This window comes from Streptomyces sp. NPDC028910 (assembly GCF_055564955.1).
In genome coordinates this window covers 1-112,586 of the sequence record NZ_JBVHVF010000022.1, presented here as the reverse complement: position 1 = coordinate 112,586, position 112,586 = coordinate 1, and the positions used below count along the sequence as shown (strand labels likewise).

Annotated in this window: 101 protein-coding genes, 2 tRNA genes, 1 other RNA gene, 3 pseudogenes and 1 riboswitch (1 of these 108 running past the window's edge); of the genes and pseudogenes, 32 read left to right on the top strand and 75 right to left on the bottom strand. The window is 71.8% G+C overall.

Annotated features, from left to right (window positions below; translation table 11 throughout):
* The 3 genes from ACZ4TV_RS25010 to ACZ4TV_RS25000 form a co-directional block, all read right to left on the bottom strand.
* On the bottom strand, positions 1-566 hold the 5' portion of the coding sequence (locus ACZ4TV_RS25010; protein WP_468137072.1) for a GntR family transcriptional regulator. 199 nt of this gene lie to the left of the window's left edge; only the first 566 of its 765 coding nucleotides appear in the window; its start codon is at positions 564-566; the stop codon falls past the left edge of the window.
* A 168-nt stretch (positions 567-734) separates the two neighbouring features.
* Positions 735-1,481 (bottom strand): hypothetical protein, encoded by a 747-nt coding sequence (locus tag ACZ4TV_RS25005; protein WP_468137071.1) that lies wholly within the window; start codon positions 1,479-1,481, stop codon positions 735-737.
* Between the two features lie 297 nt (positions 1,482-1,778).
* Positions 1,779-2,921 carry an ROK family protein gene (locus ACZ4TV_RS25000; protein ID WP_468137070.1) on the bottom strand — a complete coding sequence of 381 codons (1,143 nt, stop codon included), beginning with the start codon at positions 2,919-2,921 and terminating at the stop codon, positions 1,779-1,781.
* A 56-nt stretch (positions 2,922-2,977) separates the two neighbouring features.
* Between ACZ4TV_RS25000 and ACZ4TV_RS24995 the strand changes: the two genes are divergently transcribed.
* Positions 2,978-4,087 (top strand): Gfo/Idh/MocA family protein, encoded by a 1,110-nt coding sequence (locus ACZ4TV_RS24995; RefSeq protein ID WP_468137069.1) that lies wholly within the window; start codon positions 2,978-2,980, stop codon positions 4,085-4,087.
* Positions 4,088-4,175: 88 nt separating this feature from the next.
* On the opposite strand, the gene ACZ4TV_RS24990 is transcribed toward ACZ4TV_RS24995, so the two are convergent.
* From ACZ4TV_RS24990 to ACZ4TV_RS24975, 4 genes are all read right to left on the bottom strand, one after another.
* A complete protein-coding gene (locus ACZ4TV_RS24990; protein WP_468137067.1) occupies positions 4,176-5,033 on the bottom strand; it encodes a fumarylacetoacetate hydrolase family protein in 858 nt (285 codons plus the stop codon).
* A gap of 147 nt (positions 5,034-5,180) precedes the next feature.
* Positions 5,181-5,681, bottom strand: coding sequence for a YidC/Oxa1 family membrane protein insertase (locus tag ACZ4TV_RS24985; protein WP_468137066.1), 501 nt, complete (start codon positions 5,679-5,681; stop codon positions 5,181-5,183).
* A 39-nt stretch (positions 5,682-5,720) separates the two neighbouring features.
* Positions 5,721-6,056, bottom strand: coding sequence for a DUF6412 domain-containing protein (locus ACZ4TV_RS24980; RefSeq protein WP_468137065.1), 336 nt, complete (start codon positions 6,054-6,056; stop codon positions 5,721-5,723).
* Between the two features lie 96 nt (positions 6,057-6,152).
* On the bottom strand, positions 6,153-6,995 hold the full coding sequence (locus tag ACZ4TV_RS24975) for a class E sortase (protein WP_468137064.1): 843 nt from the start codon (positions 6,993-6,995) through the stop codon (positions 6,153-6,155).
* 47 nt (positions 6,996-7,042) lie between these two features.
* On the opposite strand from ACZ4TV_RS24975, the gene ACZ4TV_RS24970 reads away from it, so the two are divergent.
* The gene (locus tag ACZ4TV_RS24970) at positions 7,043-8,041 is read left to right on the top strand and encodes an SEC-C metal-binding domain-containing protein (RefSeq protein ID WP_468137062.1); all 999 of its coding nucleotides are present in this window, start codon (positions 7,043-7,045) and stop codon (positions 8,039-8,041) included.
* Between the two features lie 57 nt (positions 8,042-8,098).
* Here the strand turns inward: ACZ4TV_RS24970 and ACZ4TV_RS24965 are convergent, their stop codons facing one another.
* Positions 8,099-8,401 carry a hypothetical protein gene (locus ACZ4TV_RS24965; protein WP_468137061.1) on the bottom strand — a complete coding sequence of 101 codons (303 nt, stop codon included), beginning with the start codon at positions 8,399-8,401 and terminating at the stop codon, positions 8,099-8,101.
* 109 nt (positions 8,402-8,510) lie between these two features.
* On the opposite strand from ACZ4TV_RS24965, the gene ACZ4TV_RS24960 reads away from it, so the two are divergent.
* Both ACZ4TV_RS24960 and ACZ4TV_RS24955 read left to right on the top strand, forming a co-directional pair.
* On the top strand, positions 8,511-9,047 hold the full coding sequence (locus ACZ4TV_RS24960; protein ID WP_468137060.1) for a GNAT family N-acetyltransferase: 537 nt from the start codon (positions 8,511-8,513) through the stop codon (positions 9,045-9,047).
* Between the two features lie 34 nt (positions 9,048-9,081).
* The gene (locus ACZ4TV_RS24955; protein WP_468137059.1) at positions 9,082-10,131 is read left to right on the top strand and encodes a hypothetical protein; all 1,050 of its coding nucleotides are present in this window, start codon (positions 9,082-9,084) and stop codon (positions 10,129-10,131) included.
* On the opposite strand, the gene ACZ4TV_RS24950 is transcribed toward ACZ4TV_RS24955, so the two are convergent.
* The 5 genes from ACZ4TV_RS24950 to ACZ4TV_RS24930 all read right to left on the bottom strand — a co-directional run bounded on the left by ACZ4TV_RS24950 (position 10,101) and on the right by ACZ4TV_RS24930 (position 15,350).
* Positions 10,101-11,483: a DUF445 domain-containing protein gene (locus tag ACZ4TV_RS24950; protein WP_468137058.1), complete on the bottom strand. Its 1,383-nt coding sequence runs from the start codon at positions 11,481-11,483 to the stop codon at positions 10,101-10,103. The two genes, ACZ4TV_RS24955 and ACZ4TV_RS24950, sit on opposite strands and share 31 nt — an antisense overlap.
* A 444-nt stretch (positions 11,484-11,927) precedes the next feature.
* Positions 11,928-12,590 (bottom strand): DUF1707 SHOCT-like domain-containing protein, encoded by a 663-nt coding sequence (locus tag ACZ4TV_RS24945; protein WP_468137056.1) that lies wholly within the window; start codon positions 12,588-12,590, stop codon positions 11,928-11,930.
* Positions 12,591-12,665: 75 nt separating this feature from the next.
* On the bottom strand, positions 12,666-13,652 hold the full coding sequence (locus ACZ4TV_RS24940) for an ABC transporter ATP-binding protein (protein ID WP_468137054.1): 987 nt from the start codon (positions 13,650-13,652) through the stop codon (positions 12,666-12,668).
* Between the two features lie 2 nt (positions 13,653-13,654).
* On the bottom strand, positions 13,655-14,518 hold the full coding sequence (locus tag ACZ4TV_RS24935; protein ID WP_468137086.1) for an ABC transporter permease: 864 nt from the start codon (positions 14,516-14,518) through the stop codon (positions 13,655-13,657).
* Positions 14,519-14,546: 28 nt separating this feature from the next.
* The gene (locus ACZ4TV_RS24930) at positions 14,547-15,350 is read right to left on the bottom strand and encodes an ABC transporter permease (protein WP_468137085.1); all 804 of its coding nucleotides are present in this window, start codon (positions 15,348-15,350) and stop codon (positions 14,547-14,549) included.
* Positions 15,351-15,537: 187 nt separating this feature from the next.
* Between ACZ4TV_RS24930 and ACZ4TV_RS24925 the strand changes: the two genes are divergently transcribed.
* Positions 15,538-17,994, top strand: a complete 2,457-nt coding sequence (locus ACZ4TV_RS24925; RefSeq protein ID WP_468137052.1) for a transglycosylase domain-containing protein — start codon at positions 15,538-15,540, stop codon at positions 17,992-17,994.
* 21 nt (positions 17,995-18,015) lie between these two features.
* On the opposite strand, the gene ACZ4TV_RS24920 is transcribed toward ACZ4TV_RS24925, so the two are convergent.
* The 3 genes from ACZ4TV_RS24920 to ACZ4TV_RS24910 form a co-directional block, all read right to left on the bottom strand.
* Positions 18,016-18,336, bottom strand: a complete 321-nt coding sequence (locus ACZ4TV_RS24920; protein WP_214938444.1) for a DMT family transporter — start codon at positions 18,334-18,336, stop codon at positions 18,016-18,018.
* Between the two features lie 31 nt (positions 18,337-18,367).
* A riboswitch (guanidine-III (ykkC-III) riboswitch) is annotated at positions 18,368-18,438 on the bottom strand.
* 55 nt (positions 18,439-18,493) lie between these two features.
* Positions 18,494-18,835 carry a GroES family chaperonin gene (locus ACZ4TV_RS24915; RefSeq protein ID WP_030239046.1) on the bottom strand — a complete coding sequence of 114 codons (342 nt, stop codon included), beginning with the start codon at positions 18,833-18,835 and terminating at the stop codon, positions 18,494-18,496.
* A gap of 43 nt (positions 18,836-18,878) precedes the next feature.
* A complete protein-coding gene (locus tag ACZ4TV_RS24910) occupies positions 18,879-19,199 on the bottom strand; it encodes a DUF3618 domain-containing protein (protein ID WP_468137050.1) in 321 nt (106 codons plus the stop codon).
* Between the two features lie 112 nt (positions 19,200-19,311).
* On the opposite strand from ACZ4TV_RS24910, the gene bcp reads away from it, so the two are divergent.
* The 3 genes from bcp to ACZ4TV_RS24895 all read left to right on the top strand — a co-directional run bounded on the left by bcp (position 19,312) and on the right by ACZ4TV_RS24895 (position 21,069).
* Positions 19,312-19,779 carry a thioredoxin-dependent thiol peroxidase gene (gene bcp / locus ACZ4TV_RS24905; protein WP_468137049.1) on the top strand — a complete coding sequence of 156 codons (468 nt, stop codon included), beginning with the start codon at positions 19,312-19,314 and terminating at the stop codon, positions 19,777-19,779.
* Between the two features lie 145 nt (positions 19,780-19,924).
* Positions 19,925-20,941 (top strand): HNH endonuclease signature motif containing protein, encoded by a 1,017-nt coding sequence (locus ACZ4TV_RS24900; protein ID WP_468137047.1) that lies wholly within the window; start codon positions 19,925-19,927, stop codon positions 20,939-20,941.
* A 43-nt stretch (positions 20,942-20,984) separates the two neighbouring features.
* Positions 20,985-21,069, top strand: a tRNA-Leu gene (locus ACZ4TV_RS24895).
* A 59-nt stretch (positions 21,070-21,128) separates the two neighbouring features.
* Here ACZ4TV_RS24895 and rdgB read toward each other — a convergent pair.
* From rdgB to ACZ4TV_RS24875, 4 genes and pseudogenes are all read right to left on the bottom strand, one after another.
* A complete protein-coding gene (rdgB, locus tag ACZ4TV_RS24890) occupies positions 21,129-21,743 on the bottom strand; it encodes an RdgB/HAM1 family non-canonical purine NTP pyrophosphatase (RefSeq protein WP_468137046.1) in 615 nt (204 codons plus the stop codon).
* A gap of 66 nt (positions 21,744-21,809) precedes the next feature.
* A complete protein-coding gene (locus ACZ4TV_RS24885; protein ID WP_468137045.1) occupies positions 21,810-22,190 on the bottom strand; it encodes a hypothetical protein in 381 nt (126 codons plus the stop codon).
* 118 nt (positions 22,191-22,308) lie between these two features.
* Positions 22,309-23,034, bottom strand: coding sequence for a ribonuclease PH (gene rph / locus ACZ4TV_RS24880; protein ID WP_468137043.1), 726 nt, complete (start codon positions 23,032-23,034; stop codon positions 22,309-22,311).
* Between the two features lie 101 nt (positions 23,035-23,135).
* Positions 23,136-23,378, bottom strand: a pseudogene (locus tag ACZ4TV_RS24875) (PTS sugar transporter subunit IIB); the annotation flags it as partial.
* Positions 23,379-23,597: 219 nt separating this feature from the next.
* On the opposite strand from ACZ4TV_RS24875, the gene ACZ4TV_RS24870 reads away from it, so the two are divergent.
* Both ACZ4TV_RS24870 and ACZ4TV_RS24865 read left to right on the top strand, forming a co-directional pair.
* A complete protein-coding gene (locus tag ACZ4TV_RS24870; protein WP_468137041.1) occupies positions 23,598-24,911 on the top strand; it encodes a PTS transporter subunit EIIC in 1,314 nt (437 codons plus the stop codon).
* Positions 24,912-25,150: 239 nt separating this feature from the next.
* Complete coding sequence (locus tag ACZ4TV_RS24865) at positions 25,151-26,377, top strand: PTS transporter subunit EIIC (RefSeq protein ID WP_468137039.1); 1,227 nt, start codon at positions 25,151-25,153, stop codon at positions 26,375-26,377.
* Positions 26,378-26,485: 108 nt separating this feature from the next.
* On the opposite strand, the gene ACZ4TV_RS24860 is transcribed toward ACZ4TV_RS24865, so the two are convergent.
* Positions 26,486-27,238, bottom strand: coding sequence for an MBL fold metallo-hydrolase (locus tag ACZ4TV_RS24860; protein ID WP_468137038.1), 753 nt, complete (start codon positions 27,236-27,238; stop codon positions 26,486-26,488).
* 206 nt (positions 27,239-27,444) lie between these two features.
* Here ACZ4TV_RS24860 and ACZ4TV_RS24855 point away from each other — a divergent pair, with 206 nt between their 5' ends.
* Positions 27,445-27,864, top strand: coding sequence for a hypothetical protein (locus ACZ4TV_RS24855; RefSeq protein ID WP_468137037.1), 420 nt, complete (start codon positions 27,445-27,447; stop codon positions 27,862-27,864).
* On the top strand, positions 27,861-28,217 hold the full coding sequence (locus ACZ4TV_RS24850) for a DUF488 domain-containing protein (RefSeq protein WP_468137036.1): 357 nt from the start codon (positions 27,861-27,863) through the stop codon (positions 28,215-28,217). Before ACZ4TV_RS24855 ends, ACZ4TV_RS24850 begins: the two co-directional genes overlap by 4 nt.
* A 316-nt stretch (positions 28,218-28,533) precedes the next feature.
* Here ACZ4TV_RS24850 and ACZ4TV_RS24845 read toward each other — a convergent pair whose 3' ends face one another.
* From ACZ4TV_RS24845 to clpS, 7 genes are all read right to left on the bottom strand, one after another.
* Positions 28,534-29,484 (bottom strand): PLP-dependent cysteine synthase family protein, encoded by a 951-nt coding sequence (locus tag ACZ4TV_RS24845; RefSeq protein WP_468137035.1) that lies wholly within the window; start codon positions 29,482-29,484, stop codon positions 28,534-28,536.
* On the bottom strand, positions 29,484-29,762 hold the full coding sequence (locus ACZ4TV_RS24840; protein ID WP_468137033.1) for a MoaD/ThiS family protein: 279 nt from the start codon (positions 29,760-29,762) through the stop codon (positions 29,484-29,486). Before ACZ4TV_RS24840 ends, ACZ4TV_RS24845 begins: the two co-directional genes overlap by 1 nt.
* An 82-nt stretch (positions 29,763-29,844) precedes the next feature.
* Positions 29,845-29,952 (bottom strand): putative leader peptide, encoded by a 108-nt coding sequence (locus tag ACZ4TV_RS24835; protein WP_384543889.1) that lies wholly within the window; start codon positions 29,950-29,952, stop codon positions 29,845-29,847.
* Positions 29,953-30,029: 77 nt separating this feature from the next.
* On the bottom strand, positions 30,030-30,452 hold the full coding sequence (locus ACZ4TV_RS24830) for a M67 family metallopeptidase (protein ID WP_468137031.1): 423 nt from the start codon (positions 30,450-30,452) through the stop codon (positions 30,030-30,032).
* Positions 30,453-30,591: 139 nt separating this feature from the next.
* On the bottom strand, positions 30,592-32,052 hold the full coding sequence (locus ACZ4TV_RS24825; protein ID WP_468137029.1) for an amino acid permease: 1,461 nt from the start codon (positions 32,050-32,052) through the stop codon (positions 30,592-30,594).
* 318 nt (positions 32,053-32,370) lie between these two features.
* A complete protein-coding gene (locus tag ACZ4TV_RS24820) occupies positions 32,371-32,964 on the bottom strand; it encodes a DUF2017 domain-containing protein (protein WP_468137028.1) in 594 nt (197 codons plus the stop codon).
* Positions 32,965-32,981: 17 nt separating this feature from the next.
* Positions 32,982-33,296 carry an ATP-dependent Clp protease adapter ClpS gene (gene clpS / locus ACZ4TV_RS24815; RefSeq protein WP_468137027.1) on the bottom strand — a complete coding sequence of 105 codons (315 nt, stop codon included), beginning with the start codon at positions 33,294-33,296 and terminating at the stop codon, positions 32,982-32,984.
* Positions 33,297-33,376: 80 nt separating this feature from the next.
* Here clpS and ACZ4TV_RS24810 point away from each other — a divergent pair, with 80 nt between their 5' ends.
* Positions 33,377-34,705, top strand: coding sequence for a nicotinate phosphoribosyltransferase (locus tag ACZ4TV_RS24810; RefSeq protein ID WP_468137026.1), 1,329 nt, complete (start codon positions 33,377-33,379; stop codon positions 34,703-34,705).
* A gap of 112 nt (positions 34,706-34,817) precedes the next feature.
* A complete protein-coding gene (locus ACZ4TV_RS24805; protein WP_468137025.1) occupies positions 34,818-35,411 on the top strand; it encodes an isochorismatase family protein in 594 nt (197 codons plus the stop codon).
* A gap of 6 nt (positions 35,412-35,417) precedes the next feature.
* On the opposite strand, the gene ACZ4TV_RS24800 is transcribed toward ACZ4TV_RS24805, so the two are convergent.
* Entirely contained in the window at positions 35,418-35,732 is a 315-nt protein-coding gene (locus tag ACZ4TV_RS24800; protein WP_468137024.1) for a hypothetical protein, read from the bottom strand.
* Positions 35,733-35,844: 112 nt separating this feature from the next.
* The gene (locus ACZ4TV_RS24795) at positions 35,845-38,199 is read right to left on the bottom strand and encodes an immune inhibitor A domain-containing protein (RefSeq protein WP_468137083.1); all 2,355 of its coding nucleotides are present in this window, start codon (positions 38,197-38,199) and stop codon (positions 35,845-35,847) included.
* 472 nt (positions 38,200-38,671) lie between these two features.
* Here ACZ4TV_RS24795 and ACZ4TV_RS24790 point away from each other — a divergent pair, with 472 nt between their 5' ends.
* Positions 38,672-38,950 carry a hypothetical protein gene (locus ACZ4TV_RS24790; protein WP_468137022.1) on the top strand — a complete coding sequence of 93 codons (279 nt, stop codon included), beginning with the start codon at positions 38,672-38,674 and terminating at the stop codon, positions 38,948-38,950.
* 90 nt (positions 38,951-39,040) lie between these two features.
* Here the strand turns inward: ACZ4TV_RS24790 and ACZ4TV_RS24785 are convergent, their stop codons facing one another.
* Both ACZ4TV_RS24785 and ACZ4TV_RS24780 read right to left on the bottom strand, forming a co-directional pair.
* The gene (locus ACZ4TV_RS24785; protein WP_468137021.1) at positions 39,041-39,784 is read right to left on the bottom strand and encodes an RDD family protein; all 744 of its coding nucleotides are present in this window, start codon (positions 39,782-39,784) and stop codon (positions 39,041-39,043) included.
* A gap of 84 nt (positions 39,785-39,868) precedes the next feature.
* Entirely contained in the window at positions 39,869-41,395 is a 1,527-nt protein-coding gene (locus tag ACZ4TV_RS24780) for an RDD family protein (protein WP_468137020.1), read from the bottom strand.
* A 258-nt stretch (positions 41,396-41,653) separates the two neighbouring features.
* Here ACZ4TV_RS24780 and ACZ4TV_RS24775 point away from each other — a divergent pair, with 258 nt between their 5' ends.
* Entirely contained in the window at positions 41,654-42,133 is a 480-nt protein-coding gene (locus ACZ4TV_RS24775) for an SsgA family sporulation/cell division regulator (protein ID WP_468137019.1), read from the top strand.
* 62 nt (positions 42,134-42,195) lie between these two features.
* Here ACZ4TV_RS24775 and ACZ4TV_RS24770 read toward each other — a convergent pair whose 3' ends face one another.
* Positions 42,196-43,578 (bottom strand): FAD-binding oxidoreductase, encoded by a 1,383-nt coding sequence (locus ACZ4TV_RS24770; RefSeq protein WP_468137018.1) that lies wholly within the window; start codon positions 43,576-43,578, stop codon positions 42,196-42,198.
* A 96-nt stretch (positions 43,579-43,674) separates the two neighbouring features.
* Between ACZ4TV_RS24770 and ACZ4TV_RS24765 the strand changes: the two genes are divergently transcribed.
* The gene (locus ACZ4TV_RS24765; RefSeq protein WP_468137017.1) at positions 43,675-45,162 is read left to right on the top strand and encodes a hypothetical protein; all 1,488 of its coding nucleotides are present in this window, start codon (positions 43,675-43,677) and stop codon (positions 45,160-45,162) included.
* Between the two features lie 315 nt (positions 45,163-45,477).
* On the opposite strand, the gene hppD is transcribed toward ACZ4TV_RS24765, so the two are convergent.
* Positions 45,478-46,623, bottom strand: coding sequence for a 4-hydroxyphenylpyruvate dioxygenase (hppD, locus tag ACZ4TV_RS24760; RefSeq protein ID WP_468137016.1), 1,146 nt, complete (start codon positions 46,621-46,623; stop codon positions 45,478-45,480).
* 140 nt (positions 46,624-46,763) lie between these two features.
* Between hppD and ACZ4TV_RS24755 the strand changes: the two genes are divergently transcribed.
* Entirely contained in the window at positions 46,764-47,243 is a 480-nt protein-coding gene (locus ACZ4TV_RS24755) for an Lrp/AsnC family transcriptional regulator (RefSeq protein WP_468137015.1), read from the top strand.
* Positions 47,244-47,288: 45 nt separating this feature from the next.
* Here the strand turns inward: ACZ4TV_RS24755 and ACZ4TV_RS24750 are convergent, their stop codons facing one another.
* The 6 genes from ACZ4TV_RS24750 to ACZ4TV_RS24725 all read right to left on the bottom strand — a co-directional run bounded on the left by ACZ4TV_RS24750 (position 47,289) and on the right by ACZ4TV_RS24725 (position 53,401).
* Positions 47,289-48,086: a S16 family serine protease gene (locus tag ACZ4TV_RS24750; protein WP_468137014.1), complete on the bottom strand. Its 798-nt coding sequence runs from the start codon at positions 48,084-48,086 to the stop codon at positions 47,289-47,291.
* 215 nt (positions 48,087-48,301) lie between these two features.
* Positions 48,302-48,943 (bottom strand): IclR family transcriptional regulator, encoded by a 642-nt coding sequence (locus tag ACZ4TV_RS24745; protein ID WP_189747270.1) that lies wholly within the window; start codon positions 48,941-48,943, stop codon positions 48,302-48,304.
* Positions 48,944-49,245: 302 nt separating this feature from the next.
* Positions 49,246-51,030 (bottom strand): DEAD/DEAH box helicase, encoded by a 1,785-nt coding sequence (locus ACZ4TV_RS24740; protein ID WP_468137013.1) that lies wholly within the window; start codon positions 51,028-51,030, stop codon positions 49,246-49,248.
* Between the two features lie 115 nt (positions 51,031-51,145).
* On the bottom strand, positions 51,146-51,526 hold the full coding sequence (locus ACZ4TV_RS24735; RefSeq protein ID WP_468137012.1) for a type II toxin-antitoxin system death-on-curing family toxin: 381 nt from the start codon (positions 51,524-51,526) through the stop codon (positions 51,146-51,148).
* Entirely contained in the window at positions 51,523-51,723 is a 201-nt protein-coding gene (locus tag ACZ4TV_RS24730; protein WP_468137010.1) for a hypothetical protein, read from the bottom strand. Before ACZ4TV_RS24730 ends, ACZ4TV_RS24735 begins: the two co-directional genes overlap by 4 nt.
* A gap of 220 nt (positions 51,724-51,943) precedes the next feature.
* Entirely contained in the window at positions 51,944-53,401 is a 1,458-nt protein-coding gene (locus tag ACZ4TV_RS24725) for an MFS transporter (RefSeq protein WP_468137009.1), read from the bottom strand.
* Positions 53,402-53,582: 181 nt separating this feature from the next.
* Here ACZ4TV_RS24725 and ACZ4TV_RS24720 point away from each other — a divergent pair.
* Positions 53,583-53,657: transfer RNA gene (locus ACZ4TV_RS24720), tRNA-Cys, on the top strand.
* Between the two features lie 155 nt (positions 53,658-53,812).
* Here the strand turns inward: ACZ4TV_RS24720 and ACZ4TV_RS24715 are convergent.
* From ACZ4TV_RS24715 to ACZ4TV_RS24640, 16 genes and pseudogenes are all read right to left on the bottom strand, one after another.
* Positions 53,813-54,667, bottom strand: coding sequence for a DUF6551 family protein (locus tag ACZ4TV_RS24715; RefSeq protein ID WP_468137007.1), 855 nt, complete (start codon positions 54,665-54,667; stop codon positions 53,813-53,815).
* A 168-nt stretch (positions 54,668-54,835) separates the two neighbouring features.
* A pseudogene (locus ACZ4TV_RS24710) lies at positions 54,836-55,342 on the bottom strand (tyrosine-type recombinase/integrase); the annotation flags it as partial.
* A gap of 352 nt (positions 55,343-55,694) precedes the next feature.
* Positions 55,695-56,363 carry an HAD family hydrolase gene (locus tag ACZ4TV_RS24705; protein WP_468137006.1) on the bottom strand — a complete coding sequence of 223 codons (669 nt, stop codon included), beginning with the start codon at positions 56,361-56,363 and terminating at the stop codon, positions 55,695-55,697.
* 83 nt (positions 56,364-56,446) lie between these two features.
* Positions 56,447-57,670, bottom strand: coding sequence for a DUF5677 domain-containing protein (locus ACZ4TV_RS24700; protein ID WP_468137005.1), 1,224 nt, complete (start codon positions 57,668-57,670; stop codon positions 56,447-56,449).
* A 410-nt stretch (positions 57,671-58,080) separates the two neighbouring features.
* On the bottom strand, positions 58,081-58,926 hold the full coding sequence (locus ACZ4TV_RS24695; RefSeq protein WP_468137004.1) for a hypothetical protein: 846 nt from the start codon (positions 58,924-58,926) through the stop codon (positions 58,081-58,083).
* A 104-nt stretch (positions 58,927-59,030) separates the two neighbouring features.
* Positions 59,031-60,860, bottom strand: coding sequence for an alpha/beta hydrolase (locus ACZ4TV_RS24690; protein ID WP_468137003.1), 1,830 nt, complete (start codon positions 60,858-60,860; stop codon positions 59,031-59,033).
* Between the two features lie 7 nt (positions 60,861-60,867).
* On the bottom strand, positions 60,868-61,323 hold the full coding sequence (locus ACZ4TV_RS24685; RefSeq protein ID WP_468137002.1) for a hypothetical protein: 456 nt from the start codon (positions 61,321-61,323) through the stop codon (positions 60,868-60,870).
* 336 nt (positions 61,324-61,659) lie between these two features.
* Positions 61,660-62,832 (bottom strand): type VII secretion-associated serine protease mycosin, encoded by a 1,173-nt coding sequence (mycP, locus tag ACZ4TV_RS24680; protein WP_468137001.1) that lies wholly within the window; start codon positions 62,830-62,832, stop codon positions 61,660-61,662.
* 21 nt (positions 62,833-62,853) lie between these two features.
* Positions 62,854-64,254, bottom strand: coding sequence for a WXG100 family type VII secretion target (locus ACZ4TV_RS24675; RefSeq protein ID WP_468136999.1), 1,401 nt, complete (start codon positions 64,252-64,254; stop codon positions 62,854-62,856).
* Positions 64,251-64,784 carry a hypothetical protein gene (locus ACZ4TV_RS24670; RefSeq protein WP_468136997.1) on the bottom strand — a complete coding sequence of 178 codons (534 nt, stop codon included), beginning with the start codon at positions 64,782-64,784 and terminating at the stop codon, positions 64,251-64,253. The genes ACZ4TV_RS24675 and ACZ4TV_RS24670 overlap by 4 nt, the downstream gene beginning before the upstream one ends.
* 173 nt (positions 64,785-64,957) lie before the next feature.
* Positions 64,958-67,252, bottom strand: coding sequence for a xanthine dehydrogenase family protein molybdopterin-binding subunit (locus ACZ4TV_RS24665; RefSeq protein ID WP_468137082.1), 2,295 nt, complete (start codon positions 67,250-67,252; stop codon positions 64,958-64,960).
* Positions 67,253-67,341: 89 nt separating this feature from the next.
* A complete protein-coding gene (locus tag ACZ4TV_RS24660; RefSeq protein ID WP_468136996.1) occupies positions 67,342-69,612 on the bottom strand; it encodes a 2Fe-2S iron-sulfur cluster-binding protein in 2,271 nt (756 codons plus the stop codon).
* Positions 69,609-70,526 carry an FAD binding domain-containing protein gene (locus ACZ4TV_RS24655; protein WP_468136994.1) on the bottom strand — a complete coding sequence of 306 codons (918 nt, stop codon included), beginning with the start codon at positions 70,524-70,526 and terminating at the stop codon, positions 69,609-69,611. The genes ACZ4TV_RS24660 and ACZ4TV_RS24655 overlap by 4 nt, the downstream gene beginning before the upstream one ends.
* Before the next feature lie 365 nt (positions 70,527-70,891).
* Positions 70,892-72,529, bottom strand: a complete 1,638-nt coding sequence (locus tag ACZ4TV_RS24650; protein WP_468136993.1) for a beta-N-acetylhexosaminidase — start codon at positions 72,527-72,529, stop codon at positions 70,892-70,894.
* 202 nt (positions 72,530-72,731) lie between these two features.
* Positions 72,732-73,016: a DUF3039 domain-containing protein gene (locus ACZ4TV_RS24645; RefSeq protein WP_030010729.1), complete on the bottom strand. Its 285-nt coding sequence runs from the start codon at positions 73,014-73,016 to the stop codon at positions 72,732-72,734.
* Between the two features lie 29 nt (positions 73,017-73,045).
* Positions 73,046-73,606: a YqgE/AlgH family protein gene (locus ACZ4TV_RS24640; protein ID WP_468136992.1), complete on the bottom strand. Its 561-nt coding sequence runs from the start codon at positions 73,604-73,606 to the stop codon at positions 73,046-73,048.
* Positions 73,607-73,871: 265 nt separating this feature from the next.
* Between ACZ4TV_RS24640 and murA the strand changes: the two genes are divergently transcribed.
* Positions 73,872-75,218 (top strand): UDP-N-acetylglucosamine 1-carboxyvinyltransferase, encoded by a 1,347-nt coding sequence (gene murA, locus ACZ4TV_RS24635; RefSeq protein WP_468136991.1) that lies wholly within the window; start codon positions 73,872-73,874, stop codon positions 75,216-75,218.
* A gap of 327 nt (positions 75,219-75,545) precedes the next feature.
* Here murA and ACZ4TV_RS24630 read toward each other — a convergent pair whose 3' ends face one another.
* The 8 genes from ACZ4TV_RS24630 to ACZ4TV_RS24595 all read right to left on the bottom strand — a co-directional run bounded on the left by ACZ4TV_RS24630 (position 75,546) and on the right by ACZ4TV_RS24595 (position 85,765).
* A complete protein-coding gene (locus tag ACZ4TV_RS24630) occupies positions 75,546-75,827 on the bottom strand; it encodes an HU family DNA-binding protein (protein WP_007264399.1) in 282 nt (93 codons plus the stop codon).
* A 330-nt stretch (positions 75,828-76,157) separates the two neighbouring features.
* A complete protein-coding gene (locus ACZ4TV_RS24625) occupies positions 76,158-77,561 on the bottom strand; it encodes an NAD-dependent malic enzyme (RefSeq protein WP_468136990.1) in 1,404 nt (467 codons plus the stop codon).
* A 443-nt stretch (positions 77,562-78,004) separates the two neighbouring features.
* Positions 78,005-80,311 (bottom strand): HelD family protein, encoded by a 2,307-nt coding sequence (locus ACZ4TV_RS24620; RefSeq protein ID WP_468136988.1) that lies wholly within the window; start codon positions 80,309-80,311, stop codon positions 78,005-78,007.
* A gap of 265 nt (positions 80,312-80,576) precedes the next feature.
* The gene (locus ACZ4TV_RS24615; protein ID WP_468136987.1) at positions 80,577-81,122 is read right to left on the bottom strand and encodes a CGNR zinc finger domain-containing protein; all 546 of its coding nucleotides are present in this window, start codon (positions 81,120-81,122) and stop codon (positions 80,577-80,579) included.
* Between the two features lie 373 nt (positions 81,123-81,495).
* On the bottom strand, positions 81,496-82,044 hold the full coding sequence (locus ACZ4TV_RS24610; RefSeq protein ID WP_468136985.1) for a GNAT family N-acetyltransferase: 549 nt from the start codon (positions 82,042-82,044) through the stop codon (positions 81,496-81,498).
* 9 nt (positions 82,045-82,053) lie between these two features.
* Positions 82,054-83,232, bottom strand: coding sequence for a uroporphyrinogen-III synthase (locus ACZ4TV_RS24605; RefSeq protein ID WP_468136984.1), 1,179 nt, complete (start codon positions 83,230-83,232; stop codon positions 82,054-82,056).
* A gap of 95 nt (positions 83,233-83,327) precedes the next feature.
* Positions 83,328-84,695, bottom strand: coding sequence for a nitrate/nitrite transporter (locus ACZ4TV_RS24600; RefSeq protein WP_468136983.1), 1,368 nt, complete (start codon positions 84,693-84,695; stop codon positions 83,328-83,330).
* 95 nt (positions 84,696-84,790) lie between these two features.
* Complete coding sequence (locus ACZ4TV_RS24595) at positions 84,791-85,765, bottom strand: LysR family transcriptional regulator (RefSeq protein WP_468136982.1); 975 nt, start codon at positions 85,763-85,765, stop codon at positions 84,791-84,793.
* Between the two features lie 94 nt (positions 85,766-85,859).
* Between ACZ4TV_RS24595 and ACZ4TV_RS24590 the strand changes: the two genes are divergently transcribed.
* The 3 genes and pseudogenes from ACZ4TV_RS24590 to ACZ4TV_RS24580 all read left to right on the top strand — a co-directional run.
* A complete protein-coding gene (locus ACZ4TV_RS24590; RefSeq protein ID WP_468137081.1) occupies positions 85,860-87,173 on the top strand; it encodes an MFS transporter in 1,314 nt (437 codons plus the stop codon).
* A 48-nt stretch (positions 87,174-87,221) separates the two neighbouring features.
* Positions 87,222-88,622 (top strand): SH3 domain-containing protein, encoded by a 1,401-nt coding sequence (locus ACZ4TV_RS24585; protein WP_468136981.1) that lies wholly within the window; start codon positions 87,222-87,224, stop codon positions 88,620-88,622.
* A gap of 107 nt (positions 88,623-88,729) precedes the next feature.
* A pseudogene (locus ACZ4TV_RS24580) lies at positions 88,730-89,004 on the top strand (IS5/IS1182 family transposase); the annotation flags it as partial.
* Between the two features lie 20 nt (positions 89,005-89,024).
* Here the strand turns inward: ACZ4TV_RS24580 and ACZ4TV_RS24575 are convergent.
* From ACZ4TV_RS24575 to ftsE, 7 genes are all read right to left on the bottom strand, one after another.
* Positions 89,025-89,528 carry a hypothetical protein gene (locus ACZ4TV_RS24575; protein WP_468136980.1) on the bottom strand — a complete coding sequence of 168 codons (504 nt, stop codon included), beginning with the start codon at positions 89,526-89,528 and terminating at the stop codon, positions 89,025-89,027.
* Complete coding sequence (locus ACZ4TV_RS24570; protein ID WP_468136979.1) at positions 89,525-89,824, bottom strand: hypothetical protein; 300 nt, start codon at positions 89,822-89,824, stop codon at positions 89,525-89,527. Before ACZ4TV_RS24570 ends, ACZ4TV_RS24575 begins: the two co-directional genes overlap by 4 nt.
* A 96-nt stretch (positions 89,825-89,920) precedes the next feature.
* Positions 89,921-90,309, bottom strand: a transfer-messenger RNA (tmRNA) gene (ssrA, locus tag ACZ4TV_RS24565).
* Between the two features lie 86 nt (positions 90,310-90,395).
* Positions 90,396-90,881: an SsrA-binding protein SmpB gene (smpB, locus tag ACZ4TV_RS24560; protein WP_468136978.1), complete on the bottom strand. Its 486-nt coding sequence runs from the start codon at positions 90,879-90,881 to the stop codon at positions 90,396-90,398.
* A gap of 18 nt (positions 90,882-90,899) precedes the next feature.
* Positions 90,900-92,078 (bottom strand): S41 family peptidase, encoded by a 1,179-nt coding sequence (locus tag ACZ4TV_RS24555; RefSeq protein ID WP_468136977.1) that lies wholly within the window; start codon positions 92,076-92,078, stop codon positions 90,900-90,902.
* A 67-nt stretch (positions 92,079-92,145) separates the two neighbouring features.
* Positions 92,146-93,114: a permease-like cell division protein FtsX gene (ftsX, locus tag ACZ4TV_RS24550; RefSeq protein WP_468136976.1), complete on the bottom strand. Its 969-nt coding sequence runs from the start codon at positions 93,112-93,114 to the stop codon at positions 92,146-92,148.
* A 16-nt stretch (positions 93,115-93,130) separates the two neighbouring features.
* Entirely contained in the window at positions 93,131-93,820 is a 690-nt protein-coding gene (ftsE, locus tag ACZ4TV_RS24545) for a cell division ATP-binding protein FtsE (protein WP_030011324.1), read from the bottom strand.
* 237 nt (positions 93,821-94,057) lie between these two features.
* Between ftsE and ACZ4TV_RS24540 the strand changes: the two genes are divergently transcribed.
* Positions 94,058-94,249 (top strand): hypothetical protein, encoded by a 192-nt coding sequence (locus ACZ4TV_RS24540; protein ID WP_030662818.1) that lies wholly within the window; start codon positions 94,058-94,060, stop codon positions 94,247-94,249.
* Positions 94,250-94,372: 123 nt separating this feature from the next.
* Here the strand turns inward: ACZ4TV_RS24540 and prfB are convergent, their stop codons facing one another.
* Positions 94,373-95,482 (bottom strand): peptide chain release factor 2, encoded by a 1,110-nt coding sequence (gene prfB, locus ACZ4TV_RS24535; protein ID WP_468136975.1) that lies wholly within the window; start codon positions 95,480-95,482, stop codon positions 94,373-94,375.
* 315 nt (positions 95,483-95,797) lie between these two features.
* Here prfB and ACZ4TV_RS24530 point away from each other — a divergent pair, with 315 nt between their 5' ends.
* The gene (locus ACZ4TV_RS24530) at positions 95,798-96,799 is read left to right on the top strand and encodes an isopenicillin N synthase family dioxygenase (RefSeq protein ID WP_468136974.1); all 1,002 of its coding nucleotides are present in this window, start codon (positions 95,798-95,800) and stop codon (positions 96,797-96,799) included.
* Between the two features lie 227 nt (positions 96,800-97,026).
* Here the strand turns inward: ACZ4TV_RS24530 and ACZ4TV_RS24525 are convergent, their stop codons facing one another.
* Both ACZ4TV_RS24525 and ACZ4TV_RS24520 read right to left on the bottom strand, forming a co-directional pair.
* Complete coding sequence (locus ACZ4TV_RS24525; protein ID WP_468136973.1) at positions 97,027-98,271, bottom strand: serine/threonine-protein kinase; 1,245 nt, start codon at positions 98,269-98,271, stop codon at positions 97,027-97,029.
* 159 nt (positions 98,272-98,430) lie between these two features.
* Positions 98,431-100,158 carry a serine/threonine-protein kinase gene (locus ACZ4TV_RS24520; RefSeq protein WP_468136972.1) on the bottom strand — a complete coding sequence of 576 codons (1,728 nt, stop codon included), beginning with the start codon at positions 100,156-100,158 and terminating at the stop codon, positions 98,431-98,433.
* Between the two features lie 467 nt (positions 100,159-100,625).
* Here ACZ4TV_RS24520 and ACZ4TV_RS24515 point away from each other — a divergent pair, with 467 nt between their 5' ends.
* From ACZ4TV_RS24515 to ACZ4TV_RS24495, 5 genes are all read left to right on the top strand, one after another.
* Positions 100,626-103,631: an FHA domain-containing protein gene (locus ACZ4TV_RS24515; RefSeq protein WP_468136971.1), complete on the top strand. Its 3,006-nt coding sequence runs from the start codon at positions 100,626-100,628 to the stop codon at positions 103,629-103,631.
* A gap of 140 nt (positions 103,632-103,771) precedes the next feature.
* Entirely contained in the window at positions 103,772-105,130 is a 1,359-nt protein-coding gene (locus ACZ4TV_RS24510) for an ABC transporter substrate-binding protein (protein ID WP_468136969.1), read from the top strand.
* Between the two features lie 4 nt (positions 105,131-105,134).
* Positions 105,135-106,451 (top strand): carbohydrate ABC transporter permease, encoded by a 1,317-nt coding sequence (locus ACZ4TV_RS24505; protein ID WP_468136968.1) that lies wholly within the window; start codon positions 105,135-105,137, stop codon positions 106,449-106,451.
* Positions 106,448-107,407, top strand: coding sequence for a carbohydrate ABC transporter permease (locus ACZ4TV_RS24500; RefSeq protein ID WP_468136967.1), 960 nt, complete (start codon positions 106,448-106,450; stop codon positions 107,405-107,407). Before ACZ4TV_RS24505 ends, ACZ4TV_RS24500 begins: the two co-directional genes overlap by 4 nt.
* Positions 107,408-107,567: 160 nt before the next feature.
* Positions 107,568-109,823, top strand: coding sequence for a bifunctional glycosyltransferase/CDP-glycerol:glycerophosphate glycerophosphotransferase (locus tag ACZ4TV_RS24495; protein WP_468136965.1), 2,256 nt, complete (start codon positions 107,568-107,570; stop codon positions 109,821-109,823).
* A gap of 138 nt (positions 109,824-109,961) precedes the next feature.
* Here the strand turns inward: ACZ4TV_RS24495 and ACZ4TV_RS24490 are convergent, their stop codons facing one another.
* Positions 109,962-110,591, bottom strand: a complete 630-nt coding sequence (locus ACZ4TV_RS24490; protein ID WP_468136964.1) for a TetR/AcrR family transcriptional regulator — start codon at positions 110,589-110,591, stop codon at positions 109,962-109,964.
* Positions 110,592-110,752: 161 nt separating this feature from the next.
* Here ACZ4TV_RS24490 and ACZ4TV_RS24485 point away from each other — a divergent pair, with 161 nt between their 5' ends.
* Both ACZ4TV_RS24485 and ACZ4TV_RS24480 read left to right on the top strand, forming a co-directional pair.
* The gene (locus ACZ4TV_RS24485) at positions 110,753-111,664 is read left to right on the top strand and encodes an ABC transporter permease (RefSeq protein ID WP_468136963.1); all 912 of its coding nucleotides are present in this window, start codon (positions 110,753-110,755) and stop codon (positions 111,662-111,664) included.
* Entirely contained in the window at positions 111,657-112,451 is a 795-nt protein-coding gene (locus ACZ4TV_RS24480; RefSeq protein WP_468136962.1) for an ABC transporter ATP-binding protein, read from the top strand. The genes ACZ4TV_RS24485 and ACZ4TV_RS24480 overlap by 8 nt, the downstream gene beginning before the upstream one ends.
* Positions 112,452-112,586: the final 135 nt, after the last annotated feature.

The window sequence follows — 112,586 nt, the reverse complement described above, 5'->3', positions numbered from 1 at the left end:
GAGATGCCGAGGCTGTCGCGGAGGTACCCGTAGAAGGAGGAGTCCGGCTGGAAATCGTCCTCCAGGCGGGGGGCTCGGGCCACCCGGATGTACGTGCTCTCCAGGCCCACGCGCTCGTCGTCGGCCAGCAGGACCCGCTCCAGGTGCCAGACGGGCTCGCCGGGCTCGGCGCCGATGCCGGGAGCGAGGTCGGGCGGGCAGGGGAACTGCTCCAGGCCGATGAGGTGACGGCCCGGACGACGGCCCTGGCGGCGCACGCCCTCGGTGTAGCTGGCGAGGGAGAGCGGCTGCTCCAGCTTCGGGCCGGCCACGACGGTCCCGCGGCCGGAGCGGCGCAGCCGGCCCTCCAGCAGCAGCTCGCGCAGGGCTTGCCGGACGGTCTCGCGGGACACCTCGTACCGCTCGGCGAGATCGCGCTCGGTGGGCAGCGCGCCGCCCTCGCCGAGCTCGTCGAGGAGCCCGGCGATCCGGGCCTTGACGGCGTAGTACTTGGGGACGCGACCGTGTTCGGGAATGCCCGAGCGCACGGGCGAGCCGGGGCGGTGACGCGGGATCTGTTCTTCCACGGTGGGACTCTATGCGGGGGCGCCGCACGGGTCGGGGGTACGGGCCGGGGGTACGGGCCGGAGGTGCGGGCCGGGCCTACGGGCCGGAGGTACGGGCCGGACGTACGGGCCGGACCTACGTGGGCGGACGTACGTGGGCGGATCAGCGTGCGGGTGTCCGTACGCGGATCAGCGTGCGGGAGTCCGTCGCAGTCGCCGGGCTCCCACCAGCAGTCCGCCACCGGCGGCCAGCGCGACCACGGCGCCCGCGCCGTACGCCCACTCGCGCGGGCCGGTGTGCGCGAGGGAGCCGCCCTCGACCGAATCCTCCGGGTCCTCGACGGAGAACCGGTAACCGCCGGCCTCGCCGATCCAGTCGCCGTCGTCGCCCTTGCGCTGGACGAGGGCGGCATCGGCGACGACCTCGCCGGTGGGGGCGTCGGGCGCGAAGGCGAGGCCGACCCGGACGGTCAGGGACCCGCCGGCGCCGACGGTGAAACCGGGGAAGGCGTCGCCGCCGTCGAAGACGGCGATGATCTCGTCGCGGTCGCTCCGCTCCAGGCTGGCGGGGAAGGTGCCGCCGGGGGCGTCGAACTCCATCCGCAGGTGCTCGGGGCGCAGGGCACGGGCCTTGTCGGTGAAGACGACGACGGGGTGGACGGCCGTGCACTCGGAGTTCGTGGTGTTGGTCAGATCCAGGTACCAGGTCTGCGGCCCGCCCCCGGTGCGGTACACGGCCGGACCGCCGCGGATGCGTGCCCCGATGGGGAAGGCGGTGCTCTTTCCGTCGCCGCAGGTGGCCTGCGCGCGCGACGGCAGCGCGGGGGCGGGGCGGCCACTACCGGTGCCGATGTCCGCACCGGCGGTGGATGCGGTGGTGACGACCAGGGCGGCGGCGAACGCGGCGGTGAGGGCAAGGGCTTTGCGCAGTCGCATGGAAGACCTTCGCTGCTCGCCGGACGGGACGATGGTCGGACGAGGTGACAATCACCCCGATCCTGCCCGCACCCTGCCACGCACGCGCGCCCCGTCCCCACGCGCCACGCCTGATTCGCTCCGATTTACGCCCACCCGGACGCACGAGTCAAGCCCTATCCAGCCTCGCCGGCCACCCTCCAGCCCCGCCGGCGTTTGAGGCGCGGGGCCCGGGGCGGAGCCCCGATCTTTCAGCCTCGCCGGCGTTTGAGGCGCGGGGGTCCGGGGGCAGCGCCCCCGGCAACGGCGCGGCACCCGTCACCCCGCCCGCCCGAACACCGGCCCCAGCACCAGCTCCGCCGCCCCCTCCGCCACCCCCGCCCCCGCCAGGGCCACCACCGGCCGGGCCAGCGCCAGCGAACGCGCGGCGAGCACACCCCGCACCCCCGCCACGAAGACCCCCGGCGCCGCGGCCACGACGCGGCCCCCCAACAGCACCGCGTCCACGTCCAGCAGCGCGACCAGATTCGCCGCGCCCTCTCCCAGGATCCGCGCCGCCTCGGGCAGATCACCGCGGGCCACCGCCCCCAGGCACAGCACCTCCACACAGCCCCGCGCCCCGCACCGGCACACCGGACCGTCCATGCGGAGCACCTGGTGGCCGAACTCCCCCGCCGCCGACCGGGCACCCCGGTAGACCTCACCGCCCAGCCACAACCCCGCGCCGAGCCCGGTCCCCACGTGCAGGTACACGGAGGTACGCGGCGGCCCGGCACCCAAACCCACCCCCACGCCCACCCCGCCCCCGGCCACCGCCCCCGCGGCCGCCGCCACCCCCGCGTTGGTGTCCTTGTCCAGCAGCACCGGCAGACCCAGCCGCCCCTCCAGCACCTCCCGCAGCGGAAAACCCTCCCACTGCGGGAACCCGGTGACCCGCCCCATCACCCCGGCCCGATGATCGAGCGGCCCCGGCGCGGCCACCCCGACGCCCAGCAGCGGCGGCCCCGCCGGTTCGCGGACCCGCGCGACCGCCCGTACGACCGCCTCCACCACCGCGTCCGGGCCGGCCCCGAAGTCCAGCGGGCCACTGCTCTCGGCGACGACGCGGCCCGCCAGGTCCACCCGTACCGCCCGGAGTTCGTCGCGGTCCAGGTGTACTCCGACCGCGTGACGTACGTCCGGCACCAGGCGGAGCAGGGTGCGCGGCTTGCCGCCGGTGGACGCGGCGCGGCCGGCCTCCGCGACCAGCCCGTCCGCGCCGAGCCGTGCCGTGATCTTGCTGACGGCCTGCGGGGTGAGCCCCGTACGGGCCGCGAGTTCCGTGCGGCCCACGCCCGCCGGGCCGGCGCCGCGCAGCAGATCCAGCATCAGCGCCTCGTTGTACCCGCGCAGCGCCGGCAGGTTCACCCCGCCCCGCCCACCGCGCCCGTCCCCATGGCCGCTACCGCTACCCCTGTTCACCGGCCCATTGTCCCCTTTCCTTGCACTTCTACAACACTGTTGCCAAAGTGGTCGCCATGAGCACCGCCCCCACCGCCTCCGCCTCTTCCGCCCCGCTCCGCGTTGGCCTCATCGGCTACGGACTCGCCGGTTCCGTCTTCCACGCCCCCCTCGTGGCCGCCACCGAGGGGCTCGTCCTCGACACGGTCGTCACCTCCGACCCGGCCCGGCAGGCCCAGGCCTGCGCCGAGTTCCCCGACGTCCGCATCGCCGCCACCGCCGCCGAGCTGTGGGAACGGGGCGCGGACGTCGATCTCGTCGTGATCGCCTCCCCCAACCGGACCCACGTCCCGCTCGCCACCACCGCCCTCGAAGCCGGTATCCCCGTGGTCGTGGACAAGCCGCTCGCCGCGACCGCCGCCGAGGCCCGCGCGCTCGCCGCGCTCGCGGACCGCCGCGGAACCTTCCTCTCCGTCTTCCAGAACCGCCGCTGGGACAACGACTTCCTCACCCTGCGCCGCCTCCTCGCGGACGGCGAGCTCGGCGAGGTCCAGCGCTTCGAGTCCCGCTTCGAGCGCTGGCGCCCGCACCTGAAGGGCGGCTGGCGCGAGTCGGGCGCGCCGGAGGAGATCGGCGGCCTGCTGTACGACCTCGGCAGCCACGTCGTGGACCAGGCGCTCGTGCTGTTCGGGCCGGCCGTACGGGTCTACGCGGAGACCGACGTACGCCGCCCGGGCGCCGAGACCGACGACGACACCTTCATCGCCCTCACGCACGCGAACGGGATCCGCTCCCACCTCTACGTCAGCGCGACCACCGCCCAGCTGGGACCGCGCTTTCGCGTACTGGGCTCCCGGGCCGGCTATGTGAAGTACGGCCTCGATCCGCAGGAGGGCGCCCTGCGGGACGGGCTGCGACCGGTGGCGGGCGCGCCGTGGGGCGAGGAACCCCCGCACCTGTGGGGGCGGCTGGGCTCCGGTGAGTCCCCGCTGACCGGCGGCGGCACCCCGGTGCCGACCGCGCCGGGCGACTACCCGGCGTACTACGCGGCGGTCGCGGCCGCCCTGCGCACGGGCGGGCCCGCCCCCGTCACGGCCCTGGAAGCCGCGCACTGCCTCGACGTACTGGAGGCTGCCCGCAGGTCGTCCCGGGAGGGGACGGTGGTGGCGATTCCCGCCACGCCGTGAGCGCACCGCACGCACGCGGAAGGGGCGGGGCCGCCGCCGGCAGCCCCGCCCCTTCCCGTCCGTCTCCGGACGTCAACGCCCTACGCGCCTACGCGCCCTTGAACTCCTGGCGCTGGCGGCCGAGGCCCTCGATCTCCAGCTCCACGACATCACCGGCCCGCAGGTACGGCTTCGGCTCCGGCTGGCCCATGGCCACGCCGCCCGGCGTACCGGTGACGATGACATCGCCGGGGTACAGGGTCATGAACTGGCTCAGGTACCGGACGACCTCGCCGACCGGGAAGATCTGGTCCGAGGTGTTGCCGTCCTGCTTGAGCTCGCCGTTGACCCACAGCTTCACGTCCAGCACCTGCGGGTCCGGGACCTCGTCGGCGGTGACCAGCCAGGGGCCGAGCGGGGTGAAGGTCTCGCAGTTCTTGCCCTTGTCCCAGGTGCCGCCCCGCTCGATCTGGAACTCGCGCTCCGAGACGTCGTTGACCAGCACGTAGCCGCCCACGTGCGCGAGGCCCTCCTCGGCGGAGGCCAGGTAGCGGGCGGTGCTGCCGATGACGACGCCGAGCTCGGCCTCCCAGTCGGTCTTCACGCTGCCGCGCGGGATCAGCACGGTGTCGTCCGGGCCGACCACGGTGTCCGCGGCCTTGAGGAAGAGAATCGGCTCGGCCGGCGGCTCCGCGCCGATCTCGGCCGCGTGCCCGAAGTAGTTCAGGCCGATGCCCACGACCTTGCCTATGCGGCCGACCGGCGCACCGATGCGCAGCCCTTCGGCGTCCAGGACCGGAAGCTCACCGGACGCGGCCGCGTCCCGTACCCGGGACAGCACGGAGTCGTCGGCGAGCACGCCGCCGTCCACATCCGTGATCAGGCCGGACAGGTCACGCAGGGTCCCGTCCTGGTCGAGCAGCGCGGGGCGCTCCGACCCGACCGGTCCGACACGCAGCAGCTTCATGGGCATTCTCCCGTGGTCGTGGGTGGTCGACCCATGGGCATGCCCCGGGCCGGACGATGGGTTGCGGCCATCGGAGGATTGGCCGATCCTCCAAGAAGTCCACCCAATCCGCAAGACCCTGTTCACGGACTGGAACGCACCCCTCGGTCAGCCGCCGCAGCTGCCGTCAGCCCGGCGCTGGAGTCGGGCCCGCTCCGCGACCGACCACGCGGTGGTGGTCAGCAGGTACAGTCCGGCGGCCAGCGGCACCACGGCAGCCGTGATCAGCGTCCCGAACGACAGCAGGGGCAGTACGCCGCCCAGCTTGCGCATGACCTTCCGCTGCTCAGCGCTCACCGCGACGGGCACCCCGCCGCCCTGCCCCCGCCCGCCGGGCACCACCGGGGCCGAGGCAGCCGCGGCCACGGCGGCCGCCCGACGCCCCCGCACCGCACTCAAGGCGGCCACGGCCGCGATCGCCGCGAACAGTCCGAGGAACACCAGCCCCTGCGCCCCGAGCGGGCCGCCCTCCCCCAGCGGCTCGGTCCACCGGGCCCCCAGCGGCGCGGCGAACAGCCGGTGCGCGAGCAGTTCCTCCCCCGAGGAGAAGGCCTGGTACATCAGGAAGAACACGGGCAGTTGCAGCAGCACGGGCAGACACCCGGCCACCGGAGTCGAGGCCCGGAAGGCGAGAGGTACTGCGCGCCCCTACGCGGCCGTCGGGACGAGACGGCCGGGCGCCCTGGGCCGCGACCGGCCCGAGGCATCGGGATCACGCTGCGGCAGGAACGCCGTGCGCTGCTCGCGATCACGGATCGCGGTGCGTATTCGGTGCGGCGGCACGGGCCGCACGAGCCGTGCGGCGGCGGCCAGGGCCGCGGTGCCCACGGCGACGGTGGCCGCGAGGGCGACCACCACGGCGCCCAGCCCGCTCTCCCCGGCGAACAGCCCGAGGACTCCCCCGAGCACCACCAGCGAGACCAGAGTCCGGGCGAACAGGAGGAACGAGGGCGCGCGGAGCCCGCCACGTCGTCGCCGAGCCATGCGGACCTCCCCTCCCCACTCCCGCGCGCGAACTCCCGTACGAGACGCGCCACTCCCGATCGATACTAAGGGGGCCCGCTGACAACGGGGGTGGGCTCAGGACGTGAGGGTCCCCCACACCACCAGGCGGTACTTGGAGCTGTACTCGGGCGTGCAGGTGGTGAGCGTGATGTACGCGCCGGGCTCGCTGTACCCCTGGTCCGGCTTCACCACGCTCCGCGGCACGGGCGCGATCACCCCGGTGTCCCGCTCGGTGGTCTCGCTCAGGATCTTCCCCACGACGTACGTGTACCGCCGTCCGCGCACGTCGACGACGACCTCGTCCCCCGCCCGCAGCCGGTTGATGTAGCGGAACGGCTCGCCATGGGTGTTCCGGTGCCCGGCCAGCGCGAAGTTCCCCCGCGCCCCGGGTCCGGCGGTCCCGGGGTAGTGCCCGGCGTAGCCCTTGTCGAGGACGGCCCGCTTGTCGATCCCCTGCGCGACGGGGACGACGAGGCCGAGGCGCGGGATGCGCAGGACGGCGTACGCCCGGTCCCGGTCCGGCGGCCCTGTGGCGGCGGGACGGGGAGACCGGGACGGCGCCGCCGCCCCGGGCGTCACAGCGGCACCATCCGACTCGGCCGGGCCGACGACAGGCGCGGAACCACCCTCGGAACCGGCATCGCCATCGGCCGCGGAAGGGGAAAGGGAATCGGAAGAGGAGCCGGCGTCGGGCTCATCGCCCCAGCCCCTCTCCAGCACCTGGACCTGCTCCCGCGCGGCAGCCGCGGCCTGCCGGTTGGTCCACCACACCTGGTGCACCACCAGCAACAAGACCACCACGCCCACGGTGACGGCCAGCTCGGCGGCCGCCCACAACACCCCCACGAGACCGGCCCGGCGCGCCCGCCGGCCGCTCCCCTGAACCACCACAGGTATGGGATCCCGCACGGGCCGCACCTTAAGTCCTCCCCCGTCAACTGACCAGCGGCAGTACGGTGTGAACCATGCGCCCCGACACGCCTGCCGAGCACATCGCCGAAGCCGAGCGCCTCATCCGCACGGCGACCCGCTACCCCGAGGACCAGGAGCCCTTGCTCCTCCAGGCCGCGGCCCACCTCGAACTGGCCGACGCACGTGACCGGGCGAGCGCCCTGTACGACCAACTCCTCTCCGCCTCCCCGTCCGACCCCCACCTGATCAAGGCCCTACAGGCGGCGAACCTCTGGGAGTACGGCCACGAACCCGAGGCCCGCGCCCTCATCTCGGGCATCCGCGCCGCCTCCCCCAAGGACCCGGCGCCCTGGGAGATCATCGCGGAAGCCCTGGAGGCCCACGACGAGTTGGAGGCCTCGCACGACTGCTTCACCGAGGCGGCGACCCTCCTCATCACGGAGGACGACCCGCTCACCCCGGCCACCACGGCCCTGCTGACGGGCCGCCACCGTGTACGCCGCCTCCTCGGGCGCCCGCACGACGACTGGGACATGGTCGCCGACACCCGCCACATCGGCCCGATCCCCCTCGACGAGCTCCACGACCCGAAGCGCATCTGGGCCCTGGGATCCGACGACCCCACCGAACTGCGCGCCGAGATCGCCCGCCTGCGCGCCGAGCTGGGCGACCGCCGCGCGGCCCTCTCCCGGCCCTTCCCGGTGGCGATCCTCCACTGGCCGCAGCGCGAACTGTCCGAGCTCCTGACCAGCTACCCGACCCTGGCCTCCGAGTACCCCTCGCACGAGGCCCACCTGCGGGAGATCGAAAGCTCCCTCCGCGCCCTCGCCGCCTCGGGCACCACGAACCTCGGCATCGTCACGGCCAGCGTCCCCTCCTACGAGGCCTTCGCGGCGTCGGAGAAGACCTCCCCGGCCTCCCCGTCCCTCCTGGCCGAATACGCCACCACCCTCGCGGCCCGCGGCAAGGCCACCCCCTGGCCCCCCACCGCCACCGCCCCCTGCTGGTGCACCTCGGGCAAGCCGTACGCGGAGTGCCACGGCGGGACCTGAGCTCGTAGTGCCACGGGGGGCCTGAGCGCGTACGAGTAGGCGGGGCCGGCGTCGAAGCTACCGCGGGCGGCGGGTGAAGCGGCGGGCGGCCGCCACGCCCAGCAGCACGACGGCTCCGCCGAGGACGCTGTCCGGGAGCGCGTCCTGGAGCGCCCGGGGGAGGACGGCCATGACCCCCAGGATGATGAAGAACGCCACTGCGCAGGCCGCGATGGCGACCAGGGCTTTGTTCAGCAGGTTGTTGGGCACGCTGGGCTCCGGATTGTCGTTCGACATCGCGCTGTACTGGTTCAACGCCGGGCCGGTCGTGCCGATACGGGCGGTCCGCGGCACCGTACGGAAGTCGGATTTGTCGCACACCCTCCGGATCCGTGCACCCGCCCTCCGAGGAACCTCACCGGCGTAGATTCACTCTTCGAGAGGGGCGATACGACCGAAGCCGCCCAAGCCGGCCCAAGGAGCTGCAAACGTGATCTGTTATGGACCGGCCGTCCTGGACCTGTCGGACGAACTGGCCGACGCCTACAGCGAGGTCTTCTCCGCTCCGCCGTGGAACGAAGACGAAGAAACCATTCGCCAGTTCTCCTCCCGGCTACAGGCGGACAGCCGCCGCGCCGGCTTCCGTACCGCCTTCGCGCAGTCGGCCGTGGGCATCGACGGTTTCGCCACCGGCTGGCTGACGCCCAAGACCTTCCCCACGGACCGGGCCTACGGGCAGGTCGCCGCGCAGCTCGGCCGTCCGCGCGTACGCGAACTCCTCATCGGCGCCCTGGAGATCGACGAGCTCGCCGTCCGCCCGCACGCGCGCGGCCACGGCACCGGGCGCGCCCTGCTCGCCGAGATCACCGCCGACGCCCCTGACGCCCGCGCCTGGCTCCTCACCTCCCGGGTGGCCACCGACACCGTCGCCACCTACCGCCGGCTCGGCTGGCACGAGGTCACCCCCCTGCCGGGGACGGAGAACGGCGTCGTCGTCTTCCTCGCCCCGAACCACCCCTCGGTCTGAGCATCGGGCGCCCGCCACCGGGCATACCCGGGGCATGATCACTCGTATCGCCCAGCGCCAGCTGAACATGGCCACGTACCACCAGCTCAAGCAGGCCGGCATCCCGGCCGCCACCATCAGCGGCCGCAGCCGCCGGGGAGGTCCCTGGCAGCGGCTCCTGCCACGGGTCTATCTGCTCCAGACCGGCCCGCCTGACGACAGGCAGCGCGCCCTGTCCGCCGTCCTCTACGCCGCCCGGCCCACCGCCGATCCGCTGTCCGGCGCCACCGCGGCGCTCACGGGCGGCGCGGCCCTCGCGCTCCTGGGCATCCGCGACGCGCCTGCGGAACCGCGGGACGTCCTCGTCCGCTCCCCGCGCTCGGTGGCGGCCGTCGGCCCCGTCCGGCCCGGCGCGACCGCCCGCTGGCCCGCGACGATCAACATCTCCGGCGTCCCCAGTACGCGGCCGGTACGGGCCGCCGCGGACTTCGCGATGCGCACGGACGATCCGGATCTGGTGCGTTCCGTGCTGGCCAACGTCGTCCAGGGCGGCTGGTGCCACCCGCACGACCTGCACGCCGAACTGCGCGCCGGCCGGATCGTGAACCGCCCCGCCATCCGGGTGGCGGCCGCGGAGCTCGTCGCCGGAGTCCGCTCGATCGCCGAGGGCCGCGCGCGGGACACCCTGTCGGCCACGGACCTGCCCGCTCCGCTCTGGAACGCGCGCCTCTACGGCCCGGACGGGGCCTTCCTCGCCAGCCCGGACGCGTACTGGCCCGAGGAGGGCGTGGCCCTGGAGGTCGACTCCGCGGAGTACCACTACACCCGCGACTCCTGGCAGGCCACCCTGCACCGGCGCCTGCTACTGGAGGCGCGCGGTGTCCTCGTCGCCAGTACGACGCCCGGGATCCTGCGGGGCAGGCCGGCCGATGTGATCGCCGCCCTGCGCGCGCTCCTGGCCCTGGGCGCGAACCGCCCCGCGCCGCCGGGGGTCAGCGCCCGGGGGCACGCGCAGCTGGAGCTGCCGGGGCCTGGGCCGGGGCCCGGCTCATCCGCCGTACCCGGCGTACCCGGCTACGCCCCCAAGGCGCGGGACACCGTGTAGATCACCAGGCCCGCCAGGGCGCCGACCACCGTGCCGTTGATCCGGATGAACTGCAGGTCACGGCCGATGTGGGCCTCGATCTTGCGGGAGGTGTGCTCGGCGTCCCAGGCCGCGACCGTGTCCGTGATCAGCGAGGTGATCTCGGTCCGGTAGGTGGTGACGACGTAGACGACCGCGCCCTCGATCCAGCCCTCCACCTTCCGCTGCAGGCGGCCGTCGGTGGCCAGGCGCGCGCCCAGGGAGATCAGCGAGGCGCGCACGCGCAGGCGCAGCTCGCTCTGCTCGTCCTCCGCCGCCGAGATGATCATCGACCGGACCGCCGACCAGGCGGACGCGATGACGTCCTGGACCTCGTCACGGGCCAGGATCTCGGACTTGAGGCGCTCCACCTTCTCGCGCGTCTCCGTGTCCGACTGGAGGTCGGCCGAGAAGTCCGTCAAGAAGCGGTCCACCGCCCCGCGCGCCGGATGGGCGGGCATGTCCCGCATCTCCGTGACGAAACGGAGCAGCTCCTTGTAGACGCGCTCGCCCACCCTGCGGTCCACGAACCGCGGGGTCCAGCCCGGGGCTCCGCCCTGGACGGCGTCGCTGATCGACTCCCCGTGCGTGACCAGCCAGTCGTGGGCCTTGACGCAGACGAGGTCGACGACGCGGTGGTGGCCGCCGTCCGCGACGACCCGCTCGAGGGTCTTGCCGATGCCGGGGGCGATCTCGGCGGTCTCGGCGCGCCGGGTGATGGCCTCGCCCACGACGGCCTGCACATCGGAGTCGCGCAGGACGGTCAGGGCTCCGCGCAGGGCGGTGGCCAGCTCGGCGGTGACCCGGTCGGCGTGCGCGGGCTCGGCCAGCCAGGCGCCGAGGCGGCCGCCGATGCCGAGGGCGTGGAGCCGGGCCCTGACCACGTCGGAGGAGAGGAAGTTCTCGCCGACGAACTCCCCGAGGGTGACGCCGAGCTGGTCCTTCTTGGTCGGGATGATCGCGGTGTGCGGGATGGGCAGGCCGAGCGGCCGCCGGAAGAGGGCGGTGACGGCGAACCAGTCCGCGAGCGCGCCGACCATGCCGGCCTCGGCCGCGGCGGCGACGTACGGGGCCCAGCCGCCGGCGCCCCAGGCGTGCTGGGCGTACTTGGCCAGTACGTAGACCAGCGCGACCAGGATCAGCAGACCGGTCGCGGTGGTCTTCATCCGGCGGACGCCGCGGCGGCGCTCCGCGTCGGCGGGGCTGAACACGAACGCTCCGCGGGCCGGCGGTGGCGCTGCCGTGGGGGCGGTGCCTCCGGCTGTGCTGCGGTTCTCCACGTGCTCCTGCCTTCCCCCGGGGGCGCCGGGGCGCTGGTCTCGTCTGCATAGCATCCGACTCCCGGGAGGCCCGAGGAGTTCCCGCCACGCCATTTCGCCCCCGCGGGGGCTGCGGTTCGGGTCGACCCGGCGCCGGGTCCACACCGCTCCCGCGAGGGGGGTACGGGCGGGCTACCCCGGCCCGACCGCACCGCTCCCGCGACGGGGTACGGGTCCTGCGCCCGGCCCCGCGACTCCAGGCGGGCCGAGCCGGGCGGGCCCGAAAAACCCTGTCGGCCTGGCTACCGGGTACAGGCCCTGCGCCCGCCGCGCGCCCCGCCCCCGACCGGATACGGGTCCCTGCGCCCGGGCGCGACTCCCTGCGGACCGATTGACCCGGCGGGCGCGGAAGACTCTGCTGGTCCGGCCCCGCGACCGAGTACGGGTCCTGCGCGGGGCCCCGCGCCCGGGCTCGTGGCTTGCGGCGGGGCGGCCGACGCGTGGAGGCGTGGGGTGGGGCTACAGGTGTTTGCGGTGGGGGGTGTCGGCGCGAGGTGGTTTGGGGGGCTTGGTCTTGATTTCTACGCCGCCCCAGAAGGCGAAGCCCGTCACGACCACCCGCGGGGCGCCCGGCTGGGTCGGGCCCGGGCTGTCGCGCTGGTCGAAGGCGCCCATGAAGCCGAAGCCCCGTACCTCGAGCTCCACCCCCGGCGGGACCGTGATCTCGATGCCGCCCATGATCGCGACGCAGTTGATCACCACCTCGCGCTGCGCGAAGTCCGCCTCGCGCAGGTCCAGCTCCCCGCCGCCCCAGAACGCCACCGCGTCGAAGCGGGCGGGAACCGTCCAGCGGCCCTTGCGCTGGAACCCGGACATGACCGCGACGGCCGTGGACGAGGTTCCCGTACCGCCGATCCTCGCGGGCCAGGCCGAGCCCGTGTCCGAGCCCGTGTCCGACACCGCCCCCGCCCCCGCCCCCGGCACGGCCGGCAGGTCCCGCGTCAGCGGTTCCAGTTCCGCGTACGTCCGGGACTTGTACGCCGCCTCCAGCCGCTCCTCGAATTCCTCCATGTCGAGCCGGCCCTCGGCGACGGCGTCCCGCAGACGCTCCACCACCCGGTCCCGGTCGGCATCCGACGCCCTCAGCTCCGGCAACGGCTTCTCCGGCCGCTCGTCACTCATGGGCACCAGACTATGCACCGTTCCCGGGGAGTTGTACGGCCCAGCCGCGAGATCGAGCCCCCGCTCACCCCCCGCTCACCCCCGCCCCGCGTACATCCGCGCGATCACGTCCTCGATGTCCGGCTCCCGCACCGACAGGTCCACCAGCGGGTACTCCGCGGCCACCGCCGCCACCAGCGGCGCCGCCGACGCCCCCGCCGGGAACGCCAGCCACTGCCGCGGCCCGTCCACCTTCACCACCCGCGCCCCCGCCACACTGATCGGCGCGAGCTCCCGCTCCAGGTCCACCACGAGCGTCCGCTCGCTCTCCCCCGCCGAGCCCGCCGAATGCAGCCCGGCCAGCTGCCCGTCGTACATCAGCCGCCCGTGGTCGATCACCATCACCCGCTCGCACAGCTGCTCGATGTCCTGGAGGTCGTGCGTGGTCAGCAGCACCGTCGTGCCGAGCTCCGCGTTCAGCTGCCGCAGGAAGCCCCGCACCTTCGCCTTGCTCACCACGTCGAGCCCGATCGTCGGCTCGTCCAGGTACAGCACCTCCGGATCGTGCAGCAGCGCCGCCGCGATGTCCCCGCGCATCCGCTGCCCGAGCGACAGCTGCCGTACCGGTACGTCGAGCAGCTCGGCCAGGTCCAGCCGGTCCACGCAGCGCTCCAGGTTCTCCCTGTACCGCGCCTGCGGGATCCGGTACATCCGCCGCATCAGCCCGTAGGAATCCTTCAGCGGCAGGTCCCACCACAGCGTGGTGCGCTGCCCGAAGACCACCCCGATCCGGTGCGCGAGGCGCATCCGCTCCCGCGCCGGATCGATGCCCGCGACCCGCAGCCGGCCGCCGCTCGGCGTCAGGATGCCGGTCAGCATCTTGATGGTGGTCGACTTCCCGGCGCCGTTGGGCCCGATGTAGCCGACCATCTCGCCCCGCGCGACCTCGAAGCTGATCCCGTCCACCGCCCTGACCTGGCGTTTCTCCCGGCGCATCAGGCCCACCCGGCGCCGTACGTCGAAGACCTTCTCGACCCCGTCCAGCGAGATCAGCGCATCCACCACAGCCCCAGCCACAGCCACCACTAGCTCCCCGTGCTTCGGTACGAACGGACTCCCGCGCGCCACGCCAGCGACGCGGGCAGGAACACCGCGAAGGCCACCAGCGGGCTCAGGTACGCGACCCACCCGGGCAGTCCCAGCGGATCGGGCCGCCCCAGCACGTACAGCGCGGGCAGCCAGTTGACGAAGGCCAGCGGAACCACGAAGGTCACCCCGCGCAGCAGGTCCTTCGCGAAGATCGTCGGCGGGTACTGGAGCATCGTGCAGCCGCCGTACGTGAAGGAGTTCTGCACCTCCGCCGCGTCCCCGGCCAGGAACTGGAAGGCGGCCCCGGCCACCATCACCCCGGCGAAGATCCCCGCCCCGGCCACGATCATCACGGGCACCAGCAGCACCTTGCCCGGCGTCCAGTCCACCTCCAGCGCCGACACCGCCCAGCCCACCACCGCCAGCCCCTGCGCGACCCGCCCCAGCCGGCGCAGCGCGAACCGGTCCGCCGCGACCTGCGCGAGCACCGGAACGGGCCGCACCAGCATGGTGTCGAGCGAGCCGTCGCGGATCCGGGCGCCGATCCGGTCGGTGTTGCCCAGGATCAGGTCCGCCAGTCCCAGGGAGGCCGAGCAGGTCCCGTACAGCAGGGCGATCTCGGGCAGCGCGAAGCCGCCCAGCACGTCCACGTGCGAGAACATGATGTAGATCGTGACGAAGTCGAGCAGGGTGATCGCCGCGTTCCCGAAGGTGGCGAGGAAGAAGGACGTCCGGTACGTCATCGTCGACCGGATCCACATCGCCACGATCAGCCCGTAGCCGCGCAGCCCCTCCCACGCCCGGCCGCGCCGCGGCGGCTCCAGGACGCCGTCGTGCTCGCGTACCCCACGCCCGCCCACCTCACGCGCCGCATCCGCAAGCGTCGCCTCACCCACCCTGGACCACCACCTTCCGCGTCGCGGCCGACTGCAACAGCCGCCCCGCGCCCAGCAGTACGAACGCCCACCCGGCCTGGAACACCAGCGCCTCCACCGCGCCCCCGGCCCCCGCGTGCTTGCCCAGCAGCACGTCCATCGGCACCTGGAGCATCGCCGCCCACGGCAGGACCCGCACGAACTCCCCGAAGCCGCCCGGGAAAACGGTCAGCGGCAGCAGCATCCCGGAGAAGAAGATCGAGACGACGGTGGCCATCATGTTGATCCCGGCCCCGTCCATCAGCCAGAACGCGGCCAGCCCCAGCAGGTAGCGCACTGCGAAGCTCACCACCAGTCCGAGCGTCACCGACACCAGGAACAGCAGCCAGCGCGCCGGATCCGTCGGCAGCGCCAGCCGGAAGGCCAGCGCCCCGGCGAGCAGCGGGACCACCCCCCGGCCCAGCAACTGGAAGGCGGCCCGCCCCATGTCGGCCGCGAGCCACCACGTCTGGAGGTCCGCCGGCCGGTACAGGTCGACCGCGATGTCGCCCGTGCGCACCCGCTCCTGGAGCTCCTCCTGGAAGCCGCCCCCGATCAACGCCCCTGCCGCGAGCAGGGACTGACTGACCCACACGAAGGTCAGCGCCTGCGCCTGGTCGTAGCCGCCGAGCCCGGGACGTTGATCCCACAGGGCGATGTACGTATACGCGACGATGAAACCGAACACGGTGTTGGTGAACACCCCCGCCGCCGTCGCCGTCCCGTAGGTGGCGTAGCGCCGGAATCCGCCTGCCGCGACCGCCAGGTAGAGACGCACTCTCTGGCGCACCGTTTCCCCTCCGTTTCCCACGTCGTTCCTACGTCGGCCAAAGCGCGGGAGCTTAGTGCGGAGGGGCGATCCACGCGACCGATTTACGCCCGTCCGGAGCGGAATCACCGGCCATCGGGTAGACACCATGAGGTACAGAAGTGGATATTTGGAACGGCGTCGAGGAGTCCTGGAGATGAGCGACCAGTCACCACCCCCGGGCTGGACTCCACGCGATCCGGACACCCCGCCCGACGCGGCGCGGCCGAGGACACCACAGCGGCAACAGCAGCCGCGACAACAGCCGCAGCAGTCACATCAGCAAGCACGGCCGCACCCGGCCGAACCGGGGAAGAAGGCCCGCCGGAAACGGACCGGCTGGCGCCGCGCCCTCCCCACCTGGCGCATGCTCCTGGCCGGGGTCCTGCTCCTCGCCCTGCTGATCAGCGGCGCCCTCGTGGCCGGCTACCTGCTGGTCGAGATCCCGCCGGCCAACGCCGCGGCCACCGCCCAGTCCAACGTCTACCTCTACTCCGACGGCTCCCAGATCGCCCGGGACGGCGAGGTCGACCGCGTCAACGTGCCGCTCTCGCAGGTCCCGCGGACCGTGCAGGAGGCCGTACTGGCCGCAGAGGACCGGGACTTCTACTCCGAACGTGCGGTGGACCCCAAGGCGATGCTCCGCGCCGTCTGGAACACGGCGACCGGCAAGGGCACTCAGTCCGGTTCGACCATCACCCAGCAGTACGTCAAGAACTACTACTTGGGTCAGGAACAGACGATCAAGCGCAAGGTCAAGGAGTTCTTCATCGCGATCAAACTCGGTCGCGAGAAGTCGAAGAACTACATCCTTGAGGGGTACCTGAACACCAGCTACTTCGGCCGCAACGCCTACGGCATCCAGGCCGCCTCCCAGGCCTACTACGGCAAGGACGTCGGCGAACTCACCACCGCAGAAGGCGCCTACCTCGCCACCCTCCTCAACTCCCCCAGCGCCTTCGACGTCGTCTCCCACCCCCAGAGCCGCCCCCGCGCCCTCGCCCGCTGGAACTACGTACTCGACGGCATGGTCAAGAAGGACTGGCTGACCGCCGCCGAGCGCGCGACGACGCGGTTCCCCGAGCCCAGAAAGGTCCGCGCGGCCGCCGGGCTGTCCGGCCAGCGCGGCTACCTCGTGGAAGCGATCAAGGAATACATCGTCGAGCGCGAGGTCCTCGACGACAAGACCCTCGCCGAGGGCGGCTACCGGATCACCACCACCATCGACAAACGCCGCCAGAGCGCCCTCGTCGACGCCGTCGACAACCAGATGGTCGGCAAACTCGACCCCCAGGCGCGCGCGGCCGACCGCCTCGTGCGGGCCGGCGGGGTCTCCATCGACCCGGCCACCGGCAAGGTCGTCGCCATGTACGGCGGCATCGACTACACCAAGCAGTACGTGAACAACGCGACCCGGCACGACTATCAGGTCGCCTCCACCTTCAAACCGTTCGTCTTCGCCGCCGCCGTCGAGAACGACTCCCGCACCCAGGACGGCCGCCGGATCACCCCGAACACGATCTACAACGGCGACAACAAACGCCCGGTCGCCGGCGGCCGGGTCCGCTTCGCCCCCGAGAACGAGGGCCAGGTGTCGTACGGGAACATCACCGTCAACACCGCCACCGACCTCTCCGTCAACGCCGTGTACGCGCAGATGGCGGTCGACGTCGGCACCGCCAAGGTCAAGCAGACCGCCATCGACCTCGGCATCCCCGAGAACACCCCGAACTTCGACGCGGGCCCGGCCATGGCGCTCGGCACCCTGCAGGCCAGCGTCCTGGACATGACCCAGGCGTACGCGACCCTCGCGGACCACGGCCGCCGCACCCCCTACACCTTCCTGGAAAAAATCACCAAGGGCGACGACACGATCGGCCTGCCCGAACGCACCCCCACCCAGGCCATCAGCCGCGAGGCCGCCGACACCACCACGTCCATGCTGGTCAGCGTCGTGGACAACGGCACCGGCACGGCAGCCCTCGCCGCCGGCCACCCGGCCGCGGGCAAGACCGGCACCGGCGAACTGGACCGCTCGGCCTGGTTCGCCGCCTACACCCCGGACCTGGTCACGGTGATCTCGATGATGGGCCAGGACCCCGACACCGGAACCCTCCAGTCGCTCTACGGCGCCCTCGGCGAGCCCCGCATCGGCGGCGGCGGGTACCCGGCCCGGATCTGGGCCGCGTACACCAAGACCGCCCTGGAAGGCACCGACCCCCTCGACTTCGACCTGGAACTCCAGCCGGGCGCGGCCCAGCCCCCGCCGTCGCCCCCCGGGCAGTCGAACCCCCCGCAGGAGCCCCCGGGCGACCGCACGCCGACGCCCCCCGTACGACCGACCCCGCCGACGGGCGGGCAGAACAACGGAGGCCAGAACCAAGGGGGGCAGAACAACGGCGGTCAGACCAACGGAGGCCAGACCCAGGGAGGGCAGAACAACGGCGGCCAGACCCAAGGCGGTCAGACCAACGGCGGTACCACCCAGGGCGACCAGGGCGGCACCACCACGGGCACCCAGGGAACGACAGGCACGACGGGCACGACCGGCACGCAGGGCGCCGACGGCGGGGCCACCGACGGCATGCGCCCACCATCGGCGTTCCTCGAATGATCGAACGAGATCGGTCGGTGGTCAGTGACCGGAGGTCGCCTTCAGCCCCACCACGGCGACGAGCAGCAGACAGATGAAGAAGATCCGGGCGGCGGTGACGGGCTCACCCAGCACCGCCATACCGAGCACGGCCGCACCGGCGGCGCCGATGCCCACCCACACCCCGTACGCCGTACCGATGGGCAGGCTCTTCGCGGCGTAGGACAGCAGCACCATACTGGCGACGATCCCGGCGCCCGTGAACACACTGGGCCAGAGCCGGGTGAAGCCCTCGGTGAACTTCATGCCGATCGACCAGCCGACTTCGAGCAGACCGGCGACGAGAAGAAGAACCCAGGCCATGACGGCACCTCCGAGACATCGAGCGATACGGGGTGCGTCGTCTTGTCGTACCCGGTACGGCGCGTCTCGTCGGGGTTCCCCTCCACCGTAGCAAAGGACGGCAAAAAGGGCCGATGACCTCGGTCACCGGCCCTGCCCTGCCCACTGCCCCGGAAAATCAGAGATACAGCCCGGTGGAGTCCTTCGACCCCTCCAGCCGCTCGGCGGCCACGGCGTGCAGGTCCCGCTCGCGCATGAGCACGTACGTCGCCCCGCGCACCTCGACCTCGGCACGGTCCTCGGGGTCGTACAGCACCCGGTCACCCGGCTCGACACTGCGCACGTTCTGCCCGACCGCGACCACCTCGGCCCAGGCGAGCCGCTTGCCCACCGCGGCCGTCGCCGGGATCAGGATGCCGCCGCCCGAGCGGCGCTCGCCCTCCGGCAGGTCGGACTTCACGAGCACGCGGTCGTGCAGCATGCGAATGGGCAGTTTGTCGTGGGTGGTGTTCTCGCTCACGCTCCGAACCTACCTGCCCGCGCCCGCCCCGTACCGCGCAGGGTCATCCGCGCCGGCGGCGCGCCGACACCACGAGCAGCCCGACCACACCCACCGCGAGCAGCGCGACGGGCACGACCCGCTCGATGCGCGGGGACCCGTCCTCGTGGCGCAGGCCGTCCCGCAGATCGGTCACGCAACGGTTCACCGTCGCGAAGGCCCGCCCGGCGGTGTGGTCGACGGTCGAGGCGACCCTGGCCCTCGCGTCCCCGATGATCGTCTTCGGGTGCATGCGCACGCCGATCTCGTCGAGCGTCTCGGTGAGCTGCTCGCGGCGGCGGACGATGTCCGCCTCGATCTGTGCGGGGGTCCTGGCTTCCGGCACCGCGCTGCCTCCGTCGTCGTGTCGTCGTCTGTGGGGACGTAGTCCGCCATGAACAGTCTGTCAGCAGCTTAGTCTCGTGCCATACCGATCCCCTCGTGAGGAGACTGCCGACATGAGCGAGCGACTTCAGCCGGGCGACACCGCCCCCGCCTTCACCCTGCCCGACGCGGACGGCAACGAGGTCTCGCTGGCCGCCCACAAGGGCCGCAAGGTGATCGTCTACTTCTACCCGACCGCGATGACGCCGGGCTGCACCAAGCAGGCCTGCGATTTCACGGACAACCTGGACGTCCTGGCGACGGCCGGCTACGACGTCATCGGCGTCTCCCCGGACAAGCCGGAGAAGCTCGCGAAGTTCCGCGAGAAGGAGGACCTGAAGGTCACCCTGGTCAGCGACCCGGAGAAGGAGACGCTGACGGCGTACGGCGCGTACGGCGAGAAGAAGCTGTACGGCAAGACGGTCACGGGGGTCATCCGCTCCACGGTGATCGTCGACGAGGAGGGCAAGGTCGAGCGCGCCCTCTACAACGTCAAGGCCACGGGCCACGTAGCCAAGATCATCAAGGACCTGGACCTCTGACCCGCCCCCCTCCACGTGAGCGGCCCGCACCCAACCGATGCGGGCCGCTCCGCTTATCGGACGAAACAGCCCGTAACCGTCCGACTATCGGTCCGTTACTCCATTCAGGAGCCGCACAGGCGGCCGAAGGCAGGGGGAACGGAACGTGATCGACCCGGACGAACGCAATGAGCTGGCCGCAGCAGTCGCCGATTCAAGAGGGTGGGCCGATCTGATGCGGCGGCTCAGCCTCAAGGAAAGCGGCGGTCAGCGCCGCGTGCTCCAGGAGAAAGTCACTTCCTGCGGGATCGACAGCAGTCACTTCGCGAAGCGCAGCCCGTGGCGCAAATACCCGGACGAGGCCATAGCCGCCGCAGCAGCTTCATCGACCAGCTTGCGCGAGGTGGCCGTCAAGCTCGGCATCCCCCCAGCCACCGGCACCCTCTCGCACATCGTCCGCCGAATAGCAGCTGCGGGCATAGACATCAGCCACTTCCCCGGCAAGCAACGGAGCAGCATCGAGCTGCCGTTCACCACGGAAGAACTCACCCTTGCCGCGGCGTCCGCCACCAGCATCCGCGGAACGGCTCGCGCCCTGGGCATGCCGGACGACAGTCGGTCCCGCGCCGCACTCGGGAGAATGCTGAAGCAGCGCGGCATCACCACTGCCCACTTCCGAAACTCCCGGTTGATCATCCCCGAGGAGGCTCTGCGCGCGGCCGTCCCGGCGGCGACGAGCTACGCAGATCTCATGCGCGCCCTCGACCTCGCCGTCAACGACGTGAACCACCGTCGCGTCCGGCGGCGCGTCGCTCAGCTCGGACTTGACGTCAGCCATTTCAAGCGACGCACATGGGCGACCACTCCGGCGGTGCCGACCAGGGCCGTCGCAGCCGACACCCTCATCATCCTTCCCGAAGGAGCAGCCCGAACCAACCGCACCCGCCTGCACCGGGCACTACAGGAGATCGGCATCCCTTACGCCTGCGGAGCCTGCGGCAATCCCGGAGAATGGCTGGGACAGCCGATGACGCTCCAGATCGACCACATCAGTGGCGACTGGCTCGACAATCGACGCGAGAACCTCCGCTACCTGTGCCCCAACTGTCATTCCCTGACGGACACGTGGTGTCGGAACCGCCGCCGTAAACCTGCCACCTTCCCCGGCCGCCCCGTAGACTGAGCGCAGCCCAACCAGGCTCAATGTCCGAATTGGGTGCTATGTCGCGGTTGTGGTGGAATAGGCAGTCACGCTTGGTTTAGGTCCAAGTGGGGTAAAACCCCGTGGGGGTTCGAGTCCCCCCAACCGCACGTTTACGTCGAAGGCCCCGTACGCAGTTGCCGCGTACGGGGCCTTCGACCTACCCAGGTCAGCCCAGCAGCTCGCGGACCACCGGGACCAGCGCGCGGAAGGCCTGGCCTCGGTGGGAGATGGCGTTCTTCTCCGCCGGGGTCAGTTCCGCGCAGGTGCGGGACTCGCCGAGGGGCTGGAGGATCGGGTCGTAGCCGAAGCCGCCCGTGCCGGAGGGGGTGTGGCGGAGGGTGCCCAGGAGGCGGCCCTCGACGACGCGTTCCGTGCCGTCCGGGAGGGCCAGGGCCGCCGCGCAGAAGAAGTGGGCGCCGCGGTGCTCGTCGGCGATGTCCGCCAGCTGGGCCAGCAGCAGGCGGAGGTTGGCGGAGTCGTCTCCGTGGGTGCCGGCCCAGCGGGCCGAGAAGATGCCGGGGGCGCCGTTCAAGACGTCCACGCAGAGGCCGGAGTCGTCGGCGATCGCCGGCAGGCCGGTGGCCCGGGCCAGGGCGTGGGCCTTGAGGAGGGCGTTCTCGGCGAAGGTGACGCCGGTTTCCTTGACGTCCGGAATCTCCGGGTACGCGTCCGCGCCGACCAGCTCGTACGGCAGGCCGGCGTCGGACAGGATGGCGTGGAGTTCGGCGACCTTGCCCGCGTTGCGGGTGGCCAGGATCAGGCGGGGCGGCGTGGAGGTCATGTCCCTCATTATTTCCGGCCCCGCCGGCCCCGCCGACCCGCCGGCCCCGCCGACCCGCCCGCCCCGTCAGCCCGGGGTGCAGACCTTGGAGAGCTCGCTCGCCGCGTCCGCGACCGGCTTGATGTCGGGGGCGGTGTTGCCGCTCTCGATGGAGGCGCGGACGTTCTTGACGGCCGTGTTCATCGAGTCGATGGCCTTGCCCAGGTCGGCGTTGTCCGTCTGGTCGCCGATCTTCTTGAGGTTCGTCTCGATCTTGTCGAGCGCGTTCTTGGCGTCCTGCGGGCTGTTGCCCGCCTGGGAGACCGCTTCCTGGAGGTCGTTCGCGCCTTCCGTGATGGCCACGGCCGTGTTCGCGCAGTCCATCGCCGTGGAGATCGCGTCGCAGGCGGAAAGGGCCGGGATGGTCAGTACGGCTGCCACGGCTACGGCCGCTATGCGGAGCTTCATGCGGTTCTCTCCCAGATACGCAGATACATGGACGGAAAGGGAACGTGGACGGGCGCACGGCTTTGACACCGTGCGCCCGTGCCTACGTAGACGCCGGGCCCGGTCCGGCGGTTGCCGCCTACAGCTGGAGCGCGCTCAGCTGGATGGCTTCCAGGTCCGCGCAGCCGCCGGCCGCGAGGTCGAGGAGGGCGTTCAGTTCCTTGCGGTCGAAGGGCTCGCCCTCGGCGGTGCCCTGGACCTCGACGAAGCGGCCGTCGCCGGTGCAGACCACGTTCATGTCGGTCTCGGCCCGTACGTCCTCCTCGTAGCAGAGGTCGAGGAGCGGGACGCCGTCGACGATGCCGACGCTGACGGCGGCGACGGTGCCGGTGAGCGGCTTGCGGCCGGCCTTGATGAGCTTCTTCTTCTGGCCCCAGGCGACGGCGTCGGCGAGGGCGACGTAGGCGCCGGTGATCGCGGCGGTGCGGGTGCCGCCGTCGGCCTGGAGGACGTCGCAGTCCAGGACGATGGTGTTCTCGCCGAGGGCCTTGTAGTCGATGACGGCGCGCAGCGAGCGGCCGATCAGGCGGGAGATCTCGTGCGTGCGGCCGCCGATCTTGCCGCGGACGGATTCGCGGTCGCCGCGGGTGTTGGTGGAGCGCGGCAGCATCGAGTACTCGGAGGTGACCCAGCCTTCGCCGCTGCCCTTGCGCCAGCGGGGGACGCCTTCGCTGAAGGAGGCGGTGCAGAAGACCTTGGTGTCTCCGAAGGAGATGAGGACGGAGCCCTCGGCGTGCTTGCTCCATCCGCGTTCGATGGTGACCGGGCGGAGCTGTTCGGGCGTACGGCCGTCGATGCGAGACATGGCTCCGAGCCTAGTCCCTGTCGGGAAACGCGAGGGACCCCGTCCGGGTGCTTCCGGGACGGGGTCCGCTGGACACCCGGACAGGGCCTACGGGGTCCGGGTCACATCATGTCTTCGATGTCGGCGGCGATGGGGTCGGCGTCGGTGCCGATGACGACCTGGATCGCGGTGCCCATCTTCACGACGCCGTGGGCGCCGGCGGCCTTGAGGGCGGCCTCGTCGACCAGGGACGGGTCGATGACCTCGGTGCGCAGGCGGGTGATGCAGCCCTCGACCTCTTCGATGTTCTCGATGCCGCCGAGCCCGGCGACGATCTTCTCAGCCTTGGTGGCCATGTGTTTCTCCCTGAGTGTTTCGAAGAACGAGTCTCGGCGGCCGGTTCATGGATGCCCACCTGTGCGGTCCGCTTCGTCACGGTAACGCACGGTTGGCCCATTTATGCGGGCGCGTGCCCGGTATCTGCCGAAGGATAACGATCAGCAGCGACCTGCCCACAACTGGTCTACACCAGTGTGCCGCAAGTGGTGCGGCAGCCAAAAACGGGCCGGTCAGGGAGGACGCCGATGAGCGCGAGCAGCGCCGCCGCCGAGTCGCAGCCGAAGGGGCGGTCGAAGCGGTGGAACGGCTTGTACCAAGGGCTGCAGAAGATGGGGCGGAGCCTCCAACTGCCGATCGCGGTCCTGCCCGCGGCGGGCATCCTGAAGCGGCTGGGACAGAACGACGTCTTCGGCGAGGACGGCCTGAACTGGACGATCGTCGCCAGGGTGATGGACGGCGCCGGCAACGCACTGCTGGACGCTGATCTCGGCCTGCCCCTGCTCTTCTGCATCGGCGTCGCGATCGGCATGGCGAAGAAGGCGGACGGTTCGACGGCCCTGGCCGCGGTGGCGGGTTTCCTCGTCTACCACGGCGTGCTGCACGCGTTCCCCCAGGACTGCCCCGCGGGCAGCAGGGACATCGGCGGCGGCTGCCTGGGGGCGACCGATACCTTCACCGCCTACACGTACGAGAATCCGGGGGTCTTCGGCGGCATCGTCATGGGCCTGCTGACCGCCTGGTTCTGGCAGCGCTACCACCGGGTGAAGCTGGTCGACTGGCTCGGCTTCTTCAACGGCCGCCGGCTCGTCCCGATCATCATGTCCTTCGTCGCGATCGCCTTCGCCGCCCTCTGCCTGTGGATCTGGCCGCCGGTCGGTGACGCGCTGGAGAGCTTCTCGGACTGGCTGTCGGGGCTGGGCGCCTGGGGCTCGGGCGTCTTCGGCGTCGCGAACCGCGCGCTGCTGGTGATCGGCCTGCACCAGTTCCTGAACGTACCGCTGTTCTACCAGCTCGGCAGCTACACCACACCGGACGGCAAGGTGGTCCACGGCGACGTCAACATGTTCCTCAACGGCGATCCGGCGGCGGGGCAGTTCCTCTCCGGCTTCTTCCCGATCATGATGTTCGCCCTCCCGGCGGCGGCGCTGGCGATCACGCACTGCGCGAAGCCGCAGCGGCGCAAGGAGGTCGGCGGTCTGATGCTGTCGCTCGGCCTGACCTCCTTCGTCACCGGCATCACCGAGCCCATCGAGTACTCCTTCCTCTTCCTGGCGCCCCTGTTGTACGCGTTCCACGCGGTCATGACGGGCGTCTCGATGGCGGTGACGTGGGCGCTGGGCGTGAAGGACGGCTTCAGCTTCTCGGCGGGCCTGATCGACTACGTCATCAACTGGAACCTGGCGACCAAGCCCTGGCTGATCATCCCGATCGGGCTGTTTTTCGCACTTCTGTACTACGTGGTGTTCCGCTTCGCGATCACGAAGTTCGACATCCCGACGCCGGGCCGGGAGTCGGACGAGGAGATCGCGGCGATGCAGGCGGAGACCACCAAGGCGTGAGCCGCGCCGCGTGTGGCGTAGGCCACAGGAAATCGAAGGTTCCTTATCTAACCCTCACCGTGTTACAACTGGTCTACACCACGATTGGTGTAGACCACGCGGGCCCGTCTGCGCTCGCGTACCCCCATATCTGAGACGTCGCCGTCCCCCGTTTCCCTCTGGCGTCGCCTTGCCCACTGGAGGAAGTTGTGACCACGGCTGCCGCCCCCGCGGCTGAAAAGAAGAAGGGCGCTGGCGTGATGGCCGTCATGCAGCGCATCGGCCGGAGCCTCATGCTCCCCGTTGCCGTGCTGCCTGCCGGCGCGCTCCTGCTCCGCCTGGGCGCGGGCGACATGCTGGGCGACAAGGACGTCTTCCCGACGTTCATCCTCAAGATCGCCGGTTACATGGCCGCCGGTGGTGGCGCGATCCTCGACAACATGGCCCTGCTGTTCGCCGTCGGCATCGCGATCGGCTTCGCCAAGAAGTCGGACGGCTCCACCGCCCTCGCCGCCGTCACCGGCTACCTGGTCTTCCAGAAGGTCCTCGCCACCTTCACCGACAGCAACCTGCCCCAGGTCGCCAAGGTCGAGGGCGGCAAGATCGTCATGGTGGACGCCGCGGTCAACGCGGGCGTGCTCGGCGGTGTCGTGATGGGCATCATCACGGCCCTGCTCTACCAGAAGTTCTACCGGACCAAGCTGCCGGACTGGGCGGGCTTCTTCGGCGGCCGCCGCCTCGTTCCGATCCTGTCGGCCCTCGCGGGCCTGCTCGCCGGTATCGTCTTCGGCCTCATCTGGCCGGTCCTCGGCACGGGTCTGCACAACTTCGGTGAGTGGCTCGTCGGTTCCGGTTCGGTCGGCGCGGGCATCTTCGGTGTCGCCAACCGTGCGCTGATCCCGATCGGCATGCACCACCTGCTGAACTCCTTCCCGTGGTTCCAGGCCGGCTCGTTCGACACCCCCACCGGCGCCGTCCACGGTGACATCGGCCGCTTCCTGGCCGGGGACCCGACCGCCGGACAGTTCATGACCGGCTTCTTCCCGATCATGATGTTCGCCCTCCCCGCGGCCTGCCTCGCGATCGTCCACTGCGCCCGCCCCGAGCGCCGCAAGGTCGTCGGCGGCATGATGTTCTCCCTCGCGCTCACCTCCTTCGTCACCGGTGTGACCGAGCCGATCGAGTTCACCTTCATGTTCATCGCCCCGGTGCTGTACGCGATCCACGCGGTGATGACCGGTATCTCCATGGCCCTCACCTGGGCCCTGGGCATGCGCGACGGCTTCGGCTTCTCGGCCGGCCTGGTCGACTTCCTGCTGAACCTGGGCATCGCGGAGAAGCCGTGGATGCTGGCGGGCGTCGGCCTCTGCTTCGCGGTGGTCTACTACGTCGTCTTCCGCTTCGCGATCACCAAGTTCAACCTCCCCACGCCGGGCCGCGAGTCCGACGAGGAGCTCGCCGAGCTGCTGAAGGCCGAGGCCAAGTAGGCACCCCGGTCCAGCCCGCCACAGCACGAAGCCCCCGCTCTCCCGGAAGGGAAGGCGGGGGCTTCGTCGTACGTCGGACCTCGTACGTCAGACCTCGTACCTCGTACCTCAGACCTCGTACACCGCGCCCGCGTACGCCTGGTCGACCGGGCCGTCGTAGACCGCCCGGGCGTCCGCGAGGTTCTGCCGGGCGTCCGTCCACGGCGGGATGTGGGTGAGGACGAGTCGGCCGACGTTGCCGCCGCGCGCGTACTCGCCGGCCTCGCGGCCGTTGAGGTGGAGGTCCGGGATGTCCTCCTTGCCGTGCGTGAAGGAGGCCTCGCAGAGGAAGAGGTCGGCGCCGTCGGCGAGCAGGCCCAGCTCGGGGCAGGCGCCGGTGTCCCCGGAGTACGTGAGCGAGCGGCCGCCGTGCTCGATGCGGATGCCGTACGACTCGACGGGGTGGGCGACGCGCTCGGTGCGGATCTGGAAGGGGCCGATCTCGAAGTTCCCGGACTTCAGCGTGCGGAAGTCGAAGACCTCGCTCATCGAGCGCTCGTCGGGTACGTCGTCGTAGGCGGTGGTCAGGCGCCGCTCGGTGCCCTCGGGTCCGTAGACGGGGATGGTGCCGCAGCGGCCGCCCTCGTGCCGGTAGAAGCGGGCGACGAAGTACGCGCACATGTCGATGCAGTGATCGGCGTGCAGATGGCTCAGGAAGATCGCGTCGAGGTCGTAGAGACCGCAGTGCCGCTGGAGTTCCCCGAGGGCGCCGTTGCCCATGTCGAGGAGCAGCCGGAAGCCGTCGGCCTCGACGAGGTAGCTCGAACAGGCCGATTCCGCGGACGGGAACGACCCCGAACAGCCGACGACGGTGAGCTTCATGGAGCGTGAACCTCCGTGGACGGTCCGTGGACGGAATGCGGGCCGTGCGTGCGTCGAGCGTAAGGCGCGAAACGTCCGGTCGCTCCTCCACGGCAGGCCGTTGTGGGGGGAATCACCTGTGCTGTCACCCGGGGGAGCGACGGTGGGCACGGGCGTTGCCACCCGTTGCCGTGCCGGGGCGTTCCCGCGCGCGCTACGGTCGAAGCATGGACACGTCCTGGTGGCCCGCCGTGGCCGCGGTCGTGGCCGTGGCGCTGCTGATGCTGATCGCCGGAGGTCGGCTGGGGCTCCCCCGGCGGACCCCGCCGGCGCGCGGGGCCGGTCCGCCGCCGCGGCCGCACTCGGGCGAGCTGTGGTCCCTGGCGGACGGCCGGACGTGCCTGGTCCTCGCGGTGGGGTCCGTACGGGGTCACCGGGCGCGGGTCGCGTGGATCACCGGGAAGTACGACGACCGGAGGGCCGGGGTGATCCCGCTGCCGCCGGGAACGGTGAGGGCGCAGGGCCGGGCGAGTTTCCTGGAGGCGGACCGGCCGGTGGAAGTGTCGCTGTGGGAGTTCCGGACCCGGTTGGGGATCCTGGACCCGACGGTGTGGGACGAGATCAAAGGGCTGGGAGGCGGGCGGTGACGCCGGAGATCCGCGTGCGGCGCGTGTACGACCCGCCGGAGCCGGAGGCGGACGGAGTACGGGTCCTGGTGGACCGGCTCTGGCCGCGGGGCCTGGCGAAGGCGGCGGCGGAGGTGGACGAGTGGCCGAAGGCCGTGGCTCCGTCGACGGAGCTGCGGAAGTGGTTCCACGGCGGGGGCTCGGCGGGGGAGTTCCGGCGGCGGTATCTCGCGGAGCTGGAGGGGGCGGATGCGGGGGCGGAGCTGGACCGGCTGCGGGGGCTGGCTGCGGCGGGGCCGGTGACGCTGCTGACCGCGGTCAAGGAGCCGGGGGCGAGCCACGCGGCCGTCCTGGCGGAGCTGCTGCGCGGCTGACCGGTGGGCCGCTGCGCGGAGCCTCTCCCCGCCCCACCCTTCCTCCGTTCCCCGGACTCCGCCCGGACCCGGCCCTCAATCGCCGGACGGGCTGAAGCACCCCGGGCTCCGCCCGGACCCGGTCCTCAAACGCCGGACGGGCTGAAAGATCCAGCCCCGCCGGCGTTTGAGGCGCGGGGTCCGGGGCGGAGCCCCGATCTTTCAGCCCCGCCGGCGTTTGAGGCGCGGGGGTCCGGGGGCAGGGCCCCCGGCAGCGGCGCCGCACCCGCATCCGCACCCGGGGCACGCCGCACAACGCCGAGCAACCCCGCAGGGGCTACGCCCAGAGTTGGCCCTGGAGGACCTCGATGGCCTCCTCCGTCGTCGCCGCCGTGTAGACGCCCGTCGAGAGGTACTTCCAGCCGCCGTCGGCCACGACGAAGACGATGTCCGCCGATTCGCCCGCGGCCACCGCCTTGCGGCCGACGCCGATCGCCGCGTGCAGGGCCGCCCCCGTGGAGACGCCCGCGAAGATGCCCTCCAGCTGGAGCAGCTCCCGGGTCCGGGTGACCGCGTCCGCCGAGCCCACCGAGAAGCGGGTGGTGAGCACGGAGGCGTCGTACAGCTCCGGGACGAAGCCCTCGTCCAGGTTGCGCAGGCCGTACACCAGGTCGTCGTAGCGCGGCTCGGCCGCGACGATCTTGATGCCCTCGACGTTCTCGCGCAGGTAGCGGCCGACGCCCATCAGAGTGCCGGTCGTGCCCAGGCCCGCCACGAAGTGGGTGATCGAGGGGAGGTCCGCGAGGATCTCCGGGCCCGTGGTGGCGTAGTGCGCGCCCGCGTTGTCCGGGTTGCCGTACTGGTAGAGCATCACCCAGTCCGGGTGCTCCGCGGCCAGTTCCTTGGCCACCCGCACCGCGGTGTTCGAGCCGCCGGCGGCCGGCGACGAGATGATTTCGGCTCCCCACATGGCCAGCAGGTCACGCCGCTCCTGGCTGGTGTTCTCGGGCATGACGCACACGATGCGGTAGCCCTTGAGCTTGGCCGCCATCGCCAGCGAGATGCCGGTGTTGCCCGAGGTGGGCTCCAGGATGGTGCAGCCGGGGGTCAGCCGGCCGTCCTTCTCGGCCTGCTCGACCATGTGGAGCGCGGGGCGGTCCTTGATCGAGCCGGTCGGGTTGCGGTCCTCCAGCTTCGCCCAGATGCGGACGTCGTCCGAGGGCGAGAGCCGGGGCAGCCGGACCAGCGGCGTGTTGCCGACGGCGGCCAGCGGGGAGTCGTAGCGCATTACTTCGATCCGCCGGCCACGGCCGGGAGGATGGTGACGCTGTCGCCGTCCTTGAGCGCGGTGGAGATGCCGTCGAGGAAGCGGACGTCCTCGTCGTTGAGGTAGACGTTGACGAAGCGGCGCAGCTGGCCGCCGTCGACGATGCGCTCCTGAATGCCCTTGTGACGCGTCTCCAGGTCCGCGAAGAGCTCGGCGAGGGTCGCGCCCTCACCGGAGACGGCCTTCTCGCCGTCGGTGTAGGTGCGGAGGATGGTGGGGATGCGGACCTCGATGGCCATGGCTGTCTCCAGTCGTCGGGGAGGGGCGTGAGAACGTGCGGCGCGCGGTTCGTCGGCCCTCCGCGCGGAAGGGCTCTGGTGCTCAGACAGCAGGACAGATGGCGCTGGCGAGGCGGCACAGGTCGACGTGCAGCCGCGCCACGAGCAGCAGCCTGCCGGGCGTCTCGATGCTCACGTCGTGGGGAACCATGCGGTCATGTTAACGATTCCCGGTCCCGGGTTTGGAGTGTGATCCCGCATCGTGGACGCCGATCGCTCACATGATGGTCAGTAGGCCTCGACGACCTGCACTTCTTCCTCGGTGATCACTCCGTCGACGATCCGGTACGAGCGGAACTGGAACTCCCCGAGGCCGTCCTTGTCCGCCGTCGAGACGAGGACGTAGTGCGCGCCGGGCTCGTTCGCGTACGTGACGTCGGTGCGCGAGGGGTAGGCCTCGGTCGCCGTGTGCGAGTGGTAGACGATCACCGGGTCCTCGTCCCGGTCGTCCAGCTCGCGGTAGAGCTTGAGGAGGTCCTTCGAGTCGAACTCGTAGAACGTGGGCGAGCGGGCCGCGTTGAGCATCGGGATGAACCGCTCGGGGCGGTCGGTGCCCGCCGGGCCGGCCACGACACCGCACGCCTCGTCGGGGTGGTCCTGGCGGGCGTGGTCGACGATCTGGTCGTAGAGGGCCTGGGTGAGGGTCAGCATGAGCGACAGGATAAGCAGACGGGCCCTTCCGTACCGAGGAGTGGTACGGAAGGGCCCGCATGGTGGACACAAGGTCCGAGGCGCCAGGTGTCAGGCGTCAGGCGTCAGGCGTCAGGCGTCAGGCGTCAGGCGTCAGGCGTCAGGCGTCCAGGCTCACGGAGACCTTCACGGAGGTGCCGCCGTCCTGACCGCCGCGCTTGGAGGCCAGGTAGGCCAGGCCCAGGACCAGGCCCCACAGCGGGGCGCAGTAGAGCGAGACGCGGGCGTCCTTGTCGATGCCCATCATCACGATGACCATGCCGATGAACAGCAGGGCGAACCAGCTGGTCCACGGGGCGCCGGGGGCCCGGAAGGACGACTGCGGCAGCTCGCCGCGGTCGGACTTGGCGCGGTAGCGGATCTGGCAGACCAGGATCATGATCCAGGCCCACATGCCGGAGATGGTGGCGAAGGAGACGACGTAGTCGAAGGCCTTGCCCGGGGCGACGTAGTTGATCCAGACGCCCACCAGCATCAGCGCGGCGGAGAAGGTGGTGCCGATGAGCGGGGTGCCGCTCTTGGTGAGCCTGGTGAAGAGCTTCGGGCCCTGGCCGTTGAGCGCGAGGTCGCGCAGCATGCGGCCGGTGGAGTACATGCCCGAGTTGCAGGAGGACAGGGCGGCGGTCAGCACCACGAAGTTGACGATGGCGGCGCCGACGCCGAGGCCCATGCGCTCGAAGGCGGCGACGAAGGGCGAGATGCCCGGCTGGAAGTGCGACCACGGGACGACCGAAAGGATCATGATCAGCGCGCCGACGTAGAAGACGGCGATGCGCCACGGCACGGTGTTGATGGCCTTGGGCAGGGTCTTCTCGGGGTCCTTGGACTCGCCGGCGGTGACGCCGACCAGCTCGACCGCGAGGAAGGCGAACATGACGATCTGCAGGGTCATCAGCGTGCCGCCGATGCCCTCGGGGAAGAAGCCGCGGTCGTTCCACAGGTTGGCGACGGTGGCGGTGTCGGCGGCGTCGGAGAAGCCGATGGTGAGGATACCGGCGCAGATCAGGATCATGCCGACGATGGCGGTGACCTTGACCATGGAGAACCAGAACTCCAGCTCACCGAAGAGCTTCACGGAGATCAGGTTGGCGCCGTAGAGGATGACGGTGAAGATCAGCGCGTAGGCCCATTGCGGGAAGCTGTCGTGGGTCCAGTACGCCATGTACTGCGCGGCCGCGGTGACCTCGGTGATGCCGGTGACCACCCAGAACAGCCAGTAGGTCCAGCCGGTGACGTATCCCCAGAACGGGCCCAGGAACTCGCGGGCGTAGTCCGAGAAGGAGCCCGAGACGGGGCGGTACATGAGCAGCTCGCCCAGGGCCCGCATGATGAAGAAGATGACCAGGCCCGCGATCGCGTACGCCAGGATCAGGCTCGGTCCGGCCTTGGAGATCGCCTTGCCCGCGCCGAGGAACAGGCCGGTGCCGATGGCTCCGCCGATCGCGATCATCTGGATCTGGCGAGCGCCGAGCGTGCGGTGGTAACCGTCGCCGCCCTGGCCCTCGCCCTGGGTGCCCTCACCGGGCGTCTTGCCGTGCTGCTCGACCTGCACAGAGGTCATGTCTGGTGCGCCTTTCTCCACGCCGACCCGCGCCTTCACTGGCTGCGGATCGGGTCCTCGATCCCCCCGGATACGGATGGAGTTGCACGCCGGCGGTCCGCCGGTCCGAGCGAGCCGGGGGACATGGGTGGCGTCCCTTCGGCAGTCGTGAAGATCTATCACGTGCTTGCGACGGCCCGAGGGGGAGAAATGTGGCGCAGGGCATCAAAATTTCTGGACAAAGGCCTGCAAATGGATCAGATCACCGCATGGCAGTGATCTGATCGTTATCCGGATTTGAGCGTCCGCTGAGCGAACGGCGGCCCCTCTTGAGGGTCCTCAGAGGGTTTCGATCAGGGTCTCCTGGAGTCCGCCGAGCCAGAGGTACGCCATCACCATCGGCTTGCGCGGGTCGTCGTCCGGCAGCCGGAACAGCACCGCGCTCTCGTCGTCCTCGGTGATCTCCAGGCGGGCCGCGATGGTCAGGCGCAGGTCGTTGAGCGCGCCGAGCCAGCGCAGCGGCAGCTCCCCGGTCAGCTCCAGGAGCGCCGTCCCGTCGCCGGTGGGAGTGAGCCCGTCCAGGCTGCGTACGACGGCCAGCGCGTCCTCGCGCTTGCGGGCGCGCAGGTCGTTCTCGGTGAAGCGGCGGAACTCCGCCGAGCGGGCCGCCAGCTCGGCCGGGTCCACGCCCTCGTCGCCCTCGCCGTCCGGGGATCCGTACGCGTCGGGGAAGAGCCGGGCGAGAGCCGGGTCGGACGGGGGCTCGGAGGGGCCCTCGGCGAACAGCGCGGCGAGCGGGTCGTCGTCCTCGGCGGGCTCGGCGGCTCCGGGGCCGATCAGCTCCAGCAGCTGGACGGCCAGGGAGCGCAGGATGGAGATCTCGATCTCGTCGAGCGCGATGGCGGCGCCGCCGCCCTTCAGGGGCTCGAACATTCCGGCGGACCCGCCCATCAGGTGCGGTCCTGGGAGAGGGTCGCCCACAGGCCGTAGCCGTGCATGGCCTGCACGTCGCGCTCCATTTCCTCGCGGGTGCCGCTGGAAACGACCGCCCGCCCCTTGTGGTGGACGTCGAGCATCAGCTTGTGCGCGATGTCCTTCGAGTAGCCGAAGTACGCCTGGAACACGTACTCCACATAGGTCATGAGGTTGACCGGGTCGTTGTGCACCAGGGTCACCCAGGGGACGTCGGGTTCGGGGACCGCGAAGGTCTCTTCGGCGGATTCGGTGCGTTCGATCTCAATGGGAGCAACACTCACTTGTCCCATGCTGCCACTGTGACGGGTCCGTCGCACAAACGGGTCCTACATCTCGTCACTCTGACGAAATGTGCGCTAGCATCCGTGACATGAACCCTGCGGACCTGGGCCTGCCGGTGGACGTGCCGTCGACAGCGCTCTTCACGGACCATTACGAGCTCACGATGCTGCAGGCCGCCCTGGCCAACGGCACCGCCGACCGCCGCTCGGTCTTCGAGGTGTTCACCCGGCGGCTGCCCGAGGGGCGCCGCTACGGGGTGGTCGCGGGAACCGGCCGGGTGCTGGACGCGGTGGAGAACTTCCGCTTCGACGGCGCCGTACTGGAGTTCCTGCGCGAGCGGGCCGTCGTCGACATGCGGACCTTGGACTGGCTGGCCTCGTACCGCTTCTCGGGCGACATCTGGGGCTACCCGGAGGGGGAGGTCTACTTCCCCGGGTCGCCCATCCTGCGGGTCGAGGGCAGCTTCGCCGAGTGCGTGCTGCTGGAGACCGTGATCCTGTCGATCCTGAACCACGACTCCGCGATCGCGGCGGCGGCCTCCCGGATGTCCTCGGCGGCGGGCGAGCGCCCGCTGATCGAGATGGGCGCGCGGCGCACGCACGAGCTGGCCGCGGTGGCCGCCTCGCGGGCCGCGTACGTGGGCGGCTTCGCCTCCACCTCGGACCTGGCGGCCGGGTTCCGGTACGGGATCCCGACGGTCGGCACGAGCGCCCACGCCTTCACGCTGGTGCACGACAGCGAGCGGGACGCCTTCACCGCGCAGGTGGCCTCGCTGGGGCGGGGAACCACCCTGCTGGTGGACACGTACGACGTGGCGGAGGCGGTCCGTACCGCCGTCGAGGTGGCGGGCACCGACCTGGGCGCGGTCCGGATCGACTCCGGTGACCTGCTGCTGGTGGCCCATCGGGTGCGCCAGCAGCTGGACGAGCTGGGCGCGACGGCGACGAAGATCGTGGTCACCTCGGACCTGGACGAGTACGCCATCGCCTCGCTGGCGGCGGCGCCGGTGGACGCGTACGGCGTGGGCACGCAGCTGGTGACGGGCAGCGGGCACCCGACGTGCTCGATGGTCTACAAGCTGGTGGCGCGGGCCGTCTCGGCGGATCCCAAGGCGGCGCTGGCGCCGGTGGCGAAGAAGGCCTCGGGCGGGAAGACGTCGATCGGCGGCCGCAAGTGGGCGGCGCGGCGTCTCGACTCCGACGGGGTGGCCGAGGCGGAGGTCGTGGGCGTGGGCCCGGTGCCCGCGGCGCTGGTGGACCGGCAGCTGCTGGTCCAGCTGGTCAAGGGCGGCGAGGTGGTCGCCCGCGAGCCGCTGGAGGCCCCGCGCGACCGGCACCGCGCCGCCCGCGCCGGGCTGCCGCTGTCGGCTACGCAGCTGTCCCGCGGCGAGGCCGTGATTCCCACGGAGTACGTGTAGCCCGCGGGCCCGTTGCGGGGGCTCCGCCCCAGTTTCGGGAAGGGGCGGGGTGGGGGAAGAGCCCCCGCGGGGCCCCGCCGCCGCACAGGGACATCGAGCGAAGGACAACGTCATGCACCGCGCACTGATCGTCGTCGACGTACAGAACGACTTCTGCGAAGGCGGCAGCCTCGCGGTCGCCGGCGGAGCCGACGTCGCCGCCGCCGTCACCGAGTACATCGGGCAGGCCACGCCCGCCTACCGGCACGTCGTCGCCACCCGGGACCACCACGTCGACCCCGGGCCGCACTTCGCGCGCCCCCCGGCCGAGCCGGACTACGAGAACTCCTGGCCCGTCCACTGCGTCGCCGGGACCGAGGGCGTGGGCTTCCACCCGAACTTCGCCCCGGCCGTGGCCTCGGGGGCCGTCGCCGCCGTCTTCGACAAGGGCGCGTACGAGGCCGCGTACAGCGGTTTCGAGGGCACCGACGAGAACGGGGCGACGCTCGCCCAGTGGCTGCGTGACCGGCAGGTCACCGAGGTGGACGTGGTCGGGATCGCCACCGACCACTGCGTGAAGGCCACCGCCCTCGACGCCGCCCGGGCCGGCTTCGGCACGCGCGTCCTGCTGGACCTGACCGCCGCCGTCGCCCCGCACACCACCGCACGGGCCCTGGAGGAGCTCCGTACGGCCGGCGTGACCCTCGTCGGGGGCGAGGCGGGCTAAGAACCCCTAGGTGCCCAGCAGGGCGCGGATGGGGTGCCAGAGTTCCTGCGCGCGGTCGGGCGCGCCGCGCCACAGCAGGCCGTCGGGGTGGTGCAGGACGGCCGTGACCTCGTCCGGTGTGGGCGGCTGCGCGTTGCCCCGCAGGTACACCGCCCGCATCCCGAGGTTCCGCAGCCTGGTCAGGGCGCGGGCCCGGTTCGCGGCGTGCACCAGCACGCGGACGTTTCCGTCGTCCCCGCCCTCACCGGGTGAGGGCCTCGGCAGCGTGAGCGCGACCACCACGCTGCCGCCTGGCAATCTGACGAAACCTCCACCGGGCATGGCTGTCATCTCCCCCGTCAATAAGAAACTCGTACCGCGCATCTAAACGTGATCGGCCGCCGCCCGCTAGAGGGCGACGGCCGATCATGCTTTGACCTGCTGCTTTACCGAATTACTTGACGGAGGGGCCGACCTCGACCGTCATGACGAGACCGTCGTAGGTCTCCTTGGTGATCTTGATCTTGGTGTTGGTGTCAGTGACCTTCACCGAGCCGGTCGGGTTCTCGTCGTAGTAGTACTTACCCTTGTGGTCGTCGAAGACCATGTTGGCGGGCTTCGGCTTCAGGAACAGCGACTCGCCGTTCTTGTGCAGCGTGAACGCGTCCGTCGAGTAGGCGCTGAAGGTCGCGTCGTACGGCTGGATCTTGTTCCGCAGCAGGGTGCCGTCGGCCCACTTCATGGGCTTGGCGTTGGCGTCCACCGGAAGGATCAGACCCTGGCCCGGGTGCTGGCTGGTGTTGTTGTCCTTCTGGGAGGTGTCCCACTGCCAGATGAGCAGGCCGTCCTGGTACGGGTAGTGCTCCACCCAGTCGGGGCGCGTGTTGCCGAAGCCGAAGTTGTACGGGCCCACCTTGAGGGTGGAGTCGTACGAGACGTAGCGGCGGTTCTCGGCCAGGTAGTACTGCGCGTACTCCTTGGTGAAGCTGGCGCCGATGCGCGAGAAGCCCTTGCCGGTCCAGCCGTTGTCGCCGTTCTCGGCGCCGTCGGTGAACAGCGGGGAGCCGTCCGCGGTGAGGGTGACGGCGTCGGCGGTGAAGCCCTTGCCGCCCGCGCCGCCGTCCGTCTGGTAGCGGAAGCGGAGGTCGATCTTCTTGCCCGCGTAGGCGTCGAGCGGGAAGTTCAGCGACTTCCAGGACTCCGACACACCGGTGAGCGAGGGGCTGCCGGAGGCATCGGCCGGGATGGCCGTGCCGTCGGCGGTGCCGGCGAGGGCGGTCCAGTTGGCGCCGCCGTCCGTGGACACCTCGGTGTAGAGGTAGTCGTAGTCGGCCTCGATGTCCCACCAGCCCTTGAGGGACAGCGCGGCGGACGTCTTGCCCGTCAGGTCGACCGACCGGGTCAGGGTGTTCTTGAGGTCGTCACCCATGTTGCTCCACCACTGGGTGGAACCCTCGGCGGGCGCGACGACCTCGGTCTTGACCTGCTTCTTGGGCAGCTCGACGACGAGCGCCTGCTTGTCCTTGGTGTTGTACTCGGCCACGCCCAGCTTGTGGGTGGACTTCGTCGCGGCCTTCGCCGTGTCGTAGTTCAGCCAGCCCAGCTGGAGCTTGTCCCAGGCGGTCATGTCGCCCGGGAGGTCGCCTATGGAGTCCTTGCCGGTACCGAGCCAGGAGCCGGCCGACATCAGGGACCAGAAGCCGACGCTGTTCTCGCCGCCACCGGAGGTGTCGTAGAGGTCGGGCAGGCCGAGGTCGTGGCCGTACTCGTGCGCGAAGACGCCGAGGCCGCCGTTCTCGGGCTGCATCGTGTAGTCGCCGACCCAGATGCCGGTGGTGCCGATCTGGGTGCCGCCGGCCTTGTTGTTCTCCGGGCCGGTCTTGCCCGCCTGGGTGCCGTAGGCGTACCAGCGGTGCGCCCACAGCGCGTGGGTGCCCTGCGCGCCGCCGCCGGCCGACTCGTCCTCGCCCGCGTGGACGATCTGGAAGTGGTCGATGTAGCCGTCGGGCTCGTTGAAGTTGCCGTCGGTGTCGAAGTCGTAGCGGTCCCACTGGTCGTACTGGGCCAGCTGCGCCTTGATCTCCGCGTCGGTCTTCCCGGCCTTCTTCTGGGCCTCGGTCCACGCGGTGACACCGTCCTTGACGGTGTCCCAGACGTTGGCGCAGTTGCTCTGGCCGCAGTAGTTGGAGCCGTAACGGCCCTCGTTGTACGGGACCTTGACCCAGTCGGAGACCTCGCCCTCGACCGAGTAACGGCCCGAGGAGGTCTTCTCGTAGTAGGTCTTCAGCGAGTCCTTGCCCTGACCCGTGGCGAAGTACAGGTCCTGGAAGTACTCGCGGCTGAAGTCCTTGCGCCAGGCGGTGCTGTTGTCCTTGGCGCGGTCCGGCTGGGCGATCGTGTTGTGCATCGGCCCGGGGGTGCCGCCGTACTTGGGGACCGCCGGCTTCGGGCCGGGGCCGTCCGGGTCGAACATGGTCGTGTCGTCGACCTGGTCGCCGAACTCGACGAGGATCGTGAAGATCTTGTCGGTCTTCTCGCGGCCGAGCTCGACGTACTTCTTGTCGTCGAGCTTGACGACCTTGGAGCCGTCGCGCTGCTCGACGTCCTTCTTGCCGCTGAGGACCTGCTCCAGGGCGGCCTCGCGCTGCTGCGCCTGCTGCTCGCTGAACGGGCCCTTGAGGTCGTGCTCGACGACCTTGGCAGGAGCGGTCGGGTCCTGCCGGTCCGCGGCGGGCGCGCCCAGCGGACTGGGGTTGGCCTGCGCGGCGGTGATGGTGAAGAAGGTGGCACTGGTCGCGCACGCGGCCATGGTCACGATGACGGCGGCAGCACGGATCGCACGCCGTCTGGCGGAGTTGCTGGTCACTTGATGTCGTTCCCCTCCCGCGGCCGCAACGTAGGTCGGAACTTCTCCATAGGAGCGGGGGGTTCCGCGCGGCGCGCGTCTCAAGTGACGACATTTGACCGGAGAGAAGCAAGAAAAGACAGACCTTGACTTCGCCCTTACAACTGCACTATGCGGTCAGGCAGTTCCGCTATCCGGACGTTCCGCTGCCATACGGGGCGAAGGGCGCTTCCCGACCCCGCCGCAGGTCCGCCCCGTCCACATTTCCCCCCTTGTCGGGGCGCGGGAAGATGACCCCGTGCGCCCCCCGTGCTCCGGCACCGTGGGTTAGGTCACGCTTACCGGCGGTTCCGCTCGGGCATCTCCCGTCATAGAGTCACTTGACGCGCGACCTGTTGAGCCGACTCCCCCTCCCCTCCCGAGGACGGATATCGCCATGCCGCGTCCGACTGCCGCACAGCTCGCTTACGGGTCCGCCACGGTCATCGTGTCGACGATCGCCATGCTGCTGCTCTCGCAGACGAGCACCGGGCTCGGAGTCGCGGTCATCTCCGCCGCCGCGCTCGCCCTGGGTCTGCTCGTCGCCCTCACCGTGCCCGTCCCGAAGCGCCGCGGCCGCCACGCGGCCACCCGGACCGGCGCGAAGCCGGTCGGCGCCGCCGCCCGAGTGCCCGATCCCCGGCCCGCCGAGGCCGAACACCCCGTCCACCACTGAACGACGCGGTGCGGGCGGCCTCCCCGGAGGGGGACCGCCCGCTGAGTGCTGCTCTGCCGCTGTGGTGCTGGTGCTGGTGCTGCCTACGCGTCAGGTGGACTGGACGACGACGGTCTTGGCGGCTTTGTCATGCAGGCCCTGCTGGTAGGGCTTGTCGACCAGGAGCGAGATGAACACGACGATCCACCAGACGCCACCGCAGCAGGGGACGAGGGACGGCAGCCACAGGGCCGCTGCCCGGCCGAGGGCCGTCTTGGACGGGGGCACGCTGCCGTCGTTGAGCATGGCGACACGCAGACTCATCGCCTTCTTGCCGAGGGTCTGGCCGCTCTTGTGGGTGAAGTACCAGTCGTAGGTGATGTAGGCGACGATCCCGATCAGCAGCCACAGCAGAAAGCCACCGGCGTACCAGTTGGCGGCGGCGTCGGACATCTCCTCGGCCGCGTCGGGGTCGCTGCTGAACAGGACCGAGACGAACCAGATGAGCCAGAGCGGGATCCCCACGATCAGCCAGTCGATGATGCGCGCGACGAGCCGCTTACCGGTGTCCGCGAGCGGCGGCATGCCCGCGAGGGGGTCGGGCATGCCGTGGCCGCCGTACGGGTCACCCGGGCCGCCTCCTCCGCCGTACGGGGGCGGTGGGGGCGGATATCCACCGCCCGCGCCGGAGCCGCCGTAGGGGCCTCCCGGCGGCGGGGTCGGGGTCCCGCCGGTCCCGCCGGGGGGCGGCGAGCCGTACGGCGAGCCGCCCGACGGAGGCGTCGGTTCCTGGGGCTTCTTCCGGAACGGGTCGTCCTCGGGCGGCTCGCCCGGCCGCGGCTGGTCGGTGCTCATGGCCCGAGTCGAACCCGGCTCCGTCAGCCCTGCAACGTGAGGGCGTCCATTCGGGGATGGGTCGCTTCCAGGCCCGGACAGGGCCTAGCGGGCCACGTACGTCTTGGCCGCCTTGTCGTGCCAGGCCTGGCGGCGCGGGCGGTCCACGAGGCACCACAGGCTGCCGGGGAGGCCGAGGAGGGCGAACACCAGCCAGCGGCGCAGGGCCGCGCCGAAGGTGGGCGGGCGCAGGGTGGCCGTGGCCAGGACCCGGACGCCGAGCAGCTTCTTGCCCGGGGTGCGGCCCCAGCGGGCGGTGGGCAGCACCTCGTAGAGGACCCCGAAGAGGAGGACCGCGCCGAGGACCAGGCCCAGCTGACCGGCGATGGTCCCGTCGAACAGCCAGACGGTGGTGGTGCGGCCGCTGGCCCGGGCGGCGTCCACCTTGGCCTCCACGTGGGCGGTGGCTCCGGGCAGGAGGGGCAGGGCGGCTCCCGCCGCGACGGCGGTGTGGACGAGGGAGTCCAGGACGCGGGCCACGGCCCGGCGGGTCAATCCGGCGGGGCGCACGGCCCGCTCGGCCATCCGCTCGAAGACGGCCCGGGGCGTACGGGGGCCCTCCGCGCGCGAGGCGGTACGGCCCGGGCGGGCTTCCTCGGACTCGCGCGGCTCCCGGCTCCCCGGCCGGGGCTCCGCCGGGGCGGCCGCCTCGGGCTGCGGCACCTGCGGGCGGACTCCGGCGGGCCGGGGCGCCCACACCTCGGGCCGGGGAGCGGCGGCGGGCTCGGCAGCGGGTGCCTGGTGCTCCGGGGGCTCCGGGGCCGGGGCGGCGGCCGGGACTTCGGGCCGGGACGGCGCGGGTTCGGCGGCGGCCTCGGGCCAGGAGGAGGTGAGTCCGGACCGGCCGGCTCCGGGGGCTTCGGGCCAGGCCGGGGCGGGGGCGGGGGCCGGGGCCGGCTGGGCCTGGGCGGGCTGCGCCGGAGCGGGGGCGGCCGGGGGCGTAGCCGGAGCCGGGGCCGGGGCGGCCGGGGACCGCGCCGACAGGATCCCCGCGGCGGCCTGCGCGGGGAGTCGCCCGGGCGCCGCCGCGGCAGCCGCCGTACGGGCGAGGGAGATCCCCGCCGGCCGGGCGGACACCTGCCCGTCCGCGGGCTCCGGCGGGCTGCCCCACGAGACCCGGTGGTCGCGCGGCCCGCCGAAGCCGGCCTGGTGCACGGGGTCGGCCTGCCACACCACGGGCTCGGCGACGGGAGCGGGAGCGGAGGCGGAGGAAGCGGAGGCGGAGGCGGAGGAAACGGGTTCGGCTTCGCGCTCCGGCAGCGCCTCGGTCACGGAGGTCTCGTCCAGGAACACCGGCCCCGTCTCGTCGGCACGGGCGGCACGGGCGGCAGGGGCGGCGACCGGGACGGGGGCAGGGGCGGCGACGGGGGCGGGGGCAGGCGCACGGGCGGGGACAGGAGCCGGAGCCGGAGCAGGAGCCGGGACCGGGACAGGAGCCAGCGCCTCGGCAGGGCGGCTCGTACCCGGCACCCAGGCCGCGCCGCTCCAGTACCGGATGTACCCGGGGATGGACGGATCGGGGTAGTAGCCCTCGCGGGCCGCGTGCTCGCCGTCACCAGGGGAGGCCGTCATGTCCCCAACTCCGATCGTGGCTTGAGGCTTGTGCAAGGGGAGGACCATAGCCAAGAACCTCGGGCCGACAGGTCCGGTAACGGGAGAATCCAAGCCATTGAGCGAACGCCGCCCCCCACGACGGTTTTCGGTCAGCCGACAGAATCAGGCCAATCCACGGTTCGCCGCCGGAAGTCGCGTCATACCCGGGCACATCGGCGCTCTCTCCGGGTGTGGGGCGCCATCCGGCCCCACGCACCGAACCGAAGTGAGGCCGCCATGTACCACCCCGTCATCGAGCGCGAGCTGGAACTGAAGCTGGTCCTGTCCCCCGAGCGCAGCATCCCCGTCCCCGCGCGGCTCCTCTACCTGACGGACGACCCGTACGCCGTCCACATCACCTTCCACACCGGTTCCAGCACCCCCGTCAACTGGACCTTCGCCCGCGAGCTGCTCGTCGAGGGGGTGTTCCGCCCGTGCGGCCACGGTGACGTCCGGATCTGGCCCACGAAGGTCGACAACAAGGCCGTGCTCTGCATGGCGCTCAGCTCCCCCGACGGCGACGCCCTGCTGGAGGCCTCCGCCACCTCGGTGTCGGCCTGGCTGGAGCGCACCCTGCGCGTCGTCCCGCCCGGCAGCGAGCCGGAGCGGCTCGGTCTGGACGCGGCGCTGGCCGAGCTGCTCACCCCGACCCCGGCCGACGACCTGTGGCTGCGCGACCCGTGGCCGTCGGACGAGTCGGCCGAGGGGGACCTGTGATGCCGCCCGTCGAAGCCCCGGGCCCCGGTCGGCCCCACCGCCCGCGCCCGCGCCCCGTACGGTCAGAAGAGCTTGCCCGGGTTGAGCAGTCCCAGCGGGTCGAAGGCCTGCTTGACGGAGCGCTGGAGCTCCAGCCCGACCGGGCCGAGTTCGCGGGCCAGCCACTCCTTCTTCAGGACCCCCACCCCGTGCTCGCCGGTGATGGTCCCGCCCAGTTCCAGCCCCAGCGCCATGATCTCGTCGAAGGACTCGCGGGCCCGCCGCGTCTCGTCCTCGTCGGCCGGGTCGAAGCAGACCACGGGGTGGGTGTTGCCGTCCCCGGCGTGCGCGCAGACCCCGATGAGCAGGTCGTACGCGCGGGCGATGGCGGCCGTCCCGTCCAGCATCTCGGCGAGCCGCGAGCGCGGTACGCACACGTCGTCGATCATCGTGGCGGGCCGCAGGGTCTCCAGGGCGGTCAGGGACATCCGGCGGGCCTGGAGCAGCAGTTCGGACTCGGCCTCGTCCTCGGCGGGCACCACGGCGGTGGCCCCGGCGGCCGTGCACAGCTTCCCCACGGCTTCGAGGTCCTCGGGGGCGTGCGGGGTGTCGAAGGCGGCGAGCAGCAGGGCCTCGGTGGTGTCGGGCAGCCCCATCTTCCCGAGCGCGTTGACGGCCCGGACGGTCGTACGGTCCATCAGTTCCAGCAGCGAGGGGGTCAGCCCGGCTTCCATGACGGCGCACACGGCGGCGCAGGCGGCCGCGGCCGAGGGGAACTCGGCGGCCAGCGCCAGTTGCCGGGGCGGCGCGGGCCGCAGCGCGAGGACGGCCCGGACGACGACGCCGAGGCTGCCCTCGGAGCCCACGAAGAGCCGGGTGAGGTCGTATCCGGCGACGCCCTTGGCGGTACGCCGGCCCGTGCGCAGCAGCCGCCCGTCGGCCAGGACCACGTCGAGGCCGAGCACGTACTCGGCGGTGACCCCGTACTTGACGCAGCACAGGCCGCCCGAGGCGGTGCCGATGTTGCCGCCGATGGTGCACTGCTCCCAGCTGGAGGGGTCGGGCGGGTAGTACAGGCCCTGTTCGGCGACGGCCCGCGAGAGCACGGCGTTCACCACGCCCGGCTCGACGACGGCGATCCGGTCGACGGGGGAGATCTCCAGGATCCGGTCCATCTTCACCAGGGACAGCACGATGCAGCCCTCGGAGGCGTTGGCGGCGCCCGACAGGCCCGTACGGGCGCCCTGTGGGACGACGGGGATCCGTAGGGCGGTGGCGGTGCGCAGGACGTGCTGGACCTGTTCGACGGTCCGGGGCAGGACGACGGCCGCCGGGGTGCCGGCGGCGCAGAAGCTGGCCATGTCGGTGGCGTAGGAGGCGGTCACCTGGGGATCGGTGAGGAGGGCCTCGGCGGGGAGCCCTTCGAGGAGGCTCGCGCGCAGGCGTGCGGAGAGATCGTCATCCATGGGTCCAGCGTGGCACCCGGGGCCATCGGTGTGAACACGCCCGCGCCCCCCTTCGGACACCTCGGCGAGCTCTTCATATTGACGCACAGTGACCCCATGGACCGTTTCGACGAGGAATCGCAGACGCCGGCGCCGCCCGTGACCTTCACCGGCCGCAAGACGCTCGTGGCGGCCGCGGTCGCCGTGGTCCTGATCGCCGGGGCCCTGTTGATCCGGCCGGCCCGGACCGGTGACGACGCCCGCCCGCCGGGGCCGAGCGAGCGGGCCGCGTCCGCGGTGGGCATGGGCGCGCCCGCGGCGGCGGTGGACCTGACGGCGCTGGTGGCGGACCGGGAGAAGTGGGTGGCGGCGCACGCCGACGACGACGCCTCGTGGGCGGTCCTCGGCTCCGCCTACCTCGAACAGGCGCGGCGCACCGCGGACTCGGGCTGGTTCCCGAAGGCGGAGAAGGCGCTGAAGCGGTCGCTGGAGGTCCGGCCGGCCGAGAAGGGCAACTTCGACGCAATGACGAGCATGGGCGCGCTGGCCAATGCCCGGCGAGACTTCGCCACCGCGAAGAAGTGGGGCGAGCTCGTACGGGCGCAGGCGCCGCGGCGGTGGGCGGCGTACCCGGTGCTCGTGGACGCGTACACCGGGCTCGGCGACTACAAGGGCGCCCAGAAGGCGATGGAGCTGCTGCTGGAGCTGCGGCCGGGCCTGGCGGCGTACGTCAGGGCCTCGCAGGTCTACCGGGACCGCGGCTGGCGCGAGGACGCGGTGGTGGCGATGGAGCAGGCGGCGGGCGCGGCGAAGGCCCCGGCGGAGAAGGCGTACGCGCTGTTCCGGCTCGGGGAGCTGTCCTGGGAGCGGGGCGAGGCGGGGGAGGCGCTGCGGCTGTACGAGGGCGCGCTGCGGACGGATCCCGCGCAGGCGCAGGCGCTCGGCGGCCGGGCCCGTGCGCTGGCCGCCCTGGGGCGCGGCGGGGAGGCGGTCCGGGACTACCGGATGGCGCTGGGGCGGACCCCGGTGCCGCAGCTGGCGAAGGAACTGGGCGAGCTGCTGGAGTCGCTGGGGCGGGAGGAGGAGGCGCGCGAGCAGTACGACGTGCTGGGCGCGCTGGCGGAGCGGGACGGCAGGAACGGGGTCGACGAGGACGTGGTCCTGGGCCTGTACGAGGCGGACCACGGCGATCCGGCGGCGGCGGTGCGGCGCCTGTCGGAGGAGTGGGAGCGGCACAAGAGCATGCAGGTCGCGGACGCGCTGGGGTGGGCGCTGCACAAGGCGGGCGAGGACACGGCGGCGCTGGAGTACGCGAAGAAGGCCACGGAACCGGGCCTGCGCAGCGCCGACTTCGCGTACCACCGGGCGATGATCGAGCGCGGCCTCGGCGACGAGGCGTCGGCCCGCCGCCACTTGGAGGAGGCGATGCGGACGAACCCGCACTTCTCGCCGCTCCGCGCACCGCTGGCGAAGGAGGCCCTGGCAGCGATCGGCCAGCCGCCCGAGGGCGGCCCGCAACACCTGCGCCCGACCACCCCGTGGGTAGAACCGGAACTCCCGAAGCCGAACCCGAAGCCGACCAAATCCAGCCCCGCCGGCGTTTGAGGCGCGGGGTCCGCGGCAGAGCCCCGCTCTTTCAGCCTCGCCGGGCAAATCCAGCCCCGCCGGCGTTTGAGGCGCGGGGTCCGGGGCGGAGCCCCGCTCTTTCAGCCCCGCCGGGCAAATCCAGCCTCGCCGGCGTTTGAGGCGCGGGGTCCGGGGCGGAGCCCCGCTCTTTCAGCCCCGCCGGGCAAATCCAGCCCCGCCGGCGTTTGAGGCGCGGGGGTCCGGGGGCAGCGCCCCCGGCAACGGCGCCGCACCCGCGCAACGGACGGACCCCCCGGCGGCAGCCGAGGGGTCCGAGGGGCCGGCGGCCGCAACCTACAGGTTGCCCCGCTTCTCCTGCTCCCGCTCGATCGCCTCGAACAGCGCCTTGAAGTTCCCCTTGCCGAACCCCATCGATCCGTGCCGCTCGATGATCTCGAAGAAGACCGTCGGACGGTCCTGCACCGGCTTGGTGAAGATCTGCAGCAGGTAGCCGTCCTCGTCACGGTCGGCCAGGATCTTCAGCTCGCGCAGCTCCTCGATCGGCACCCGGGTGTCGCCGACCCACTCGCCGAGCGTGTCGTAGTACGTGTCGGGCACGGACAGGAACTGGACGCCCGCCGCGCGCATCGTCCGCACCGTGGAGACGATGTCGTTCGAGGCCAGCGCGATGTGCTGGACGCCGGGGCCGCCGTAGAACTCCAGGTACTCGTCGATCTGCGACTTCTTCTTCGCGATCGCCGGCTCGTTGATCGGGAACTTGACCTTCTTGGTGCCGTCCGCGACCACCTTGGACATCAGCGCCGAGTACTCCGTCGCGATGTCGTCGCCCACGAACTCCTTCATGTTCGTGAAGCCCATGACCTTGTTGTAGAACGCGACCCACTCGTTCATCCGGCCGAGTTCCACGTTGCCGACGCAGTGGTCGATGGCCTGGAAGGTGCGCTTGGCCGGGGGCTCGACGATCGGGGCGACGGCCTCGTAGCCCGGCAGGTACGGCCCGGTGTAGTCGCCGCGCTCGACGAGCGTGTGGCGCGTCTGGCCGTAGGTCGCGATGGCGGCCAGTACGACCGTTCCGTGCTCGTCCTTGACCTCGTACGGCTCGTCCAGGCCGCGGGCGCCCTGTTCGACGGCGTACGCGTACGCGGCACGGACGTCGGGGACCTCGATGGCGAGGTCGATGACGCCGTCGCCGTGGTCGGCGACGTGCTCGGCGAGGAAGCGGCCGTGGTCCGTCGTCGGCTTGATGACCGAGGTCATGACGAAGCGGGCGGCGCCGTTGGTCAGGACGTAGCTGGCCGTCTCGCGGCTGCCGTTCTCCGGTCCGGAGTAGGCCACGAGCTTCATGCCGAAGGCGGTCGAGTAGTAGTGCGCGGCCTGCTTGGCGTTGCCCACGGCGAAGACGACCGCGTCCATGCCCTTCACCGGGAAGGGGTCGGCCTCACGCGCGGTGTGCGGGGTGGTGTCGAGGGTCTCAGTCATGAGCGCAGAGTCCCGCCGATCCACAAGCTGCGCAATAGTTTCCTCTTTGGGTGTACAGAGTGCCCAGTATGGCCGCAGGATGGTTGAAACATCTGTGCACTATGACCACCCGCGAGCATGCGTGGACACCGGAGGCATCCATGGGCATCGACGACCTCGACGGCCGGCTCATCGTCCTGCTCGCCCGCGAGCCGCGGATCGGGGTCCTGGAGGCCTCGCGCCGCCTCGGCGTGGCGCGCGGCACGGTGCAGGCCCGCCTCGACCGGCTCCAGGCGAACGGGGTCATACGCGGCTTCGGCCCGCAGGTCGACCCGGCGGCCCTCGGATATCCGGTGACCGCCTTCGCCACGCTGGAGATCAAGCAGGGGCAGGGGGCCGACGTACGGGCCCACCTGAACGGGGTGCCGGAGGTGCTGGAGCTGCACACCACCACCGGGCACGGGGACATGCTGTGCCGGCTCGTGGCCCGCTCCAACGCCGACCTCCAGCGGGTGATCGACCTCGTGGTCGGCTTCGAGGGGATCGTCAGGGCCTCGACGGCGATCGTCATGGAGAACCCGGTGCCCCTGCGGATCATCCCGCTGGTCGAGCAGGCGGCCGCGGACGACAGCCGGCACTGAGTACGGGCCCGGCGGCGGCGACGACGGCGCTGCGCAAGGCGGCCGTCAGCAGGACGGAGCGGCTTCTCCCCGGTTCAGCGCGCGAAGGGAGTTCACCGCATCCGTCAGCGAGGTGACGGGGACGAGCCGCAGTCCCTCGGGGAGTTCCGACCGGGCGTCCGCGCACTCCGCCTTCGGTACGAGGAACACGCTCGCCCCGTCGCGCCGCGCGGCCTGGGTCTTCAGGGCCACCCCGCCGACGGCGCCGACCGCGCCGTCGGCGTTGATAGTGCCCGTACCGGCGATGCTGCGTCCGCCGGTGAGATCGCCGCCGCTGCCGTCACCGTCGAGCTTGTCGACGATGCCGAGGGAGAAGAGGAGACCGGCGCTCGGGCCGCCGACGTCGGCGAGGTTGAGCTCGACCTTCACGTCCTTGGGGTCCTTGTGGAGATAACGGAGGGCGGCATCGGCCGCGGCCGTCTGCGACCTGGCCATTTCCTCCAGGTTGTGCTTCTCGATCTCCTCGTCGCTTCCGCCCGAGGAGTAGACGGCCTCCCGCGGCATGACCGCCTGATCGGTCTCGAACCAGTGACCGACGAGCTCGTGCAGCCGCATGGTCGAGGACGGACCGGTGGCCCGGATCGTGGTCATCCGCAGCTGGCCACTGGTCTCCCGGACCGGAGCTCCGGTGACGGTGATGACCGGCTTACCCTTCGCGGACCCCAGCACGTCGGCCGTCGGCCCGGGCACGGCGACCACGAAGGGCAACGGCGCGAAGGCCGCGGCAACGAACACCCCGACCACGGGCACGGCACAGACGGCCAGGGCGACGGGACGCGACAAACGTGTGAGACGAGAGAGCACCCGCCCAATCTATAGGCCCCGCCCCACCCCCCACCCCGGGCACATCCAGCCCGGGCACATCCAGCCCCGCCGGCGTTCGAGGCGCTCTTTCAGCCCCGCCGGCGTTTGAGGCGCGGGGGTCCGGGGGCAGCGCCCCCGGCAACGGCGCCGCACCCGGCAACGGACCGGCACCCGGAGGTACCCGCACCCGCACCCGCACCCGCCGAGCCCGCGGCTCAGCGCAACGCGTCGGCGACCTCCCGCGCCGCGTCCACCACCCGCGGCCCCACCCGCTCCGGCACCGCGTCGGACAGCATGACCACGCCGACGCTGCCCTCCAGCCCGGTGATGCCCACGAGCGGCGCGGCCGCGCCACTGGCGCCCGCTTCGAGCTCCCCGTGGGTCAGCGTGTACCCCGGTTCGATCAGCGAGCCCTGACGGGCGGCCAGGATCGCCCGCCCGGCGGCCCCGCGGTCCAGCGGGTGGCGGAAGCCGGCCCGGTAGGCCACGTGGTAGTCCGTCCAGGTCGGCTCGACGACGGCGACGGCGAGCGCCTCGGTGCCGTCGACGAGGGTCAGGTGCGCGGTGGCCCCTATGTCCTCGGCGAGGGACCGCAGCGCGGGCAGGGCCGCTTCGCGTACGAGCGGATGCACCTGCCGGCCCAGCCGCAGCACCCCGAGCCCGACGCGGGCCCGGCCGCCCAGGTCACGGCGGACCAGGGCGTGCTGTTCGAGCGTGGCGAGGAGCCGGTAGACCACGGTGCGGTTCACACCGAGGCGGTTGGAGAGCTCGGTGACGGTCAGACCGTGGTCGGTGTCGGCGAGCAGTTTGAGGACTCTGAGCCCTCTGTCGAGAGTCTGGGAGGTTTCCGCTGTCACGACACCTCTCCCTCTTTCGTGAGCGGCGGTGACTCTCGGGGTGGCACGCCGCCGGTCCCGCGGCAGCGCACGGAGAGGCCGCCGGTAGCGGCCATGGCACCGGCTGCGCTCCCGCGGCGGCGCTGCCACGGTGCGTTCGATGCGGGGACAGTAGCGAGCAGGTCCGCTCAGCGGAAGGGCTCGTCCAGAATCCGGGCGCCAACTACCTCTTTATGCCGGTTCCTGACCGCTCCCCGCGTCGTTCCCAACCAACGGGGTCCGTGCGATGCTCCGCACGGACCCGTCCCCTTTTCTGTGTGAACTCACCGCATACGGGTGGCCCACTCCTGCACCTTCTTGATCCGCTCCCGCAGCTGCCCCGCCGTAGCCTCCGCGCTCGGCGGCCCCCCGCACACCCGGCGCAGTTCCGTGTGGATCACCCCGTGCGGCTTCCCGCTCTGGTGGACGTACGCGCCCACCATCGTGTTCAGCGACTTCCGCAGCTCCAGCAGCTCCTTGTGCGAGACCACCGGCCGCCGGTCGGCCGGCAGCTCCAGCAGGTCCGCCTCCGCGTCCGGCTTGCGCCGGCTGTGCGCGATCTGCCGCGACTGCCGCTTCTGCAGCAGCATCTGCACCTGGTCCGGCTCCAGCAGCCCGGGGATGCCGAGGTAGTCCTGCTCCTCCTCGCTGCCCGGGTGCGCCTGCATGCCGAACTCGGCGCCGTCGTAGAGGACCCGGTCGAAGACCGCGTCGGACTCCAGCGCCTCGAAGGACATCTGCTCGTCCTCGCCGGTGTCCTCGTCCTCCTGCTTGTTCGCCTCGTCCATCTCCTTCTCGGACTCGGCGTACGGATCCTCCTCGCCCTGCTTCTTCGGCTTGTCGAGGGCGTGGTCGCGCTCGACCTCCATCTCACTGGCGAAGCCGAGGAGATAAGGAATCGTCGGAAGGAACACGGAGGCCGTCTCGCCACGCCTGCGCGAACGCACGAACCGCCCGACGGCCTGGGCGAAGAACAGCGGGGTCGAAATGGTCGTGGCGTACACCCCGACCGCGAGCCTGGGCACGTCGACGCCCTCGGACACCATTCGGACGGCGACCATCCAGCGGCTGCCGTCCGCACTGAACTCGTCGATCCGTTTCGACGCGCCGGTGTCGTCGGAGAGCACCACGGTCGCCTTGCTGCCCGTGATCTCCCGCAGCAGCTTGGCGTAGGCGCGCGCCGAGTCCTGGTCGGAGGCGATGACGAGGCCACCCGCGTCGGGGATGCCCTTCCTGACTTCCGTCAGCCGCTGGTCGGCGGCGCGCAGCACGTTCGGCATCCAGTCGCCGCGCGGGTCCAGCGCCGTGCGCCAGGCCTGCGAGATGGCGTCCTTCGTCATCGGCTCGCCGAGCCGCGCGGCGATCTCGTCGCCGGCCTTGGTCCGCCAGCGCATGTTGCCGCTGTAGGAAAGGAAGATGACGGGCCGGACGACCCCGTCCCCCAGCGCGTTCCCGTAGCCGTAGGTGTAGTCGGCGGACGACCGCCGGATCCCGTCGTTCCCCTCCTCGTACGTGACGAAGGGGATCGGGTTGGTGTCGGACCGGAAGGGCGTACCGGTCAGCGCCAGGCGCCGGGTCGCCGGGTCGAAGGCCTCCAGGCAGGCCTCGCCCCAGGACTTCGAGTCACCGGCGTGGTGGATCTCGTCGAGGATCACGAGGGTCTTGCGCTGCTCGCAGCGGTTGCGGTGCAGCATCGGCCGCACGCCGACACCGGCGTAGGTGACGGCGACCCCGTGGTAGTCCTTGCTGAGCGGACCGGCGGAGTACTCGGGGTCGAGCCGGATGCCTATCCTCGCCGCCGCCTCCGCCCACTGCTTCTTGAGGTGTTCGGTCGGCGCGACCACCGTCACCTGCTGGACGACGTGGTGGTGCAGCAGCCAGGAGGCGAGGGTCAGCGCGAAGGTGGTCTTGCCCGCGCCGGGCGTCGCGACGGCGAGGAAGTCCCGCGGCTGGGTCTGGATGTAGCGGTCCAGCGCCCCCTGCTGCCAGGCGCGCAGCGCGCTGGCCGTACCCCAAGGGGCACGGCCCGGGAAGGCGGGTGAGAGGTGGTGGGAGGCGGTAGTAGTCACGGTCTCCGGTTCGTCGCTCTCGGCAGTCGTACGTAGGACAACCGGGCCACCTTACCGGCACGGGCCCGCCCCTCGCGGAGGGACAGGCCCGTGACCTCGGGCGGTGCGGCGAGCGTCACATGGAGCGCAGCCGGCCGGCGATCCGGCCGATCTCCGCCTCGTGCCCGGCCGCCACGTCGATGACCAGTGCGTAGGCGACGTCCTGGTCCACGTCGCCGAGGTCGACCCCGTTGACCGCGAGGAACGTCGCGGCGGCCAGCCAGGCGGTGCGCTTGTTCCCGTCGACGAGGGGATGGTTCGTGGCGATGCCGTGGAGCAGCGCGGCGGCCTGCTCGTACGGGTCCCCGTACGCCGGGGTCCCGAACATCCTGGCCCGCGGCCGGTGGACCGCCGACTCCAGCAGCCCCGGGGCGCGCAGTTCGACGGGCTGGTCGTGGGCCAGGCAGGCGTGGCGGGCGAGGTCGAGGACCTCGGCGAGCGTGAGGTGGCGGGTCATTCGCCCAGCCGCTTCAACAGCCCGGCGTGCTGCCGGGCAAGCCGCCCGGCGGCTTCCCCGACCCGCTGGCGCTCGGCCCGCACGTGCGCCCGTACGGCTTCCAGCGCGAGCTCCTCGGGTGTCTGCCCGAGGGCGTCGGCAAGGTCGGCAAGCTCCGCGCGCTCAGCGTCGGAAAGCCCGATGATCAGGTCGTCCATCCCCGCAGCGTAGCCACTCCGAACCCCCGGTTCCGCACCTTTTCCCGGCCCCCTCGGCGCCGCCGGCGATGGAGGCGCGGGCTCTGGGGGCGGAGCCCCGGCAGCGGCGCCGGCATACCCGTGCGGCGCGGGGTCTGGGGGGAGGCCAGGCAGCGGCGCCGCTACCCGTGCGGCGCGGGCTCTGGGGCGGAGCCCCGGCAGCGGCGCCCCGCCCGTGCACTCACGCCCCGGCTTCGGGAGCGTGCAGCCGGGTCGCGACCCACGCTCCCACCAGCGCCACGCAGGCCATCGGCAGGAACACCACCGCGAACGCGGCGGGATGCGAGGCCGGTCCCCCGGCGGTGACGGCGTGCGCGGCCCCCACCGCGCCACCCCCCAGCGCGGCGAAGGCGGCGCCCCCACCGGCCAGCAGCACCACGTTCGCCAGCGCGTCCGAGATCTGCAGCGCGGCGGAGTTCGTCCCCGCCTCCTCCGGCGCCGACAGCTTCAGCAACAGCACGCTCGTCGAGCCGATCACCAGCCCCATCCCCAGGCAGCCCACCGCCCAGGCCAGCGCCAGCGTCCACACCGGCACGGACTCGATCAGCACGGCGGGCGCCGCGGCGATGGCCAGCGCCACCAGCACCATCCCGCCCACCATCAGCCGCTCCCGGTACGGCGCCATCCGCCCCTTCGACTGCACCCACGAGCCGCCCGCCCACGTCACCCCGCCCAGCGCGAGCGAGAACCCGGCCAGCGTCGGGCTCAGCCCCCGCTGGGTGACCAGCATGAGCGGTACGAAGCTCTCCGCGGCGATGAACGACCCCGCGGCCAGCCCGCGCAGCAGCACCACGGACGGCAGTCCGCGCCGCGCCCGGTAGGTCCCGCGCGGCAGCAGCCCCAGCACGGCGGGCACCAGCAGGGCCGTGCCGGCGATGCCCGGCGCCAGCGACAGCCACCTCAGATCCTGCGCGGCGTACTGGAGCAGCCCCGCCCCCACCGAGATCCCGAAGGCCAGCCGGATCCGCCGCCGGTCGAAGGCGACGGGCTCGCCACCCGTTTCGATGGGCCCGGACGCGGTCCGCCGTATCGCCGGCAGCGCGACGACCAGCGGCACGACGACGAGGGCCGGTATCCCGAGGAACACCCACCGCCACCCGAGGTGTTCGGTGACCGTGCCCGCGGCCAGCGGTCCGACGATCGAGGGGACCACCCAACAGGCGGCGAAGGCGGCCATGATGGCGGGGCGCACGCGCTCCTCGTAGGCCCGGCTGACCACCACGTACAGCGCGACGATGACGAGCCCGCCGCCGAAGCCCTGCACGGCCCGCCCGACCACGAACACCCACATGGCCCCGGCGGTCCCGGAGACCACGAGCCCGGAGGCGAAGGAGGCGATGCCGACGGTCAGCGGCCGCAGCGGCCCCTGCCGGTCGGCCCACTGCCCGGCCAGCACCATGCCGAAGAGGCTGGTCGTGAAGTAGGCGGAGAAGGCGAAGGCGTAGAGCCCGACCCCGTCCAGCTCCCGCGCGGCGACGGGCATGGCCGTCCCCACGGCGGTGGCCTCGAAGGCGATCAGGAAGACGACGGAGATGATCCCGATGCTGATCGTCCGGTACGCGGGCCCGAGGATCCCGCCCTGTGGCAGGGGCGGGACCGGCGCGGCTCTCTGGGGCACACGGGGTTCAAGGGCGCTCATCGCCCCAGCGTAAGGTGCGTACCCCGGTCTCGGCCCTGTCCATACGACGGATCCCGCCTCGGCCCCGCGACCTAGGACTGTGAACGGGGTATGGCAGCGGCATGGCAGTCGCATGGCGCCCGCCGCGCAGCCCTTCCTCGGCCCCCCGGCCCCCCGTACGGTCGAGCACATCACACCTCACGGCCGTGTGCCCGAGTGGTTGAGGGACTCGCCTGCAAAGCGAGGCACGCCGGTTCGATTCCGGTCACGGCTTCCAGCGCCTGACAAGGCAAAACGAAGTGGCGACACCCCGGCGGGGTGTCGCCACTTCGGCCATCCGTCTCAGTTCCCGTCTCAGTTCACGGTGACGAGCGAGGAGTGCATGGCATCCCGCACCTCAGGAGTAAGGGCGAGGCGCCACCTCAGCTGGGGCTACTCGAAGATGTTCGGAAGGGGGATGCGGTTGACGCGGCGGTTGGCGTTCCACGCGGAGGCAACAGCCAAGTGAGCGGCCTTGAGGCGGCCCTTGGTGCCGTCGGCGCGGGTGTTGTTGTTGGTGGCGATGGTCTGAATCTTGGCCTTGAAGGAAGTGGGGTCGCCCTGGCGCTTGAGCTTCTCCGCCAACTCCTTGGCCTTCAACTCAGGGTGCTTGGATATCACCGTGGCAATGCCGCCGATAGTGACGGCGTGCCAGGTGTCAGGGTGGCGGCCCCAGGCTTCCTCAGCGATGGTGAGCGATTGGTCCAGGGTCTCAGGGCCGTGGTCCATGACGATGCTGAGGATGCCCTTGATGCCGCGCACGCCGTTGGCGGAGCTGCTGCCAACCTTGAGCTGGTGCTTCTCCAGCACGATGTTGGTGTCCTGGAAGAGCGGGTGCCCGGCCAACAAACCGATCCTGAACTCGTCGTTCGGTCCGACCTTCGAGGACTCCTTGTTCTTGATGATGAACAGCGACGCCTCATTGGCCATCGAGAGGTCGGAGTGAACCTCGCAAACGATGACCTGAACGGCGTTGCGGACCTTCTTCGGGACCGAGACCTCGCCGGCCGCAATGAGCTGGCAGGCGTAGAGGCGGTGCATACCGTCCACCGCATACAGCCCATCCTCACGCTTCGAGAGGATCGGCGTCCCCAGAGCCGTGGGGACCAGCTTCTCAGCAATGGTCCGCGCACGGGCCTTGTTGAGGTTGCGCTGCGCGCGGTGATCGAACTGGATGTCCCTCGGATCCAACCTCTGGTAATCGATCGGGTGGTCCGGGATGTCGTAGCTGTAGTCCTTGCTGGGCAAGGTTTCTCCTCTTGTGTCAGCACCCCAGTGGGGGCGACGGCGACACATGTCAGCTCCCGAATGCGGGAGACGGCGACTGATCGACGATCAGGCTATCCGACAACTGGACCAGTCAGCGAGCAAGTTCAACGGCAACTAGCAGAACATCCATGCAATCAAGGTGACTTACTAGGACCCACTCTCTCTACCGTCTCCCGCCCGAAGCGCATCGGACTGCCAGATCAGCCCGTCCACCTGCCTCGCAACGTCGGTCCGCACCGCGTCGACCATGTGCTGGTACCGCGCGGCCATGGCCGTGGTCGACCAACCCATGAGACCCATCACGGCGCGCTCGGGCACCCCGAGGATGAGCAGAACCGTGGCCGCCGTGTGCCGCGCATCGTGCAGCCGCCCGTCACGAACCTTCGCTTCGACGAGCAGAGCCTTCCACTCGGCCCAGTCCCTCCTGTGGGACGGGCTGCGCCCGTGCTCGTCGGGGAACACCCAGTCCCCTTCCACCCAGCGCTTCCCAACCGCCTGCCGCTCCGCCTCCTGGGCCTTGCGGTGGGCGCCCAGGAGGTCAACGAGCTGTTCCGGGAGACCGACCGCGCGGCGGCCGGCACGCGACTTGGTGACGGAGGTCTCCGGGTTGCTGCGCCGCCTCTCCGGGCAGTACCCGGCCTTCCGGCCGCAGGGGGGCGGCCCGCGACGCTTGGAAGATGGAGTCATGGGACGAATACATCGCCACAGTTGACATGGAACTGCGGCCCCAGGGGCCTCACTTCGTAGTCGACAACCGGCTCGGCGCGGCCGTGGCACTGGTTGATGAGGCCCGGGACGTGCTGAGCGGAGGCGATCTGTGACACGGTCCGGTGTGGTCCTCTACGGTCCGCCCAGCTCAGGGAAGGACACAGCTGCGAGAAGCCGCGGACGCGCTCGATGAAGCGGGCCTGCCGAGCGACCTCGCGGCAGCCGCAGCACTGGTCATGGAGCGCTGGGCGAGTTCCCGGGATCAGAAGCTGGACTTCGGCAAGGCCCTCGCGAGGCTTCACCCCGCGCCGGAAGTGTGAGCGCACTGCCCTAGCAGGAGGCCAATCGCCTCTGAGGCAGTCCTCGCCACCAGGTCGGGGCTGCGGACACCTGCCGGCCATTGCCGTCCGGCGGAGATCCATGCCGTCCGCAGCCCCGCCGCGCGACCGCCTTCGATGTCCGTCTGCGGGTTGTCGCCCACCATCCACCCGCCTTTGGCGAGGGTGGTGCCGCAGCGCTGGGCTGCGGCGTGGAAGACAGCCCGTCCGGGCTTCCGCACGCAGACCTCCCCCGAGGCGCAAACGCCGTCGAACAGGTCCACCAACCCCGCACTCTGCAGCTTGGCGAGCTGGATATCCACGGCGCCGTTGGTGACCACTCCGAGCGTCCAGCCGACCGCCTGCGTCCGCCCGAGGGCAACAGGCAGGCCGGGGAGACAGCGTGCTCGGGCGGACATGCCGGTGACGTACTCGCTCCGCAGGGAGTCAACCGATTCGGTCAGGCCGAGCGGGCCCCTCAGGCGCTCGAAGTCTGTTTGGTCGGCTCTCGCGCGCAGTGCAGCTCCGAACAAGCGCTCAGCATCGGCAGTCAGGCCGCGGTCTCCGCGGAACTGCCCGATCCACCCTTTGAGTGCGACTTGCCGGTCAATCAGGGTGTTGTCGAGGTCGAAGAGCGCGAGCAGCCGCACACGGTGCACCTTACGTGCAGCCTGCCCGAACAACGGCTTCTCGGCGGAACCTGGCTCCCTGTCATGCACTCAACGCACTCTTCTCAATCCTGGAGAGTCGGCCTTTCGATGAGTGGGAGCTTATTGAATACCGTGTCGGCAAATTCAACCCCTCGCCCCGGCTGCAAAATCGCCTCTGCGGGCATCCACTTCGCTCCGGGGGCAACCTGAATGACCACACCGTGCACCGCGGCAGTGATTGGGCGCCCTTCAGCGTCGCCTGAATGGGTACCGTCGGGAGAAAACCCCATATGCGCCTTGACTTTCTCTTCTGTGTCGGCAGCGTTAACTGGCGGTGCGCCGATCGCGATCAATCCCAGACTCGGTTCCCAGTGGAGCCATCGCGTGCCACCTGCAGGGTATATCGCGAGGATGGTGGCTCCCGGCAGAGGCGGCAACTCGGGCCACAGGTTCTTGTCGACCCATTCACATGCCCGCTTGTACACTCCCCAGCCTGAAATTAGTTCATTGAGAGAGCGAACCGTATTATCCCCATCGATGCCATGAATCGCATGGATGCGCACGCAGAGGTCCCTGAAGAACGAAATACCCTCCGGGAAGGCTATAGCAGCGAGCTCCAGAGATGGTCCGGTCCGATAGATCACCGGACCCGCCCCTGCCTGCAACGTTCCCAGTGTTCCGCCGGCACTCCCATGAGTCACCTGGGAGAACAGGCGATACGTGTCATAGTCACTCTCCAAGCCGTGCATCTTCGCCCGAGAGTAGAGGTCAACCTGCGCCCAATCTCTGTTGAACGCATTGCCGTGTCGTCTCATTACCGATCGGTGATGTTGCGCGCTTTCGCTGCCCAACTTCCTCCTTCTGTGCACTTCCCTCTTCCGCTGCGTGCCGCCTAGTAGGGGAAGTCGCTTCAGCATACGGGACAGGATTTGGTGAGTTACCGTCTTGTGGTCCCTGTATCGCTCTGCCGCCCCCGCATCCCCGGCGACGTAACAATAATTCACAAGGTGTTCATAAAGCGACCGTGTTGTGCGCGCGGAAGAACGTCCGTCTCCGTCCCAAAGCGAGTTCAGGAGGATGATGAAGTCGTTCAGCGCATGATTGAAAATCGCCGAGCAAGATTCCCCACCGGGACTTTTCCGGTATATCTGCGTGGCAAAGAAATGGAGCTCTTGCGTTACCGCATCCACGACCCCGGCGAGAGGGGAGAGCTGGTTGTGGAGTGCCTCTTCAACCTCCCTCCCTACGGAGATGCCGAAACGACGTGCCGGCGGGACCGAAAGGTCGATGCGACTGAACAGTTCCACGTACTTCTCCCCACCGGAGGCGCTGGTGGCTGTTGAGCTTACGTGGCGGCAGTGCTGCGGTGGAGGGGAATTACGTGCCGTCATGCCGCTGCAGCGGATGAAAGTCGGCCCCGCGGCCAGCCAACGATCTGCCGGGGGCTCCGAACCGCCCGCAGCCTCCTGGCCGGCGGCTGCCGGGGTTCTGCCCGCCCGTCTCAGTTTCCGTCTCGTTCGTCCCCCTGCGCGACCGTCCAGAGCAGTTCATGCACACATGGTGATCGCTGGCCGCGTACGGGATTGAACGTCCTTGAACGCATCCGGATCACGCGCCCAACGCGGACAAACCTGCAAAGCGAGGCACGCCGGTTCGATTCCGGTCACGGCTTCCAGCGCCTGAACGGCAGAACGAAAGGCCCGGGGCGCGGCTCGCGTCAAACGTCGGCGGACGCCGGGTCGTTGGCGGGCGTCGTCACCGCGACGCGTACCGCGCCGGTGGTCGAGGGAGCGATTTGTGCGACCGTGCGCTCTTCGGGGTGGCCGGCGACGAGGGCGGGGGTGGGCCCGGGCGTCGGCAGGTGGCGGACGTTCCATCCCGCGCTCTGGAAGTACTCCTGCGCGCGCGCCAGGGCCCGTACCGTCTCGTCCTCCGACAGCGGCTCGGTCGACCAAGCGTGATGGACCGAGGTCCCGTACTCGTCCCGGACCGTGCTGAGGCCTTCCCCGGGCTGCGTGGGCGCCGACCCGGCCCGCAGGGCGTCGTAGATCCGGCTGGAGTGGCCGAGGGCGCGGCGCGCGGCGGGATCGTCGGCTTGCGGGGTCTGGAGCGCGGCGGGATCGGCCGCGGTCGCCCCCGAGGCCTTACCCGGCGGGAGGAAACAGGGCGACCTCACCTTGAGGGTGGCGATGCCCTCGCCCTTGGTGCGGTCCAGGACCCCAGTGATTCCTTCCATCCAGAAGTCGTCGGGCTCCGTGCGCATGCTGACCCACGGGAAGGGGCCGGACATGTCCTTCTCGTCGGACGAGTTGTACTTGTGGCCCTGCTTCAGCCAGGCATCGCGCGCCTGCAGCACGAGGTTCTTGGCCTCGGTCCCCGGAACCCCGGTGAGCTTGTAGAAGAGGGTGACCTGCAGTCGGTCGTCGGGGCCGTGGTCGTCTCTGGCGATGCAGGGGCCGATGGTCTCGGGGCCCGTACGCTCCAGTGTCGGCTGGGGCGACATGCCGTCCACCGCCTGGTGAATGATCTCTTCTGCCCGGTCGATCGCCTGCTGCTCGTTCATCGTGACCCGCTTCGCTGTTTCTCCGGTGTCTTCCTGTGCCCCGCACGCGGTCACCATGACCGTCACGGCCAGCAGTGCGGCAGCCGGGAATGCTTTCCGTAGATTCACGGCCGTCCTCCGGTGACGATGTTTGCCAGGCTTCTGAGGGGCTTGTCGTCCCAGTACTGAGAGTGTGCGGGCATCATTTCCCAGCCCGCGCCCGGCAGCTTCCCGTTGGGGACCTCGAAGACCTGGCCCCCGAAGTCGTCGGAGGTCGGGTCGGTTCCGTGGACGATCGTGCGGTCGTCGAACATATCCCAGTACGCCTTCGGGCTGAGTGGGTCCCGGGCCGGGGGCGGGGCCGCGTTGATGAAGTCGTTCTGGGCCGTGGCCGCGAAGACCCGGTCCGGCGGGATGTTCAGGTCCTTCGCGTGATCCACGCCCACGCCCGGACTGCCCACCATGATCGCGTTTTCGACCGGCAGGTCCATGTGCATGCTCATCGTCTGGCCCACCACCAGGGACCCGTAGCTGTGACCAAGGAGCGTCTGGTTCACGCCGCTGTCGCGATGGTTGGCTTCCTCGAGGCCCTGGACGAAGTTGCCCAGCGGCTCCTTCGCCGCGTCGGCCCACTTGGTCTCCGTCGCATCGGTCATGATGCCCTGCGGGGCGTCGTAACCGAGCCATACGATCGAGGCCGTCTTCCGGGAGCCGTCGGTGGCTTCCGCCTGTGCCTGGAGAAGCTGGGCCCTGGTGAGGTCCCCGTCGAGGGACTCCAGCTTGGCGAAGGTCCCGGGCACGTACGTCACCACGTTGTCGGCGGTGTCCGGATTTCCGATGGAGACGATGGCGCGGCCCATGTTGTCGCCGTCGAAGCCGAGCAGATACGGGCGGGTGCTCTCGCTCGTGTAGCTGTCGAAACGTTTCTGTATCGCGTCCACGCCCTTGGAGCCGTTCTCCAGCTGCTTCCTCTTCTCGTCCCACTCCTTCCACTCATCCGTCGGGACCATCGCGCCCTTCACCTCGCGACCCGTGATGGGGCTGATGTAGGGCCTGTAGTGCTCCGGTTCCCTCTTGAGCCAGGCGTCGTACTCCACCTGCTTGGCGGCGCGTTGTTCCGCGAGCACGATGCGGTTCGCGTCGTCGCGCACGGCGGAGGGAAGGCCGTCGAGTCCTCCGATGCTCGCTGGGTGCATGGAGACGTAGGCTTCGCGCTGTTCCTCGGAGAGGCTGTTCCACCAGTTGGCGTTGTCCTGGGGCCAGTCGTTCTTGGGCGGGGGCTTGATCGTGTCGAGGTAGGCATCGGCCGCCTCGCGCACGCCCCCCGTGTCCGACGTAACGTCCGTCCAGTCCCGGGCGGACACGGTCAGGTCGTCATCGGCCGTGAGGGCCCGTATCTTCGGCGCCCACTTCGTGTCCGCGTCCGTGGCTTCCTTGAGCGCGTCGGCGATCCGATTCGCGTACGCGATCGCCTTGCCGTAGTTCGGGTTGGGGTGGATGTTCGCCGCCTGGCGCTCCAGGGCATCGGAGGTCGGGCTGCCTCCGGCACTCCCGGTCACCGTGCCGCCGTCGGCGACCTTCTCGTCGCCCGGCTTCTGACCCGCGGGAAACGTGACCGAGCCGTTCCCGTTCACCGTGCAGCCGTCCGCCCGGGCGTCCTCGATCGCCGCGTCCAGCTTCCGTTTGGCGGCCGCCATGTCGTAGGCGAACCCGTTGAGGGCCGTGCTGACGACGCCGCATTCGGTCTGGATGTAGTGGAAGTTCTTCGCCAGGGCTTGAAGCTGCTTCTGCGACGCCTCCGCCGCCTCGCCCAGCAGCGTCTTGCGCATGCCTGCGGCGACGGTGTTCTCGACGTGCTCCTTGGCCGCCTGGGCCACATTGCCCATGGAGCGGTATCCGTCGGCGGCGTCCTCGTACTCGGAGGGCTTGAAGGCCTTGAGGGTGGCGTAGTCCATCCCGCCGTCACCGGCCCTTCGGCTGGCCGCCGACGGCGTCCGTGTCCGCGTACTTGAGGTTCAGCTTGTTCATCTCGCCGTTGACCGCCTCATCGGTCGTCAACACGTCGCGGCCGACCTGCTCCAGGATGCTCTGGAGCGAGCCGCACCGCTCACTGACGCTCTCGGCGTACTTCTTCCAGGAGTCGTACACCTCCTTCTGCGCGGCCGCGCTCAGACACCCCGTGGTCGCGCCGAGCCCCACCTGGCCGTCCGCCAGTTTGGTCAGCCCGCCGCCGATGCTCTGGCGAAGGGAGCCGACCCCTTCGCCGGCCGTGGCCCACGCCTTCTTGCTGGACTTCAGGCCGCCCGTCACGGCGCTGGGCCCGGCGGTGGGCTCAACCGGAACCTGGTTGAGCCGCATCGCCACGGACTGCCCGCCGGTCACATCGGCTTTGATCTGTTCCCACTCGTCCCACGCCACGCACTAGCCCCCGTCAACCCCTGTGATCATTTCGGCCGAGAACAGTACATCGCACCCGCAACGCACCCTCATGAGTACCTGTACTTAGACGACTGACCGTCTGGTCCGCTCAAGGGGTGTCGCGGAAGGGGCGGCTGCGGGCGCGGCTGGGTGGTCGTCGGCTTGCTGATCCGTGGAATCCGCGAAGCGGGTTACGCCGGTTCGATTCCGGTCACGGCTGCGCGGCGAGCCGCCCAGGGGCAGGCGCTCCCCCGGGAACGGCCTCTGCCTTGCCTTTCCACGATGTCCTTGTTGGCGCCTTCGACCACGCGGTCAGGCCAGTCAGGTCAGGTCAGGTCAGCGGTTGCGGCGTACGACGACTACGGTCACGGCGCCGCCGATCAGCACGCAGGCTCCCAGCCCGAGGCCGATCCACAGGAGGGAGCCGCCGCTCTTCTTCTCCTCGGCCCGGGCCGCCGGCTTGGACGCCGCCGCGTCGGGGGCCTTGCCGTCCGGGGGCGTGGAGGGGGACTTGGCCCCTGCCTGGGCCGCGGCGAGGTCGGGCAGCGGGTAGACGTCCGCCGGACCGGGGTCACCGGGCGTTTGCAGCGCGACGCGAGGGCGGACCACGCCGTAGCCGACGTAGTCGTTGCGCTGCGAGCCGTCGACGGGCTTGCCGGCGGTGTTCAGCAGGACGCGGAGGACCTGGTTGTTGGTCCAGTCGGGGTGGGCGGACCAGAGGAGGGCGGCGGAGGCGGAGGCGAGGGCGGAGGCGTCACTGGTGCCGTGGGTCTTGCACAGCCCCGTCTTACCCGTGCAAGCCGTGACGATGTCGATGCCAGGTGCGGCCATGTCCACCTGGGGGCCGTGCTGAGACTCCTTGGTCGGCTCACCCTTGGTATCGACTGCGCCTACGCCGACCACCCCAGGGGTCGCACCCGGATACGCGACCTCGTTGAGCGTGTCCCCGGAGTTTCCTACGGCAGCGAAGATCAGCTTGCCCTTTGAGAGAGCATACTTCACCGCTTCGGCCCGCCCCAGATCATCCTCCGGCTTACTGGCGATGCCCAGCGACATATTGATGATCTTGGCATCCGAGTCTGCCGCGTACCGAATTGCCGCAACCCATGACGGCGTCGCCATTTCAGTGTTAGAAACGCGGATTGGGAGAATCTTGGCGTCGGGCGCAAGTCCGTAGCTACCGTCGCCACTCGGGTGTTTTCCCGTCCCAGCGATCAAGGCGGCGATGGTTGTACCGTGACCGCCCCGGTCAGTACGTCCGTCGCCACCTTGCGACGTGAAACCCTTGCCAGGAACGAGCTGGCCTTCTAGCTCAGGAATTTCCTGGACTCCATCGTCGATTACCGCGACGGTAACGCCCTTCCCCGTACTGACTTTCCAAATTTCGTTGACTTTCATGGCGTCGAGATGCCATTGCTGCGATCGAATGGTCTCCGCGTGGGCCGGGGTCGCGGCGACCCCGGCCAGCAGGAGGCCCACCAGGGCCGAGGTCGCCTTACGCATGTGCATCCCGTGCAACGTCCGTTCTGCTCAGTCGATCACTGGCGGAACAACACGACGGTTGCCCTGCCAGGTCTCTTCGTCCTCGGCGAGGTAGTCGGGGCGTTCGCCCCCCTGGTTGTCCCGCTGCCTTCCGGGAGTCTGCGCGCCGGCGCCAACGGGGCTGTTACGCACGAGGCCCGAGCCACCCTGAGTGAACGGCTGGCCGCCCGCGATCGGGCGGGTGCCGGCAGGCTGGCGCCCTCCGATGACGCCTCCCGGCTCCGAGGCCAGCCGACGGCCTGCCGCCGATCCGCCCGCGCCGCCGTGAGAGCCGCCACCCATACCGCCCATGCCTCGGCCGGCCTGAGCACCTTCGCCGATGACCGTGCCACGCGGGATGCCCGAGCTGGGTCCGGTGGACGTCACGGGACGGCCGCCCATGATGCCGGTGTCACGCGCCGGCATGCCGGGCGGCATACCGCCGACCCGGCCGGGACCGCTGGGACCCGTCGTACCCGGGAACGGGCCGAGGCCGGGACCGCCAAGGCCGGGGCCCTTCACACCGCCGATCGGAGGGAGACCCAGAGGCGGAATGAAAGGGCCCGGGGTGGGACCGTGAGGCCCTGTGGGCAGCGGGACATTGGGCGTGGTCGTCACCGGAGGCGCAGTCGGAGGGGGAAGCGTGGTGACGGTGTCGAGGTCCAGGTCCACCTCGCGATCCGGAATTCCCGGCATGGACACCGACGGGAGCGTGTTGTCCGGCCGCGGCTGGCGCCCAGGTACCCACCCGGGCTCGTTCGAGGACGTGCCATGGCTCGAGCTCGACGTCGTGTACGAGGAGGATCCGGCCGAGCCGACGCCTCCGCCGGACTCTCCTCCAGACCGCGCCATGTCTTCTCCGCTGTAGAGATTCGGCGGCACGAGAACCGGCGGCGGCGGCGGGAACGTCGGCACCGGCGTCTTGCCCATCTCCGTCGACGCCTGGCTGTACGACTGGGACAGCTTCGTAAGGGCGTCCACGGCGCGCGCGTGGTCCCCGTTCAGCTTCGACCACGCCTCCCGTCCCAGCTGCACCGCATCCGGGTCGTTGCGGTACTCCCGCGAGATCTCGAGGTTCTCCTTGAGCTTGGCCTCTGCCCCAGCGTCGTACTTGGGCATGTGGATCTCGGACATGGTCTGCGCAGCCAGCGTCATGTACTTGCCGGCCGTTTCGCTGTACGTGCTCAACGCCAGCGTCGCGTGGCCCGCCCGGGTCACCCATGTCTGGAAGGCATCGGCCGCTTCGCCCTCCCAGCCCTTGACCTTGTGGTCCAGGAGCTTGTTTCCGATCCTCTCGATCGTCTTGGCGGCTTCGGTGAGCTGCGTGCCCCGTGCCGACACCGTCTTCGGATCGAGGGAAGCGGTCATGGCGTAGAGCTGTGCGTGCGTGTACTTCTCGAACTCGCTCATCCGATAACACCGCCCTTCCCCGTGTCGTCCGTCTGCGGATCGTTCGGCGTGCCATGCGGGCTGTCGCCGTTCTTCTCCGCGTCCGAGTCACGCTTCCGGACGTACTGCTCGTTGGCCTGCTTGACGAGGGCGAGCATGCGCCGCTTCGTTTCCTCGTCCACGTCGTCGTAGCTCTTGCCCGCGGTCAGGATGGCGATACCCAGGGCCTCGATCTGCACCGAGAGACCCTTCGACAGCTTCTGCAGCTCCGTGTGGACGGTGTTGTACGACTGGTACAGCTTGTCGGCCTCCGGGAAGCCCTGGCCCAGTGCTCCCTGTGGCAGCGTGCCATCCGCCAACTTCCCGTGGTGCGCCGGGGACTCCTTCAGCGACGTGAGGAGGTCGTCCACCAGGATCTTGTAGTCCTTCAGGTCGTCGTACTGGACCCGAAGCGCGACGGCCCGCGCCTGTGCGTCCGCTTGCGCCCTGATCGAATTCGCCACGTCGCCCGCAAGGCCTACAGATAGAACCGACCTGTTTTCCTCTGCCACGATGGCCTCCCCCGTCTCCCCGTGGTCGCAGCGCCAAGCGCCGCTCCCCCCGTCCCCGTTCACACCCGTTCGCACCCGTGTTCACGTGCGCGTGCACACTCGTACCGATCACTCTAGCGACCAGCACCGACAGCCCCAACTCCGGGGTTGCACGTGCAATGCGGGTTACGCGGTCACGAGTTGGGTGCTGCGACCGCCGCCGACGGCCTGATCGGGAGCCTGTTGACCGGGCGGCCCGTGGCGGCCCGTACCGCCGAGGCTACCGCCGCCGGGGTCGTCACCACCGGGATCGCGCTCGCCGCCTTCGCGCCGAACGGGGCCACCACGTCGCGCTCCTCGACCAGTTTGACGATGCGGACGGTCGGGGCGTCCAGCGAAGTCGGCAGGGCGTAGCCCGTCAGATCCGGGTGGCGGACCAGGCCGGAGACCGTGCGCAGGTTCTCCGTCAGGGCCGCGCCCACGCCCTGCGTGACGCCCGCTTCGATACGGGCCTCCAGCTGGCGGGGGTTGAGGATGCGGCCCACGTCCTGGGCGACCGCGAGCTCCACGACCCGTACCGAGCCCAGCTCGATGTCCACGTCCACCACCGCGCGGACCGCGCAGAAGGCGAGACCCACGAAGGCGTCGCCCTGGCCGTCCGCGTCCAGGGGTTCCGTCGGGTGGGGGCGGCACTGGGCCGTCGCCCAGAGCTCCTTGCCCTCCATGGCCTCCATGACCGTCATCGAGAACGCGCCGTCGTACGACGTGATCCGGCCGTCCGCGATCTGCAGGAGCTCCGTGGACATGCCGAGTTTGTGGGCCATGGGCTGGAGGAGCTGGGTGCGGACCATTTTCGCCGCGCGCTCCACCGCCCCGCCCGACACCCAGGTGTGGCGGCCGTGCGCCGACGGGCCCGCCGGGGGCTGGTCGGTGTCCACCGGGGCCACCGCCACCTCCTCGACTCCGAGGATCTCCTGGACGATCTGTCGGGCCAAAGTGGCGAAGCCCTGGCCGGTGTCGACCGCCGCGCAGATGACCGTGGCGGCGCCGTTGACCACCTTCACCGTGGCGGTGGAGACCTCGTCGGTCCCTTCGGCGCCGAGCATGTGCACCATGCCGACCCCGTAGCCGACCCCGCGCCGCACCGCGCCCGGCTCGCCCGCGCCCTCCGGGCCGCCCGGCAGCAGCCACTCGTCCTCCGGGGTGTCCTTCGGGAGGGCGGGCAGCTCGAAGTCGCGGACGGCGCGCAGCAGTTCCGCCACCGGAGCCGGGCAGGTCACCGTCTGGCCGGTGGGCAGCAGGTCTCCCGTCGCCAGGACGTTGCGCATGCGCAGTTCCGCGCCGTCGATGCCGAGGGCGGCCGCGAGCTTGTCCATCTGGCCCTCGTACGCGGCGCACACCTGCATCGCGCCCTCGCCGCGGACGTGGCCCGACGGCGGGTTGTTGGTGCGTACCGCCCAGCCCTCGACGAAGGCGTGGGGGACGACGTACGGGCCGCAGGCGAAGGCCACCGCCGCCGCCAGGGATTCCGCGGAGGCGTCCGCGTACGCGCCCGCGTCCATCAGGATCTGCGCCTCGACCTTGACCAAGCGGCCCTCCGCGTCCGCGTGGTGGCGGTAGCGCAGCAGGGTCGGGTGGCGGTGGGTGTGGCCGAGGAAGGACTCCTCGCGGGTGGCGGCCAGCTTGACGGGGCAGCCCGTGCGCAGGGCGAGGAGGCCGAGCGGGAGCTGGAACGCCGCGTCCTCGCGGTCGGCGGTCGCTCCCGGGACGCCGGTGACCACCACGCGCACGCGGTCCGGTTCCAGGCCGAAGCAGGCGGCGGCCAGGTCACGGTCGGCGTGCGGGTCGGTGGAGGCGGTGTAGAGCTCGACGCCGCCGTCGGGCCGCGGCACGGCCAGTCCGGCCTCGGCGCCGATGGGGGCGGGGTCCTGGCGGCCGATCCGGTACAGGCCCTCGACGACGACCTCGCCGGTCGCCTCCGGATCGCCGTAGCGCAGCGGGATGTGCCGGATCAGGTTGCCGTCGGGGTGCAGGGCGGGGGCGCCGAAGGACTGCTCGGGGTCGGTGACCGGGTCGAGGAGTTCGTACTCGACGGCGATCGCGGCCGCGGCGAGCCGTGCCGTGTCCGGGTGGTCGGCGGCGACGGCGGCGATGGGCTCGCCGTGGTGGCGTACGACGTCGTGCGCGAACACCGGCCGGTCGGCGATCCGGCGGCCGTGCGTGGTGGCGCCGGGGACGTCGGCGTGGGTGACGACGGCGCGGACGCCGGGCATCTCGGCGGCGGCCGTGGTGTCGATGGAGACGATCCGGGCGTGGGCGTGCGGGGAGCGCAGCACGGCGGCCCACAGGAGGCCCTCGGCCCACAGGTCGGCGGCGTAGGGGAAGGTGCCCTCGGCCTTGGCACGGGTGTCCGCGGCGGGAACGGAGACTCCGATTCCGCGCGGGACCTGCTGCTCCGCGGCCTCGGCGGCAGCGGCCGCGCCGGACATGGCCGTCACCGTGGTGTTCACCATCGCCGTCGCCGTGGCCGTTGCCGTGGCCGTCGCCGTCCCGGTCGCTGTCGCCGCGTCCTGCCCGCTCACGCCGTGCCTCCGTGGTGGATGCCGCCCTCGCCGGGCGCTGCCTGATGCGGGATGCGCGCCTCCGGCGTGCCCGGGGCCTGAGCCGCGGGCTCAGCGGAGGCCGCCTCGCGCTCGGCCACGACCTCGCGCACGGCGTCGATGACTCCCGCGTAGCCGGAGCAGCGGCAGAGGTTGCCGCACAGCGCCTGACGGGTCTCCAGATCGCTGGGGGCGTGATTGCCCTCCAGCAGGTCGTGGATGGTCATCGCCATGCCGGGAACGCAGAACCCGCACTGCACCGCACCCGACCTGCACAACGCCTGCTGCACGTCCGAGAGTTCCCCGTCCGTCGCGAGACCCTCGACGGTACGGACCTCGCTGCCCGCGGCCGCGGCGGCCGGGACCAGGCAGGAGGCGACGAGCCGGCCGTCGACCTGCACGGCGCAGGCGCCGCATTCGCCCTGGGAGCAGCCGTCCTTGGCGCCGGCGAGGCCGAGGCGCTCGCGCAGCACGTAGAGGAGGGACTCGCCGATCCAGGCAGCGGTGACGGGCCGGTCGGCGCCGTTGACGCGCAGGACGTAGGAGGCCTGCGGGTGCTCGTGATGGGCGACGGCCCCGGCGGTCGGTTCTTCTTCGTACGTCGGCACCTCAGCCGGGACACCTTCGCCGGTTCCCTCGTCCGGGAGTGCCACAGCGCTGTCGGAGGTGTCCGCGGCCGGAGTGAGGGCGCCCGGTGTCTCCTCCAGGTCGGGCTCCGCCCCGGGCACGGGGTCGGAAACCGTGAGGCCCGGCTCCGCCGGGTCCGGCTCCGCCCCGGGCACGGCGTCGTGCGCCGCACCGGACCCGGGCTCCGCGGCGTGGCCGAAGGCCTGGAAGCCGTGCCCGTCGGTGCCGGCGGAACGCGCGGGCTCGGCGGGCTGCCGGGCCTGCGGGGGCTGCGGGAGGTCGGCGGGTTCCGCGGGATCGGCTGCCGCCGCCTCGGCCCGCGCTCCGCCGAAGAGGTCCAAGCCGCCGGAAGCCGCCGGCTGCTCGGTGGCGGCGGGCTCATTGGCCTCGGCGGCCCCGCCCCGTTCCGGCACGTGGCCGAACGCGGAGAAACCGTGCCCGTCGGTACCCGCCCCGGGGTGCTGCGCCTGCTCCCCGTGCCGCACGTGCCCGCCCGGCTCCGCGCGCTCGGCGTACTCCGCATGATCGGCGTACTGCGCGTACTCCCCGCGCCCGGTGTACTCCGCGTGCCCCGTCGGCTCCGCGTGATCGGTGGCCCGGGCGCCCTCGGCCTGCTCCGCCGCCGGGCCGTGCGCGGCCTCGATGTCGTGCGGGGCCGGATGCACCGGCTCGCCCTCCGCGAGCGCGGTGCCCACACCGGGCCCGCCCAGCACGCGCGGCCCCCGCCCCGGGGCGCCCGCTCCGGGCCCCCCGAGCAACCGCCCGGCGGCATGCGCCGTGGCGGCGGCGGTGGCGGCCGAAGCGGCCGCGGCCTCGTCCGTACCCGGCAGCACGCCCTGCTGGTCCGGGCCCGCGTCCGGGCCCGCGTCCGGGCCCTGGCCCGGGTTCGCGCCCAGGTGCGGGTCCGCGGCCGACTGCTGCGTCAGGTACGCCCACGGGGCCGTGGCGCCGCCCGGCAGCGTCGCCGGGGCCTGGCTCCAGTCGGCGTCCAGCCCGCTCGGCCGGAAGTCACCCTGCTGTTCGGAAAATTCGGGAAGTTCGGGAAGTTCGGGCAAACCGGAGAACTCGGAGAACTCAGGGACGGCCCACTGCCCGGTGGCCGAAGCCACGCCCTTCGGCTCCGGCTCGGGCTCGTGCGCCACCTCCTGGAACCGCCACTCCGCCGTCGCACCCGCATCGACGGGCACCTGCGCCTGCGGCTGCACCGGCGTCTGCACCGGCTCCGGCTCCGCCTCGGCGAACGCCGCCGCGACCGACGCCGGAATCGGGATCGACGCGGGAATCGGCCCGCCCACCGACCCGGAACCCGAACCCGCCGCGGTCGCCGGTCCGGCCGGAACCGAGCCTCCCGCCTCGGGCCACTGCACCGGAATCGACCACGTACCGGTGGCCGCCGGATCCGTACTGGCCGAACCGAGCGGCACGATCATCGGCGGCGGTACGTACCCGTGCCCGGGCGCCGCGAGGGGCTCCCCGGTCCCGAGCGCGTCCAGCATGTCCTGCGGCAGTTTCACGAAGGCCGTGGCGTCCGAGTCGTACTCGCCGCCCTGAGGGACCGGTTCCCAGCCCCAGCCCGCCGTGCCGTTCCCCTGGGTCACGTTCGCGTTCTCGTTCTCGCTCATGAGGTCAGCGCCCTCCCCAGGGCCCTGCGTGCCAGCACGGCCACCGTCCGCCGCAGATGCAGTACACCGGGAGCCACCGGTTCCCCCTGGTCGGGCACGCAGGCCGCCGCGACGTACTCGCCGAAGGCCTCCAGCGCCTCGGGGGCCAGGCTCCGCTCGCCGTCCCAGTCGATCAGCGAGGCCACCCACTGCTCGGCCTCCAGCGGCCGCAGCGGCATCGGGGCCACCGCACCGATCGCACAGCGCACACCCCGGCGCGCGGGATCCAGTACGAGCCCCACGGACGCCACCGCGCGCCCTGGCCCCGTACGCCCCGTGGCCTTCAGGAACACCTGCGGCGCGTGCAGCAGCGGCACCCGCACGAATCCGATCAGCTCGCCGGGCCGCAGCATCTCCCGGCCGGCCAGCAGGTGCGACACCGGGATCTCCCGCTGCCCACCCGGGCCGACGATGACGAGCACGGCCTCCAGCGCGGCCAGCACGGGCAGCGCGTCACCCGTGGGCGCGGCGCTGGCGATGTTCCCGCCGAGGGTGCCCGCGTTGCGGATCTGCGGGGGCCCGGCGGCGCGCGCCGCGGCGGCCAGCGCCGGGATCAGAGCGGCGAAATCCGGCCGCCCCATCCGCGCATGGGTGAGGCCCGCGCCGAGCAGCGCGTGGCCGTCCTGGTACTGCCAGCCGCGGATCTCGTTGATCCGGCCCAGGCCCACCAGGGCGGCGGGCCGCAGCAGCCCTGCGTTGACGGCGGCCATGAGGTCGGTACCGCCCGCGACGGGCACGGCGGCGGGCATGGCCGTGAGCGCCGCCACGGCCTCGTCGAGCGAGGCCGGCAGCGTCACGGACTGCGCCGCCTGCGGGCCCGGAGCCCCCTGAGGTGAGTCCAGTGCGTGCGGTGCGTGCGGTGCGTGCGTGGTCAACCCAGCTGCCCCTTCCCGATGTCCCGGTCCCGGCGCTCACGCCTGTCCGCCGTACGGTACGTGCTCACCGCCGGGACGTGGCAACTCTGGCACATCTTCCGGGCCGCCCGGCGCGAGGGTCCACCCCGCACCACCACCCCCGCCCGGCCCACGCCCGACGCCTGCCGACCCCCGCCCGTGCGCCCCGTACGACCCACCGCGCCGCCTTCGCCAGACCTCCTCCCCGAACGCCCGCTTTTCCCCGTATAGAGGGAAATCGAGACAGAGTTCCGATCAGCTCCGGTCTGATCAGGTCCGGTCCAATCCGGTCCGGTCCAATCCGGTCCGGTCCAGACCGGGTTCCGGTGCGCACCACCCCCCACCCGTCACACATTCGGTGGCGGACCTCCGAGGGGGCGTCCGAGCACCCCCGGCCGCCGCTGCCACGGCAACGGGCCGCCCGGCGGCCGGTAGCCGACCCCCAGCGCGTCCAGCCGCGCGTAGTGCGCCGTCATCCGCGTCTCGAAGTCCGCGTAGTCCCGCTCCCCCGGCTCCGGCAGCCGCGACCACACCACCTCCGCGAAGGCCGCCAGCCGCGGGAACACCTGGTAGTCGACCCGGTTCTGGTCCTCCATCACCTCGGTCCACACATTGGCCTGCGCGCCGAGCACGTGCGCCGCGGCCCGCTCCGACAGCTGCGGCGGCACCGGTTCAAAGCGGTACACGTCCTCCAGCGAGCGCACGTACCCGATGGGCATCGGCTCGTCCCCGCCGCTCGCCTGACGGTGGTCCAGATACACCTGCTGCTCGGGGCACATGACCACGTCGTGCCCGGCCTCGGCGGCGGCGATCCCGCCCCCGTAGCCGCGCCACGAGGACACGGCCGCTCCCGGCGGGAGCCCGCCCTCCAGGATCTCGTCCCACCCGATGAGCCGCCGCCCGCGCGCGGCGAGCCAGCCGTCGAAGTGCCGGACGAACCAGGACTGCAGCCCGTCCTCCCCGTCCACCCCCAGCTCGCGGATCCGCTCCTGCGCGGTGGCGGAGGCCTTCCACTGCTCTTTGGGGCACTCGTCCCCGCCCACGTGCACGAAGGGCGAGACCTCGGCGGGGAACAGCTCCAGCAGTTCCTCGAAGACGCCCTCGTAGAACCGCAGCACGGCCTCGGTCGGCGCGAGCACGTTCTCGGTGATCCCCCAGTCGTCCCACACCTCCAGCGCCGAGGTGTCGACGACGTCCGTGTTCCCCAGCTCCGGGTACGCGGCGATCGCGGCCTGCGAATGCCCCGGTACGTCGATCTCCGGGACCACCCGGACGTGCCGCTCGGCGGCGTACGCGACGATCTCGCGGATGTCGTCCTGCGTGTAGAAGCCGCCGTGCGGGGTCTCGTTCCACAGCGGCGAGGCCCGGTGCCCCCACCGGCTGCGCGGCCGCCACGCGCCGACCTCGGTCAGCCGCGGATGGCGCTTGATCTCGACCCGCCAGCCTTGATCGTCCGTCAGATGCAGGTGCAGCACGTTGAGCTTGTGCGCGGCGAGCAGGTCGATGTAGCGCAGCACCCCGTCCTTGGGCATGAAGTGCCGTGCCACGTCGAGCATCATCCCGCGCCACCCGAAGCGGGGGCCGTCCGCGATCCGCCCGTACGGCAGGCCCCACGCGCGCCCGGGCACCGGCGCCTTGCGGTACGCGTCGGGCCCGAGCAGCTGACGCAGCGTCTGGGCGGCCCAGAACAGCCCGGCCCCGCTCGCCCCGACCAGTTCGACGCCCGCCTCGTCGACGGTGATCCCGTACGACTCGGGCCCCGGCGCCTGCCCGTGCTCCGGGTCCAGGCGCAGCGTCACGTCCGCGGCCGCGCCGGGCCCGGCGGCGGGCAGGCTCCAGCCGGTGGCCGCCCCCAGCTCCCGCCGCAGCCAGCGCGCGACCGCCCCGGTCCCCGACCCGGCGGCGAGGACCGGCTCCGGTCCGAAGGAGTAGCGGCGTCCATCCTCGCCGAAGACAGCGACCCGGGGTGCGGGGATCAGGTCCATGCGTCAGCCCTTCGCGACAGCCTGTTGCGCCCTACGCAACGCCCGTTCCGCAGAGTGCTCGTCGCGCCGACCCTAACGCGCCCCCCGAACACGGCAAAGGCCCCCGGACGCACGGTGGCGCGCCGGGGGCCTCGGTCCGCGGAAGGGAAGAACCAGGGGACTACCAGGGGCGGACCACCAGGGACGGACTACCAGGAGCGGACTACTTGTCCTTGCCGCCCTTGTCCTTGTCCCCGCCGGGGCCCATGGACTCGTAGATCTCCTTGCACATGGGGCAGACCGGGTACTTCTTCGGATCCCGGCCGGGTACCCAGACCTTGCCGCAGAGCGCGACGACGGGGGTCCCGTCGAGCGCGCTCGCCATGATCTTGTCCTTCTGGACGTAGTGGGCGAAGCGCTCGTGGTCGCCGTCACCGTGCGACACCTGCGGCGTCGGCTCTACGAGGGTCCCCGTGCCAGTCCCGCGCTCGGGCTCAAGAGTGCTCATGGAACCCAGGGTACTTAACCTCGCGCCCGTCAGTTGAGCGACGGGTCGTCCGGATAGGTGGCGACCATCGCGAGTTCGCTGCGCTGGCGGCGCAGCACCGCCCGCCAGAGCCGTTCAGGGTCCGGGAAGGAGACGTCTCCGGGCTCCGATTCCACGACGTACCAGGCGCCCTGGCCCAGCTCCTCCTCCAGCTGGCCGGGGCCCCAGCCCGAGTACCCGGCGAAGATGCGCAGGCCGCCCAGGGCCTCGGCCAGCAGTTCCGGCGGCGCCTCCAGGTCGACCAGCCCGATCGCCCCGTGCACCCGGCGCCAGCCGAGCGGGCCCTCCTCGCCCGGGATGACGGCCACCCCCAGCGCGGAGTCCAGTGCCACGGGGCCGCCCTGGAAGACCACGCCCGGCGCGCCAGCCAGGGGCGCCCAGGGCAGCAGGACGTCGCCGACCCCGACGGGGGTCGGCCGGTTGAGGACCACGCCGAGCGAGCCCTGCTCGTCGTGGTCGAGCAGCAGCACCACCGCGCGGTCGAAGTTCGGGTCCGCGAGGGCGGGGGTGGCCACGAGCAGCCGCCCTGTGAGGGAGGACACCTCGGTCATGCCGCCATGATCCCGCACATTCGGCCTGTGCGGGGAGCGGGCGGAGCGATCGGATCGTACGCAGTTCCGGGGCGCACGGCAGCAGCCAGGAGCGCGCACGGACGGAGCAGGCGGAACGCAACGCTCCGCCATGTGGTGGGTACGGAGGGTGTTGTACCGAATTCCTGACAGTCCTACGGCCACGTCGGCCTTACGAACAAGGGGGTGGTGGCCCTTACCCTTTTCACTGATCCCCCTGCCCACCCCTCTCCGGAACGCGAGATTCATGACCGGCACAGACAGTGACGACGTACTGCTTGTCCATGGCGGTACCCCGCTTGAGGGCGAGATCCGAGTCCGCGGTGCGAAGAACCTCGTGCCCAAGGCCATGGTCGCCGCTCTGCTCGGCAGCGAACCCAGCCGGCTGCGCAACGTTCCCGACATCCGTGACGTACGGGTCGTACGCGGGCTGCTGCAGCTGCACGGGGTGACGGTCCGTCCCGGCGAGGAGCCGGGCGAGCTCGTGCTCGACCCGACCCACGTCGAGAGCGCGAACGTCGCCGACATCGACGCCCACGCGGGCTCGTCGCGCATCCCGATCCTGTTCTGCGGCCCCCTGCTGCACCGCCTCGGCCACGCCTTCATCCCGGGCCTCGGCGGCTGCGACATCGGCGGGCGGCCGATCGACTTCCACTTCGACGTGCTCCGCCAGTTCGGCGCGACCATCGAGAAGCGCGAGGGCGGCCAGTACCTGGAGGCCCCCCAGCGCCTGCGCGGCTGCAAGATCCGCCTGCCCTACCCGTCCGTCGGCTCGACCGAGCAGGTGCTGCTGACGGCCGTCCTGGCCGAGGGCGTCACCGAGCTCAGCAACGCCGCCGTGGAGCCGGAGATCGAGGACCTCATCTGCGTGCTGCAGAAGATGGGCGCGATCATCTCCGTCGACACCGACCGGACCATCCGGATCACGGGTGTCGACCGGCTGGGCGGCTACAACCACAAGGCCCTCCCGGACCGTCTGGAAGCCGCCTCCTGGGCTTCCGCGGCCCTGGCCACCGGCGGCAACGTCTACGTGCGCGGCGCCCAGCAGCGCTCGATGATGACCTTCCTGAACACCTTCCGCCGGGTCGGCGGGGCGTTCGAGATCGACGACGACGGCATCCGCTTCTGGCACCCGGGCGGCCCGCTCAAGGCCATCGCGCTGGAGACGGACGTCCACCCCGGTTTCCAGACCGACTGGCAGCAGCCGCTCGTGGTGGCCCTGACGCAGGCCTCCGGCCTCTCGATCGTCCACGAGACGGTCTACGAGTCCCGGCTCGGCTTCACCTCGGCGCTCAACCAGATGGGTGCTCACATCCAGCTCTACCGGGAGTGCCTGGGCGGCTCGGCCTGCCGCTTCGGCCAGCGCAACTTCCTGCACTCGGCGGTCGTCTCCGGCCCCACCAAGCTCCAGGGCGCCGACCTGGTCATCCCGGACCTGCGCGGCGGGTTCTCGTACCTGATCGCGGCGCTGGCGGCCGAGGGCACCTCGCGGGTGCACGGCATCGACCTGATCAACCGCGGCTACGAGAACTTCATGGAGAAGCTCGTCGAGCTCGGCGCGAAGGTCGAGCTGCCCGGCGGCGACCTCGTCTGAGTTCGCACCGCCTCGGCGTTGTACCGCCGTAACGCTGTAGCTCCGCCTACGTGCCGTACCTCCCGTACGGACCGAGCCCCCCGGGCCCCGCAAGGGCCCGGGGGGCTCTCGCGTCCCGCGCCCCGGGCGCCCTGACGGGGCCTCACGGGGCCTGCGGGGCCTGCGCGGCGGGACCGGGGCCCCCGGGGTCGCACCCGCGCTCCGGGCCCCGGACAGGCCGAAGGGCGGCCGCCCCACCCGGGGTGGCCGCCCTTCGCCGTTCTACGTATCACTGTGTACTACTGCCGTTCCAAGGGCCTGTGCGGCCCTCGGCGCCGGGGGGCAGGACTACTTGCCCTTGGCGGCTTCCTTGAGCTTGGAGCCCGCGGAGACCTTCACGCTGTAGCCGGCCGGGATCTGGATGGGGTCGCCGGTCTGCGGGTTGCGCGCGGTGCGAGCGGCACGGTGGGTGCGCTCGAAGGTCAGGAAGCCGGGGATGGTGACCTTCTCGTCGCCCTTGGCGACAATCTCGCCGACGGTCTCGGCGAGCGCGGCCAGAACGGCGTCGGCGTCCTTGCGGGTCACCTCGGCGCGCTCGGACAGAGCGGCCACCAGCTCACTGCGGTTCATGTTGTACTCCCGTGTTCAACTTGCCTTAGAGGCGTGAGATCGAAGCCGATGCTGCCAGGGCCCTCGGACAGTCCCCGGACCCGGGTCTGAACGTCAGACCCTCTCGCCCGGTTACGCATCCTGCCCCCACCAGCGGCGGGAAAGCCAATCCGGCACCCGCCGGGGTCACACGAAAAGCGCCACAGTCACGCCGCGGTGACACTCCGTCCGCACCGGTGGATGCGGACCGCGGACCTCGCGGGCATCCCCGCAACCCTAGAGGCGGCCCCCCGGGCCCGCATCTCGCGACGCGCCGGGATCAGACGGCGGTGAGGGCGGTCACAGCGGCCGTCACCCGGCCGAGGCGGCCTTGCGGACGGCGCCGGCGACCGCGCCCGCGACCTTGTCGTTGAACACCGACGGGATGATGTAGTTCGCGTTCAGCTCGTCCTCGCCGACGACGTCCGCGAGCGCGCTCGCGGCGGCCAGCATCATGTCCGTGTTCACCGTGCGGGACTGGGCGTCCAGCAGGCCGCGGAAGACACCCGGGAAGACGAGCACGTTGTTGATCTGGTTCGGGAAGTCGGAGCGGCCGGTGGCCACGACGGCGGCGGTCTGGCGGGCGACGGCCGGGTCCACCTCGGGGTCCGGGTTCGCGAGCGCGAACACGATCGCGCCCTCCGCCATGGCGGCGACGTCCTCGCCGGACAGCACGTTCGGGGCCGAGACGCCGATGAAGACGTCGGCGCCGACCACGGCCTCCTTCAGGGTGCCCGTGTAGCCCTCGGGGTTGGTGTTGTCGGCGATCCAGCGCAGCGGGGAGTCGGGAGCCGCGTCGACGAGGTCGGGGCGGTCCGCGTGCACGACACCGTGGATGTCGGCGCTGACGGCGTTCTTGACGCCCGCCGCGAGGAGCAGCTTGAGGATGGCGGTACCGGCCGCTCCGGCGCCCGACATGACGACCTTGACGTCCCCAACTGCCTTGCCCACCACGCGCAGTGCGTTGGTGAGCGCGGCGAGGACGACGATCGCGGTGCCGTGCTGGTCGTCGTGGAAGACGGGGATGTCGAGGGCCTCGCGCAGCCGGGCCTCGATCTCGAAGCAGCGCGGCGCGGAGATGTCCTCCAGGTTGATGCCCGCGAAGCCGGGTGCGATGGCCTTGACGATCGCGACGATCTCGTCCGTGTCCTGGGTGTCGAGGCAGATCGGCCAGGCGTCGATGCCCGCGAAGCGCTTGAAGAGGGCCGCCTTGCCCTCCATGACGGGCAGCGCGGCCATCGGGCCGATGTTGCCGAGGCCCAGCACGGCGGAGCCGTCCGTCACGACTGCGACGGAGTTGCGCTTGATGGTGAGGCGGCGCGCGTCCTCGGGGTTCTCGGCGATCGCCATGCACACGCGGGCGACACCCGGGGTGTAGATCATCGAGAGGTCGTCACGGTTGCGGATGGGGTGCTTGGACGCCATCTCGATCTTGCCGCCGAGGTGCATCAGGAACGTGCGGTCGGAGACCTTGCCGAGGCTGACGCCCTCGATCCCCCGCAGCTTCTCGACGATCTCGTCCGCGTGCGCGGTGGAGGTCGCGGCGATGGTGACGTCGATGCGGAGCTTCTCGTGGCCGGAGGCGGTCACGTCGAGACCGGTGACCGAGCCGCCGGAGGACTCCACGGCGGTGGTGAGCTGGGAGACCGCGGTTCCGCTCGCGGGGACTTCCAGGCGGACCGTCATCGAATACGAGACGCTGGGCGCCGTTGCCATGGCCGTGTTTCCTCTTCTGTCCCTGGTTCGCTGTAACACACAGGGCCCCGCTCCACAGCAGGTGCGGCAGGACCTGTTGTCCGATCGTCCCACCTACCAGCCAGTACAAGGTAACCAGCTACAAATTTCGGAAAGACTCTTCCACCATACGAGATTTGAGGGGCGTTCGGAATGGCGGGTCCATACAAAACAGGTCCGCGCCCTCCACTGGGTGGAGGGCGCGGACCTGGTGACGCCTACGTCTGTGACACCGACCCGCCATGCTCGCCTCGCGGCAAGTGGTCGCTCTAAGCGACGAAGGTTGGGCCCGGGGGCTTGGATCGAGTCGGTGCCGTACTCAGGCTAACAAAGGATCGCCGTTTGTGATCCCCCTGCTCGACGTCGGTTCCGCGCACCACGCTCCTGGCCGCGGACCATACGGCCGTACGCGGCCCGGGTGCCCGCTACGGGAGCAGCAGCTCCGGCACCCCGTCCGCGTCGGGCTTGTCCCGGTCGGCCGAGACCACCGTCAGCTGCTGCGTCGCACGCGTCAGCGCCACGTACAGCACCCGCAGGCCCGCCGGGGACTCCTCCGCGATCTCCGCCGGGGAGACGACCACCGTGGCGTCGTACTCCAGGCCCTTGGCCTCCAGACTGCCGAGCGCCACCGCCCGCTCGCCCAGGCCGGCGAGCCAGCCCGCGGCCTCCGCGCGCCGGTCCATGGCCACGACCACGCCGACGGTGCCGTCCACCTGCTCCAGCAGCCGCCGGGTCTCCTCCCGGACCGCGGTGCCCAGGTCGCCCGGCGCCGCGGTGAAACGGGGCCGCAGGCCCGTGGAGCGCACCGCCGACGGCGGCTCCATGCCGGGCATCGCCAGGCGCAGCACGCGGGAGGCGACCTCGGCGACCTCCGCCGGGTTGCGGTAGTTCACGGTCAGCGTGAACCGCCGGCGCGGCCGGCTGCCCAGGGCCTCGTCGCGGGCCGCGGCCGCCTCCTCCGGGTCGGTCCAGGAGGACTGCGCCGGGTCGCCGACCACCGTCCAGGTGCCGTGCCGGCCCCGGCGGCCCACCATCCGCCACTGCATCGGCGTCAGGTCCTGGGCCTCGTCCACGATGACGTGCGCGTACTCGGTGCGCTCCGCCGCGAGCCGCTCGGCCCGCTCCCACTGCGTCTCCTCGCGGGTCGGCATCAGCTCCTCCAGCCCGCTGAGCTGGTCGAGCGGGTCCATCTCCCGCCGGCGCTTCGGCCGGGCGGGGGCGCCGAGCAGCTGCTGGAGCTCGTCGAGCAGCGCCACGTCGTGGACCGACAGGGGGCCCTTGCCGTCCGGCCCGACCCGGCGCAGCGAGCGGGCCAGCTGGCGGGTCTCGCGCGGGTTGAGGTCGCGGCGCGACCAGCGGCCGAGATGGCGTTCGTCGGCCAGCGCGGCGAGCACCCCGCGCGGGGTCAGCTCGGGCCACCAGGCGTCGAGGAAGCCGATGAAGGCGTCCTCGGTGGAGATGTCCTCGTCGAAGGCGGAGCGCAGCTCGGCGGCCAGCTCCGGATCGCTGTGCCGGCCGGCGCCGCCGGACTTCGCGTAGAGGGCGTCGAGCAGCAGCTTGCGGGCGCGGGGGCGCAGCAGGTTGACGGGGGCGGTGCCGCTGAGCACGTTCTGCCGGATCCGGTTCAGCTCGCCGGCCTCCAGCTCCTGGCGGCGGCCGAAGGCCACCACGCGCAGCCGGTCGGGGGCGCCGCCGAGCTCCAGTGCGCCCCGCACGGCCTTGCGGAGCACCTTGAGCATCCGGGAGGAGCCCTTGATACGGGCCACGGCCGGGGAGTCGTACGTGGTGGCCTCCGCGCCGTCGACCAGCGAGCCGAGCGCCCGGATGGCCACCTGGCCCTCCTCGCCGAGGGAGGGCAGCACGCCCTCGGTGTACGCGACGAGCAAGGGGGTCGGGGAGACGATCAGGATGCCGCCGGAGTAGCGGCGCCGGTCCTGGTAGAGCAGGTAGGCGGCGCGGTGCAGGGCGACGGCGGTCTTGCCGGTGCCGGGCCCGCCCGCGACCTCGGCGACGGACGCGGCGGGCGCCCGGATGACCAGGTCCTGCTCGGCCTGGATGGAGGAGACGATGTCGCGCATGGAGTGCGTACGGGCCCGCCCCAGGGCGGCCATCAGGGCGCCGTCGCCGATGGCGGGCAGCTCCTGGCCGTCCAGGAAGGCGGTGACCTCCGGGCGCATCAGGTCGTCCTCGACGCCCAGCACCTTGCGGCCCTTGGAGCGGATCACGCGGCGGCGCACGACGCGGCCGGGTTCCTTGGGCGTGGAGCGGTAGAACGGCGCGGCGGCGGGCGCGCGCCAGTCGATGACCAGCGGCGCGTAGTCGGAGTCCAGGACTCCGATGCGGCCGATGTGCAGCGTCTCGGCGATGTCGGCCGTGAGGTCCTCGCGGATCGCGTCGTCGGCGGGCTCGACGGAGGTGTAGGCGCCGTCCGGCCCCCTTTCGCCGTCCTTGCCGCGCACCAGGTCGATGCGGCCGAAGAGGAAGTCCTCGAACTCGGCGTTCAGCCGGTTCAGGTGGATGCCCGCCCGGAAGACCTGCGCGTCGCGCTCGGCGAGTGCGCCGGGCGTACCCACCTGGCCGCGCTTGGCGGCGTCGTTCATGAGGAACTCGGCCTCGTGGATCTTCTCCTCCAGACGTCGGTACACCCGGTCGAGATGCGTCTGCTCGACCGCGATCTCCCGATCGCGGACGGAATCCGCCGTGCTGTCGACAGCGGCATTCTGCGCGGCCACCAAGGCCCCTTTCTGACGTGCATGGGCGACCGTCAACCGTACGCGAACCGGCCCCCTGTCCGCACGCCCGTTCCGGAACCGCTCTCGCGGGGTGCGTACGCCGCCTAGTGCTGTGACCGGAAAGGTTCACCGGGTCACGGCGCCCGGCACGGCACCTCGCGGCGTTGTCGGACCGCGCAAGTACGTCCAGTACGAGCCGCGATCCTCCGCCTTGCGATCCACCGCACCGGACGCCGCGACCCGGCAAACCTTTCCGGCCACAGCACTAGCCGGATCCGGCCGCGAGGGCCCGGCGGCGGTGCCGGGCGACGCGCTCGCGGTTGCCGCACAGCTCGCTGGAGCACCAGCGGCGCCGGTGGCCGCGGGAGGTGTCCAGGTAGACCCGGGTGCAGCCGTCGCCCTCGCAGGCCCGCAGCAGGGCGCGGTCACCGGGATCGGTGAGCAGCTCAACGGCGTCCCGGGCGACGGCCGCGAGCAGCGCACCGCATTCCACGCCGCCGCACAACTCCCGTACGAGGTGTCCTTCTTGGTCCATCACGGCGCACAGGCCCGGGGGTGGTCCGGCGGCCAGCGCGTTGACCCGGGCGAGGGCGTTCTCGTCGGGATCGCCGCCGGAGAGCTCCGCCCGTACGAGGGTTTCCACGTCGCCGCGCAGGGCCCGGAAGGCCGCGGCCCAGTCGGGCCCCACCCGCGCGAGCGGCGTCCGGTCGGGCACGAGCCCGGCCCCGGTGAGCCACAGCCGCAGCGCGTCGCCGTCCCGGATCCCCTCGGCCACCAGGTCCAGACAGACCCGCCCGGAGTCGAACCGCATGCCGTCAGCCTCCCGTCGTGGGGTGCCGTACCAGATTGCCGCCCGCTGCCGCGCAGCGGAACCCCCCGTGCGGGTGCGGGCACGCCGCTGCGCGGGGCTTCCCGGGCGCTGCCCGGACCCGCGCCTCAATCGCCGGCGGGGCTGGATTCGGCTGGTGCCGTCCGCCACGTGCGGCTGGATTCCCCGCAGGGCATTTTCAGCCCCGCCCGCCCATCCAGCCCCGCCCGCCCATCCAGCCCCGCCGGCATATCCAGCCCCGCCGGCGTTTGAGGCGCGGGGTCTGGGGCGGAGCCCCGTTCTTTCAGCCTCGCCGGCGTTTGAGGCGCGGGGGTCCGGGGGCGGAGCCCCCGGGAGCGGCGGCGCACCCGGCGGGCTAGAACGCCGGTGGGTCGTCGTGCAGGAGGCGCTGGAAGAGCTTGTGGTCCCGCCAGGCACCGTTGATGTGGAGGTACCGCGGCGCGACCCCGTACGCCTCGAAGCCCGCCTTCGCCAGCACCCGCTGCGAGGCCAGGTTGTCGAGCAGGGTCCCGGCCTCCACCCGGTGCAGGCCCAGCTCGTCGCGGGCGACCCGGCAGACCTCCTCCACGGCCGCGGTGGCCAGCCCCCTGCCGTGCCAGGCCCGGTCGACCCAGTACCCCAGGCCGCCGCTGCACAGCGCCCCGAGCACGATCGAGCCCAGGTTGATCGCGCCGAGGAGCGCGCCGGTGGCCGTCTCGACGAACACGTACGGGAAGAGCCGCCCCCCGTCGCGCTCGGCGAGCAGTCCCTCGATGCGCTCCCGCTGCCCCCGCTCGGTGTAATAGGCGTCGGGCCGGACCGGCTCGGTGGCCGCCATGTACGCCCGGTTCCGCGCGAACGCCTCGGCCAGCCCGGCCGCGTCGCCCAGCGCGACGCCCCTCATCTCCACCCCGTCAATGATCATCCACGCACGCTAACCCAGGATCCCCCTGGCCGTCACCGCGTCCACGGGGAGCCCGCCGTACTTGGTCTCCCCGCCCGCGTCCAGGGACAGCCGGTACCCCCGCTTGACCACCGTCTGGATCAGGTTCGGGGCCCCGAGGGCCGCCCTCAGCCGGGCCATCGCCGTCTCCACGGCGTGCTCGTCGCGCCCCGCGCCCGGCAGGGCCCGCAGCAGCTCCGCCCGGGCCACCACCCAGCCCGGCCGCCGTGCCAGCGCCCGCAGCATGGCCATCCCGGCCGGCGGCACCGGCCGCAGCTCCTCGTCCACCAGGACCGCGTGCCCCCGGATCTCCATCCGGTGCCCGGCGACCGGCAGCACCCGCGCCCGGCCCGGCAGTTCCTGGCAGAGCAACTGCACCAGCGGGCCCAGCCGGAACCGCTCCGGCTGCACCGTGTCCACCCCGTGCGCCTGCAACGGCAGCGCGGTCACCGGCCCGACGCACGCGGCCAGCGGCCCGCCGCCGCGCAGGGCGTCCAGCACGGGTTCCCGTAGGCCCCGTTCCTCGGCCCGGGACAGCAGCGAGGCCGCCGCCGGCGCCGAGGTGAAGCTGACGGCGTCCACCCCGCCGCCGACGATCGCGTCCAGCAGCCGGTCCAGCGGCGCGAGGTCCTCCGGCGCCATCCACCGGTACACCGGGACCACCACGACCTCGGCCCCGCCGGCCCGCAGCGCCTCGACGAAGCCGGGCAGCGGCTCCCCGTGCAGCTGGAGGGCGATCCGCCGCCCGGCCACCCCGGCCGACAGCAGCCGCTCCAGTACCTCGGCGAGCGATTCCGACTCCGGGGACCAGGCCTCCACGAGCCCGGCGGCCCGGATGGCACCCTTCACCTTCGGCCCGCGCGCCAGCAGTTCGGCCGCCCGCAGCCGCTCCAGCAGTTCCTCGCCGATCCCCCACCCGTCGGCCGCCTCGATCCACCCCCGGAAGCCGATGGCGGTGGTGGCCACGACCACGTCCGGTGCGCAGCCGATCAACTCCTTGGTGGCGGCCAGCAGCTCGCTGTCGTCGGCGAGCGGCACGATCCTCAGCGCCGGCGCGTGCAGCACCGCCGCTCCGCGCCGCCGCAGCAGCGCGATGAGTTCGTCCGCCCGCCGTGCCGCGGTGACTCCGACGGTGAAGCCCGCGAGCGGGCCGGTGTTCGTGTCGTCCATCGTGACCTGCCTAGTGACGCAAAGGGGGGCGGTACGGGTGGACCGAGCCTGCCAACCCGGCGTGTCGGACTCGGTTCACCCGTATTTCGCCCCGGTTACACCGACGTGAGCTGCGGTTTCGCTTCGACCCCGACCGGCGGGAGCGCCGCGGCCGCCGGCCGGCGAAGGTATACCGCCCACGTCACCGCGCAGCACAGGGCGTAGAAGCCGAGGAAGGTGACGAAGGCCGCCGTACCGGAGCCGGAAGTGAGGAACGCCTCCCGGAAGACCAGGTTGATGCCCAGTCCGCCGAGCGCGCCGACCGCCCCGATCAGGCCCATCGAGGCCCCGGACAGCCGGCGCCCGTAGGCCGCCGCGCTCTCGCCGCTCATCCCGCGCGCCAGTGCCTTCGCCTGGAAGATGCCCGGGATCATCTTGTACGTGGACCCGTTGCCGAGCCCGCTCAGTACGAACAGCGACACGAAGCCGACGAGGAAGACCGGCAGCGACGAGCGCTCCGAGGCGAAGACCACCACTCCGGTCGCCGCCGCCATCGCCACGAACGTCCCCAGCGTGATCCGCGCCCCGCCGAACCGGTCCGCCAGCGCCCCGCCCACCGGCCGGATCAGCGAACCGAGCAGCGGTCCGATGAAGGTCAGCGAGGCGGCCTGGAGCGGGGTGCGGCCGAACTGCGTCTGGAGCACCAGCCCGAAGGCGAAGCTGTATCCGATGAAGGACCCGAACGTCCCGATGTAGAGGAACGCCATGATCCAGGTGTGCGCGTCCTTCAGCGCCTCGCGGACCGCGCCGGTGTCGTTGCGCACGGGCGCCAGGTTGTCCATCCGCACGGCCGCCAGCGCCGCCGCGACCACGATCAGCGGGATGTAGGCGGCGAGCAGGAGCCGCGGGTGCGTGGCCCCGGCGGTGGCGATGACCAGCAGTCCGGCCAGCTGCACCACGGGCACGCCGATGTTGCCGCCGCCGGCGTTCAGGCCGAGCGCCCAGCCCTTCTTGCGCAGCGGGAAGAAGGCGTTGATGTTGGTCATGGAGGAGGCGAAGTTGCCGCCGCCCACCCCGGTGAGGGCGGCGACGAGCAGGAAGGTCCCGTACGAGGTCCCGGGCTCCATCACCACCACCGCGGCCACCGTCGGCGCGAGCAGCAGCAGCGCGCTGACGACGGTCCAGTTCCGGCCGCCGAAGCGGGCGACGGCGAAGGTGTACGGGATCCGCACGAACGCGCCCACGACGGTCGCGGTCGCGATCAGGGCGAACTTCCCGGCGGGGTCGATCCCGTACTCGGGCCCCATGAAGAGGACCATCACGGACCACAGGGACCAGATGGAGAACCCGATGTGCTCGGAGAGCACGGAGTAGATCAGGTTGCGGCGGGCGGTCCGCTCCCCCGTCTCCTTCCAGAAGGTCTCGTCCTCGGGATCCCACCGCTCGATCCAGCGGCCCCCCTTGCGCGGTGCGGTACCGGTCATCGCTCGCCTCCACAGCTGTCGCGTCCTGAGGAGACCGTAGGAAGGGCGCGTTTCGGCCTCGGTCCCCGCCGGATGACCGCCGGGAAACCTTGGTCTCACCCGCTGCCCGGGACGTGTGTGAGCCGTGCCGGGAGCCAGCTCCCGGGCGGCGGATCGAGCCACCCCCGCTCGGCCGCGAGCTCGGCGGCCGCGGCGTGCAGGGCGTCCAGACCGGGGTGGGCGAAGCCCTTGCGCCACACCATCGACAGCGGTGACAGCGGCACCGGGTCGGTGAGCGGCAGCTTCACGCAGCCCGGCATGTCCAGGAAGTCCACGGTGGCCAGCACCGGATTGCCGGTCTTGGCCATCACCCGGCCGAACTCCTCCTTCCCGACCGCCACCGGCGCGGGCGGCGCCATCAGGATCCCCCGCCCGGCGAACAGCTCGCGCGCCAGCCCCGTCCACTCCAGCGTCCGCGGGTTCCCGGCGCCCGCGTACACGGTCTCCCCGGCCAGCGCGTCCAGCGGTACGGACGCCCGTGCGGCCAGCGCGTGCCCCTCGGGCAGCACCACGGCGAGCGGCTCGTACCGTACGGGCGTCTGCGCGAGTGGCGCCCGCAGCGCCGGGTCCAACCCGTCGGCGTAGCCGAAGGCGATGTCGAGCCGGCCGGCCGCGACCTCGGCGGCGGCGTGGGTGAGCCCGCTCTCGAAGCGGGCCATCAGCTCGCAGTCCGGGGCCAGTTCGCGGGCCCGCTCCAGCACGGTGCGCCCGGTGCCGGGCCCGTCGGTGTTGAGGTCGACGAGGAGCGCGCGGGGCTCGGACTGCGCGCCGAAGGCGGCGGCCAGCTCCTCGTGCGCGCGCAGCACGCGGCGGGCCAGCGGCAGCAGTCGCCGGCCGTCGGCGGTCAGTTCCACCTGCCGGGTGGTGCGGAGGAACAGCGCGGTGCCCAGGGCGTGTTCGAGCCGCCGGACATCGCGGCTGAGCGCCTGCTGGGCGACGTAGAGGCGGGCGGCGGCGCGGGTGAAGTGCAGCTCCTCGGCGGCCGCGACGAAGCCGCGCAGCAGCCGGGGATCCACATCGCGGGACATCATCCCCGGAGACTAACAACACAAAGGCGTGAATGGGCTCCGAACAGGTGTTGGACGGTGCACCCCGTCCCGGCCGAGGGTGGTCGTCATGCCCCTCATGGCCGTCACCGGCAACACCCTCGTCCTCGCCACCCGGGCCGACGGTCCTTCCCGTCCCTCCCGTCCTTCCCGTCCTTCCCGTCCCTCCCGGCCGACCCGCGCTCCCCACGGCCCCTACCGCCGCCTGTTCGCCGTGCCCGGCACCCGCGGATTCACCGCCGGGAACCTCCTCGCCCGGCTGCCCATGGGCATGTTCGGGGTCAGCGCGGTCATGATGATCGCCGGCCAGCGCGGCTCGTACGCCCTCGCCGGCGCGGTCACGGCGACCGGCCTGGGCGCCACGGCGCTGGTCGCGCCCTGGACCGCCCGGCTGATCGACCGCCACGGGCAGGCCCGCGTCGCCGTCCCGGCCACCCTGATCGCGGTCCTCGGCTCGCTGGCCCTGATCGCGTGCGTCCGTACCGGGGCCCCCGCCTGGACCCTCTTCGCCGCGTACGCCGCGACCGCCACCACCCCCAACATCGGCGGCATGGCCCGCGCCCGCTGGACGCACCTGCTGCGCGACTCCCCGGCCTCGCACCACACGGCGATGTCCTTCGAACAGGCCGCCGACGAACTGTGCTTCATGCTCGGCCCGGTGCTGGCGGCCTTCCTCTGCGGCGCCGTCTTCCCGGAGGCCGGCACCCTCGTCGGCGCGGCCCTGCTGCTGACCGGCATGCTGGTCTTCACCTCCTGCCGCTCCACTCAGCCCCCGGTGACGGCGGCGCCCCGGCGCGGCTCACCGCTGCGCGCCCTCAGCCCGCTGCTGCCCCTCTTCCTCGTCACGGGCGTGGTCTTCGGCTCGATGGAGGTCGCCTCGATCGCCCACCTCGACGCCCTGGGGCTGGGCGCCGCCTCCGGCCTGGTCCTGGCCCTCCAGGCGGCGGGCTCCTGCGCGGCCGGCCTGCTCTACGGCGTCCTGCGCCCCCGCTCGCTGAAAGCCTGCGTGTGCGCCCTGGCCGCCCTCATGACCCTGCCCTGGGCCGCGGCGGCCACCGGCTCCCTGCCCGCCCTCGCCTGCGCCCTCCTGCTGGCCGGCATGGCCACCGCCCCTGCGATGGTCACCGCCATGTCCCGGGTCCACGCCCTCACCACCGAGGGGCGCCTCAACGAGGGCATGACCCTCGCGGTCACCGCCATCCTCGCGGGCATCGCGGCCGGCTCGGCCACCGCCGGCTGGGCCGTGGAGAGCGCGGGCACGACCGCCGCCTACGGGGTACCCGCGGCGGCCGCCCTGCTCGCCCTGGCGACGACCGCGGCGGGCCCGTTCATGCGGCGGCCGGGTGATCGTCTCCGCGTGGTACGCACACGCGCCGCTCGTGATCCGCGATAACTGGGAGTGCTTTCCCCCAGCGCCCTTCCCTTCGCGGAGGAACACCCCTTGCTGTCTGCTTCCCGCTCCGTGCCCGCGGCCCTGATCGTCGCGGCCGTCACCGCCACCTGCCTGGTACCGGCCGTGCCGGCTCTCGCCGACTCCACGAACATCCGGTTCTCCCAGCCGTACGTCCCCTCGATCGCCCCCGGCAAGACGGGCCGCGTGGTCATCGCGGCCCTCAACGGCGCCGGCCGCGCCGTCAGCGGCACCTTCCGGATCGCCGCCCCGGAACGGACCACCTTCCCGGAGCGCCGCTTCTACTGGGACGGCCGCCGCTCCGCCGCACCGTGCACACGGTCGGCCGACGCACGGCTGCTGACCTGCGAAGCCGGAACCCGCGCCGGTTTCCGCTTCCCGGCGAACGCGCAGACCCAACTCGCCGTGTCCGTACGGGTCGACGCGAACGCCCCGGAAGGCACGACGCTGATCGGCGGCGAGTGGGCGACGGGCACCGAAGCCCCCGCCCTGTTCGCCGTCTCCACCCCGGTGACCGGCCCCAAGGGTGACAAGGGCGACGACGGCAAGCCCGGCCACGACGGCCACCACGGCCACCACGGCAAGCCCGGAAAGCCCGGAAAGCCCGGCCCCAAGGGTGACAAGGGCGACAAGGGCGACGTCGGCCCGCGGGGCCCGCGAGGTCCGCAGGGCCCGCAAGGTCCGCAGGGGCCCGGCGGACTTCAGGGCCCCGCCGGCCCGCAGGGCAACCAGGGTCCGGCCGGACCCCAGGGACCCGCCGGTCCCCAGGGCCCGCAGGGCGAACAGGGCCCGTCGGGAGGCGAGCAAGGCCCGGCCGGCCCCCAGGGCCCGCAGGGCGAACAGGGCCCCGCCGGACCCCAGGGACCCGCCGGCCCGCAGGGCGAACAAGGCCCGACCGGATCCGAGGGACCCGCGGGCCCGCAGGGCGAGCAGGGTCCGGCAGGATCCGAGGGACCCGCCGGCCCGCAGGGACCGCAGGGTGAACAGGGCCCGCAGGGCGAACAGGGTCCCTCGGGAGGCGAGCAAGGCCCGGCCGGCCCCCAGGGCCCGCAGGGCGAACAGGGCCCCGCCGGACCCCAGGGACCCGCGGGCCCGCAGGGCCCCAAGGGCCCGAAGGGCGACACGGGCAAGCCCGGCCACTGCAAGAAGTGCGGCGGCCACCACGGCCCCAAGCCCCCCAAGCCCCCGAAGAGCCACAAGACTCCGAAGGCCAAGATCGTCTCCCCCGGCAAGGGCCTCGGCATCCGCTCCGGCCCCGGCACCGGCTACGCCAAGAAGGGCAAGGTCTACACCGGCACGGTGGTCCCCCTCCAGTGCAAGGTCAACGGCCAGACCGTCGACGGCAATTCGATCTGGTACAAGCTCGCCGACGGCCGCGGCTGGATCTCCGCCCGCTACGCGCTGAACCTCAACAAGGTGCCGTTCTGCTAGCAGACACCCCGGCATGATGCATGACCAAGGCCCCGCAGCCGAGAGGCTGCGGGGCCTTGGTCAGTCGAGTGCGGCGAGCGCGGCAACGGTGTGGAGTTCGCTCCAGGCGGCGTTGGTCCGCGGACGGCACATGGGACCGGATCCCGCGAGCCGTCCAGGCCGACGCCGACCTCACGGGCCGGATCGACTGGAGCATGGTCAGCGTCGACTCGACGTCCTGCCGGGCCCATCAGCACGCGGCTGGCGCCCGAAAGAAGAAGCCACGCGTCCCGAAAAAAGGACAACGCCCCGGCACCACCGCCCTGACGAAGGACTCGGACGGTCCCGGGGCGGCCTGACCGGCAAAATCCACCTCGCGGGTGAGGGTGAATGCGGGCGGCGCCACGCTCACCCAGCACACGTTCACCTGAGCGCCGGCTTCCCTGAGCGGAAATGCGCCAGTTCCTCGACCGGTAGAACCGCCACAATCGCGGGCGTCGCACCGAGTGCGTCCCGATAGGCGCAGATGTCGTCCGGATCCGATGTCAGAATCACCGAACGGTCGTGGCGAGCGGCCACGACCGCGACCAGAGCATCGACGGCATCAGGACGCTTCTTGCCCGGCAGAGCGGCGAGCGCGGCCGCGACTCCGCCGCGCTTCCCGTCCTCGACCGTGTGGCCCGCTTGGCACACGCCGCACCCGGCCAGTTCCCTGTCGGCTCCGAAGACCACGCAGGTCGGCAGCACCCGGCTCAGGGGCGTCCAGTGCCCCGGCTGGGGACGCCAGGCCTGGGCGAGCACCGGGACGAGCACGACCGGCGGGTGCCATCCGGACCGTGCACTGAGTCGCTCATGGAAACGCTGCGCTTCGGAGTCCCTGCGCTCAAGGGCGATGAGCATGCCCGTGTCGTACACGAACACGGTCACGCGACGGCGCCCCGCCGGGTGAATCCGGCGTCGATGGCCTCGAGGTACGCGTCCATGGCCGCGTCGTCCTCCGGGGAGGAGTCATCGGACACAACCGTCGGCTCCGCCTCCTCCGCAGACCGGTTTATCGCGTCGATCTCCGCGAACCGGGCCCTGATGCGCGCCTGCCGACCCGCCTCCGCCAGCGCGGCGGTCCGCAGGAAGGTGGCAAGGTCGAGGCCGTACTCCGCAGCCGCCTCCCGGACGACCGCCTCGTCCGCCGGATCGAAGGTGACGGTGATGCGCGTCTTCGCCATGAGACGACCGTATGACGGCGTAGGACGCCCGCGCAAGCCGAAACGACAAAGGCCCCGCAGCCGTAACCGGCCGCGGGGCCTTTGCCCACATGGGATGAGTGGAGATGGCGGGAATCGAACCCGCGTCCAACGGTGCAGAAGCAGGGCTTCTCCGAGCGCAGTCCGCTGCGCTTTTCTCGGCCCCGGAGATCACACGGACAAGTCTCCGACGGGCTCAGTCACTGTTTGATTTCCCTCCAACCCCCGTGACCGGGGCTAGAGGTTTAGATCCCTTGTTGACGCCAGGATCCGGACCGGGACCACTTCCGGGCTGACGCTCCTCACAGAGGCTTCAGCTCACTGTTATTAGGCAGCGAGGGTGAAGCGGGAGTTATCGCTCTTGGAGTTGGCGATTATTGTTTGCGACATATGGTTTACGAGATCATTGCCGCTTCCTCGGCTCGCTTCCCCTGCATCGACATCCGCTGTCGAAACCGATCATCCCCATGTTTTGTTGACAAACCGCGCCACCCGGGGGCGGTGCGGTGCTGACACCCATGGTACGCGAAGTCGACCACGGAGTGCCAGGAGGTTAAACCGTACCCCGCTGCTTGCGGCGCACGGCCGAGATCGCGCGGTTCGTCTCGCGGGTGTCCTGCTTCTCCCGCAGCGTCTGCCGCTTGTCGTACTCCTTCTTGCCCTTCGCCAGCGCGATCTCGATCTTCGCCCGGCCGTCCTTGAAGTACAGCGAGAGGGGCACGATCGTGTGACCCGACTCGTCCGCCTTGCGCTCCAGCTTGTCGATCTCCTCCCGGTGCATGAGCAGCTTGCGCTTGCGCCGGGCGCTGTGGTTGGTCCAGGTGCCCTGGCTGTACTCCGGCACGTGCACGTTGTAGAGCCACGCCTCGCGGCCCTCCACCGACACGAAGCCGTCCACCAGCGAGGCCCGGCCCTGGCGCATGGACTTGACCTCGGTGCCCGTGAGGACGAGACCGCACTCGTAGGTGTCGAGGATCGTGTAGTCGTGCCGCGCCTTCTTGTTCTGGGCGATCAGCTTGCGCCCTTTTTCCTTAGCCATAGTGCGCTCATTTTCGCACTAAGGACCCACCCCGAGGCCACCCAATACCGTGACGGCCCGTTCCTCGGCCCTGTCGCCCGCCGCCACGTCCGGTGTGATGCCGCCGCCGTCCAGGCTGCGGCCCGCCGGTGTGCGGTACGTGCCCACCGTCAGCTCGGCCACCGAACCGTCCGGGAGCTCGGTCGGCATCTGCACGGAGCCCTTGCCGAAGGTCCGGCTGCCCACCGCCACGGCCCGGCCCCGGTCCTGGAGGGCGCCCGTGACCAGCTCGGCCGCGCTCATCGTGCCGCCGTCGACGAGGGCCACCAGCGGCCGGGTCGTGTCCCCGCCCGGGGCCGCGTTCAGGACCCGCTGGTCCCCCCGTACGTCGTACGTCGCCACGAGCCCGCCGTCCAGGAAGGCGGAGGCGGCCGTGACCGCCTCGGTGACGAGCCCGCCCGGGTTGCCGCGCAGGTCGAGCATGACCCCGCCGCCGGGCGGGGCCGCGCGCACGGCGGCCTTGACCCGCTCGCCGGAACCACGGGTGAAGGAGGCCACCTTGATCACGGTGACGCCGCCCGGGAGCAGCCGTACGGTCACCGGCTCGACGCGCAGCCGCTCGCGCAGGACGGTCTCGGTGAGGTCGGCGCCGTCCCGGCTCAGGTTCAGCACGACGGGGGTGCCGGCCGCACCGCGCAGCAGGGCGACCACGTCGGCCACGGCCAGGCCGGTGACGGCGTGCCCGTCCACGCTGAGCAGCCGGTCTCCGGCGCGCAGTCCGGCCCGGGCGGCGGGGCTGCCGGGCTGGACCTCGTCGATCCGGATCACGCCGTCGCGGGAGCGCTCGGCCCAGATCCCGACGCCGGTCCAGTGGCCGTCGAGGCCCTCGGCGAAGGCGGCGTACTCGCCCTGGTCGTAGACGGTGCCCCAGCGGTCGCCGCTGCGGCTGACCACCTCCTGGGCGGCCGTCTTGCCGGACTTCCCGTCGGCCACGGCCTCGGCGGCGGCCCGGGCGACCGCGTCGCGGTCGGCGGTGCCCGCCCCGCGGGGGGACGGGAGCGCGGAGCTGCCCGTACGGGCGGCGGCGGCCGCGCCCTCCTCGCGGTCCCAGCAGCCGGTGCACGCACCGGCTGCGACGGCGGCGAGGAAGACCAACGTCAAAACGGCCCCGCGAGGCAGGTCGCGGGGCCGGAGACAGAAGGCGGGCAGACCCGGCATGGCGCCGAGTCTAGGACAAGCCCCGCGCCGGTATGGATGGTTGACCGGACCGCTCGCGGGGCGCTTGTCACACCTTCAGGTACTTGCGCAGGGCGATGAAGGCGGCCATGGAGGGCATCAGGAGGCCGATGAAGAGCACGTACGGGAGCTTGGCCAGCACCGATCCCCAGCCCATGAAGTCGATGAGCTGGATCTTGTCCCGCAGGCCGACGCCGTGGTCGATCACGAAGTACTGGCCGGAGACGAGCATGAGGCAGGCGAAGAGCGCGCCGATGAGACCGGCGACGGCGGCCTCCATGATGAAGGGGACCTGGATGTAGAAGCTGGACGCACCCACCAGCCGCATGATCCCCGTCTCCCGCCTGCGGCTGAACGCCGAGACGCGCACGGTGTTGACGATCAGCAGCAGCGCCACGATCAGCATGATCAGCATGATGGCCACGGCCGCGACGTTGAGGTAGTTGAGGATCCGGAAGAGGTCGTCGATCGCCTGGCGCTGGTCGTCGACGGTGTGGACGCCGTCCCGGCCCGCGAAGGCGGAGGTGACCACCTTGTACTTCTCCGGGTTCTTGAGCTTGACCCGGAAGGACTCCTGCATCTGGTCGGGGGTGATGGAGGAGGCCAGCGCGGTGTGGCCGTACTGCTCCTGGTAGTGCTTGTACGCCTCGTCGGCCGACTCGTAGGCGACGGACTTGACCAGGGACATCTGCTTGAGCTCGGACTCGATCTGCTTCTTCTGCTCTTCGGTCACGGCGCCCTTGCGGCAGGTGGCAACGCCGCCGGCGCCGCCTGCCGACCCGTCCGGCTTGGCAGCGGCCTCGCCGGCCTCCTGGGCGTCCTGCTTGTTGCAGAGGTAGATCGAGACGTTGGCCTTGTCGTACCAGTAGCCCTTCATCCTGCTCACCTGCTCGCTCATGAGCAGGGAGCCGCCGAACAGGGCCAGTGACAGGGCCACGGAGATGATGACCGCGAAGGTCATGGTGAGATTGCGACGGAGGCCGACGCCGATCTCCGACATGACGAACTGGGCGCGCATGACTCTCAAGGGCCTTTCAGTGCTGGTAGCCGTAGACGCCGCGCGACTGGTCGCGTACGAGTCGGCCCTGTTCGAGTTCGATGACGCGCTTGCGCATCTGGTCCACGATCTGCTGATCGTGCGTCGCCATGATGACGGTGGTGCCGGTCCGGTTGATCCGGTCCAGCAGCTTCATGATCCCGACGGAGGTCTGCGGGTCGAGGTTGCCGGTGGGCTCGTCCGCGATCAGCAGGGCGGGGCGGTTGACGAAGGCGCGGGCGATGGCCACGCGCTGCTGCTCACCGCCGGAGAGCTCGCCGGGCATCCGCTCCTCCTTGCCGCCGAGGCCGACCAGTTCGAGGACCTGCGGGACGGCCTTGCGGATCTCGCCCCTCGGCTTGCCGATGACCTCCTGCGCGAAGGCCACGTTCTCGGCCACCGTCTTGTTGGGCAGCAGGCGGAAGTCCTGGAAGACGGTCCCCAACTGGCGCCGCATCTGCGGAACCTTCCAGTTGGAGAGCTTGGCGAGGTCCTTGCCCAGGACGTGCACCTGGCCGTGGCTCGCCCGCTCCTCGCGCAGGATGAGCCGCAGGAAGGTGGACTTGCCGGAGCCGGAGGAGCCGACGAGGAAGACGAACTCGCCCTTCGCGATGTCGAGGGAGACTTCTCTGAGTGCGGGACGGCTCTGCTTCGGGTAGGACTTGGAGACGCTGTCGAATCGGATCACGGGTGCACCACGGTCGCCGGGAGTAGGTGTGCGTGACCATACGCGAACGGGCGCGGGGTGTGGACCCGGCATCCGGAGTTGCCCCTTTTATCCCCTGGTCCCGGGCGGTCCGGACCGTGATTGCCCGGACGGGCCGCGCCGAATGTCGGCGAAGCTGGCACAGTGGTAGGGGGAACGCTCTGGTTCCCCACGCCGTTATAGGCAACGAGACGACCGAGGGGACGAGAGGAGGAGCGCATGACATATGACCGGCTCGTGTGCGCGAACTGCGCCGCACCCGTCAGCCAGGGCCGCTGCCCGGTGTGCCGGGCGAACCGGGAGCGCCTCCAGCAGGAGGGCCCCTTCTCCGGCCTGAACCCGGTGGCCCTCATCGTGCTCATGGTCGTCCTCGTGGCGGCTCTGGTGCTGGTGGCCCAGCAGACCGCCTAGGCTCCCTCCGGGCGCCGCGTACGGTGCGCGCGGCGCGTTCGTGCCGCGTACCGATCACATACGCGGGAAGGGCCCGGACACCAGTGGTGTCCGGGCCCTTCCGTACGTCGCTCGCGCGCTGGGTTACGCGGTCTGCTCCTGCTGCTTGCGCCAGCGGATTCCGGCCTCCAGGAAGCCGTCGATCTCGCCGTCGAGCACCGCCTGCGGGTTGCCGACCTCGAACTCCGTCCGCAGGTCCTTGACCATCTGGTACGGGTGCAGGACGTAGGACCGCATCTGGTTGCCCCAGGAGCTTCCGCCGTCCTTGAGGGCGTCCATCTTGGCCTGCTCCTCCTGGCGGCGCCGCTCCAGCAGCTTGGCCTGGAGGACGTTCATGGCGCTGGCCTTGTTCTGGATCTGCGAGCGCTCGTTCTGGCAGGAGACCACGATGCCGGTCGGCAGGTGCGTGATGCGCACCGCCGAGTCGGTGGTGTTGACGCCCTGGCCGCCGGGGCCGGAGGCGCGGTACACGTCGATGCGCAGCTCGCCCTCGTCGATCTCGACGTGGTCGCTGGACTCGACGACCGGCAGCACCTCGACGCCCGCGAAGGAGGTCTGGCGGCGGCCCTGGTTGTCGAAGGGCGAGATCCGCACGAGGCGGTGGGTGCCCTGCTCGACGGACAGCGTGCCGTAGGCGTACGGGGCCTTGACGACGAAGGTGGTCGACTTAATGCCGGCCTCTTCCGCGTACGAGGTCTCGTAGACCTCGGTCGAGTATCCGTGGCGCTCGGCCCAGCGCAGGTACATGCGCTGGAGGCGCTCGGCGAAGTCGGAGGCGTCCACGCCGCCGGCCTCGGCGCGGATGTTGACCAGGGCCTCGCGCTCGGCGTACTCGCCGGAGAGCAGGGTCCGGACCTCCATCTCGTCCAGCGCCTTGCGCACGGAGATCAGCTCGCTCTCCGCCTCGGCGAGGGTGTCCGCGTCCTCCATCTCCTGGGCGAGCTCGAACAGCACCGCGAGGTCGTCGATGCGCCCGCGCAGGGTCTCGGTCTTGCGGACCTCCGCCTGGAGGTGCGAAAGCTTGCTCGTGATCTTCTGGGCGGCCTCCGGGTCGTCCCACAGGGACGGCGCGGCGGCCTGCTCCTCGAGCACGGCGATATCTGCCCTCAGCTTGTCGAGGTCCAGGACGGCCTCGATCGACCCCATGGTCGAGGAGAGGGACTTCAGCTCTTCGGAAACATCGACGACTGCCACGGGTCCAGCGTAGCCGGTCCCCGGACAACGCCGTCCGGGCAGGCCGAATCACCCGTACTGGTGACGCGTCGTACGGGCGTACGCTCACGGTATGACCGATCTCCTCGTCAAGCGCCGCCATGTGGACCACATGCGTGTCACGACGACGAGCTGTCTGCCGCCGGACCGTCCCCAAGCCTGATCCACCCCGATCCGACTTGGTCCTGTACGCGGCTCACGCGGTCCCGGCACCATCCCTGCCGGCGGCCCTCCCCGCCCGCGGCCCCCGCCACCTCTGGGGAACAGGACCCCGTGACATCCCGAAACGGAGCCGTCATGCCGTCCGCGCACACCCTCCCCGTCCTGGACCTCTCGCAGGCCGACGACCCGGCCCGGCGGGCCGGATTCCTGAAGGAGCTGCACGCAGCCGCCAGGGACACCGGTTTCCTGCACCTGACCGGGCACGGCGTCACCGCCGCCGAGAGCGCCCGCATCCTGGAACTGACCAGGGCCTTCTTCGCCCTGCCGGAGGCCGACCGGCTCGCCGTGAGCAATCTGAACTCCCCGCACTTCCGCGGCTACACCCGCATCGGGCACGAGCTGACCGGCGGGGCCTCCGACTGGCGGGACCAGCTGGACGTCGGCGCGGAGCGCCCGGCGCCGGTGGTGGGGCCGGACGACCCGGCGTACCTGTGGCTGGAGGGCCCGAACCAGTGGCCCACCGCCCTGCCGGAGCTCCGTACGGTGGTCCTGGACTGGCAGTCGCGCCTCGCGGCGGTGGCCCACCGCCTGCTCCAGGAGATCCTCGCCTCGATCGGCGCGCCGCCGGACTTCTTCGACGAGGCCTTCGCGGACCGCCCCCACCTGCACACCAAGCTGATCCGCTACCCGGGGTCCGCCCCGTCCGGCACCGACCAGGGCGTCGGCGCGCACAAGGACTACGGCTTCCTGACGCTCCTGCTCCAGGACTCGGTGGGCGGGCTCCAGGTGGTCCGGGACGGGGGCTATCTGGACGTGCCGCCGCTGCCGGGCGCGTTCGTGGTCAACCTGGGCGAGCTGCTGGAGATCGCGACGGAGGGCTACCTCACGGCCACGGACCACCGGGTGGTGAGCCCGCCGGGATCGGTGGAGCGGTACTCGGTGCCGTTCTTCTACAACCCGCGGCTGGACGCGGTGGTGGAGACGGTCCCGGGCGACTACCTGCGCTCTGCCCCGGGGATCGCGCACGACGCGTCGAACCCGCTGCACGCCGAATACGGGCGCAATGAGCTGAAGGGCTGGGTCCGCGCGCACCCGGCCGTGGCGCGGCGCTGGCACCCGGAACTGGTCGGGGCGTAGCGGGCCCCCGGGCGCTGCCCGAACCCGCGGGGGTCGCCCGGACGGGCGCGGGTCGCGGGGTGGCCGAAGCCGCGAAGCGGGCCTGCGCCCGGCTTCCTGGGCTCTGCCCAGACCCGCGCCTCAAACGCCGGCGGGGCTGGATGTGGCGGGCACAATCCAGCCCCGCCGGCGTTTGAGGCGCGGGGTGCGGGGCGGAGCCCCGGGCTTTGAGCCTCGCCGCAGGGGAGCTATGGCTTTGCCGGGCGCGACTGCTTGGTGTCCTGCGGGGGAGCCGGGTCGTCACCGGAGACGGCGAGCCACGTGCCCACCCCCACCGCCGCGGCCAGCGCAACGGCCCCGGCCGACACGGCGAGCCGCCGCTTCCGCGCGGCCTCCGCCCGGTGCCGCGCCGCGCCCGGCCGGTGGCCGCCGGCCGGACGCGGGACCCGCGCGGTGCCCAGCGCGCCGCCCGCCAGCTCGTCCGGCCCCGGCACGCGCATCGAGGTGTGGGTGTCCCGGTTGGAGTCCGTCGCCGAGCCCGGCACCAGCGGGACGACGCCCCGCCGCCGGACCGGATCCGCAGCCGGTTCCTCCGAGGGCTCCGGCTCCGGATCCGCGTCGTCCGGCTCGTCCACGTCCAGCGGCGGCATTCCGGCCAGCATCGGCAGCAGGTCCCGCAGCCGGACCGACAGCTCCGACGCGCGCAGCCGCGAGGCGGGGGCCTTGGCCAGGCACTGCACGATGAGCTGCCACAGCTCGTCGGGGATCCCCGGCAGCGGGACGACCGTCTCCGTCACGTGCCGCCGCAGGACCGCGCCCGGGTGGCCGCCGCCGAAGGGGGTGAAACCGGCCAGCAGCTCGTACAGGACGGTGGCCAGCGCGTATATGTCCACCGCCGCCCGCGGCGGCAGGCCCTCCACGATCTCCGGAGCCAGGTAGTCCGGGGTGCCGATGATCCGGGTCGTCGGCGTCGCGGCCCGACCGGAGGCCCGCCTCGGGTAGTCGATCAGCTTGGCCACGCCGAAGTCGGTCAGCAGTGCCGGGTGCGCGCCGCCGGGGCCGAGCGGGCCCTGCATGTCCAGCAGGACGTTCTCCGGCTTGACGTCGCGGTGGACGACCCCCGCCGCGTGCGCCGCGGCCAGCGCGTCGGCGACGTCCGCGACGATCGCCACGGCCGCCTCGGGGGCCAGCCGCCGCTCGCGGTCGAGGCGCGTGCGCAGGTCCGTACCGCGTACGAGGTCCATGACGAGGGCGAGGTCGTTGCCGTCCACGACGAGGTCGCGGACGCAGACGACGTGCGGATGTTCCAGGCCGAGCAGCGCGCTGCGCTCCTGGACGAACCGTCCGACCAGTTCCTGGTCGGACGCGAGGTCCTCGCGCAGCAGTTTGACGGCGACGGGCCCGTCAGGCCCCTCGCCCAGCCACACCGTGCCCGCGCTGCCGCGCCCCAGGATCTGGTGCGCGGTGTACCGGCTGCCGATCTTCCGTGCCACGACTGCTCCCTCAGCGGCTGGCGTACGCACCAAAGCTACGCGGCCGGGTGGGCCTTGGAGGCCAGCAGGGGGCCGGATTCGCGGCGACCTTCACTTCTGCGGGCGAAATCACCCTCCAGAAGTCGACAAATCCACGAAGTCAGCGCTACGGGACTCGTTTCAGGGCTGGGTGGAGCCCGTGGCCTCCCCGATGGCGCCGATCCAGTCGACGACGCCGGTGCCCCAGCTCCACAACTGGTCCCACCATCCCTTGCCGGTGCCGACCCACTCCTGGAGTCCGCTGAACTCCCAGACCAGCCAGCCCGCCACGAAGAAGAGCAGGATCAGCACCAGGCAGCCCTTGAGGCAGCCCAGGCCCGGGATGCGCACCGGGTTGGCGCTGCGGCGGCGCGGCTCGCGCGGTTCGCGGCGGGCCGGCTGCTGCGGCGGCGGGGCCTGCGCGGGCTGCTGGGGCTGGCGGTACTGCGGCTGCTGCTGAGGCTGAGGCTGCTGCTGGTACGCCTGCTGCTGCGGCTGGTAGTGCTGCGGCGGCGGAGGCGGCGCGTACTGCTGCTGAGGCGGCTGCTGCGGCTGGCGGTACTGGGGCTGCTGCGGCTGCTGGTACTGCTGCTGCGGCGGGCCCTGCCGGTACGGCTGCTGGGCCTGGGGCCGGTGCTGCGGCGGCGGCGGTGCCTGCCGCTGCGGGCGGCGGCGCAGGGGGTCCTCGTTCGGGTCGAGGTACTGGATCTGCGTCTGCTCGTTGCGGTCGCGGGCGGCCTGCATCTGCGACTGCCACGGGTGCGGCTGGTCCGGCCGTTGTACGGGCGGCATGACCGAGGTCGGGTCGGCGGCACCGGGGGCGCCGGGGCCCCCCGTGCTCGGCAGCACCGTGGTGGCGTCCGCCGCGCCGACCGGCGGCATGACGCTGGTCATGGCGTTCGGGTCGTAGGCGCCCGTCGGCGCCGCGGCGCCCGGGGTCTCGGGGACCGGCGCCGGCGAGGGGTCGGGCGCGAGCAGCGCGCCCACGCCGAGCGCGGCCTCCACCTCGGCGCTCGACGAGTGCACGCCGATGCCGGCGGCCACCACGCGCAGGCCGCGGGCCAGGCTCTCGGCGCTGGGACGCTCGTTCGGCTCCTTGCGCAGGCAGCGCTCGATGACCGTCCACAGCGGCTCGGGCATGGCCCGGGGGCGCTGCGGCTCCTCGCTGAGATGACGGTGGAGCACTTCGAGCGCGGTGCCGCCGGCGAACGGCGGGCGGCCGGTGAGCAGCTCGTAGAGGAGGATGCCGGCGCCGTAGATGTCGACGGCGGAGGTCTGCGGGCGGCCCTCCGCGGACTCGGGGGCGACGTAGGCCGGGGTGCCGACGAACTCGTGGGTGCGGGTCAGGCCCGGGGAGTCCGCGAGGCGGGCGATGCCGAAGTCGGTGAGCATCGGCTTCATCTGTCCGCCGCGCTCGTCGAGCAGCACGTTGGCCGGCTTCAGGTCGCGGTGCACCACGCCGTCGGCGTGGCTGGCGGCGAGCGCGTCCGCGATCTGGGCGGTCAGCAGGCTCGCGGCGACGGGCGTGAAGGGGCCGTTCTCCCGGAGGTACTTGTGCAGGTCCGGGCCGTCGATCAGGTCCATGACCAGGGCGAGCAGATCGCCCTCGACGACGAGGTCGCGCGTGCGCACGATGTTGGGGTGGGTCAGGCGCAGCAGGACCGAGCGCTCGCGCAGGAAGCGCATGACGATGTCCGCGTCCTGGGCCAGCTCCTCCTTGAGGACCTTGATGGCCACGGTCTCGCCGGGCTGGCCGGCGACGGCCGCCTCGGCGCCGGCGGCCTCCCTCTGGCGGGCACGCCAGACAGTGCCCGTGGCGCCGCGCCCGAGCGGCTCCTCGAGCAGGTACTTGCTGCCGACTGGCCGCACGTCTCGCGCTCCCCTGCTGTCGTCTGCTGTGGTCGATCCGTTGATGGGTTTCCGGCCCAACTCTAGGGGGTGTCCCCGGGGAAGACGCCGGTCCTCGGAGGTTGGTTGCCGCACATATGTACGAAGGGTGATGTTTGCGGGGTATGCCGGAGGCGTTTTCTTCCGGCTTTCCCCGGCTTTCCCCCGCGTTCCCCGGCTTTCCGCCAGCTCGCCGTCCGTATCCGGTCGAGGTCCGTCCCGGACCTCGACCGATCAAGATCACTTGTTGGTGGGCGCCGGGCGTGTTGTCCGCGACAGGTGCGAGGATGCACCCGTACGGAACGGCACGGGACGGGAGCCCCGCCTTCCGCGCAGACCTGACCGGACGACGCGTCCGTGCCGGGTGGGGGGCGATCGGGCGGCCATGTCCCGAACTCCCCTGCCGGGCGCACACACCGCGCACCGCGCAGAAGGGACCGCTGACGGCGATGCAGATCCGGCTGACCGTCCTTGGGTCGCGCAGCGGCCACCAGACCACGACCGCCCCCGCGAGCTGTGACGTGCTCGTCACCGCACCCGCCGGGACCGCACTGGCCGCGGTCGCCTCCGGGCTCGCGGCGACCGTCGGCGGACCCGACACCGGGGGCACGGTCGTGCTGTACGCCGGCTCCGAGCGCCTCGACCTCCAGCGGCGGGTGCTGGGTGAGCCGCCGCTGGTGGACGGGGCGGTCCTGGCACTGCACGCACCGGTGCCGGACGTACTGCCGGAGGACGGCCTCGGCGCACCCCAGCTGCACGTCGTCGCCGGGCCCGACGCGGGCGGCGTGCACCTGCTGCACGGCGGCCAGATCCGGGTCGGCCGCTCCGCCGACGCCGATGTCCCGCTGGACGACCCCGACGTGTCCCGGCTGCACTGCGCGGTGACGGTGATCCGCGACGGACGGATCGTGGTCGCCGACCTGGACTCGACGAACGGCACCACGCTGGACGGCACCCCGGTCGGGCCCCAGCCGGTCGCCCTGACGCCCGGTTCGCTGCTCCGGGTCGGCGAGTCCACCCTGCGACTGGCGCCCGCCGGTACGGCCGCTCCCCTCCCGGTGACCTCGGACCTGGAGGGTCACCTCTCCGTCCCGGGCCGTGCGCCGCTCGCCTCCGGCGCGGGCCAGGGGCCGGGCCAGGCGCCGCACACCCCGCCGGGCCCCGCACCCGGCGCATCCGGCGCATCCGGCGCAGCCCTCACACCCGGCGCAGTCGCGGCGCCTGCTCCGGCCGGACCGCACGGGGCGCTCCCGCACCCCGCCCCTCCCCCCGCCGCCGAGCCCGACGGCTGGGTCCCGCCCGACGCCTCCGGCTCAGCCGGGCCCGGCGCGCCCGTCGGCCGGCGCAAGGGGCTCGGGGCATGGGCCCGCAAGTGGGTGCGCGGGGAGGACCTCGCCGAGACGGCGCCGCAGGCCCCGGCCGCCGCCGAGCCCCACCCCGACGACCCCGCCGCACTGCTGCTGGCCGCGATGGGACCCACTGAGCGCCTGTGGTCCCGTACGTCCGGGCAGCCCGCTCACGCCGCGGTGCTGGACGTGGGGCTCGGGGCCGGGTGCCGGGTGTCACTGCCCGCCGTCGGCGCCCTCGGCATCGCCGGCCCGCGGCCGCGGCTGGCCGGGGTCGCCCGCTGGGTGGTCGCGCAGCTGGCCGCACTGCACGCGCCGGGGCAGCTGGAGATCGTGCTCGTCTCCACCGATCGGGCCCGCGCCCTCGCCGAACGGCGGCGCGACTGGGGCTGGCTCGGCTGGCTGCCCCACGTACGGCCCGCGCACGGCCAGGACTGCCGGCTCCTCCTCGCGTACGACCGCGACCAGGCCGCCGCCCGCACCGGTGAGCTGACCCGGCGCCTCGACGACGGTCCGCTCGGTACGCACTGGGCGGCCGCCGACCCGGAGCGGGTCCGGCAGGTGGCCGACGCCTACGAGGGCCCGTACACGCTCGTCGTCCTCGACGGCGATCCCGGGGCCGGCCCGCTGCGCGACATCACCGGGCGGCTCGCCTCGCACGGCCCGGCCGCCGGGATCCACGTGCTCGCGCTCGCCGAGGCCCCCGCCGCCACCCCCGCCTCACCGGTCGCCGAGACGTACGAGGCCGCCTGCGCGAGCGCGCCCGCCTTCCGGGACTGCGGGGCGCTCGCCCTGCTCAGCGGGGACGTGGCCACGGCCGTGCGGACCTTCGCGGTCAGCGGCGGCAGGCCGGTCCCGTCCGGGGTCACCGCCACCGCCGACGCCGTCTCCGCCGCCTGGGCCGAGCGCTTCGCCCGCGCCCTGGCGCCCCTGCGCACGGCCGACGGCGGCTCCACCGCGCCGTACCGGCCCTCCGCCGCGACCCTGCCCGCCACCGCACGGCTGCTGGACGAGCTGGGGCTTGCCCGGGCCACCCCGGCCTCCCTGATGGCCCGTTGGGCCGCCGCCACCGACCAGGGGCAGGGCACGGGCGGCCTGGTCGAGATCGTGCTGGGCAGCGGGCGGCGCGGCCCCGTCGGCACCGAGCTGGTCCACGACGGCCCGCACCTGCTCATCGAGGGGCCCGCCGGGAGCGGGCGGACCGAGCTGCTGCGGTCGGTGGCCGCCTCGCTGTCGGCGGCCGCCCGGCCCGACCGGCTCGGGCTGGTCCTCCTCGACGGGGCGGGCGGCGAGCGCGGCGACGGGCTGCTGCCCTGCACCGAACTGCCGCACGTCTCCGCCCACCTGGTCGCCTCCGATCCGCTGCGCATGCGGGAGTTCGCCCAGGCGCTGGGCGCGGAGCTCAAGCGCCGCGCCGAGCTGCTGGAGGGGGTGGCGTTCGGCGAGTGGCACGCGCAGCGCGAGCTCTCCGGCCGGATGGTCTCGCCCCGCCAGCCCTCCCCGGGCGAACTGCGCGGCGACCTCGACCCCCACCGCACCGGAACGCTCCGGCTGCGCGCGCCCCTGTCGACGGGCGCCCGTACGGATCCGGCCGGGCCGAGCCCGCTGCCCCGCCTGGTGGTGCTCGTGGACGATCTGGACGCGCTGGTCGCGCCGGGGCTCGGCAGTACCGGCCGCCCCGCCGCCGGCTCGGTGGTCCGGGCGCTGGAGGCGGTGGCCCGCGACGGCGCCGGGCTCGGCGTGCACCTGGTGGCCACCACCGCCCGCCCGGACCGTACGGCCGACACCGGGCTGGCCCGGCTGACCACCCTGCGCGTGGAGCTCGACGCCCCCGACCAGCCGGGCCCCGGCCGTGGCCTGCTGCGGTACTCGGACGGCCGGACGGTCCCCTTCCAGGCGGGCCGGGTCACCGGCCGGATCCCCCGGACGGCGACCCTGCGGCCGACGGTGGTTCCGGTGGAGTGGGAGCGGATGGGTGATCCGCCGGCCCGCCGCCCGGTGCGCGAGCTGGGCAACGGGCCCACCGACCTCGCGTTGCTGGCCAGCGCCCTGGACCGGGCCTCGCACCTGGTCTCGGCCATACCCGTGCTGTTCCCGCCGGCGCCCTGAAGTCGCCCGGCCGGACGCCCCGAAGCCGCCCGCCGGCCCCCTGAAGTCGACTCCGCGCCCGCCACGCGGTATTGCGGGGGCGCGCGGGTCGGCGTAGACCTTGTGGTCCGGGACACACCACGGGCATCGGGGGCAGAGCCATGCGCAGGCACGGAACGAGCCGCACGACACTCACCTGGACGGCGTTCGCCGCGGCGGGCGCCCTCGCGCTCAGCGCGTGCGGCGGCGGGGGCGAGAAGGCCGGCCCGCCGCAGGCCGAGGCGCCGACCGGACCGCGGGTGCAATTACCGCAACTGACGGGTGAGAAGCTCTCGGTCGCCGCCGTCTGGACGGGGCCGGAGCAGGAGAACTTCACCAAGGTCCTCAAGGAGTTCGAGAAGCGGACGGGGGCCACGGTCACCTTCGTCCCGGCCCAGGACCCGATCGTCACCTTCCTCGGCTCGAAGATCGCGGGCGGGGCTCCGCCGGACGTGGCGCTGCTCCCGCAGGTCGGGGCGCTGGTCTCGGCGGTGCAGAACAAGTGGGCGCAGCCGGTGGGCCCGGAGGCCAAGGCGCAGCTCGACGCGAACTACTCGGCGGGCTGGAAGGAGCTCGGCGCGGTCGGGGGCACCCAGTACGGCGTGTACTACAAGGCCGCCAACAAGTCGCTGATCTGGTACAACGCGAAGGCCTTCGAGGCGGCGGGCGTCAAACCCCCGAAGACCTGGAAGGAACTGATCACCGCGGCCGACACCCTGTCCGCCTCCGGCACCCCGGCCGTCTCGGTGGCGGGCGCGGACGGCTGGACCCTCACCGACTGGTTCGAGAACGTCTACCTCTCGCAGGCGGGTCCGCGGAAGTACGACCAGCTGGCCAAGCACGAGATCAAGTGGACGGACGACAGCGTCAAGCAGGCGCTGACCACGCTCGGCGAGCTGTTCGGGCGCAAGGACTTCCTGGCGGGCGGGTCGAGCGGGGCGCTGTCCACCGAGTTCCCCAAGTCGGTGACGCAGACCTTCACCGGCGGCGACCGGCCGGCGGCGGCGATGGTCTTCGAGGGTGACTTCGTGGCGGTGAACATCGCGCAGACCGACGCGAAGGTCGGCGAGGACGCCCTCGTCTTCCCCTTCCCCGCGGTCGGCGAGAAGGCGCCGGTGGTCTCGGGCGGTGACGTGGCGGTCGCGCTGAAGCCGACGAAGGGCGCGCAGGCGCTGCTGACCTTCCTGGCCTCGGCGGACGCGGCGCAGATCCAGGCCCGCGAGGGCGGTTTCGTCTCCCCGAACAAGGCGGTGGATCCGGCCGCCTACCCGAACGACATCCAGCGGGGCATCGCCAAGGCGCTGATCGCGGCGGGCGACGACTTCCGCTTCGACATGTCGGACCAGGCCCCTGCGGCCTTCGGCGGGACCCCGGGCGCGGGTGAGTGGAAGGCGCTCCAGGACTTCCTGGCGAACCCGTCGGACGTGGCGGGCACCCAGGCGAAACTGGAGGCCGACGCGGCCAAGGCCTACGGGAACTGATCCCGTGACGGCCCCAGCCGCGAACGGTGTCTCCGCGGAGGCCCGGCGCCGCCGTCTGATCGCGGCGGCGTTCCTCCTCCCGGCCCTCGTGCTGCTCGGCGCGCTCGTCGTGCACCCGATCGGCTACTCCCTCTACCGCAGCTTCTTCGACCGCTCCGGCGACACCTTCGTCGGCGCCGGGAACTACCGCGAGATCATGCAGGACGAGACCATCCGCACCGCGCTGAAGAACACGGCGCTGTGGGTGGTGCTCGCCCCGACCACGGCCACCGCCCTCGGTCTGATCTTCGCGGTGCTGACCGAACGGGTGCGCTGGGGAACGGCGTTCAAACTGCTGGTGTTCATGCCGATGGCGATCTCGATGCTGGCGGCGGGCATCATCTTCCGGCTGGTCTACGACCACGATCCCGACCGGGGCGTCGCCAACGCGGTCTGGGTCGGGGTCCACGACACCTTCGCGGAGTCCTCGGCCTTCCCCAAGGCCCGGCCGGGCCGGGACTCGCCGCTCGCGGACGCCGGCGGGGGCGCCTTCATGACCCGCGACCCCGTGCGCGCGGGCACCCCGGTGCTGCTCCCGCTGGTGGGCGTGGCCCCGGAGGCCCTGCCCGAGGGGACCGGGGCCGCGAAGGCGGCCGCCGCCGAACCGGGGAAGGTCACCGGGACGGCCTGGCAGGACTTCACCCGCGGCGGGGGCGGCCGTACGAACGCGGTCGATCCGACCGAGTCGGCCTTCGCCGGGATGCGGATCGAGGCGGTCAAGGACGGCAAGGTGGTCGACAGGGCGACGGCCCGCGCCGACGGCACCTTCACCCTGTCCGAGAAGGCCGACGGGGCGCTGCTGCGGCTGCCCGCGTCGAACTTCCGGGAGGCCTACGCCGGGGTGGAGTGGCTCGGCCCGACGCTCGTCACGCCGGCGGTCATCGGGGCGTACGTATGGATGTGGGCCGGTTTCGCGATGGTGCTGATCGGGGCGGGGCTGGCGGCCGTACCGCGTGAGCTGCTGGAGGCGGCGCGGGTGGACGGGGCGAGCGAGTGGCAGGTGTTCCGCCGGATCACCGTGCCGCTGCTGGCGCCCGTCCTGGCGGTCGTGCTCGTCACCCTCGTCATCAACGTCATGAAGATCTTCGACCTGGTCTTCGTGATCGCGCCGGGCGCGGTCCAGGACGACGCGAACGTGCTCGCGCTCCAGCTGTACCGGACCTCCTTCGGCACCGATGCCGACGCGGGGCTGGGCAGCGCCATCGCCGTGCTGCTGCTGGTGCTGGTGATCCCGGTGATGCTCGTGAACATCCGCCGGCTGCGCAAGGAGGGGTCCCGATGAGCCGTTCCGACGCAACGCCGGACCCGACGGCGGGAACCCCGGCGGGCGCCGCGTACGCCCAGGCCGCGTACGCCGAGGTCGGGCGCGCGAAGCGCTCGTACGCGAAGGCCTCGTACGCCAAGGCCGTTTCCGCCAAGCTCGCCGCAGGCGTGGCGCGCGTCTTCCTGGTTGCGGCCGCGCTTTTCTGGCTGCTGCCGACCCTCGGCCTGCTCGTCTCCTCCTTCCTCTCCCCCACCGACCTCAACAAGGGCGGCTGGTGGCAGGTGCTGACCGCGCCCTCGCGGCTGACCGTCGACAACTACGAGCGGCTGCTGGCCAACGACACGATCACCGGCTCCCTCCTGAACACCTTCGCGATCGCGGTGCCGGCCACCCTGCTCGTCCTGTTCCTCGGCGCCTTCGCCGGATACGCCTTCGCCTGGCTGGAGTTCCCCGGCCGGGACTGGCTCTTCCTCGTCGTCGTCGGCCTGCTCGTCGTCCCCGTACAGGTGGCGCTGATCCCGGTCTCCGAACTCTTCGGCTCCATCGGGCTGTTCGAGACCACGGCGGGAGTGGTCCTCTTCCACACCGCCTTCGGACTGCCCTTCGCCGTGTTCCTCCTGCGCAACTTCTTCGCGGAGATCCCGCGCGAGCTGCTGGAGGCGGCCCGCCTCGACGGGGCGGGCGAACTGCGGCTGTTCGCACGGGTGGTGCTGCCGCTCGGCGGTCCGGCGATCGCCTCGCTCGGGATCTTCCAGTTCCTGTGGGTGTGGAACGACATGCTCGTGGCGCTGGTCTTCGCGGACTCGTCCCAGCCGCCGGTCACGGTCGCGCTCCAGCAGCAGGTACGGCAGTTCGGGAACAACATCGACGTGCTGGCCCCGGGCGCGTTCCTGTCGATGGTGATCCCCCTGGTCGTCTTCTTCGCGTTCCAGCGGCAGTTCGTCTCGGGGGTGATGGCCGGATCGATCAAGTAACGGGCCCGCGCGGCCCCGGCACGACCCCGGCACGGCCCCGACGCACCGCAGTTGACGTGCACCGTTGACGCTCAGTAACCCGAATGCCACACGCAGCGTAACCCGATCGCCACGCCGGGGGTTCCTGGGCAATATGCCCGCGCCGACCCCTGGATGTGCCGTGCCCCGGTTCAGCGTCATCGTGCCCGCGTACAAGGTCCAGGCCTATCTCCAGGAGAGTCTGGACTCGGTCCTGACGCAGTCGTACCCGGATCTGGAACTGATCGCGGTCGACGACGCCTCCCCGGACGCCTGCGGTTCGATCATCGACGAGTACGCGGCCCGTGACCCCCGGGTGACCGCCGTGCACCTGGCGCACAACCTGGGGCTGGGCCCGGCCCGCAACGCGGGCCTGGCCCGGGCCACCGGCGACTACCTTCTCTTCCTCGACGGCGACGACATCCTGGCCCCCGGCGCCCTCCAGGCCATCACCGACCGGCTGAAGGCCACCGGCTCCCCCGACGTCCTGGTCTACGACTACGCGCGCACCTTCTGGTCGGGCGAACTGGTGCGCAACCGCCTCGCGCACCGGCTGTCCGAGGAGGGCCCGGCCAGCTTCCGGCTCGCCGACCGCCCGGCCCTGCTCTCCCTGCTGATGGTGGTGTGGAACAAGGCCTACCGCCGCGAGTACGTGCAGCGCGAGGGCCTCGAATTCCCGCCCGGCTTCTACGAGGACACCCCCTGGACCTACCCGGCGCTGCTGGCCGCGGAGTCCATCGCCGTCCTGGACCGGGTCTGCGTCCACTACCGCCAGCGGCGCACCGGGTCGATCCTGACCACCTCCAGCCGCCGCCACCTCGACATCTTCGACCAGTACGACCGGGTCTTCGGCTACCTCGCCGGCCGCCCCGAGCTGGAACGCTGGCGCCCCGCCGTGCACCGCCGGATGGCCGAGCACTTCTGCACCCTGTACGCCGACCCGCGCCGCCTCCCGCGCGCCAGCCGGGCCGAGTTCTTCAGCCGGGCCTCCGCCCTGCTGCGCCGTTACCGCGCCCCGGGCGGCCGGGGCGCGCTGCCGCTGTCCCTGTCGCGGACCGACCGGATCCGGCACACCCTGATGCGGCTGGGCACCCGGCGCACGTACCGGCTGCTCTCGACGCTGCGCTCGGCGGCGCTGGCGGCGGGCCGCGGCGGCTCGGTCCTGGCCCGGGGCCTGCGGGAAACCGCGCTGCGCCTGCACTACCGGATCCAGCGCCTCCTCCCCCTGCGCCGGGAGCTGGCGGTCTTCTCCGCGTACTGGCACGGCGGCTACGCCTGCAACCCGGCGGCGGTCGAGGCCACGCTGCGGGAACTGGCGCCCCGGATGCGGACGGCGTGGATCTGCGACCCGGAGCACGCCTCGACCCTGCCCCGCGAGACGGCGGCGCTGCGGCCGGGCTCGGCGGCGTACTGGAGCGCCCTGGCCAGGGCCACGTACCTGGTCACGAACGTCAACTTCGAGCGCGCCCTGGTCAAGCGCCCGGGCCAGATCCTGCTCCAGACGCAGCACGGCACCCCGCTCAAGCGCGTCGGCCTCGACCTCCTGGACCGTCCGGCGGCCACCCCGACCATGGACTTCGCGGGGCTGCTGCGCGGCGCCGACCAGTGGGACTACCTGCTGTCCGCGAACCGGCACTCCACCCTGGTGTGGGAGAAGGCCGTCCCGTCCTCCTACACGACGCTGGAGTACGGCTACCCGCGCAACGACGTCTTCCACCGTGCCACCCAGGCGGACGTGCTGGAGCTGCGCGAACGGCTGGGCATCCCGGCGGGCTCGACGGCGATCCTGTACGCGCCCACCCACCGCGACTACCGGCGCAGCCGGCCGGACCACCTGGACTTCGAGCGGGTCCTGCGGGACCTGGGCCCCCGCTTCACGCTGCTGACGCGCACGCACCTCACGTACGCGGACGCCCCGCCGTCGCCGGATGCGCACCCCCGCCTGATCGACGTCTCCTCGCACCCCTCGGTGGAGGAACTCTGCCTGGCCTCGGACGCGTTGGTGACGGACTACTCGTCCCTGATGTTCGACTACGCGGCGCTGGACCGGCCGATCGTGATCCACGCGGACGACTGGGAGGCGTACGAGGCGGCCCGGGGCACCTACTTCGACCTGCGGTCGTGCCCGCCGGGCGCGATCGCCCGGACCGAGGACGAGCTGGTGGACATCTTCGCCACGGGCCACTGGCAGGGCTCGCGCTCGGCGCAGCTGCGGGCGGCGTTCCGCGCGCGCTTCTGCTCGTACGATGACGGGCATGCGGCGGAGCGGGTGGTGCGCAGGGTCTTCCTGGGCCAGACGGTCCCGATCCCGGCGGTCATCCCCCTGGAGGACCGCCACCCGACCCCGTCGGCCCCTGCCGCCGTCCCGGAACCAACCCTGACCGCCGTCTGGCAGTAGCGCCCGCCGGCCGCCACTGCTGGGGCTCCGCCCCAGATCCCGCGCCTCAAACGCCGGCCAGGCTGGATGTTTCAGCCTCGCCGGCGTTTGAGGCGCGGGGGTCTGGGGGCGGCGCCCCCAGGAGGCGGCCCGCACGGGTCAGACGGCCCGCAGCCCCGCCACCACCGACCGGGCCAGCTCGTCGAGATACCCCGCGGGGACCTCGTCCCGGACGACCACCTGCCGCCAGTACAACGGCCCGATCGCCAGATCCAGCGCCCGCCCCGCGTCAACCCCCTCCGCCAGCTCGCCCCGCGCCACGGCTCCGGAGACGACCCCCTCCGCCATCCGCCGCTGCCCCTCCACCAACGCCCCCCGCACCGCATCCGCGATCTCCGGATTCCGCGCCGCCTCCACCAGCAGATCGGGAATCACCGCGGACGCCACGGGGTGCCGCAGCACGTGTGACATGACCTCCAGCAGGGCCCGTACGTCCCCGTTCAGCGACCCCGTCGCCGGCACCGGCAGGCCGTCCGCCGCGAAGGCCCCGACCAGGTCCAGCACCAGGTGCAGCTTCGACTTCCACCGCCGGTACACCGCGGTCTTGCCGACGCCCGCCCGCCGCGCGATGCCCTCGATGGACATCTTCGAGAAGCCGACCGCGGCCAGCTCCTCCAGCACCGCGTCGCGGATCGCCTCGGTCACGTCCTCCCGCAGGACGGCGGCCCCGGCAGGGGCTCGGCGGGCGGGAGCGGGGGCGGCCGGGGCGGCGGCAGGGTCGGTGGTCATGCACAGAGCATAGCTGCGCCCCGTCACGACGATACGGTTGCGTTCCGACGTGCGAGCCCCTAGCCTCGCCGTAGCGACGATACGGACCCGTCCCTCCCCCAGCTACCGCTGGGGGTGCCCCCGGCCAGCCGACGCCCTGTACCCCGTCGAAAGCGACCTCAGTGACCACCGCGACCGCATCCCCGACCGCCCCGCCGACGACCCCCGCGGACCTCGCGGACTTCGCCGCCGCCCACGGCCTCACCCTCAGCGGCGCCCGCCCCACCCTCCCCCGCTACATCGCGGAGCTCTGGGACCGCCGCCACTTCGTCACCGCCTACGCGAGCGCCCGCATGCAGGCCGCGTACAGCACGGCGAAGCTCGGCCAGCTCTGGCACCTGGTGACCCCGCTGCTCAACGCGGCCGTCTACTACTTCATCTTCGGCGTCGTGATGAAGGCCAGCCACGGCGTGCCGGACTACGTCCCCTTCCTGCTCACCGGCGTCTTCGTCTGGGACTTCATCGGCAGCTCCGTCAACGCCGGCACCCGCGCCGTCCACAGCAACCTCGGCCTGGTCCGCGCCCTGCACTTCCCCCGCGCGAGCCTGCCCCTCGCCGCCGTCGTCCAGCTCTTCCAGCAGCTGCTCGTCACCATGTGCGCCCTGGTCGTCCTGCTGCTCGCCCTCGGTCAGACCCCGAGCCCCTCCTGGCTCCTGGCCGTCCCGGCCCTGGGCCTGACGGCCGTCTTCGCCGCCGGCTGCGCCATGATCATGGCCCGCATCGGCAGCAGGAGCCCGGACGTCAGCCAGCTGATGCCGTTCGTCCTGCGGACCTGGATGTACTCCTCGGGCGTCATGTGGTCCATCGACCAGATGCTCGCGACGGACCACCTGCCGCAGTGGGTGCTGCTGATGCTCCAGGCCAACCCGGCGGCCGTCTACATCGACCTGATGCGCTTCGCGCTGATCGACAGCTTCGACGCGCACGCGCTCCCGCACCACGCGTGGCCGATCGCCGTCGGCTGGGCCCTGCTCGCCGGCGTCGGCGGCTTCGTCTACTTCTGGAAGGCCGAGGAGGCGTACGGCCGTGGCTGACACCGCAACGAAGACCCGCGTCCCCACCGTGATCGCGGACGAGGTCCACGTCATCTACAAGGTCCAGGCGGGCGGCGGCCGCAAGGGCGGCGCCACCGCCGCCCTCAGCCGGATCTTCTCCCGCAAGCCGGCCCCCGGCATCCGCGAGGTGCACGCCGTCAGGGGCGTCAGCTTCACCGCGTACAAGGGCGAGGCCATCGGCCTCATCGGCTCCAACGGCTCGGGGAAGTCCACCCTGCTCAAAGCCATCGCCGGCCTCCAGCCGGTGGCCCGCGGCGCGGTCTACTCGCACGGCCAGCCCTCGCTCCTCGGTGTGAACGCCGCCCTGATGAACGACCTGACCGGCGAGCGCAACGTCGTCCTCGGCGGCCTCGCGATGGGCATGTCCAAGCAGCAGATCCGCGAGCGCTACCAGGACATCGTCGACTTCTCCGGCATCAACGAGAAGGGCGACTTCATCTCCCTGCCCATGCGTACATACTCCTCCGGCATGGGCGCCCGCCTGCGGTTCTCCATCGCCGCCGCCAAGGACCACGACGTGCTGATGATCGACGAGGCCCTGGCCACCGGCGACGCCGCCTTCCAGCGACGCAGCCAGGCCCGCATCGAAGAACTCCGCGAACGCGCCGGCACGGTCTTCCTCGTCAGCCACGGCATCAACACGGTCCGCGAGACCTGCGACCGCGCGATCTGGCTCGAATCAGGCGTCCTCCGCATGGACGGCCCCTCATCCCAAGTTTGCGACGCCTACGAGGCCTTCACCAAATCCAGCCCCGCCGGCGTTTGAGGCGCGGGGTCTGGGGCGGAGCCCCAGCAACGGCGCCGCACCGGCCACTCACGCGGAACGGGCCGGGGGGGGGGGGAAAAAAGAGCACGGCCCGCGCCCCCCTCCCCCCCCACCGCCACAGCCTTTCTTTTCGCA

Bases quoted from the DNA above. Each gene is read 5' to 3' on its own strand.
- ACZ4TV_RS24600 (WP_468136983.1), bottom strand. From the start codon at position 84,695: ATGACCGGTACCGCACCGCGCAAGGGGGGCCGCTGGATCGAGCGGTGG.
- ACZ4TV_RS24540 (WP_030662818.1), top strand. From the start codon at position 94,058: ATGACATATGACCGGCTCGTGTGCGCGAACTGCGCCGCACCCGTCAGC.
- ACZ4TV_RS24570 (WP_468136979.1), bottom strand. From the start codon at position 89,824: ATGGCGAAGACGCGCATCACCGTCACCTTCGATCCGGCGGACGAGGCG.
- ACZ4TV_RS24950 (WP_468137058.1), bottom strand. From the start codon at position 11,483: ATGCTATGCAGACGAGACCAGCGCCCCGGCGCCCCCGGGGGAAGGCAG.
- ACZ4TV_RS24825 (WP_468137029.1), bottom strand. From the start codon at position 32,052: ATGACCTCTGTGCAGGTCGAGCAGCACGGCAAGACGCCCGGTGAGGGC.
- ACZ4TV_RS24515 (WP_468136971.1), top strand. From the start codon at position 100,626: ATGCAGATCCGGCTGACCGTCCTTGGGTCGCGCAGCGGCCACCAGACC.
- ACZ4TV_RS24510 (WP_468136969.1), top strand. From the start codon at position 103,772: ATGCGCAGGCACGGAACGAGCCGCACGACACTCACCTGGACGGCGTTC.
- ACZ4TV_RS24650 (WP_468136993.1), bottom strand. From the start codon at position 72,529: ATGGACCTGATCCCCGCACCCCGGGTCGCTGTCTTCGGCGAGGATGGA.
- ACZ4TV_RS24665 (WP_468137082.1), bottom strand. From the start codon at position 67,252: ATGTCCGGCGCGGCCGCTGCCGCCGAGGCCGCGGAGCAGCAGGTCCCG.
- ACZ4TV_RS24805 (WP_468137025.1), top strand. From the start codon at position 34,818: ATGCACCGCGCACTGATCGTCGTCGACGTACAGAACGACTTCTGCGAA.
- ACZ4TV_RS24765 (WP_468137017.1), top strand. From the start codon at position 43,675: ATGGACCGTTTCGACGAGGAATCGCAGACGCCGGCGCCGCCCGTGACC.
- ACZ4TV_RS24615 (WP_468136987.1), bottom strand. From the start codon at position 81,122: ATGCGGTTCGACTCCGGGCGGGTCTGTCTGGACCTGGTGGCCGAGGGG.
- ACZ4TV_RS24980 (WP_468137065.1), bottom strand. From the start codon at position 6,056: ATGGCTCGGCGACGACGTGGCGGGCTCCGCGCGCCCTCGTTCCTCCTG.
- ACZ4TV_RS24835 (WP_384543889.1), bottom strand. From the start codon at position 29,952: ATGGTTCCCCACGACGTGAGCATCGAGACGCCCGGCAGGCTGCTGCTC.
- ACZ4TV_RS24770 (WP_468137018.1), bottom strand. From the start codon at position 43,578: ATGGATGACGATCTCTCCGCACGCCTGCGCGCGAGCCTCCTCGAAGGG.
- ACZ4TV_RS24795 (WP_468137083.1), bottom strand. From the start codon at position 38,199: ATGGCCGCGTGCGCGACCAGTGCCACCTTCTTCACCATCACCGCCGCG.
- ACZ4TV_RS24840 (WP_468137033.1), bottom strand. From the start codon at position 29,762: ATGGCCATCGAGGTCCGCATCCCCACCATCCTCCGCACCTACACCGAC.
- ACZ4TV_RS24555 (WP_468136977.1), bottom strand. From the start codon at position 92,078: ATGCCGGGTCTGCCCGCCTTCTGTCTCCGGCCCCGCGACCTGCCTCGC.
- ACZ4TV_RS24820 (WP_468137028.1), bottom strand. From the start codon at position 32,964: ATGTTCGAGCCCCTGAAGGGCGGCGGCGCCGCCATCGCGCTCGACGAG.
- ACZ4TV_RS24605 (WP_468136984.1), bottom strand. From the start codon at position 83,232: ATGGACGACACGAACACCGGCCCGCTCGCGGGCTTCACCGTCGGAGTC.
- ACZ4TV_RS24810 (WP_468137026.1), top strand. From the start codon at position 33,377: ATGAACCCTGCGGACCTGGGCCTGCCGGTGGACGTGCCGTCGACAGCG.
- ACZ4TV_RS24660 (WP_468136996.1), bottom strand. From the start codon at position 69,612: ATGAGCGAGAACGAGAACGCGAACGTGACCCAGGGGAACGGCACGGCG.
- ACZ4TV_RS24755 (WP_468137015.1), top strand. From the start codon at position 46,764: ATGGGCATCGACGACCTCGACGGCCGGCTCATCGTCCTGCTCGCCCGC.
- ACZ4TV_RS24590 (WP_468137081.1), top strand. From the start codon at position 85,860: ATGGCCGTCACCGGCAACACCCTCGTCCTCGCCACCCGGGCCGACGGT.
- ftsX (WP_468136976.1), bottom strand. From the start codon at position 93,114: ATGCGCGCCCAGTTCGTCATGTCGGAGATCGGCGTCGGCCTCCGTCGC.
- ACZ4TV_RS24870 (WP_468137041.1), top strand. From the start codon at position 23,598: ATGAGCGCGAGCAGCGCCGCCGCCGAGTCGCAGCCGAAGGGGCGGTCG.
- ACZ4TV_RS24830 (WP_468137031.1), bottom strand. From the start codon at position 30,452: ATGCTGACCCTCACCCAGGCCCTCTACGACCAGATCGTCGACCACGCC.
- ACZ4TV_RS24800 (WP_468137024.1), bottom strand. From the start codon at position 35,732: ATGCCCGGTGGAGGTTTCGTCAGATTGCCAGGCGGCAGCGTGGTGGTC.
- ACZ4TV_RS24885 (WP_468137045.1), bottom strand. From the start codon at position 22,190: ATGAAGCTCCGCATAGCGGCCGTAGCCGTGGCAGCCGTACTGACCATC.
- ACZ4TV_RS24955 (WP_468137059.1), top strand. From the start codon at position 9,082: ATGATCACTCGTATCGCCCAGCGCCAGCTGAACATGGCCACGTACCAC.
- ACZ4TV_RS24725 (WP_468137009.1), bottom strand. From the start codon at position 53,401: ATGAGCGCCCTTGAACCCCGTGTGCCCCAGAGAGCCGCGCCGGTCCCG.
- ACZ4TV_RS24645 (WP_030010729.1), bottom strand. From the start codon at position 73,016: ATGAGCACTCTTGAGCCCGAGCGCGGGACTGGCACGGGGACCCTCGTA.
- ACZ4TV_RS24610 (WP_468136985.1), bottom strand. From the start codon at position 82,044: ATGATCATTGACGGGGTGGAGATGAGGGGCGTCGCGCTGGGCGACGCG.
- ACZ4TV_RS24790 (WP_468137022.1), top strand. From the start codon at position 38,672: ATGCCGCGTCCGACTGCCGCACAGCTCGCTTACGGGTCCGCCACGGTC.
- ACZ4TV_RS24500 (WP_468136967.1), top strand. From the start codon at position 106,448: ATGAGCCGTTCCGACGCAACGCCGGACCCGACGGCGGGAACCCCGGCG.
- ACZ4TV_RS24995 (WP_468137069.1), top strand. From the start codon at position 2,978: ATGAGCACCGCCCCCACCGCCTCCGCCTCTTCCGCCCCGCTCCGCGTT.
- ACZ4TV_RS24855 (WP_468137037.1), top strand. From the start codon at position 27,445: ATGGACACGTCCTGGTGGCCCGCCGTGGCCGCGGTCGTGGCCGTGGCG.
- rdgB (WP_468137046.1), bottom strand. From the start codon at position 21,743: ATGACCTCCACGCCGCCCCGCCTGATCCTGGCCACCCGCAACGCGGGC.
- bcp (WP_468137049.1), top strand. From the start codon at position 19,312: ATGAGCGAGCGACTTCAGCCGGGCGACACCGCCCCCGCCTTCACCCTG.
- ACZ4TV_RS25005 (WP_468137071.1), bottom strand. From the start codon at position 1,481: ATGCGACTGCGCAAAGCCCTTGCCCTCACCGCCGCGTTCGCCGCCGCC.
- ACZ4TV_RS24730 (WP_468137010.1), bottom strand. From the start codon at position 51,723: ATGGACGACCTGATCATCGGGCTTTCCGACGCTGAGCGCGCGGAGCTT.
- ACZ4TV_RS24690 (WP_468137003.1), bottom strand. From the start codon at position 60,860: ATGGACTACGCCACCCTCAAGGCCTTCAAGCCCTCCGAGTACGAGGAC.
- ACZ4TV_RS24490 (WP_468136964.1), bottom strand. From the start codon at position 110,591: ATGACCACCGACCCTGCCGCCGCCCCGGCCGCCCCCGCTCCCGCCCGC.
- murA (WP_468136991.1), top strand. From the start codon at position 73,872: ATGACCGGCACAGACAGTGACGACGTACTGCTTGTCCATGGCGGTACC.
- ACZ4TV_RS24735 (WP_468137012.1), bottom strand. From the start codon at position 51,526: ATGACCCGCCACCTCACGCTCGCCGAGGTCCTCGACCTCGCCCGCCAC.
- clpS (WP_468137027.1), bottom strand. From the start codon at position 33,296: ATGGGACAAGTGAGTGTTGCTCCCATTGAGATCGAACGCACCGAATCC.
- ACZ4TV_RS24780 (WP_468137020.1), bottom strand. From the start codon at position 41,395: ATGACGGCCTCCCCTGGTGACGGCGAGCACGCGGCCCGCGAGGGCTAC.
- ACZ4TV_RS24945 (WP_468137056.1), bottom strand. From the start codon at position 12,590: ATGAGTGACGAGCGGCCGGAGAAGCCGTTGCCGGAGCTGAGGGCGTCG.
- ACZ4TV_RS24845 (WP_468137035.1), bottom strand. From the start codon at position 29,484: ATGCGCTACGACTCCCCGCTGGCCGCCGTCGGCAACACGCCGCTGGTC.
- ACZ4TV_RS24640 (WP_468136992.1), bottom strand. From the start codon at position 73,606: ATGACCGAGGTGTCCTCCCTCACAGGGCGGCTGCTCGTGGCCACCCCC.
- ACZ4TV_RS24865 (WP_468137039.1), top strand. From the start codon at position 25,151: ATGGCCGTCATGCAGCGCATCGGCCGGAGCCTCATGCTCCCCGTTGCC.
- ACZ4TV_RS24920 (WP_214938444.1), bottom strand. From the start codon at position 18,336: ATGGCCTGGGTTCTTCTTCTCGTCGCCGGTCTGCTCGAAGTCGGCTGG.
- ACZ4TV_RS24775 (WP_468137019.1), top strand. From the start codon at position 41,654: ATGTACCACCCCGTCATCGAGCGCGAGCTGGAACTGAAGCTGGTCCTG.
- ACZ4TV_RS24990 (WP_468137067.1), bottom strand. From the start codon at position 5,033: ATGAAGCTGCTGCGTGTCGGACCGGTCGGGTCGGAGCGCCCCGCGCTG.
- ACZ4TV_RS24675 (WP_468136999.1), bottom strand. From the start codon at position 64,254: ATGAGCGAGTTCGAGAAGTACACGCACGCACAGCTCTACGCCATGACC.
- hppD (WP_468137016.1), bottom strand. From the start codon at position 46,623: ATGACTGAGACCCTCGACACCACCCCGCACACCGCGCGTGAGGCCGAC.
- ACZ4TV_RS24970 (WP_468137062.1), top strand. From the start codon at position 7,043: ATGCGCCCCGACACGCCTGCCGAGCACATCGCCGAAGCCGAGCGCCTC.
- ACZ4TV_RS24625 (WP_468136990.1), bottom strand. From the start codon at position 77,561: ATGGCAACGGCGCCCAGCGTCTCGTATTCGATGACGGTCCGCCTGGAA.
- ACZ4TV_RS24860 (WP_468137038.1), bottom strand. From the start codon at position 27,238: ATGAAGCTCACCGTCGTCGGCTGTTCGGGGTCGTTCCCGTCCGCGGAA.
- ACZ4TV_RS24530 (WP_468136974.1), top strand. From the start codon at position 95,798: ATGCCGTCCGCGCACACCCTCCCCGTCCTGGACCTCTCGCAGGCCGAC.
- ACZ4TV_RS24695 (WP_468137004.1), bottom strand. From the start codon at position 58,926: ATGAACGAGCAGCAGGCGATCGACCGGGCAGAAGAGATCATTCACCAG.
- ACZ4TV_RS24785 (WP_468137021.1), bottom strand. From the start codon at position 39,784: ATGAGCACCGACCAGCCGCGGCCGGGCGAGCCGCCCGAGGACGACCCG.
- ACZ4TV_RS24630 (WP_007264399.1), bottom strand. From the start codon at position 75,827: ATGAACCGCAGTGAGCTGGTGGCCGCTCTGTCCGAGCGCGCCGAGGTG.
- ACZ4TV_RS24925 (WP_468137052.1), top strand. From the start codon at position 15,538: ATGAGCGACCAGTCACCACCCCCGGGCTGGACTCCACGCGATCCGGAC.
- ACZ4TV_RS24595 (WP_468136982.1), bottom strand. From the start codon at position 85,765: ATGATGTCCCGCGATGTGGATCCCCGGCTGCTGCGCGGCTTCGTCGCG.
- mycP (WP_468137001.1), bottom strand. From the start codon at position 62,832: ATGCACATGCGTAAGGCGACCTCGGCCCTGGTGGGCCTCCTGCTGGCC.
- rph (WP_468137043.1), bottom strand. From the start codon at position 23,034: ATGTCTCGCATCGACGGCCGTACGCCCGAACAGCTCCGCCCGGTCACC.
- smpB (WP_468136978.1), bottom strand. From the start codon at position 90,881: ATGGCTAAGGAAAAAGGGCGCAAGCTGATCGCCCAGAACAAGAAGGCG.